General features: G+C 72.9%; 66 protein-coding genes, 2 pseudogenes and 1 CRISPR repeat array. Of the genes and pseudogenes, 41 read left to right on the forward strand and 27 right to left on the reverse strand.

Annotated features, from left to right (window positions below; translation table 11 throughout):
• Nucleotides 1-106: 106 nt before the first annotated feature.
• The 9 genes from cas6 to ACFVVU_RS22605 all read left to right on the forward strand — a co-directional run bounded on the left by cas6 (nucleotide 107) and on the right by ACFVVU_RS22605 (nucleotide 9,815).
• Nucleotides 107-823: a CRISPR-associated endoribonuclease Cas6 gene (gene cas6, locus ACFVVU_RS22565; protein WP_387791792.1), complete on the forward strand. Its 717-nt coding sequence runs from the start codon at nucleotides 107-109 to the stop codon at nucleotides 821-823.
• Nucleotides 824-909: 86 nt separating this feature from the next.
• Nucleotides 910-2,253 (forward strand): hypothetical protein, encoded by a 1,344-nt coding sequence (locus ACFVVU_RS22570; RefSeq protein ID WP_387791794.1) that lies wholly within the window; start codon nucleotides 910-912, stop codon nucleotides 2,251-2,253.
• Nucleotides 2,254-3,315, forward strand: coding sequence for a type I-B CRISPR-associated protein Cas7/Cst2/DevR (cas7i, locus tag ACFVVU_RS22575; protein WP_387791796.1), 1,062 nt, complete (start codon nucleotides 2,254-2,256; stop codon nucleotides 3,313-3,315).
• A complete protein-coding gene (cas5, locus tag ACFVVU_RS22580) occupies nucleotides 3,312-4,031 on the forward strand; it encodes a CRISPR-associated protein Cas5 (protein WP_387791797.1) in 720 nt (239 codons plus the stop codon). Before cas7i ends, cas5 begins: the two co-directional genes overlap by 4 nt.
• Entirely contained in the window at nucleotides 4,013-6,403 is a 2,391-nt protein-coding gene (gene cas3 / locus ACFVVU_RS22585; RefSeq protein WP_387791799.1) for a CRISPR-associated helicase Cas3', read from the forward strand. Before cas5 ends, cas3 begins: the two co-directional genes overlap by 19 nt.
• Complete coding sequence (locus tag ACFVVU_RS22590) at nucleotides 6,400-6,921, forward strand: CRISPR-associated protein Cas4 (protein ID WP_387791800.1); 522 nt, start codon at nucleotides 6,400-6,402, stop codon at nucleotides 6,919-6,921. Before cas3 ends, ACFVVU_RS22590 begins: the two co-directional genes overlap by 4 nt.
• On the forward strand, nucleotides 6,921-7,901 hold the full coding sequence (gene cas1b, locus ACFVVU_RS22595) for a type I-B CRISPR-associated endonuclease Cas1b (RefSeq protein ID WP_387791802.1): 981 nt from the start codon (nucleotides 6,921-6,923) through the stop codon (nucleotides 7,899-7,901). The genes ACFVVU_RS22590 and cas1b overlap by 1 nt, the downstream gene beginning before the upstream one ends.
• 6 nt (nucleotides 7,902-7,907) lie before the next feature.
• Complete coding sequence (gene cas2, locus ACFVVU_RS22600) at nucleotides 7,908-8,171, forward strand: CRISPR-associated endonuclease Cas2 (RefSeq protein ID WP_387791805.1); 264 nt, start codon at nucleotides 7,908-7,910, stop codon at nucleotides 8,169-8,171.
• An 89-nt stretch (nucleotides 8,172-8,260) separates the two neighbouring features.
• A CRISPR array of direct repeats spans nucleotides 8,261-9,332; the repeat unit is 29 nt; unit sequence GTCGTGATCAGCCCTGGAGGGCTTGCAAC.
• A 288-nt stretch (nucleotides 9,333-9,620) separates the two neighbouring features.
• Complete coding sequence (locus ACFVVU_RS22605) at nucleotides 9,621-9,815, forward strand: helix-turn-helix transcriptional regulator (RefSeq protein WP_387791807.1); 195 nt, start codon at nucleotides 9,621-9,623, stop codon at nucleotides 9,813-9,815.
• A 59-nt stretch (nucleotides 9,816-9,874) separates the two neighbouring features.
• Here ACFVVU_RS22605 and ACFVVU_RS22610 read toward each other — a convergent pair whose 3' ends face one another.
• Complete coding sequence (locus ACFVVU_RS22610) at nucleotides 9,875-11,029, reverse strand: tyrosine-type recombinase/integrase (protein WP_387791809.1); 1,155 nt, start codon at nucleotides 11,027-11,029, stop codon at nucleotides 9,875-9,877.
• A gap of 92 nt (nucleotides 11,030-11,121) precedes the next feature.
• Here ACFVVU_RS22610 and ACFVVU_RS22615 point away from each other — a divergent pair.
• The 4 genes and pseudogenes from ACFVVU_RS22615 to ACFVVU_RS22630 form a co-directional block, all read left to right on the forward strand.
• Nucleotides 11,122-11,286: pseudogene (locus ACFVVU_RS22615) on the forward strand (pirin family protein); the annotation flags it as partial.
• A 162-nt stretch (nucleotides 11,287-11,448) separates the two neighbouring features.
• Nucleotides 11,449-12,513, forward strand: coding sequence for a 2,3-butanediol dehydrogenase (locus ACFVVU_RS22620; RefSeq protein WP_380688934.1), 1,065 nt, complete (start codon nucleotides 11,449-11,451; stop codon nucleotides 12,511-12,513).
• A gap of 196 nt (nucleotides 12,514-12,709) precedes the next feature.
• A pseudogene (locus tag ACFVVU_RS22625) lies at nucleotides 12,710-13,198 on the forward strand (carbamate kinase); the annotation flags it as partial.
• Nucleotides 13,199-13,247: 49 nt separating this feature from the next.
• A complete protein-coding gene (locus ACFVVU_RS22630; RefSeq protein WP_387791941.1) occupies nucleotides 13,248-13,379 on the forward strand; it encodes a hypothetical protein in 132 nt (43 codons plus the stop codon).
• Nucleotides 13,380-13,565: 186 nt separating this feature from the next.
• On the opposite strand, the gene ACFVVU_RS22635 is transcribed toward ACFVVU_RS22630, so the two are convergent.
• The gene (locus tag ACFVVU_RS22635) at nucleotides 13,566-14,450 is read right to left on the reverse strand and encodes a universal stress protein (RefSeq protein WP_387791811.1); all 885 of its coding nucleotides are present in this window, start codon (nucleotides 14,448-14,450) and stop codon (nucleotides 13,566-13,568) included.
• Between the two features lie 379 nt (nucleotides 14,451-14,829).
• Here ACFVVU_RS22635 and ACFVVU_RS22640 point away from each other — a divergent pair, with 379 nt between their 5' ends.
• Nucleotides 14,830-15,627, forward strand: a complete 798-nt coding sequence (locus tag ACFVVU_RS22640) for a universal stress protein (protein ID WP_387791812.1) — start codon at nucleotides 14,830-14,832, stop codon at nucleotides 15,625-15,627.
• Nucleotides 15,628-15,970: 343 nt separating this feature from the next.
• On the opposite strand, the gene ACFVVU_RS22645 is transcribed toward ACFVVU_RS22640, so the two are convergent.
• A complete protein-coding gene (locus tag ACFVVU_RS22645) occupies nucleotides 15,971-17,650 on the reverse strand; it encodes an NAD-dependent epimerase/dehydratase family protein (RefSeq protein ID WP_387791814.1) in 1,680 nt (559 codons plus the stop codon).
• A gap of 248 nt (nucleotides 17,651-17,898) precedes the next feature.
• Between ACFVVU_RS22645 and ACFVVU_RS22650 the strand changes: the two genes are divergently transcribed.
• Genes ACFVVU_RS22650 through ACFVVU_RS22660 form a run of 3 tightly spaced genes read left to right on the forward strand, consistent with a single transcriptional unit; the run spans nucleotide 17,899 to nucleotide 20,527 of the window.
• Nucleotides 17,899-18,981 carry an NAD-dependent epimerase/dehydratase family protein gene (locus ACFVVU_RS22650; RefSeq protein ID WP_387791816.1) on the forward strand — a complete coding sequence of 361 codons (1,083 nt, stop codon included), beginning with the start codon at nucleotides 17,899-17,901 and terminating at the stop codon, nucleotides 18,979-18,981.
• A 59-nt stretch (nucleotides 18,982-19,040) separates the two neighbouring features.
• The gene (locus ACFVVU_RS22655) at nucleotides 19,041-19,535 is read left to right on the forward strand and encodes an NUDIX domain-containing protein (RefSeq protein ID WP_380683522.1); all 495 of its coding nucleotides are present in this window, start codon (nucleotides 19,041-19,043) and stop codon (nucleotides 19,533-19,535) included.
• Nucleotides 19,532-20,527 (forward strand): galactokinase, encoded by a 996-nt coding sequence (locus ACFVVU_RS22660; RefSeq protein WP_387791818.1) that lies wholly within the window; start codon nucleotides 19,532-19,534, stop codon nucleotides 20,525-20,527. Before ACFVVU_RS22655 ends, ACFVVU_RS22660 begins: the two co-directional genes overlap by 4 nt.
• Nucleotides 20,528-20,535: 8 nt before the next feature.
• On the opposite strand, the gene ACFVVU_RS22665 is transcribed toward ACFVVU_RS22660, so the two are convergent.
• The 4 genes from ACFVVU_RS22665 to ACFVVU_RS22680 all read right to left on the reverse strand — a co-directional run bounded on the left by ACFVVU_RS22665 (nucleotide 20,536) and on the right by ACFVVU_RS22680 (nucleotide 24,721).
• On the reverse strand, nucleotides 20,536-21,633 hold the full coding sequence (locus ACFVVU_RS22665) for a radical SAM protein (RefSeq protein WP_387791819.1): 1,098 nt from the start codon (nucleotides 21,631-21,633) through the stop codon (nucleotides 20,536-20,538).
• Nucleotides 21,634-21,706: 73 nt separating this feature from the next.
• Nucleotides 21,707-22,531, reverse strand: coding sequence for a carbohydrate ABC transporter permease (locus tag ACFVVU_RS22670; RefSeq protein WP_380683518.1), 825 nt, complete (start codon nucleotides 22,529-22,531; stop codon nucleotides 21,707-21,709).
• Nucleotides 22,528-23,442, reverse strand: a complete 915-nt coding sequence (locus ACFVVU_RS22675; protein ID WP_380683517.1) for a carbohydrate ABC transporter permease — start codon at nucleotides 23,440-23,442, stop codon at nucleotides 22,528-22,530. Before ACFVVU_RS22675 ends, ACFVVU_RS22670 begins: the two co-directional genes overlap by 4 nt.
• Nucleotides 23,432-24,721 carry an extracellular solute-binding protein gene (locus tag ACFVVU_RS22680; protein ID WP_380683515.1) on the reverse strand — a complete coding sequence of 430 codons (1,290 nt, stop codon included), beginning with the start codon at nucleotides 24,719-24,721 and terminating at the stop codon, nucleotides 23,432-23,434. The genes ACFVVU_RS22675 and ACFVVU_RS22680 overlap by 11 nt, the downstream gene beginning before the upstream one ends.
• A 193-nt stretch (nucleotides 24,722-24,914) precedes the next feature.
• On the opposite strand from ACFVVU_RS22680, the gene ACFVVU_RS22685 reads away from it, so the two are divergent.
• Both ACFVVU_RS22685 and ACFVVU_RS22690 read left to right on the forward strand, forming a co-directional pair.
• The gene (locus ACFVVU_RS22685) at nucleotides 24,915-26,090 is read left to right on the forward strand and encodes a serine/threonine protein kinase (RefSeq protein ID WP_380683514.1); all 1,176 of its coding nucleotides are present in this window, start codon (nucleotides 24,915-24,917) and stop codon (nucleotides 26,088-26,090) included.
• Between the two features lie 28 nt (nucleotides 26,091-26,118).
• A complete protein-coding gene (locus tag ACFVVU_RS22690; protein ID WP_387791822.1) occupies nucleotides 26,119-26,859 on the forward strand; it encodes an HAD family hydrolase in 741 nt (246 codons plus the stop codon).
• Here the strand turns inward: ACFVVU_RS22690 and ACFVVU_RS22695 are convergent.
• Nucleotides 26,810-28,288 (reverse strand): N,N-dimethylformamidase beta subunit family domain-containing protein, encoded by a 1,479-nt coding sequence (locus ACFVVU_RS22695; protein WP_387791824.1) that lies wholly within the window; start codon nucleotides 28,286-28,288, stop codon nucleotides 26,810-26,812. The genes ACFVVU_RS22690 and ACFVVU_RS22695 overlap by 50 nt on opposite strands.
• Nucleotides 28,289-28,547: 259 nt before the next feature.
• Between ACFVVU_RS22695 and ACFVVU_RS22700 the strand changes: the two genes are divergently transcribed.
• Together ACFVVU_RS22700 and ACFVVU_RS22705 are read left to right on the forward strand one after the other, a co-directional pair.
• Nucleotides 28,548-29,375 carry a class I SAM-dependent methyltransferase gene (locus ACFVVU_RS22700; protein WP_380683510.1) on the forward strand — a complete coding sequence of 276 codons (828 nt, stop codon included), beginning with the start codon at nucleotides 28,548-28,550 and terminating at the stop codon, nucleotides 29,373-29,375.
• Nucleotides 29,376-29,401: 26 nt separating this feature from the next.
• Nucleotides 29,402-30,208, forward strand: a complete 807-nt coding sequence (locus ACFVVU_RS22705) for an N-acetyltransferase (protein WP_387791825.1) — start codon at nucleotides 29,402-29,404, stop codon at nucleotides 30,206-30,208.
• Here ACFVVU_RS22705 and ACFVVU_RS22710 read toward each other — a convergent pair.
• On the reverse strand, nucleotides 30,177-31,268 hold the full coding sequence (locus ACFVVU_RS22710; protein WP_387791827.1) for a hypothetical protein: 1,092 nt from the start codon (nucleotides 31,266-31,268) through the stop codon (nucleotides 30,177-30,179). The genes ACFVVU_RS22705 and ACFVVU_RS22710 overlap by 32 nt on opposite strands.
• 712 nt (nucleotides 31,269-31,980) lie before the next feature.
• On the opposite strand from ACFVVU_RS22710, the gene ACFVVU_RS22715 reads away from it, so the two are divergent.
• The 3 genes from ACFVVU_RS22715 to ACFVVU_RS22725 are packed head-to-tail and all read left to right on the forward strand — an operon-like array spanning nucleotide 31,981 to nucleotide 40,534.
• Nucleotides 31,981-37,953 (forward strand): hypothetical protein, encoded by a 5,973-nt coding sequence (locus ACFVVU_RS22715; protein ID WP_387791829.1) that lies wholly within the window; start codon nucleotides 31,981-31,983, stop codon nucleotides 37,951-37,953.
• A complete protein-coding gene (locus ACFVVU_RS22720; protein WP_387791830.1) occupies nucleotides 37,950-39,518 on the forward strand; it encodes a hypothetical protein in 1,569 nt (522 codons plus the stop codon). Before ACFVVU_RS22715 ends, ACFVVU_RS22720 begins: the two co-directional genes overlap by 4 nt.
• Before the next feature lie 56 nt (nucleotides 39,519-39,574).
• The gene (locus ACFVVU_RS22725; RefSeq protein ID WP_387791831.1) at nucleotides 39,575-40,534 is read left to right on the forward strand and encodes a Gfo/Idh/MocA family protein; all 960 of its coding nucleotides are present in this window, start codon (nucleotides 39,575-39,577) and stop codon (nucleotides 40,532-40,534) included.
• A 105-nt stretch (nucleotides 40,535-40,639) separates the two neighbouring features.
• Here ACFVVU_RS22725 and ACFVVU_RS22730 read toward each other — a convergent pair whose 3' ends face one another.
• Nucleotides 40,640-43,018 (reverse strand): collagenase, encoded by a 2,379-nt coding sequence (locus ACFVVU_RS22730; protein ID WP_387791833.1) that lies wholly within the window; start codon nucleotides 43,016-43,018, stop codon nucleotides 40,640-40,642.
• Between the two features lie 362 nt (nucleotides 43,019-43,380).
• Between ACFVVU_RS22730 and ACFVVU_RS22735 the strand changes: the two genes are divergently transcribed.
• The 7 genes from ACFVVU_RS22735 to ACFVVU_RS22765 all read left to right on the forward strand — a co-directional run bounded on the left by ACFVVU_RS22735 (nucleotide 43,381) and on the right by ACFVVU_RS22765 (nucleotide 52,027).
• Nucleotides 43,381-44,517 (forward strand): aminotransferase class V-fold PLP-dependent enzyme, encoded by a 1,137-nt coding sequence (locus ACFVVU_RS22735; protein ID WP_387791835.1) that lies wholly within the window; start codon nucleotides 43,381-43,383, stop codon nucleotides 44,515-44,517.
• A gap of 60 nt (nucleotides 44,518-44,577) precedes the next feature.
• A complete protein-coding gene (locus ACFVVU_RS22740) occupies nucleotides 44,578-45,921 on the forward strand; it encodes an ABC transporter substrate-binding protein (RefSeq protein ID WP_387791836.1) in 1,344 nt (447 codons plus the stop codon).
• 17 nt (nucleotides 45,922-45,938) lie between these two features.
• Nucleotides 45,939-46,841, forward strand: coding sequence for a carbohydrate ABC transporter permease (locus ACFVVU_RS22745; protein WP_387791935.1), 903 nt, complete (start codon nucleotides 45,939-45,941; stop codon nucleotides 46,839-46,841).
• Entirely contained in the window at nucleotides 46,838-47,728 is an 891-nt protein-coding gene (locus ACFVVU_RS22750; protein WP_387791838.1) for a carbohydrate ABC transporter permease, read from the forward strand. The genes ACFVVU_RS22745 and ACFVVU_RS22750 overlap by 4 nt, the downstream gene beginning before the upstream one ends.
• Nucleotides 47,729-47,736: 8 nt before the next feature.
• Nucleotides 47,737-49,587 (forward strand): glycoside hydrolase family 36 protein, encoded by a 1,851-nt coding sequence (locus ACFVVU_RS22755; protein ID WP_387791840.1) that lies wholly within the window; start codon nucleotides 47,737-47,739, stop codon nucleotides 49,585-49,587.
• Between the two features lie 30 nt (nucleotides 49,588-49,617).
• Nucleotides 49,618-50,646, forward strand: a complete 1,029-nt coding sequence (locus tag ACFVVU_RS22760) for a LacI family DNA-binding transcriptional regulator (protein WP_387791841.1) — start codon at nucleotides 49,618-49,620, stop codon at nucleotides 50,644-50,646.
• A 148-nt stretch (nucleotides 50,647-50,794) separates the two neighbouring features.
• Entirely contained in the window at nucleotides 50,795-52,027 is a 1,233-nt protein-coding gene (locus ACFVVU_RS22765; RefSeq protein ID WP_387791843.1) for a styrene monooxygenase/indole monooxygenase family protein, read from the forward strand.
• Between the two features lie 12 nt (nucleotides 52,028-52,039).
• Here ACFVVU_RS22765 and ACFVVU_RS22770 read toward each other — a convergent pair whose 3' ends face one another.
• On the reverse strand, nucleotides 52,040-54,955 hold the full coding sequence (locus ACFVVU_RS22770) for a hypothetical protein (RefSeq protein WP_387791844.1): 2,916 nt from the start codon (nucleotides 54,953-54,955) through the stop codon (nucleotides 52,040-52,042).
• A gap of 235 nt (nucleotides 54,956-55,190) precedes the next feature.
• Between ACFVVU_RS22770 and ACFVVU_RS22775 the strand changes: the two genes are divergently transcribed.
• Nucleotides 55,191-56,642, forward strand: coding sequence for a WGR domain-containing protein (locus ACFVVU_RS22775; protein WP_387791845.1), 1,452 nt, complete (start codon nucleotides 55,191-55,193; stop codon nucleotides 56,640-56,642).
• Between the two features lie 140 nt (nucleotides 56,643-56,782).
• Nucleotides 56,783-57,247 carry a hydroxyphenylacetyl-CoA thioesterase PaaI gene (gene paaI / locus ACFVVU_RS22780; protein WP_387791846.1) on the forward strand — a complete coding sequence of 155 codons (465 nt, stop codon included), beginning with the start codon at nucleotides 56,783-56,785 and terminating at the stop codon, nucleotides 57,245-57,247.
• 64 nt (nucleotides 57,248-57,311) lie between these two features.
• Here paaI and ACFVVU_RS22785 read toward each other — a convergent pair whose 3' ends face one another.
• The 10 genes from ACFVVU_RS22785 to ACFVVU_RS22830 form a co-directional block, all read right to left on the reverse strand.
• Complete coding sequence (locus tag ACFVVU_RS22785) at nucleotides 57,312-58,565, reverse strand: phenylacetate--CoA ligase family protein (RefSeq protein WP_380684396.1); 1,254 nt, start codon at nucleotides 58,563-58,565, stop codon at nucleotides 57,312-57,314.
• 21 nt (nucleotides 58,566-58,586) lie between these two features.
• Nucleotides 58,587-59,450 carry an SDR family NAD(P)-dependent oxidoreductase gene (locus ACFVVU_RS22790; RefSeq protein ID WP_387791848.1) on the reverse strand — a complete coding sequence of 288 codons (864 nt, stop codon included), beginning with the start codon at nucleotides 59,448-59,450 and terminating at the stop codon, nucleotides 58,587-58,589.
• Complete coding sequence (locus ACFVVU_RS22795; protein WP_387791850.1) at nucleotides 59,447-60,742, reverse strand: MFS transporter; 1,296 nt, start codon at nucleotides 60,740-60,742, stop codon at nucleotides 59,447-59,449. Before ACFVVU_RS22795 ends, ACFVVU_RS22790 begins: the two co-directional genes overlap by 4 nt.
• Nucleotides 60,739-62,022, reverse strand: coding sequence for a phenylacetate--CoA ligase family protein (locus ACFVVU_RS22800; RefSeq protein ID WP_387791852.1), 1,284 nt, complete (start codon nucleotides 62,020-62,022; stop codon nucleotides 60,739-60,741). The genes ACFVVU_RS22795 and ACFVVU_RS22800 overlap by 4 nt, the downstream gene beginning before the upstream one ends.
• A complete protein-coding gene (locus ACFVVU_RS22805) occupies nucleotides 62,019-63,080 on the reverse strand; it encodes a RimK family alpha-L-glutamate ligase (protein WP_387791854.1) in 1,062 nt (353 codons plus the stop codon). Before ACFVVU_RS22805 ends, ACFVVU_RS22800 begins: the two co-directional genes overlap by 4 nt.
• Nucleotides 63,077-64,513, reverse strand: coding sequence for a KamA family radical SAM protein (locus ACFVVU_RS22810; protein WP_387791856.1), 1,437 nt, complete (start codon nucleotides 64,511-64,513; stop codon nucleotides 63,077-63,079). Before ACFVVU_RS22810 ends, ACFVVU_RS22805 begins: the two co-directional genes overlap by 4 nt.
• Nucleotides 64,514-64,520: 7 nt before the next feature.
• Nucleotides 64,521-66,257: a class I adenylate-forming enzyme family protein gene (locus ACFVVU_RS22815; protein ID WP_380684390.1), complete on the reverse strand. Its 1,737-nt coding sequence runs from the start codon at nucleotides 66,255-66,257 to the stop codon at nucleotides 64,521-64,523.
• Between the two features lie 139 nt (nucleotides 66,258-66,396).
• Nucleotides 66,397-67,773, reverse strand: coding sequence for a flavin monoamine oxidase family protein (locus ACFVVU_RS22820; protein ID WP_387791858.1), 1,377 nt, complete (start codon nucleotides 67,771-67,773; stop codon nucleotides 66,397-66,399).
• On the reverse strand, nucleotides 67,770-68,012 hold the full coding sequence (locus ACFVVU_RS22825; protein WP_380684388.1) for a phosphopantetheine-binding protein: 243 nt from the start codon (nucleotides 68,010-68,012) through the stop codon (nucleotides 67,770-67,772). Before ACFVVU_RS22825 ends, ACFVVU_RS22820 begins: the two co-directional genes overlap by 4 nt.
• 107 nt (nucleotides 68,013-68,119) lie before the next feature.
• Nucleotides 68,120-69,652: an amino acid adenylation domain-containing protein gene (locus tag ACFVVU_RS22830; RefSeq protein ID WP_387791859.1), complete on the reverse strand. Its 1,533-nt coding sequence runs from the start codon at nucleotides 69,650-69,652 to the stop codon at nucleotides 68,120-68,122.
• Nucleotides 69,653-70,145: 493 nt separating this feature from the next.
• On the opposite strand from ACFVVU_RS22830, the gene ACFVVU_RS22835 reads away from it, so the two are divergent.
• Complete coding sequence (locus ACFVVU_RS22835) at nucleotides 70,146-70,301, forward strand: hypothetical protein (protein ID WP_380684386.1); 156 nt, start codon at nucleotides 70,146-70,148, stop codon at nucleotides 70,299-70,301.
• A 48-nt stretch (nucleotides 70,302-70,349) separates the two neighbouring features.
• Here the strand turns inward: ACFVVU_RS22835 and ACFVVU_RS22840 are convergent, their stop codons facing one another.
• Nucleotides 70,350-71,066: a chitinase gene (locus ACFVVU_RS22840; RefSeq protein ID WP_380690239.1), complete on the reverse strand. Its 717-nt coding sequence runs from the start codon at nucleotides 71,064-71,066 to the stop codon at nucleotides 70,350-70,352.
• Between the two features lie 346 nt (nucleotides 71,067-71,412).
• Between ACFVVU_RS22840 and ACFVVU_RS22845 the strand changes: the two genes are divergently transcribed.
• Entirely contained in the window at nucleotides 71,413-71,991 is a 579-nt protein-coding gene (locus ACFVVU_RS22845; RefSeq protein WP_387791862.1) for a hypothetical protein, read from the forward strand.
• 78 nt (nucleotides 71,992-72,069) lie between these two features.
• Here the strand turns inward: ACFVVU_RS22845 and ACFVVU_RS22850 are convergent, their stop codons facing one another.
• Complete coding sequence (locus ACFVVU_RS22850; RefSeq protein WP_387791864.1) at nucleotides 72,070-74,076, reverse strand: LamG-like jellyroll fold domain-containing protein; 2,007 nt, start codon at nucleotides 74,074-74,076, stop codon at nucleotides 72,070-72,072.
• 195 nt (nucleotides 74,077-74,271) lie between these two features.
• Between ACFVVU_RS22850 and ACFVVU_RS22855 the strand changes: the two genes are divergently transcribed.
• The 3 genes from ACFVVU_RS22855 to ACFVVU_RS22865 all read left to right on the forward strand — a co-directional run bounded on the left by ACFVVU_RS22855 (nucleotide 74,272) and on the right by ACFVVU_RS22865 (nucleotide 77,220).
• Nucleotides 74,272-74,733, forward strand: coding sequence for a pyridoxamine 5'-phosphate oxidase family protein (locus ACFVVU_RS22855; protein WP_380685370.1), 462 nt, complete (start codon nucleotides 74,272-74,274; stop codon nucleotides 74,731-74,733).
• 158 nt (nucleotides 74,734-74,891) lie between these two features.
• Nucleotides 74,892-75,830: a helix-turn-helix domain-containing protein gene (locus ACFVVU_RS22860; protein WP_387791937.1), complete on the forward strand. Its 939-nt coding sequence runs from the start codon at nucleotides 74,892-74,894 to the stop codon at nucleotides 75,828-75,830.
• 112 nt (nucleotides 75,831-75,942) lie between these two features.
• Nucleotides 75,943-77,220 (forward strand): PucR family transcriptional regulator, encoded by a 1,278-nt coding sequence (locus ACFVVU_RS22865; protein WP_387791866.1) that lies wholly within the window; start codon nucleotides 75,943-75,945, stop codon nucleotides 77,218-77,220.
• Nucleotides 77,221-77,252: 32 nt separating this feature from the next.
• Here the strand turns inward: ACFVVU_RS22865 and ACFVVU_RS22870 are convergent, their stop codons facing one another.
• Entirely contained in the window at nucleotides 77,253-78,386 is a 1,134-nt protein-coding gene (locus ACFVVU_RS22870) for a hypothetical protein (protein ID WP_387791868.1), read from the reverse strand.
• Nucleotides 78,387-78,557: 171 nt separating this feature from the next.
• On the opposite strand from ACFVVU_RS22870, the gene ACFVVU_RS22875 reads away from it, so the two are divergent.
• Entirely contained in the window at nucleotides 78,558-79,145 is a 588-nt protein-coding gene (locus ACFVVU_RS22875; RefSeq protein WP_387791869.1) for a hypothetical protein, read from the forward strand.
• 77 nt (nucleotides 79,146-79,222) lie between these two features.
• On the opposite strand, the gene ACFVVU_RS22880 is transcribed toward ACFVVU_RS22875, so the two are convergent.
• On the reverse strand, nucleotides 79,223-79,942 hold the full coding sequence (locus ACFVVU_RS22880; RefSeq protein ID WP_387791871.1) for a hypothetical protein: 720 nt from the start codon (nucleotides 79,940-79,942) through the stop codon (nucleotides 79,223-79,225).
• Between the two features lie 97 nt (nucleotides 79,943-80,039).
• Nucleotides 80,040-81,512 (reverse strand): PLP-dependent aminotransferase family protein, encoded by a 1,473-nt coding sequence (locus ACFVVU_RS22885; RefSeq protein ID WP_387791872.1) that lies wholly within the window; start codon nucleotides 81,510-81,512, stop codon nucleotides 80,040-80,042.
• 78 nt (nucleotides 81,513-81,590) lie between these two features.
• On the opposite strand from ACFVVU_RS22885, the gene ACFVVU_RS22890 reads away from it, so the two are divergent.
• A complete protein-coding gene (locus ACFVVU_RS22890; protein WP_387791873.1) occupies nucleotides 81,591-82,349 on the forward strand; it encodes a GNAT family N-acetyltransferase in 759 nt (252 codons plus the stop codon).
• 29 nt (nucleotides 82,350-82,378) lie between these two features.
• Nucleotides 82,379-82,831, forward strand: a complete 453-nt coding sequence (locus ACFVVU_RS22895) for a GNAT family N-acetyltransferase (protein ID WP_387791874.1) — start codon at nucleotides 82,379-82,381, stop codon at nucleotides 82,829-82,831.
• A 137-nt stretch (nucleotides 82,832-82,968) separates the two neighbouring features.
• Here the strand turns inward: ACFVVU_RS22895 and ACFVVU_RS22900 are convergent, their stop codons facing one another.
• The gene (locus tag ACFVVU_RS22900) at nucleotides 82,969-83,478 is read right to left on the reverse strand and encodes a GNAT family N-acetyltransferase (RefSeq protein ID WP_355367867.1); all 510 of its coding nucleotides are present in this window, start codon (nucleotides 83,476-83,478) and stop codon (nucleotides 82,969-82,971) included.
• Nucleotides 83,479-83,879 lie beyond the last annotated feature (401 nt).

Here is an 83,879-nt window from a genome sequence, read left to right on the forward strand (position 1 = left end):
TAGCACGTATGGACAAGTATCGGTGTAAATAGTGAGAAACTAAAGGATTTCTATTCACGGCCAACTAGGCTGCTCAAGCGCCTAGTTGTTGGCGCCAAGTGGTCAATTGGATTCCCTGGAGGGTGCGGTGCGGGTGAGGGTGGATGTGACGCCGGATACGTCGAGTGTGCGGTGGGAGGACGTGCACGGGGCGGCGCGCGGTGTGGTGTATCGGTTGCTGAGCGGCCAGGACGAGGCTCTGGCCGAGGCGTTGCACGATGGCGGGTGGCAGGGGAAGCCCTTGAAGCCGGTGGGGGTGGCGGGGCCGCTGTTCGTGGGGGCGCCGCACCGCAAGGGCGTCTACACCACGTCGCGTGAGGGGTCGGTGTGGTTCGGGTCGCCGGTCCCGGAGATCGCCTCGGTGCTGGTGCGCGCGCTGGCGTCGTGCGAGGAACTGGTGTGGGGTGCGACGCGGTTGAGGGTGCGGGGGCTGGCGATGGACGTGGATACGGTGATTCCGGCGGGGGAGGGGTTGGTGGAGCTGGAGACGGTGACGCCGGTGGTGCTGAAGCATGAGAGCCGGAACCTGCTGCCGGGTGACGAGCACTACCTGGACCGGTTGCAGCACAACCTGGCGCACAAGGCGGATCTGTTGGGTCTGCCGGCGCCGCGTGGTGTGCGGGTGCTGGAAGCTGGTCCGCGGAGGCGGTTCACGGTGCGGGGGGCGCCGCGGATCGGGGCGCGGGTGCGGGTTTCGATGGAGGCGGACGGGCGGTTCGCGAACGCGCTCCGGTCGTGGGGGTTGGGCCTGGACACGATCCAGGGGTTCGGGTGGGTGAGGTGAGCGCGCTCGCTGTGACGGGCCATCCGTTGCAGCGGGCTGGGGCGTGGGCGGTGGCCGTCCTGGCCGGCCGCGACGATCCGGGACGGGTGAGTGAAGCGGACCTGGAGGCCGTGGTGGCCGCCGTGGTGGCGGACGTGGTCGCTGCGGCCACGGCGCCCAAAGACAGCAGTCGCTACGACTGGTGGAAGGTGATGTTCGCGCTGTACCCCAACTCGAAGGCCACGCACAGCAAGCGGACCTCCGACCCCGTCGTACTGCGGCCGGACATCGAAAACCTGTTCGCCCCGGACCATCCCGGCAGCGGCCGGAGTCTGCCCTGCACGTTCTGCGGTGCCCAGACGGCGGTGGTGTGGGCGAAGTCGAATCTGCCGCTGTTCGACACTAGCAAGGCCCTGAACACGCTGCCGCCCGGCGTCGCGGGATGGCCGGTGTGCCGGGGATGCCGGATCGCGATGTGGGCCCTGCCCTACGGCGCGTGGGTCACCGCCGGGTCCGCGACCGTGCTGTCCTGCGAGAACGACACCGCGCAGCTCGCCTTCGCCCGGCGAAACGTGCGGCGCGCCCGCCGCGTGATGCACGCCGGCTTCACCGGCATGTCGGCGACGGCTCGGCCCGAGACGGTGGTCCTGGCGGCTCTGCGGGACGCGACCGAGGGCCTGTGCGCGACCACGCTGTGGAGCTTCAAGAACGACAACCAGGACCCGTGGTTGCGGGTCACCCGGACCCGCCGCGCCGTCCCCGCCTTCCTCGCCACCGTGGACGGCAACGCCCCGCTGCGCCGCGGCTGGCATCTGCTGCGCCGCTCGCTGACCCGCTACGACGCCCAGGGCCGGATCGTCACCGGCGGGGCGGGGGAGGCGGCGCGGCTGCTGTTTGAGGCCGAGGACGGCCGGAGCAGGCCGCTGCTGGGACAGCTGCACCGTCTCCTCGCGGACACCGACGGCGCCTGGAGCGCCGGGGACCGCGAGGCGCTGGCCCGGCTCGCTTTCACCTACGCCGAGGAGGTCTTCGGAATGGAAACGGATCTGGAACCGGTGGCGACGCTGATCGCCGACTGGATCGAGCGGGGCAGCAGCCCGCGCGGGCGCCTCGCGGAGTACCGCAACGCCGCGCTCAACGACTACAAGCTCGGCACGCTCCTGGTCCAGGCCTACACGCGTCTGCAACTGGACGGCAGCAAGACGCCGTTGGCGGGCCCGGAGCTGTGGAAGCCGCTGATCCGGCGCCAGCCGCGCGCCTGGGAACAGCGGATGCTGCTGTTCGCCCAGGTATCGGTGCTGCTGCAGCAGCGCGGTGTCGAGATCGGAGCCAAGACGGCGGACCCGCAGCAGGAACGCGAGATCGAGGAACTCGCGGAGCGGCCGGCGTTCGCCGGTGACGGCGAGGACGAGTACGACGGCTTTCACGACTACGAGACGGGACAGGCGTAAATGGCTTACCTGGCAGGCATGATGGTGCTCTCGGTGAACGCGGGCGCACCGAACAACGGGCGGGGCGAGGAGACCATGTCCCGCGTGAAGTACGCGCGGATCAGGGGCCGCAAGCACCCCTATGTGTCGGCGCAGGCGGCGCGCCGCTGGATCCGGGAGACGATGGTCGAGCGCGGCTCGGTGCCGTCCCCGGTCACCCGGGTCGGCAAGGCCCAGGGCAAGGCCCAGAAGGCCAACACCCAGGCCGATCCCGTCCGTTTCGCCGACGACGACCTGTTCGGCTACATGCGCACCGGTGCGAAGAAGGACGACGCGGCCACCACCCTGCGCGACAGCCCGTTCATGCTCGGCACCCTGATGTCGGTGGAGCCGGTGTTCCCGACCGAGGACTTCGGCGTGATGTCGCGCGGGGTGACCGAACCCGTCCTGCACGGGCACGAGTTCTACACCGCCGATCTGGCGGCCCCGTTCCTGCTGGACGTGCCGAGGATCGGCACGTTCACCCTGCCTGGGGACAATGGCGTGGGCCGGCCGAACTACCTCACTCCGGAGCAGGCCCTTCAGGTGGCCGAGGCCGCAGCCCTCGGGGCCTCCACGGTCGAGTTCCGCGACCAGCAGGCCGTGCGGCTGCCGCTGGAGAAACGGCGTGAGCGGGCGGCGTTGCTGCCGGAGGCGCTCGCGCATCTGAGCGGCGGCGCGAAGCAGGCCCTGCACTACGGCGACCGCGTCCCCTCGCTGCTGGTCCTGGCCCCATTCCAGGGCGGCGTCAACCCGCTGGGCAACGTCATCGACGCCGACCCCGACACGGGCGTGCGGGTACGCGGCGACGTCCTGCTCCAGGAGCTCGAAGCGTGGGCCGGCGAATGGCAGGCCCCCGTGCGCATCGGCTGGCGGCCCGGCTTCCGCGACCAGGCCCGCGAGGACTTCGAGAAGAGTTGCGCGCGCGAGCTGGCCGACGGCACGATCGTCATCGACCACCCCCGCACGATCCTGCTCCAGCTGGCGGCCGACCTGCGCGAGGGACGGCTGGACGGCTGGTTCGACGACCCGGCCCAGGCATGACCACGAGCCTGGCGACCGGGAGGCGGCCGATCGAGGCACTGCGGGCCACCCTCTACGCCCCCGTCGCCTCGTTCCGGGACCCGCTGTTCCCCGGGATCACCCGCATCCTGCCGGTGCCGCCGCCCTCCACCGTCCGCGGCATGCTCGCCGCCGCCACCGGCGCACCCGCCGAACCCCTCACCCTGGGCATGGCCGCGTGGGCGGACGGCCACGGCGTCGACACCGAGACCTACCACCCCATCGCCGCCGACGGCAGCAACCCCGCCACCGGCGGCAGGGTCCGGGCCGGGAAAGGAGGAACGACCGCCAAGGACCGGCCCTTCCTCGCCGGCGTCCACCTGACCCTGTGGATCCCCGAACCGGACACCACCCGCCTCACCCGGGCGCTACACCGGCCGCGCCATGGACTGCGCCTGGGCCGCTCCCAGGACCTCGTCCACCTCACCGGGATCGCGCAGGTGGTTCTCGAACCCGCCGAGCGGGCGGTCGTCGGCCACGCGCTCGCCCCACCCGACGGACACGACCTGCCCTCCGCCCACACCCACCGCCTCGCCGACACCGTCTCCACCGACCGCCTCACCACCACCTGGTCCGACTACCTGTGGTGCGACGAGCCCACCACCACCGCCAGCCCCGTCCGCCACGCCTACCGCGAAGCACCCACCGAACCGGACCTGCACGAGGACACCCAAGCCGTATGGTTCCTGACCCCCTGACCCCACCACGACGACGAGCCCTTACCGACCTTCGCGCCAAATCCCTGCCCCGCGAAGACCCCGAACGCCTCACCGCCCACCTGCGCACCGTCCACGACACCGTGGCCCAGCTCGAAGCCCGCATCGCCACCGCCGGGATCATCGCGACTGAGCCCCGGTTCTGGGTACAGGTGCGCGCCGCAGCCCTCCTGCACGACGCGGGAAAGATCGCGGAGAGCTTCCAACAGCAGCTCGAACCCGGCGGCGAACCCTGGGGCGAGCGCCACGAAGTCCTCTCCCTCGCCTACGTCGACCTCCTGGCCCCGGCCGCAGCCTGGGGCTCCCAGGAACGGCTGATGATCGCCACCCTCGTCGCCGCCCACCACCGGCCACTGCACGCCGCGAACTCCCTCGGCGGCGGCAAACCCGCCCTGGCCCGCCTCTACAACGCGAGCACCCGCTGGGACCACGCCTTCGGCCGCCCGCCCAGCCCCGACGGCCGGCCGCAGGTGCCGCGCGGCCTGCACCAGGAACTCCTCGCCTGGCTGGCCGGCTTCCTCCGCACCGAACCGGCGCCGCCCGAGCCCGGCGACCCGACGGCAGCCGACCGGGCCCGCCTCCTCCTCGACGACGTCCTCACCGCCTGGAGAGAACCCGCCAAGGCCCACACCGGGCTGATCGCCGTCCTCGCCCAGGGCGCGCTCACCCTCGCCGACCACGCCGGCTCCGCCCACGTGGACCTCCAGACCCACATACCCCTGCCCCTCGACTACCTCGCCCGCCTCCCGCACACCCCGCACCACCACCAGCAGCAGGCCGCCGACACCACCGGGCACCTGGTCCTCACAGCCCCCACCGGCAGCGGCAAGACCGAAGCCGGACTCGCCTGGGCCTCCCACCAGCTGGCCACCATGCCCGGACTGCCCCGACTCGTGTGGACCCTGCCCTACCGGGCCTCCCTCAACGCCGCCCGCCACCGCTTCGAACGCACCCTCCAACCGGCCGCCGGCCGGCAGCAGCCCGACATCGGCCTCCTCCACGGAGCCCTCGCCCGCACCCTCCTCACCGAAGCCCTCGAAGACGACTGCTGCACCCCGACCAAGGACGACGCCCGCAAAGCCCGGGCCCGCGCAAACGCCATGCGCCTGTTCACCCAACGCCTGCGCGTCGCCACCCCCCACCAACTCCTCGCCGCCGCCATCGCCGGCCCCACCCACTCCTCCGTCCTCCTCGAACAGGCCAACTCCCTCTTCGTCCTCGACGAACTCCACGCCTACGACCCCGAGACCTTCGGCCGCCTGTGCGCCGCCATGCGCCTGTGGGAACAGCTCGGCAGCAGGATCGCCGTCCTGTCCGCCACCCTCGCCCCACCCCTGCTCGCCATCGTCGACGAGAGCCTCCACCACCCCGTCACATGCCACCGCGCCGCACCCGGCACCGCCCCCCTCCGCCACCACCTCGTCGTCGACGACCTGCCCCTCACTGACCCCGGCAGCCTCGAACGCCTCGAAACCTGGCTCGGCGAAAGCCACAGCGTCCTGGTCGTCACCAACACCGTCACCACCGCCCAGAACCTGTTCACCGCACTCGCCGACCACGCCCGCCACACACGGCCCGACGACCCCGACGCGGCACTGCTGCTCCACTCCCGCTTCAAGAACCGGGACCGCGACGCCATCGAGACCCGCCTCCTGGCCCGCCACCCCGAACGCCGACCCGGCGAGGCGCGCCACCGTGGCGGCCTCGTCGTCGCCACCCAGACCGTCGAGGTCTCCCTGCAACTCGACTTCGACCGCGGCGCGGTCGACAACGCCCCCGTCGAGGCCGTCGCCCAACGCGCCGGCCGCGTCAACCGCCGAGGCCTGCACCCGGACGGCGCGGTCGAGTTCCGCGTCCACCGCACCGACAGCCACCGCCCCTACGACCCTGGAGCCGTCGACGCCGCCTGGTCGGCCCTCACCACCCTAGTCACCGAAGGCGCCACCGATCTCAGCGAACACGACATCGACCGCCTCCTCGCCCTGGCCTACGACACCGACTGGGGCCACGACTGGGCGACGAGGGCCCGCCAGGCCCGCGACGGCTTCACCACCGAGTTCCTCACCTTTACCGACCCCTTCCACGACCGCACCGAACACGCCAAGACCCTCGGCGAACGATTCGACACCGTCGAAGTCCTCCACCGCGACGACGAAGACGAATACCGCCTGCTCGCCGTCGGCAAGGACGCCGACCCCCTCCTCGCCGCCGGCCTCCTCATCCCCCTGCGCTGGCAGCAGCTGAAGACCTACAACGCCACCTTCGACCGAGCCCTCGGCATCCACCTCATCGACGGCCAGTACGACCCCGTCCTCGGCCTTCGCCCATCCGCCGAGCCGGAGACCATCCTGTGAAACCCATCCCCACCCATCCCGCCGACGACGACCACGGCCTCGGCGGCGTCCACATCAAGTACCTGCGCCACTGCCCACGCCAACTCTGGCTCTACATGCGCGGCTACCGGCCCGAAGCCGGCAGCGACCTCGTCGCCTTCGGTGAAGTCGTCAACGAGACCACCTTCACCCGCCGCCGCGACGTCGACCTCGGCGAAGCCCGCATCGACTGGGTCACCACCGGCGCCGTCATCCACGAAACCAAGTCCTCCCGCGCCCCCTCACCCGCCCACGACGCCCAGGTCCGCCACTACTGCCTCCTCCTGGAGCGCCGAGGCGTCAACGTGCGCGGCGGCATCGTCCACTACCCGCTCATCCGCCGCACCACCGACGTCCCCTGGAACGACGAAGCACGCGAAGCCGCCGAGACCGCCGAGGACGAAGCCCGCGCCGTCATCGCTCAGACCACACCACCCGACCGCCACACCCGCGCCGCCTGCCGCGGCTGCTCCTACCTCGACTACTGCTGGGGAACCTGATGCCCGCCGCCGGCCGCACCTACTGGCTCACCGAACCCTGCCGCATCCGCCGCGAGAACGACAGCATCCGCATCGAACGCCCCGACGGCAGCCCCGTCCGCATCCCCATCACCGACATCCGCGACCTCGTCACCTTCGACCACGTCGACATCAACACCTCCGCGATGTCCCTCTTCAGCCGCCACGGCGTCACCGTCCACGTCCTCGACCACTACGGCAACCACGCCGGACACTTCGCACCCGCCGAAGCCATGTCCTCCGCCACCGTCGTCCGCCGACAGGTCGAGATCACCGCCGACCCGGAGCAACGCCTCCCCATCGCCCGAGCCCTCCTCCTCGCCGCCGCCGAGAACCTCCGCTGGGCCCTCGACACCGACCTTCTCGACCCCGCCCTCGAAGCCCTGCGCACCAACCTCCCCGACTGCCACGACACCGACACCCTCATGGGACAGGAAGGCAACTTCCGCCGCACCGCCTGGGCCGTCCTCGACACCCGCCTGCCCACCTGGCTCCGCCTCAACGGACGCACCCGCCGACCCCCCACCAACGCCGGCAACGCCTTCATCAGCTACCTCAACGCCCTCGTCTACGCCCGCACCCTCACCGCCCTGCGCGCCACCCCCCTCCACCCCGCCATCGGCTTCCTCCACTCCGACACCGACCGCCGCCGCAACACCCTCGCCCTCGACCTCGCCGAACCCTTCAAACCCCTCTTCGCCGAACGCCTCCTACGCCGCGCCGCCAGCCAGAAACACCTCAAACCCGGCGACTTCGAGACGGAGGTCGGCCGCGCCTCGCTGAGCACCGACGGCCGCAAGAAGATCGCCGCCCTCGTCCGCGACGAACTCGCCACCACCGTCTTCCACCGGACCCTCAAGCGGAAGGTCAGCTACGAGGAACTCATCCACCTCGAAGCCCTCAAACTCGTCCGCCTCTGCCTTGAGAACACCCCCTACAAGCCCTTCCGGCCCTGGTGGTAGCCGCCCATGTTCGTCATCCTCGTCTACGACACCGCCGCCGAACGCAACCCGAGAGTCCTCAAAACGTGCCGCAAGTACCTCCACTGGACACAGCGCAGCGTCTTCCAAGGCGAACTCACCGCCGCCCAATACCGAGCCCTCACCAGTACCCTCAACAACGTGATCGACCCCACCTACGACAGCATCGTCACCTACAGCACCCGCTCCCCGGACATGATCGAAACCACCACCATCGGAACCACCCTCGGCGGCCCCGGCGACATCCTCTGACCAGCACCACTGCACCACCAGCCAAACGCCGCACCACAACGATCCATTACTGCACCACCACCCACCCCAACCTGCGGCTTTACCCTCGGGTCGTGATCAGCCCTGGAGGGCTTGCAACGCCAGGGCCGATGCGTCGAGCTGTGCGACGTGCAGGGTCGTGATCAGCCCTGGAGGGCTTGCAACGCGCCGTGGAGGGTGTCGGAGGTGCCGCTGTAGAGGGTCGTGATCAGCCCTGGAGGGCTTGCAACAGGCCTGCCCCCGCCACCCGATGCGCTGACCGAGAGGTCGTGATCAGCCCTGGAGGGCTTGCAACGCGGGCCCGGCGTCCGCGAGCCGCTGCCGGTCCTCGGTCGTGATCAGCCCTGGAGGGCTTGCAACGGCGGAAGGTCATCCGCAGCCACCGGCGAGCGGCTCGTCGTGATCAGCCCTGGAGGGCTTGCAACGCAGTGCGGACGGCCGTGCCGGGCCAGGGGTCGTCAGGTCGTGATCAGCCCTGGAGGGCTTGCAACGTGGCGGCGGAGAGGAGCGAGACGGCCCGGCTCGCGGTCGTGATCAGCCCTGGAGGGCTTGCAACGCCCAGATGTCGCGGCCGGGCGGGTCGGAGGGGAAGGTCGTGATCAGCCCTGGAGGGCTTGCAACGTGCGGCGCAGGCACTCCCAGCAGGCGGTGTCGGTGGTCGTGATCAGCCCTGGAGGGCTTGCAACCCGGCGAGGATCGCGGCCATCCAGGGCTGGCGGATCGTGTCGTGATCAGCCCTGGAGGGCTTGCAACGTCAGCGAATCCGCGCTGCTCTTCGCCGTGTCGGCGAGTCGTGATCAGCCCTGGAGGGCTTGCAACCTGCTGGTGGCCCGCCACATCGCGCCGCTCCACGTGGTCGTGATCAGCCCTGGAGGGCATGCAACGGCTCGGCGCCGTCCGCTCCACCGTCCGGTACCGCGGTCGTGATCAGCCCTGGAGGGCTTGCAACGACCGGTCCGAGCGCCGGGGCCGTCAGGTGGCGGGCGCCGTGATCAGCCCTGGAGGGCTTGCAACACGTCCGTCCACAGCCGCGCGTTGGTGGTGTCTCCGGTCGTGATCGGCCCTGGAGGGCTTGCAACTGCATCCGGCAGAGCCCGAGCCCGGGTCCTGTGTCGTTGTGACCAGGCCTGGAGAGCTCGCAACACTTTGCCATTGGGCTGAGGCTCTTGGCCTGTGGGGACAGGGCGGGGACCACGCGCGGCAGGCCGGTGCGCGCAATGAGTGAGTCTCTGCACGAACGACGCGTTCCGTTCGATGCATGCCAGGCTGGAGTTCACGTCGCCGGGCGACTGGGGGTCAAGGGGTGACCGCTGCTGATCCATCACTCCAGGTAGCTTGAGGGGGATGGGCAGCACAGGATTCCGGCGCGGTCAAACGGTCCTTCGCGGGAGATTCTCCATGACAGATGTCGGCTGTTGTAGGGAGGATCGAGTGACCCAGCAGTTCATGAGTGTCAAGGAGACTGCGGAGTACCTGAACATGTCTGTTGCATGGGTGTACCGCGATGCTGGTCGTGCGGGTCTCGTGCCTTACAGGTTCGGGTGCGGGCGGAACGCCAAGTTGCAGTTCAAGATGTCCGAGGTGCAGGCGTGGGTGAAGCAGCAGCAGCGGCTGGCCGGCGGTTGAGGTCGCGTGACCGGCGTGCGGAGGCCCTGTTCCGGTTCGGGGACAGGGCCTCCGCACGTTCAGGCGGCCAGGCCTAGGTCGAGGAGTTCGGCGGCGCGGCCGATGGAGCCGGGCATGAGGTGGCGGTAGATCTTGAAGGTGACGTCGATGCTCTTGTGACCCATCCACTCGGCGACGTCGGTGATGGGGAGGTTGTGGCCGAGGCAGTTCGAGGCGAAGAAGTGGCGGAGGCCGTAGACGACCATGCCCTCGGGGATCTCGACGAGGCCGTCGTTCTTGATCCGCTTCCACTGGTTGGCGATGTAGTGGTTGGGCATCGGCTTGGTCAGGTCGCGGGGGTGTCGGAGGAGGTAGCCGTCGATGGTGCCGTAGGTGTCGGCGTACGACTCGATGGAGTGCCGGACCCGGGCGGCGAGGGGGACGTCGCGGTAGTCGCCGGCCTTGCGGTGCTTGAGGGGCGCGTAGGCCTTGGTGGTCTGGTTGACCTGCTCGGTGATCCGGTAGACGTCGTCGGCGACGATGTTGTTGATGTTGACGGCCAGAGCCTCGCCGTTGCGCATGCCGCAGCCGCTCATGAGGTCGGCGACGAGACGGAAGGTGTCGTCGCCGGCGGCGCGTATGTCCCGGACCTGGATGGGGGAGGGGATGATGGCGCGCTTGGGGTCGTACTGCGGGGGCTTGACGCCGTCGAGAGGGCTGTCGTCGTAGAGGCCGAGCCGGTGGGCGTCGAGCAGGATCGACTTGAGCTTGTCGAAGGCGTTGGACTGGGTGGCGAGGCCGACGCCGTTGCGCTCCATGGACTGGATGAAGGCCTCGACGACCTTGTGGTCGAAGGTGCCCATCCGGCGGCTGCGGAAGGCGGGGTAGAGGTGGTGGACGAGCAGTGAGTCGAGGTGGCGGAGCGAGCTGGGGCTGAGGTCGCGCTGGCCGGCCTTCCACTCGGCGACGTACTCGTGGAACTGCATCGGGCTGTACTGCTGGACGCGGGCGGCCTTGTGCTGGCTCTGCGGGTTGTTCTTGCGGGCCTGGTAGACCTCGGCGAGGCGGGACTTCGCCTTGTCCTGGGTGGCGAAGCCGGACTCCTCGGTCTGCCGTCCGGCCGCGTTGCGGTAGCGGATCTTGTACTCGTGCGGGCACCTCGGCCACCGGCTCTCGGGGTGCTCGCACTCCTTGAAGAGGCTGCCCATGCCGCGGACGAGGTTGATGGTGGCCATGACAGTCGACTCCCGGGCGTCTTGCTGACCTTTCGCTGACCCCGGATGGTCGATCAAGCCCCTGACCTGGGACGAAACGGCAGAGCCGTGGTATGTGGTGGAACTTCATCGGCCGCAGCGGCGACGAGATCACCCAGGCCCGCACCGACTGGGAAACCGGCACCCGCTTCGGCGAGGTCCACGGCTACGCCCGCCCCCGCCTCCACGCCCCCGAACTCCCCGCCCTCCCGCTGAAGGTCCGCGGGCGCGAGCGCTGAGCTGCGGAGATGCCCCGGTGCCGGGCGTGTCGCCGCGCCGGTGCGCGCCGCCGGGGGTAATGTTTAAGAGTCAACTTAAATCCGCCTGGTGAGGCGCAGGCCTCACTGCACGGTACGACCCGATGCGGGCCGTGAGCACAACAGGTGAAGAGGACAGTTCAAATGAAGGCTGCGCGCTACTACGACCGCGGTGACATCCGTATCGAAGACACTCCGGAGCCCACGGTCGGCCCGGGCACGGTCGGCATCGACGTCGCCTACTGCGGGATCTGCGGCACCGACCTGCACGAGTACCTCGACGGGCCGATCTTCGTACCGCCGGCCGGGCACCCGCATCCGGTCTCCGGCGAATCCGCTCCCGTGACCCTGGGCCACGAGATGTCCGGCGTCGTCTACGCGGTGGGCGAGGGCGTCGAGGACCTGAAGCCGGGCGACCGCGTGGTCGTCGAGCCCTACATCCTGCGCCCGGATGTCGACACCAGTGAGAACAACCCGGTCTACCACCTCTCGCCCGACATGAACTTCATCGGGCTGGGCGGTCGCGGCGGTGGGCTCGCCGAGAAGGTCGCCGTCGAGCGCCGCTGGGTCCACCCGGTCGGCGACGTCCCGCTGGACCAGGCGGCCCTCATCGAGCCGCTGTCGGTGGGGTACCACGCCTTCGAGCGCTCGGGTGCCAAGGCGGGCGACTTCGCCCTCGTGGGTGGCGCCGGGCCCATCGGGCTGCTGACCTGCGCGGTGCTCAAGGCGATGGGCGTCGAGGTCGCGGTCTCCGAGCTCAGCTCGCTGCGCCGGCAGAAGGCGCTGGACGCCAAGGTCGCCGACCACGTCATCGACCCCGCCGTCACCGATGTCGCGGAGGAGGTCCGGCGCCTCACCGGTGGCAGGGGCGCGGACGTCGCGTTCGAGGCCACGTCCGTCAACGCCGTCCTCGACACGCTGTTCGACGCCGTGAAGCCGGGCGGCGTCATCACCGTCATCTCGATCTGGGGCAAGCCGGCGTCGCTCGACATGCAGAAGCTGGTCCTCAAGGAGGTCGACCTGCGCGGCACGATCGCCTACGTCAACTCCCACCCGCAGACCATCAAGCTCGTGCAGGAGGGGCGTATCGACCTGGCGCCGTTCATCACCAGGACCATCGGGCTGGACGATCTCGTCAGCGAAGGCTTCGAGACCCTCATCCACCACAACGAGACGGCCGTGAAGATCCTGGTGGACCCCCGCCTCTGAACCGTCAGCCATCCGTGACGGCCGGTGGGCCGTCGACGGGGGAGGGCCGCCGTTCCCGTGCAAGGCAAGGGGCGGCGGCCCTCCCGCTGCCGCGCGCCCCGGGGGTGCCAGGGGTGCCGGGCGGGGCCGCCGTTCGCGAGCGGCGCGGGTCCGGTCCGACGAGGGCATGATCGGCACCCTGCTCGCCCGGGAGCTGATGAACCGGCTCCCGGGACGGGAGGTCGCCGTCCTCGTCACCCACACCGAGGTGGACCCGCACGACCCGGCGTTCGCCCACCCCACCAAGTTCATCGGCCAGCAGTTCGACGAGCAGCGGGCCCGGTCCCTGGAGCGCGAGCGCGGCTGGACCACCGCTCCGGACGGCGCGCACCACCGCCGCGTCGTCCCCTCGCCCGCACCGCGGGCGGTCCTCGAAGCGCCCCTCGCCGGCCGCCTGCTGGCCGGCGCGGCGGTGGTGATCTGCGGGGGCGGCGGTGGTGTCCCGGTCGTCCGCGACCGCGACACCGGCCTGCTCCGGGGAACCGAGGCCGTCGTCGTCAAGGACCTCACCGCCGCCCTGCTCGCCGAGCAGCTCGACGCCGACGCCCTGCTGATCCTCACCGACGTGACCCATGTGTTCGCCCACTACGGCGCCGCCCACCCAGGCCCGCTGGTGAGCGCCACCCCCGAGCGGCTGCGTGCGCTGGATCTGCCCGAGGGCTCGATGCGGCCCAAGGCCGAGGCCGCCGCCGCGTTTGTCGAACGGACCGGGGGCCTGGGCCATCGGCCCGCTGGACAACGCCCTCGGCATCCTCCTCGGGACCACCGGAACCACGGTCCACGCCGCCCCCGGCACCCAGGACCTCAAGGTCGAAGCCCGGGGGTAGCGGGTGCGGAAGCCCGTCGGACCGGGCCGGGGACGGACGACCGTCCCCGGCCCGGTCCTTGTCGTTCCTTCCCCTCCCGGCTCTCCCGGGGGCCGGGGACGGGGAGGAGCCCGGGTCGCGGGGAACGGCGGAAGACGCGGTGGGCCCCACGAGACCGTGGGGCCCACCGCGTCGCGTGGCGGCCGGTCAGTCGTGCGGCACGATCACGACCGGTGCCTGCGCGTGGTGCAGGACGGCGTGGGCGACCGGGCCGAGCCGCAGGCCGGCGCGGTGCGGGTGCCGCCGGCGGCCGACCACCACGACCGAGGCCTCGGCGGAGGCCTCCACCAGCGCGGAGGAGCCGGTGCCGATCCGGCAGTCCTCGACCACCTCGACCTCCGGGAACTCCTCCCGCCAGTCGGCCAGCGCCACGGTGAGCAGCTCGCGCTCGATAGCCCGGAACTGCTCCGCCTCGGCGAGCGGGGGGACCCAGCCGGCGTAGCCCCAGACCGGCGGCGGCTCCCAGCCGTGGACGGCGCGCAGGACCGTTCCGCGTCGGGCGGCCTCGCGGAAGGCGAACTCGACGACCTCCCGGGAGGGGGCGCGGGTGTCGACGCCGACGACCACCTCGGGTCGGCCGGAACCGCCGGGCCGCTCGGATCCACCGGCCCGGACGAAGACCGAGGGCACCTCGCACCGGCCGGCGACGGCGAGGCCGACCGATCCGACCAGCAGGCCGGCGAAGCCTCCGAGCCCCCGCGAACCGAGGACCAGCAGCTCCGCCCCGCCGGCCGCCCCGGCCAGCGCCGAGGCGAGCGGCTCGACCGCGTCGGTGTCCCCGATCAGCTCCGCCCCGACCTCCAGACCGGGGTGGGCGTCCAGGACCGCCTGCCTGGTGTCCGAGAGCATCCGGCTGGTCAGCGCGCGGACGTCGCCGGGCTGACCGGGGTCACCGTGGGTGTCGTCCAACCATGTCCGGACATGGACCAGGCGCAGGGCGAGACCGCGTCGGACGGCTTCGGCGGCAGCCCAGCGCGCCGCGGCGGTGCTCTCGGACGAGCCGTCGACACCGGCCAGTACGTAGCTGTTCATGGGAATGCTCCGGTTCTCGTGGCGGGGGTGGGAAGTCCCCCGCTCGTGGGGCGTGCCCGGCGGCTCGCCCACGCCGGTCATCACCCTCCGCCTTCCGGGGTCCGCGGCCCAGGGCCCGGCAGCCCGGGAACACAGGGCCACAGGTCCCGTCCCACCGGTCCGGGCGTGCGCCGACCGGCCCTGTTCGCCCTCGCGCCCCGGCGGTGACCCTCGCTCAACCACCTGCTCGCTCGCGCGTCTGGCGCCAGGACCACAACGGCTTCTCGGCCCGACACCACGACTGGATCCGCGAACACGGCATCGACCTCCCCGAGGTAGCAGACTGGACCCGGGGGCCTGACCGAGCATCAGGGGGGCTGTCATCGAGGAGACAACCACCGTGGACCTGCCCGTCACCGTCGGCGTCGACACCTCCGAGGCGAGCCTGGTGGCCGCCGACTGGGCCGCGCGCGAGGCGCTGGTGCGCGACCGACCGCTGCGCGCCCTGCACGCCCTGCCCCACCCGGCCCCCGGGCTGCCGTCCGACGGGGGCGGCCTGCTGCACGAGGTGCGGCAGGTCCTCGCCGGGCGCCACCCCGCCGTGCGGCTGCACACCGAGGAGGTCCAGGACGTCGCCACCTCGGCGCTCGGCGCCGCCGCCGAGGACGCCGAGCTGCTGGTGGTCGGCGCGCGCGGCGACGGCGGCTTCGCCGGGCTGCGGGTCGGTTCCACCGCCCTGTACCTCGCGGCCCGGGCCGGCTGCCCCACGGTGGTGCTCCCGGCCGAGCCGACCGGGCCGGCCCAGCGCGAGCACCTGGTGGTGGGCGTGGACGCCCGCCGCCCCGCCGAGGCGGCGCTGGAGTTCGCGTTCGCCGCGGCGGCACGGGCCGGGCTCCCGCTGCGGGCCGTGCACGCCACCACCGCGGCGGCGGAAGGCCCGACCGCCGGGGGGCGGGAGGCCGAGGCCGAGCTGCTGGCCCGCGCGCTCGCCCCCTGGCGGGCCGCTCATCCGGGCGTCGAGGTCGTCGAGGTGACGGAGCGGATGGCGCCCGGGCCGGTGCTGGTGGAAGCGTCGCCCAAGGCCGCACTGCTGGTGCTCGGACGCCGCCCCACCGTCCGCATCGGCCTGCTCGGCCCGGTCGCCCACGCGGTCCTGCACCACGCGGCCTGCCCGGTGGCGGTGGTGCCCGACGCGTGAGCCGCAGGCACTGCCGCCAGGACCTTCGGCCCGGCCGCAGTGCTGCTCGGCCCCCGGCCCCGACCGGGATGGACCGCGGTGGCCGCCGGTCCTCCCCGATCCGACGACGTGGCCCTCGCCCGCGCGGCGGCCATGGCACCCACCTGCCCGCGGTACCTGCCCGTGACGGGGCCGCACCCACGGCGCGGGCCGGGCGGCGAAGGGATCACCCGGGCCCGCACCGGCCGGGGGACCGGCGCCCGCCCCGGAACTCCCGGCGCTCCCGCTCAAGGCACGCGTGCGGGAGCGCCGAACGCGCGGGGGTCGGTGCTGTCTGGGCGGGTGCGCCGGGGTGGGTGGTGGGTCACATGGTGGTGAGCAGGGTCCCCTCGTAGGCGAGCCACTGGGAGAAGGCGTGCAAGCCCTTCGCGGGTTCGGTCGCCGGCGTCCAGGCGGGTGGGCGGGGGGCGGTGGTGAAGTGCGGTGCCGGGGCGGGGGGTTCGGTGGGGGAGGGGTTGGTGTGGACCGGCACCGGGCGGACGGCCGCGTGCACGGCGTTCGCCAGCTCGGCGAGGGTGGTGGGCTTCTCGGCCGCGACGGTGAAGGCGCGGGGCACCGGGCGGGAGCGGAGCACCGCCAGGACGGCGTCGGCCAGGTCGTCCACGTAGACGGGGTGCAGCTCGCTGTCGGGATTGCCGTGGACGGTCACCGGGTGGCTGCGCAGGGCGTCCCACACCATGCGGCCGATGAGGGTGTCGCGGGAGCAGCCGGGACCGTAGACCTCGCCCACGGTGAGGGTGTACGGCCGCGGGTCGCCGTGCAGACGGACCGTCAACTCCTGGGCGGGAGCGCCCTCGCGCAGGCCGGTCAGGTCGAGCGTGGCGTCCGGCAGGCCGTCCCCGGCCAGGTCGGTGATCCTGCGCACGAGGTGCTCGCCGAGCGGTGAGGCGCCGCCGCGGACGGCGAGGCCGCCGGGCCGCGGGGGGCGGCGGGCACCCGGCCGGCCGGCGAACTCGTGGCCGGCGGCCAGTGCCCGGTGCGCCACCGCGGCCAGCGCCTCGCGGCGTTCGGCGATCCGCTCCTCGGTACTGGTGTTGCTGATGCCGCCCGGCCCGGTGGTCGCGATCGCCTCGGCGTACACCTCGGCCCGCACCATCGGTGCGGAGCCATCGGGGTCCAGGCCGAGGCGGGCGGCCTCGTGGCCCATGGCGAGGGCGGTGAGCCAGGTGCCCCGGACGTCGGGTGCGTCGGACTCCGGCCCGGGTGGCGTGAACAGCGAGCCGGGCAGCTCCAGGCCGCGCAGGTACTGCTCGCCGTCCATGTGCAGCCAGCGCTCGGGGCCGGGCCCCGCGACCCGCACCGCGCAGCGCGCGACGCCGTACTTGAAGAACGGCAGGACGCTCAGGCCGGTCAGCCGCTGCCCCTCGTCGCCGGGGCGGTCGTCGGGCAGGAAGCAGACCGAGCGGCGCGGCCCGCGGAAGGCGTTGCCCGAGATCGAGCCCTGGTCCTGGTGCTCGGCGAGGTTGGGCACGGAGACGTAGCGGGGGACGCCGAGGTCGGTCAGATAACGGTGCATCAGAATGTCGTCGGGCCAGCCGCCGAGGCGTGCGCGGCCGTAGCGGACGAAGCCTTCGGCGACGGCCCGGGGCAGTACGATCGCGACGCACGGGAAGTACTCGTTGACCGCGCCGACCCAGCGGGCACCGGCCATGGCGCCGAAGCGGACCGCGGCACCGTTGCGGGAGTCCCACAGGGCGAAGAGCGCCAGTGCCGCGTCCGGCATCGCCTCGATGGCCAGGTCGACCCGCTCGAAGAACGATTCGGACAACAGCATGTCGTCCTGGACCACGAGTTGATGGGTGGCGCCGTCCGCGACGGAGTCCCAGGCGGCGAGGGCCGTGCGCAGCACCGACGGGGTGCCGGTCGGGTCCGGGTCCATGACGACGCGCAGTGCGCCCGGAGGCGCGGTCAGGGCCATCTGCTCGGCGGCCCGCCGGCGCTTGGGGTGGGTCATGACCACCGCGCTGAGCTGATGGCGCGTCACGTGGTTTCCCTCTTTCTGGTGGGGTGTGGGGGACTTGGTGGCACTCGTGTCGCTATCTGCTACTGCGGGTGCCATCGATTCCGGACAGTACGGATAGAGCCGGAGGCTGGCAAGAGTGCCGAATTCGCACTGGCGTCACGGTTGGTGTCCCAAGGATGCTGGACTGGCACGCCACCTTCCGAGTGAAGCATGTGGCTGTGCTTGAGCGAGTGTTCGAGAGTTCGCCGTCTTCACGGAGGGAACCCCCTATGTCCGCTGAATCGCACGCGCCGTTGAACGAGGCCGGAAGCGACGACGGTGAGAGCGTCGAGTCCCGGTTGGAGAAGCTCCGCGATGCTCGCATCGTCGTGACGGGAGGCGGCGGCCTGGTCGGCAGCCACCTCACGTCCCTGTTGTGCCGGGCCGGTGCCCAGGTGGTCGTCCTGGACCGGATGGACGCCTACCCCGAGGACGGCCACACCATATTCGGGGTCGAGAAGACCGGGGCCGAGCTCGTCGTCGGTGACGTCTGCGACCGCGAGCTGGTCGCCGGCCTGCTCCGGGACGCCGACTTCGTGGTCCACGCCGCCGCCTACGCCGACGTGGCCGCCTGCACCCGGAACCCCGACATCGCCTTCCGGGCCAATGTGCAGGGCACCCAGGTCATCCTGGAGGAGCTGGCCCGCACCGGCGTGCGCCGCCTGGTGCTGGTCTCCTCCGCGTCGGTGTACGGCGACGGCCCCACCGACTCGCCCGGCCCGCACATGTTCCACGAGGACCAGGCGCTGTTCCCGCTGTCGGTGTACGCCAACGGCAAGCTGTGGGCGGAGCACCAGACCCGGCTGATGCTCGGGGCGTCGGCGGGTACCGAGTACGCGATCGTGCGCTACTTCTCCGTCTACGGCGACCCCCAGATCCCGAAGCCGGGCAGCCACTCCTGGATGGTGCCCTGGCTGTCCCTGCAGGCCAAGCTCGGCCGCCCGATGCGTCTGAACGGCGGCGGCGTCCAGGTGCGCGACATGATCCACGTCCAGGACGTGGCCGAGGCGACGGCACTCGCGCTCGTCGAGGAGGGGATGGCGGGCCAAACGGTCAACGTGGGGACCGGGCGTCCGACGGCGGTCCGGGACGTCGCGGACCTGCTGATGCCCTACTTCCCGCAGGCGCAGCGGATCGTCACCCCGCGGCCCGAGGGCGACCCGCTCGGGGGCTTCGCCTCCACCGAGCGGAGCCGGGAGCTGCTGCGCTGGCAGGCCCGGGTCGATGTCGCGGAGGGCGTCGACCGCTATGTGCGGTGGCTGGAGAAGACGCCCGAGGCCGTGCCGCGCTGGCTCGCCGAGGACGGCGCGTGACAGTCTGTGCCCCCGTGGCCGCCCGACGTCGGGCGGACGTCGGAGGGGGTGGTGCGAGCATGGGCTATGTCGGCTCTTACGTCTGGTCGCTGCGTCAGAAGGTGGGCGGCCGGAGACTGTTGGTCCCGGGGGCCCAGGTCCTGCTGATCGACGAGGCGGGCCGGGGTCTGTTCCAGCAGCGGGTGGACAACGGTGTCTGGGAGCTTCCCGCGGGTGCCTGCGAGGAGGACGGGGGCTTCGCCGAGGCCGCCGTCCGCGAGGTGGCGGAGGAGACCGGGCTGCGGGTCGAGAAGGAGGACCTGGTCGCCTTCGGCTCGCTGTCCGATCCGGACCTGCACACCGTGACCTACCCGAACGGGGACGTCAACCACTGCTTCGCGCTGTGCTTCGCGGCGACGCGCTGGTCGGGGGAGCTGTCCCCGGGGGCGGACGAGGTGCGTCGGGCGCGGTTCCGGCCGCTGGACGACCTGCCGGCGCCGCTGCATCCGCCCACGCGGGTCGTACTGGAGATGTACCGGGCGTTTCTCACGGACGGGAGGTTCCGGGCAAGGTGAGCGAGGAAGAAGCGATCCGCGTCGCGGTGCCGTGCCGGGCCTGTCTGTCGGGGGAGGACCTGGACTGGCTGGGCGACGGCCGCTCGGTCAGCCTCGCCCTCGACCTGCCGACCACCGTCGAGGTGGTGCCCGGTGTGCCGTCCGGTGGGCAGCAGCCGGCCGAGAGCGACTGGTCGGCGCAGGTGTGGATGTTCCTGCGCGAGCGGCTCCCTGAGGTGCATGGCCCTGCGCCGGCCGTGCGCGTCAGCAGTGAGGCGCCCTCGGCGAGCGGGCTGTCCTCGTCCACGGCACTGATCGTGGCACTGTTCCGCGCGTTCGCCCGGGCGGCCGCGGCGCCGGACGGCGAGCCGGTGCCGGACGCCCTGCTCGTCCAGTGGGCGTACGAGTTCGAGTTCGCCCGCTTCAACGGCGGCGGCATGGACCACCTGGCCGTCGCCGAGGGCGGTGCGCTGCTGATCGACGGCCGGGAGCGCGGTCTGCCGGTGGTCCGGGAACGGCTGGAGTTCCCGGAGGACTGGCGGGTGGTCGTGGTGGATTCCGGGACCCGGAAGAACACCGCCGACCACATCCGCACGGTGCGGGCGCAGCTGGCGGCCGGTGATCCGGCGCTCGCGGCGTACCGGACCGAGGCCGACCGGGCGTCGGGGGCCGCGTGGGCGGCCCTGCGCCGGCGCGACCACGAGGCGCTGGGGGAGGCGATGACCCGGGCGCACGACGCGATGCGCGACTTCCAGGGCATGTCGACCCCGGTGCTGGAGGAGCTGCGGACGCTGGCGCTGCACGCCGCCGGCCTGCCGTTGAAGCTCAGCGGGGCCGGCGGCGGCGGTTCGCTGGTCGGTGTCTGCCCCGCGGCCGACACGCCGGGGGTGGTGGCGCGGCTGGCCGACGCGCTGCGCGCTCCGTTCCCCCTGGCACGCGTGATCCCCGCCCGGGCGGCTCCGGGGAGCCGGAGTGCCCGGACGGGGAACCGGGTCGGCGTCAGCGCGGGCTGACGGTCAGGTCACAGGAACGGGTCGTAGTCCTCTCCCGGGGGGACTGCGCCCGTTCCTTCCGCTATCAGGTCCAGCTCCAGGTTGGAGCGGTGCCGGGCGCAGTGGAAGCGGCAGTCCCGGCTCGGGTCCACGATGCCGCGGTCCGAGGTCTTCCAGATGTCGGGCAGGCTGTCGGTGACGGCGTCGCCGATCCGGGCCTGCGGGTTGCCCCGGTGGTAGGAGCAGACGTACACCCCGGACGGGGTGATCAGGGTGCGCAGCTCGGCCACCTTGCAGCGGTGGTACTCCTTGGGCTGGACCGGCCCGGTGTGCCGGCGCAGCGAGGTGAGCGTGGAGGAGTTGATGAGCTGGAAGGTGTCGCTCTCCAGCCGGGCGGCCTCGGCGAGCTGGCGGTCGACCGATTCGAGGATGTCCTCGGAGACCTGGATGACGTGGTGCTCCTCGTCGAACATCGCCTTGGTCTCGAAGTAGTCGCAGCCGATGTCGTGGGCGAGCTCGGCCGCCTGCAGCACCTCCGTGTGGTTGCTGACGACCCGGCCGTCCGGCTCCTGGCGGGTCATGACGAGGAACGAGTAGCCGAGCGCGCCGGTCTTCGCCCCGGCGAGCAGCCGCATGTTGGCGACGACCTTGTCGAAGACGCTGCGGCCCTTGCGGTCGGGACGGAACAGCCCGTACGTGTCGGAGCTCCCGGCGTCCATGGAGACGCGGACCCAGGAGGCGTAGGAGGCGAGTTCGTCGAGGTTCTTGTCGATCATGGTGCCGTTGGTGACGACCCCGACGGCCAGGCCGGCCTCGCCGAGGACGCGCAGGACCTGACGGGTGCCGCGGTGGGCGAGCGGTTCGCCGCCCCCGATGAGCACCACGGCCCGGACGGACATGGAGACCAGTTCCTCCGCGAGCGCGGCCAGCCGCTCGGGGGTGAAGCGGCCCTGGTTGAGCAGCTTTCCGCTGATGCACTCGGGGCAGGCCAGGTCGCAGAAGGTGGTCGGGTCGAGGTCCACGACGAGCGGGGCGTCCGACGGGGTCCCTTCGGCCACCTGCAGGACACGGGGCCAGCCGGACGGCTGGTAGAGCTTGGAGACGAGATCGAGACGGTCGTGCGTCACGGAGTCCTCCTGTGGGCGTGAACGGGGTGCGACCGGGAGAGTCGGGTGTTCGGTGCGCGGGATCACCCCTTGATCACCCCTTGATCGCCCCGGCGGCGAGGCCGGAGGCGATCCTGCGCTGGATGATGAGGAAGAAGACCACCACGGGCAGGGCGGTGAGCGTGGCTCCCGCCATCAGCCCGCCGTAGTCGGTCCCGCGGCTGGTCGTGAAGGAGACCAGCCAGATGCTGACGGTCTGCTTCTCAGGGGTGGACAACAGGATGTAGACGAGGACGTATTCGTTCCAGGCCTGGACGAGCGCGAAGACCGAGGTGGCGACGATGCCGGGGGCGAGCAGTGGCAGCACCACCCGGCGGAACGCGCCGAGGCGGCCGCAGCCGTCGACCATGGCCGCCTCCTCCAGCTCCACGGGCACCCCGTCGATGAATCCCCGCAGCATCCATACCGTGAACGGCAGGGTGAACACCAGGTAGGTGAGGATCACCCCGGTCAGGCTGTCGGTCAGCCCGGCGTCGTTCAGGAGCAGGTACAGCGGGATGATCAGGGCCGTCAGCGGCACCATCTGGACGATGAGGATCACCACGACGAAGGTCTTGCGGCCCGTGAAGCGGAAGCGGGCGAGGGCGAACGCGGCGAGCGTGCCGACGATCAGCGACACCACGACGGTGCCGACGCCGATGAGGACGCTGGAGCGGACGTTGGCCCAGAAGGTCTCCGAGCCCAGGGCCCGCGCGAAGTTGTCCCAGGTGGGCGAAGTCGGCCAGAACCTCGGCGGCAGGCTCAGGATCTCCGAGGCCGGCCGGAACGCGGTGAGCACCATCCAGTAGATGGGGAAGCCGATCACCGCGGCGACGAGCAGCCCGAGGAGGTCGTGGCCGAGCGAGCGTTGACGCCTCATTCGAGCTCTCCCGTCCTGAGCATCTGACGCAGGTAGACGACCGATCCCGCGAGCAGCAGGACGACGGTCACGAGGGCGATCGCGGCGCCGGTGCTGTACCGGTTCACCGCGAAGGACTCGATGAAGGAGTAGACGCCCAGCAGGTAGTACTCCCGCTCGGGCTGGCCGCCGCGCATGAGCCAGATCTGGTTGAAGACACCGAAGTTCCAGATCGCGTTCAGCGTGGTGACCATGAGCAGGACCGGTCTGATCACCGGCAGGGTGACGTGCCGGAAGACCTGGAACGGCCGGGCGCCGTCCAGGATCGCGGACTCCTCCAGTTCGGGCGGTACCTGCGAGAGCGCAGCTCGCAGGGTGATCGCGGCGAACGGGAGCGAGCCCCACACCACGACGGCGACGATGACCGTGAACCCCTGCCAGGGGTTGGTGAACCAGTTGTGGTGGGTCATGTCGACCCCCGGCAGGTTGGACAGCACCCAGTTCGTGACGCCGTAGTCGGTGTCGAAGAGCCAGCGGAAGATCGACGCCGCCACCATCGCCGGCATCGCCCACACCGTCACCAGCACGCCGGCGATGACGGCGCGCACCCACGGGGAGACCCGGTGCATCAGCTGCGCCGTGAACAGCCCGCAGACCACGGTGAGCACGACGGTCACCGCGGTGAAGAGCACCGTGCGGCCCACGACCTTCCAGAAGAAGCCGTCGCCGAGGATCTTGCCGAACTGGTCGAGCCCCGCCCACGGCGGTGCGGCGCCGCTGAAGAGCTGCTCCCGGGTCATGTCCTGGAAGGAGAGCACGACCATGTCCACCAGCGGGTAGCCGAGGACCAGGACGAGCGCCAGGACGGTGGGGGCGATCAGCAGGTACGGCAGCAGCGGTGAACGCCGCCGCCGGCCCCGGTCAGCGCTCATTGATCACTTCGTTGATCCGCTGGTCGGCCTCGCGGGCGGCGTCCTGCACGGACGCCTTGTTGTTGGCGATGCGCTCCAGCATCTCGGGCAGGATGTTGGACTTCTCCACCGACGTCCAGCCGGGGGCGAACGGGGTCATCCAGCCCCCGGTGGCCGCGGCCTGGGCCGCCGGGCCGTTGATGCCGCCGGCGGCGACCTCGGCCATCTGGACGGTGTTGTTGGGCAGGGTGTCCACCTCGATCAGGGCCTTCTGCGACTGCGTGTCGGTGAACAGCTTGATCCAGTCGGCCGCCAGGTCCTTGCGGGTCGACTTGGCCGGCACCGCCAGGGTGGAACCGCCGAGGAACGGCGGCAGGAGCTTGCCGGACGGGCCGGGGAACGGGAAGGTGCCGAACTTGTCCTTCAGCTTCGGGTCGCCGCCGGAGTGCTCGTCGGTGGCCATGGCGGACTCCCAGGTGTTCCCGTAGAAGACGCCCACCCGGCCCTGGCCGACCACGGCCGGCTGGTCGGAGTTGTCCTTGGCCCGGTCACCGACGTAGTAGGTGTCGATCAGCCGCTTCCACTCGGTGAGCCCGGCCACGGAGTTCGGCGAGGCCAGCGAGCTCTTCCACTTGTCGCCCTCCTTCACGGCGATCTCGCCGCCCGCGTCCTTCACGAACGCCATGGCGGCGTACCAGTAGCGGCCGGGCATGTAGAGCGCCGAGTAGTTGGGGTCCTCGGGGCCGTAGACGGCCTTCAGCTTGTCGAGCGCGGAGAGCAGCTCGGGGTAGGTCTTCGGGGCTTCGGCGACACCGGCGCGGGCGAACTGGTCGGTGCGGTAGATGCCGATCCGGGCCCCGACGTAGTAGGGCACGCAGTACGTCTTGCCGTTGGCGCGGCAGGCGTCGGCGAGGGCCGGCAGCCAGTTGGCCGACTGGTCGTACTTCGCCGGGTCCACCGTGGCGAAGGCACCGTTCACGATGTAGTTGGTGGTCTCGCTGTTGCCCATCTCGACCACGTCGGGGACGTTCTTCCCGGCGAGGACGGCGTCCAGCTTCTGGTTCTTGGTCGTCCACTGCTGGTACTGGACGTCGACCTGGACCCCGGGGTGGGCCTGGGTGAAACGGTCGTTGGTGGACTGGACCAATTGCGGCCAACTCTCCTGCGCGTCCACGGCCAGCCACACCGTCAGTTTGCCGCCCGCGTCGCCCCCGCCCCCGCTACTGGAGGTACAGCCGGTGGCTGCGAGGGACAGGAGAAACGTGAGGACAAGGGGGCGGTAGGACATGCGAATGGCCATGAGGTCTCCAAGTTCGCTATGGGGGTGCTCTTCTGATTACCCGTCTGATCGCCAAGAGTCGCAGAGGTTTAGACATTCGGCCGGAAGATGACGTTCGGTGTCCCGCAGAGAGATCAACACTTGACTCCTCCCGGGCGGTACCCGCAGGTTAGGCCTCTGCACCCACGTGATCCCGATACGAAGGGCTTGTTACGTGACCGAGCAGACGACTTCTTCGACCGAGCAGACCTCCGACGCCTCCGCCCGACCGATCCGGGTCAACGCCTGGAACGGCTGGGACCCGCTGCGCCACGTGGTCGTGGGACGGGCCGAGGGCACCGTGGTCCAGGCCCCCGAGCACGCGGTGCGCCGCGACTACCCCGAGGACGGCTTCCCGCTGGGCACCTTCGGGCCGATGCCCGAGGACATGGTCGCCGAGGCCGAGGAGCAGCTGGACAACTTCTCCGAGATGCTGCGCCGGCGCGGCATCCGGGTGGACCGTCCCACCCCCGTCGACTTCAACCAGCAGGTCAGCACGCCCGAGTGGACGCAGGACTCCATGTTCGGCTGCATGCCGCCCCGCGACCTGCTGCTGACGGTGGGCAACGAGGTCCTGGAAGCGACCATGTCCTACCGCAGCCGCTGGCACGAGTACCTGGCGTACCGGCCCCTGCTGCAGAACCTGTTCGACTCCGACGAGAACATGCGCTGGGAGGCCGCACCCAAGCCGCGGCTCACCGACGCCTCCTACAACACCAAGTTCTGGGACACCTACAACGACCTGCCGACCGAGGAGCAGCTGGCCCGGGTCCGGGACTACGACCTGGTGCTGACCGAGGCCGAGCCGCTGTTCGACGCCGCCGACGTCGCCCGCTTCGGCAAGGACCTCTTCGTCCAGCTGTCCTTCGTCACCAACCGCAGCGGCTACCAGTGGCTCAAGCGCCACTTCCCCGACCACCGGGTGCACGTGGTCACCTCCACCAACACCCACCCGCTGCACATCGACGCGACCTGGGTGCCGCTGCGCCCCGGGCTGGTGCTGCACTGCGGCGAGCGGCTCGCGGACGCCGAGCTGATGGAGTTCTTCCGGCTCAACGACTGGGAGATCATCGAGGCGGTGCAGCCCGCGAGCTGGGACCACCCGCCGAAGCTGTCGTTCTGCAGCCCGTGGCTCGCCGGCAACATGCTGAACCTCGACGAGAACACCCTGTGCATCGAGGAGAAGGAGGTCCGGCTCTCGGAGCAGCTGTCCTCCTACGGCTTCGACATCGTCCCGGTGCCGTTCCGGGCGGTCGGGCCGTTCGGCGGCGGGCTGCACTGCGCGACCGTCGACATCGAGCGCGACGGCGAGCTGCAGGACTACTTCCCGCGCCGGCACGGCCGTTACTGAGGCCGGGCCCGTGCCGACCGCGGGGCCGGTGGGGATCCGCGCCGTCGTCTTCGACTTCTACGGGACGCTGGCGCGGATGGTCGAGCCGCTGCCGCCCGACCACCGTCCGATCTTCGACCGCCGGGGCCTGTCCACCCAGGGCGCCCGCTGGGGTGACCAGTGGACGGTGGGCCCCGCCGAGGGCGAGGAGCACGCGGATCACTCCGTCAGTGAACTCGACTACCACCGTTGGGAGTTGGGGCGACTTCGGCGCAGGGCCCGGGACTGCGGGGTACCGGACGGCGAGCTGGAGGGGCTGGTCGAGGAGATCGACCGGGCCATGAAGGCCGTCCGGCTGGAGCTCTTCGAGGACACCCTCCCCGTCCTCGGGGAGCTCCGCGCCCGCGGTCTGCTGCTCGGCATCTGCTCCAACTGGTTCTGGAACCTGGAGGACTGCCTGCGGGAGGTCGGCCTGGACGGGTCGGTCGACGTCGTGGTCGGCTCCGCCCGGGCGGGCGCGCGCAAACCGCACCCGCTGATCTACCGGACGCTGCTGGAGCGGTGCCGACTGCCGCCCGAGCAGGTGCTGTTCGTCGGCGACATGTGGGCGCCGGACGTGCTCGGCCCGCTCACGGCCGGGATGCGCTCCGTCCACCTGTCCCGGCCGGACCCCGCGGTGCTCGGATCCGAGCCGCCCCTGGTGGACGGGGCGGCCCGGATCCGCGGGCTGGGGGAACTGCTCACGCTCGTGGCGAGCGGTGCCGCAGCCGGTCCAGCAGATTGCGGGTGACCTGGGCGACCGCGGCGTCCTCGTCCTTCCCGCAGACCGCCGGCCAGTCGGTGGTACCCGCGGAGAACACGGTGCCGCCGGCGGTGAAGACGCCCATGGTCGCGGCCCGGGGGCTGGTGACACCCGGCTCCCGGGCCGGTCCGTTCCAGTGGCCCCACTTGAAGTCGTGGAAGTCCTCGTGCACGGGTTCGAGGACATGGATGCCGAGGATGAGGAAGGAGGCGGGAGTGCCGTCCTCGCCGCTCGCTCGGGCGACGCCGCGGTCGTCCCGGACGTAGGCGGCGCCGTCGCACTCGTACCCGATCAGCGTGGTGCCCGCGCCGAGCCGGTCGGGCTCACCGCCGTCGGAGCCGTCGCGCAGCCCGGTGCCGGCGAAGACCCAGTGGTCGGCGTGCTGCACGGTGTACCCCTCGCGCGGACGGTCCCCGGGCCACCCCTCGGCGCTCGCCCACATGCCGCCGTTGCGGAAACTCACCCCGGTGAGGGAGTTCTCGGGGCGGCCCACGCCGTCGGGTGCCGCCGGCCACCACTGGTCGGTCGCCGGAAGGTGCGGGTACGCGTCCCCCACGTGGTGGTCGGTGTCCGTGACGAAGGCGGTGTTCCGGTCGGTCGGATGAATGCGCCACCAGCACGTGTTGGCACTGAGGAAGGCGATGTTCCCGCCGTCCCGGACGAATTGTTCGGCGTGGCCGCGCATCGCCTCGCTCCAGTATTCGTCATGGCCGACGCTGAGCAGCAGATCGTACGAGGACAGCAGCTCCGGATCCTCGTGCAGATCGAGATCCGTACAGAATTCGACCGGGTAGCCGTTGCGCTCCAGCCAGGCGATGAAAGGAGCGTCCCAGTAGGCGAGGTCGATGATTCCGCCGGGCCGGTGCAGGCTCACCCGGTGCCCGCGCGGATCGCCGTCCGGCAGGTACACGGGGTGGTCGTAGAGGCTGGCGCCGCGGTCCTCGCCCGGACGGTCGGCGCGGTTGTAGGCGTGCCGAGTGAAGGTCGACTTCTTGTAGAGGATGCGGGACCGGCTGCCGGGCCGGCGGGGCCGCACGACGAAGAACTCGCGGTCCGGGCCCTCGATGCCCGCGGCGTCGAGCAGCGGCGGGACCTCGCGGTCCCGTCCGTCCTCGCCGTGCTCGCCGTCCTCGACGAACTGGACCAGGTGCAGGCCGGGCGTCCAGTCCTCCGGCACGGGCACGGCGAGCGGCGGCCAGCCCCAGGCGTCGGCGGGCGAGGCCCGGCCGGCCACGCCGTCGGGGTGCGGCGGCGCCGGGTGGAGCGACCCGGGGAACCGGCCGCTCTCCGCCACCAGGACCGGCTCCGCGGCCAGCCGGTAGAACCTCAGCCGGAACCCGGCGGCGTCGGTGGAGACGTGGACGGTCAGCTGCTGCCCGGCGGTGACGCTTTCCCGGCCGAGATATCCCTCTATCATTCCGCCTCCCAGGTAGGGCGAACGGCCGGTGAATAGATGTCCGGCCGCTTCGGCCCGCCATCGTAGGGGGCTCCGGGAATTCCGGGCAACGGTGCTGTGGAACCGGTCATTTCAGGGCCGCCTTTCGGACAGCGAACCGGATCGGGAGAATCCTCTACCGCCGGGCCGGGTAGCCGGAATTCAGCCGAAGCCGACCGGCTACCGCAAATCCGTCACCTCCGGGCAAGAACGAGGCATTCGCATGAGCAATGAATTTCGCGTGAGGGAGCTCGTCCTGGGAATCCAGGGCCTGGCGCTGCTGCGCCACGCCATGGACGGGGAGGAGGACTTCCTCAAGGCGCGCGTCGAGGACATCAGGCGCTTCGCGTCGGACGACGGGGAGCTGCCGGAAGGAGGTACCGGCGTCAGCGAACTCGGCCTGGCCGAGGGCTACGCCTCCTGGTCGGCGGTCTACGACTCGCTGCCCAACTCGTACATCGAGGTCGAGGAGCCCGTGCTGCACGGGATCCTCGACACGCTTCCCACCGGCGTCGCCCTGGACGCCGCCTGCGGCACCGGGCGGCAGACCGGCGCCCTGGTCGCCCGCGGGCACCGCACCATCGGCGTGGACCAGTCGCCCGAGATGCTGGCCAAGGCCCGCGAGCGCGCCCCGCAGGCCGAGTTCCGGGTCGGGCGGCTGGAGAGCCTGCCGCTGGAGGACGACTCGGTCGACCTCGCCGTCTGTTCGCTGGCCATGACCCATCTGCCGGACCTGGCGGCGGGCGTGGCGGAGCTGGCCAGGGTGGTCCGTCCGGGCGGGCGGATCATCGTCTCGGACCTGCACCCGTTCGTCATCGCCCTCCAGGGGCAGTGCGTCTTTGTGCACGGCTCCGAGCAGCTCGCGTTCGTCCGCAACCACGTCCACCTGCCCGGGCGGTACCTGGAGGCGTTCACCGGAGCCGGGCTGCGGGTCCGGGCCCTTCACGAGCCGCTCTTCAACGGCCGTCTCGCGCCCGGGGGTTACGAGGAGTTCATCGCCGACGCCGCGCGCGCGGCCTGGGACGGGCTGCCGATCGTCATCGTCTGGGACGTCGAAGTCCCCGCCTAGGACAACAAGGAAGAGAGGACGGACCGATGGCCCTGATCGTGGTGACCCACGCGGAGAAGCCCGAGCTGTGGGACCGGATGCCGGAGCGGTTCGCCGGCATCGTGCCCGAGTACAACCTGCACGGCGACGTCAACGACGGCTACTGGGACCGGCTGTTCGAGGACTTCGCCGACTACCAGTTCGTCCTGTACGACGACGAGCGCGAGGTGGTGGCGGGCGCCGGACGCTCGCTGCCGCGGACCTGGGACGGCACGGCCGCCGACCTCGGCCCCGGACTGGACGACTCCATCGCCCGGGCGTTCGCGGACCGCGAGGCGGACCGGCCGGCCGGCGCCCTGGTCGCGCTGGGCATCGAGGTCGCGGAGGACTACCAGCGCAGGGGCTTCTCCAGCGTGCTGCTCGACGGGATGCGCCAGGTGGCGCGGCGGGCCGGCCTGGCGACGGTGCTGGTGCCGGTGCGGCCCACCTGGAAGGACCGCTATCCGCTGGTGCCGATCGAGCGGTACGCGACCTGGCGGCGCGCGGACGGCGCCCCGTTCGACCCCTGGATCCGCACCCAGGTGAAGGCCGGCGGCGCGATCGCCGGAGCCTCGGAGCGGTCCTCGCGGATCACCGGCACGGTGGCCGAATGGGAGCGCTGGACCGGCATCGACTACCCGGAGGACGGCGACTACGTGTTCCCGAGCGGCCTCGCCACCCTGCGGATCGACCGTGCCCGGGACCTCGGCGCGTACTGGGAGCCCGCGGTGTGGATCACCCACCCGGCCACGTCGGAGGCCGCGTCCGACGGCACGCCGGAGGTCACGCCGGAGACCACTGCTCCCCGGCCCTGACGGCGGTCCAGGCGAAGGCGGACATCAGCCGCACCTCGTCCGGCCCGGCCTCCGGCCGACGCTCGGGCGGCAGGCCGGCGGGACCGGCGGTGGACACCGCCGCGTCCCGCAGCCGGGCGAGGGCGTCCGGCGGTACCTCGCCGGGGCCGCCCAGCCGGCGGGCGGCTTCGGCCGCCTGCCGGCCGAGCAGCAGGCAGTGGATCCACAGCTCCTCGGCGAACGCCCGGCCGAACCGCTCGGCCACCTGCGACGCCAGGTCCGCCGGCATGCCCTCGGCCACCGCCTCGCGCACCGCGCGCTCGGTGAGGCCGGTCATCGGCAGCGCGTCGAGCCAACGGTGGTGGCCACGCCCGCCGTCCGGGCCGTTCTCCTGGCCCACGAGCCGGATGTAGCCCTCGCCGTACCGCATGTACGGGACCCACCCCGGCTCCTCCAGGACCCGGCCGCGCTCCAGCAGCGGCTCGGCGTCGGCGGCGTCGGTGGGGCAGACGGCGAGCCGGATCCCCTGCGTGGCATGGCCGTTGATGCTGCTGGTGCCGATGTGCTCCACGACGTTGGGCACCGCGATCAGGCTCATCCGGCCGCGGGCGCGGAAGAAGACGGAGAAGAGCTCGTCGTCGTGGCGCTCGTCGCTGCCGGCGGCGAACTCGCGGAAGTCGTCCGCGGTGTCGAGCGGCAGACAGACCGCGAGCGACGGCGTGAACTCGTCGGGCACGGCCCGCACCCAGGCGGCGCCGGCGAGCGCGGCGAGCCGGGAGGCGCCGCCGTTGCGCGCGTGCCAGTTGGTGTAGTACACGAGGGCCTCGTCGGGGAACCGGGCGGCCGCGCGGCCCACGAGCGCCACCAGGTTCTCCGGGGCGGACACGTCGTCCTGGACGACGAGGTGGTGGCTCGCCGCCGAGTCCGCCGCCGCCCAGGCGACCATGGCCGTCCGCATGGCCGAGGGCGGTCCGTCCGGCTCCGGGTCGAGCGCCAGGCCGTCCAGCCCGAGCCGCTCGGCCAGTTCGCGGGCCTGGACCAGGCGTACCGGGTGGGTCATGACCGCCGAACTCACGCGCACCGTCGACACCTTGGCTCTCCCTCGTCTCTGGGGTCTCGTGTCATCGTGACAGGAGCCGCCCCGCCGCCGAAAGGGCGCGCAGTGATCTCGGCCGGTTCCCAACCCCGTGCTCAGGGCCAGTGGCGCCCTCTCCAGGGCGCCATGGCGCGGGGCTCGTTCTCCGTCGGGTGGGGCAGGTCGGAGAGCAGCGGCCGCCCCACGCCCTCGTCCATCGCGACGATCGGGGGCCGTCGTCGCGGGAGGAGCAGCGCGGCGAGTGACAGACACCCGACCACGACGATCCCGTCCACACACAGGGCAGGCAGCAGCGGAAGCCGCCCACCGACGTGCACGGCCGTCAGCACCCCGGCACCGACCCCGGTTGCGACCCCAACGATCAGACAGCGCATGGCCCTTCGCATTCCGCCTCCACAGTGACCAGTCGTGCGGCCAGTGGACCCGGCTGCTCGGGTGCAACAGTGAACGGCACACCGGCGTCCCTTGTGAGGACGTATTCCGGACAGAATTGGAGTAGACCAATATTTCCCTGGCGCCGCGGCCCCTGGGCACATCGCGGAGCCCGCGCGCCGAAGGCCTGCGCCGACGCCCGGCCGACCCGCTGTCAAGCTCTGAACGATCTCGTGTCAATTCCGATGTTTGAAAGCCGGTAGATGCCCGCTGTACTGGTCGATTCCGCTGCGGGGGCGTTCACGACCGTGTGAAGATGGGCGACGTGTCGTCAGCTCCTGAACTCCGCCGGTGGCTCGCGCATCAGCCACCGGACACCCTGCAACAACTTCTCGCCTTCATCGCCGTCGCGCACGGCCACACCTTCAGCTACAAGGGCGAGCCGACCCGGCAGGTCCGTGCGAGCGCCGCGGGCATGCGGTCCTGGGTCGCCAAGGCTCCCGCCGAGCTGCTGCTGCGCATCGCCGAGGTCGGACGCGAGGCGGCCGACCAGGTGGCCCGTCAGAACGGCTTCGTGAAACAGGGTCTACGGGGAGCGGACGCCGAGTGCCTGAGGTCGGCGCTGACGAACCTGCCGCCGTCGCTGGCCTGTCTCGCGCTCCACTGGTATCCGCTGACCGACCAGGAAGCCCCTGAACGCGGCCAGGTCCTGGAGCACTGGGACACCCTCTGGGAAGCCGCCGCGGCCCCGGCGGACTGGCCCGAGCCGAGGCCCCGCCGCCGCGCGAGCAGAACGGAGCGCGCCTCCGGCACGGCCGCGCCGGAGGCCCCGGACGGCGACCAGCACAGCACACGACCCGCAGCCGCGGACAGGGAGAACTTGGTGTCTGACGACCTGGCGGAGCAGCTCGAAGCCGCCGCGCACCGCCTGCGCAGGGAGGGCGAGGAGCTCGCCGGTCGGCTGGAGAGCCTGGCGGTGGACGTCCGCGGCGGCGTGGGGCGGCGGGACGCCGGTCTGGCCGCGGCGGTGGACGCCTGGTTCGACCGGCGGGCCGCCACGGCCGAACTGGCGCTCGGCCTCGGCGGTGACGTGCGGTGGGCGTCCACACAGACCCATGACGACCTCGACCGGATCCTGGCGGACGTCCGCTCGGCGAAGGTCGGTGAGGAGATCGCGAACACGGAGGCCGAGCTGGAGAAGCTCGCCGCCATGGTGGCCGCGATGGTGAGCTATCCGGCCGTGCACAGTGCGCTGCAGGCGGAGGTCGAGGCCAAGAACGCCCGGCTCCGGGAGCTGCGGTCGCTCAGGGGCGGGCAGCCGGCGACCGGCCCGGCCGACGCCGTCCGCCCGGAGGAGCCCGCCGGGCCGGCCGCGGCGGGCGAGGCCGCGGGTGACGTCGCGGCCCGGGACACGGGCGACGTCGCGGCCGGGGCCACGGATGACGTCGCGGCCGGGGCCGCGGATGACGTCGCGGCCGGGGCCACGGATGACGTCGCGGCCGGGGCCGCGGATGACGTCGCGGCCGACGTCGCGGACGAGGAGCTGCCGGTCCCGTCGGCAGCCGACGGTGCCGTCCCGGCCGAGGTCGAGCGGGAGGCACAGCGGCCCGAGGCCGCGCCCGAGGTCCCCGAGCAGCCCGCCGGCACCCTCGAAACCCTCGACGCTCCGGGCTCCGAGGAGGAGACCGCACCGGCGGAGCCGGCCGCGGAGGAGCGGCCCGGCCGGACCGGGCCCGCCAGCGCCGTGGGCGGGCCGCGGCAGCCGGTGGAGACGCGCGCCGCCCACCCGCTCGCCGTCCCGAAGCCGTCGGCCGGGGCCGCGCCGAAGCCCGCCGGGCTGGTCGAGCCGGTCGAGCCGGTCGACGCACCGGTGGCCGTCGAGCCGGTGGCCGCCGAGCCGACCGACGTCTGGACGCGGACCGGCGAGGGCCCCTCCCCGGTCGAGCAGCTGATCGCCGACGGCCGGCTGGCCGAGGCGTACTGGCTGACCCGGGCCGCCGGGGACCGCCGGGAGCGGTGCCGGGCGCTGGCCTTCGCCACCTCGGCGTTCGGGCTGGCCCCCGGGCAGCAGGCGGCGATCACCCTGCAGGTCAGCGTGGAGGACCGGGCGCTGCCGACCGCCGAGGACCGGGACGGCTACCTCATCGCCCTGGCCGCCGCAGTGCGCAGCGGACTGCAGGCGGGCTGGGCGCTGCCGATCGTCAACGACTTCGCGCAGCTCCCCGGCCTGCCCGAGGTCTGGAACGAGCTCTTCCGGACGCTGGCGCTGGAGATCCGCAAGGGGGTGCCCTTCCAGCCGGGCGACGAGGCCGGGCTCGGACCGGACGACACCGTCGACCCGGCGGACCTGCGGGACCGCGCGGAGGCCCTCAAGGCCCGTCTGGGCACCAGCAAGACGGCCTACCAGCTCGCCTCGCGGGTGCTCCAGACCCTGCTCAAGGACGACGCGGAACTCGGGCAAAGCCTCAACCTGATCGTGGCCTGGTCGGTGGGCGGGGCCACCGCCGAGCAGCTGCGCCAGGACCTGGAGGACACCTACGGCGAGGACGACGCGATCGACCGGATCATCCGGGAGACCACGCGCCGGGTCAGCTCGCCCAACCAGCGCAAGACCAAGATCATCGCCACCGCACTGGACCAGCTGCGCGGGCGCATCGGCGAGGTGATGACGCTGCTGCGCGAGGCGGTCCAGGTCGCCGAGCTGCCGCCGCGCGGCGACAGCCGGCGACTCGGGAGCGAGCTGGTCGCCGCGCGGCGGGTGGCGCGCCAGGCGGCACTGCTGCCGGGCCCGGGCGGCGAAGCGGTCCGGCTGCTGCTGGACTGGATCGACGACGGGGTCGCCCTGGGCGTTTCGAGGGCCCCGGCCGGTCCGCCCGGCACCGACCCGCTGCTGGTGCTGCCGGGCCTGGCCTGGACGGCGACCGCCGACGGCCAGGACACGCCGGACCTCGCCGCTCCGGACGCCCTGGACGCCCTGCTGGAGCTCCTGCGGCCGGCCGACCCGGCGAAGGCCTTCGCCGCCCACCTCGACCGCGGTGACCTGCACATCGCCGGGCGGCTCCTCGACCTCGCGGCGGCGGGCCGGCCGGCCGCCGCCACCGCACCCGAGGCGAACCAGCTGGAGGTGTGGCGGCGCAGGCTCGGTGACGCCGAGGCGCAGTGGCGCGAGAAGACCGGTACGGCCCTGCGCCAGGCCGACAACCTCTTCGCCCGGGTCCGCCTGCAGAACCTGCTCACCCCCGAGCAGGAGAACGAGCTGGCGGCCCAGGTGCACGACCTCAAGAGCTCGGAGCGCAGCCTGCGGTTCCGTCCGCTGCTGGAGCGGGTGCGGGGCGTCGTCTCCCGGCTGAACGACCGGATGCTGGAGAAGACCGACCAGCTGCGCGAGCAGCTGGTCGACCTGAAGCTCGAAGGGGCGGACCTCGACCGGGTCAGCGCCCTGATCGACCGAGGCGACGTCGCCACCGCCGAGGAACTGCTCTCCTTCGCCCGCAAGGGCGAGCGCATACCGGAGCAGGTCGTCGAGACCGGCACCGAGCTGGCGGCCTTCCTGGAGGGCGTGGGCCACCCGGACTCGCCCAGGGCCGGCAGCACCGGCGCCGACGCGCGCTGGTGGTTCGACCACTACGCGCGCGGGCGCTCCGGGCAGGCGGAGACCGACGCGGTCACGGTCGCCCTGCAGGCCTGGGAGTCGCTCGGGCGGCTGAACGAGCGCCGCAACTCCTTCCAGAAGCACGTCCCCAGCGTGCTGCGGATGCTCGGCCTCAGCGTCAAGGGCCCGGTCCGGCTGGTGGACCAGGACCGCAAGGACTGGCAGGTGATGACGCTCTCGATCACCGCGGAGATCAGCGACAACGTCCCGGGTTACGTGTCCCGGATCGGCTCCCGGGCCAAGGGCGTCTACCGGGTCCTCATCGTCGGCACCGAGGAGGTCGGGCCCGACGCCCTGATGCGTCACCTGCCCGAGTCCGCGCTCGGGGCCAACATCATCCTCTACCTGCAGCCGCTCGGCATCGGCGGGCGCCGACGGCTCGCCCAGGCCTCCCACCAGAAGCCGCAGCAGGCGATCGTCGTCGACCCGGCGGTGTTCGGCTGGATCGCCGCGGGCGAGGCCCGCTCCTTCCGCGCGGTGCAGCGGGTGACGCTGCCGTGGGCCGCGTACCGGCCGTACGAGCCGTTCCAGGCCGGCCAGGTCGCCGCCGAGGTGTTCAAGGGCCGCGACCACGAGAAGCACACGATCATGGCCCGCGAGGGCGGCCTCTTCCTGTACGGCGGGCGGCAGCTGGGCAAGTCCTCGCTGCTCCAGCAGGTGGCCGACAGCTTCCGGACCGGGCACGGCGGCAACCAGGTCGCGGTCTACACCGACCTGCGGTACGCCGAGATCGGGCTCAGCCGGCTCCCGCAGGAGATCTGGAGCGTGCTGGCCCAGCAGCTGAAGGCCGCCGGGGTGCTCGACCGCAGCGTCTCGGAGCACGCCAACGCCACGGCCATCGGCGACCTCGTCCAGCAGTGGCTGAACGAGAGCGAGGAGCGCCGCATCCTCTTCCTCGCCGACGAGGCGGACGCGTTCCTCAACGCGGACGCCCGGCCGGTCGAGACGGCGACGGCGGGGGCGCAGTCGACCTTCCGGACCCTCACCGGCCTGATGAAGCTGATGGCCGACACCGAACGCCGCTTCAAGGTCGTGTTCGCGGGCCTGCACCAGGTGCAGCGCTACAACCGGCTCACCAACTCCATCACCGGGCATGGCGGCGAACCGGTCCTGGTCGGTCCGCTGCGGGCGAAGGCCGCGATCGACCTGGTCGTCGAGCCGTTGGCCGCCGCCGGACTGTTCTTCGAGAACCCGGACCTGGTCTGGAGCATCCTGGCCCTGACCAACAACCAGGCCAACCTCGTCCAGATCGTCTGCGAGGGCCTGGTCGAGGAGATGCAGGGCCGCGCGCTGTCCCCGGAGGGCGGGCGCCCCCGGATCACCAACGCCGACGTGCAGAAGGTCGTCGAGAACGGGGGCATCCGGGACAAGATCCGGGACCGGCTCCGGCTGACCATCGACCTGGAGGACCGGTACCGGGTCCTGACGCTGATCCTGGCCCTGCGCAGCCTCACGGACGGCTACGCGCGCGGTTACACGCCGCAGGAGCTGCAGGAGGAGGCGCACCGGGTCTGGCCGGACGGCTTCCCGGAGCAGAACGGCGTGGACGAGGTCCGCACCGACCTGGTGGAGATGGAGGGCCTCGGACTGGTCCTCCCGCTCCCGGGCCGGAGCAACAGCTTCGTCATGCGCAGCCCGAACCTCGTCAACATGCTCGGCACCCGTGACGAGCTGGAGGCGGAGCTGCACACCAGCGAGTTCACCCAGAAGTACGACTACAACCCGCGCGTCGCCCGCCGGTCCATCGGCCGCGACCGCGACCGCCGGCAGATCCTGCGGATGAGCCCGCTGACGGACGAGCAGTGGCACGCGGTGCTGTCCCGGCGCACCGGGATGATCACGGCCACCCCGGCGCTCGGCGCCGACCTCCTGGCCAAGGCGGCGGCGCAGCACGTCGGACGCGCGTGCCAGGTGGTGCCCGTGGCGCCCGCGGAACTGACCCAGGCGGTCACCAGGTGGGCCCGGGAACGCTCGCCGCACCTGCTCTTCGTCGACCTGCGCGGCGTTCCCGTCGCGCAGGTGCGGGCCGACGTCGAGCGGCTCGCCAAGTACGCCTCGGCGTCGGAGGAGGACGGCAAGGAGATCCCGCGCCGGCGCGCGCTGGTCGTCGTCGACCCGTTGACCGCGCTGCACTCCGACTTCCCGGAGGTGTCCCGGGTGCAGCCGCGGCGCTGGAACACGACCAGCCTGCGGGCCTGGCCGGAGCTGCCGTTCGTCTCGGCCCCGGAGCGGCGCAACCTGATCGAGGTGACCGGGGGCTGGCCCGGCTTCGTCGAGTGGGCCATCGCCCAGTACCTCCAGGGCGCGCCCCGGGAGCGGCTCTTCGACCTGGTGCGGGCCCGGGCGGACGACCCGGAGTTCGCCCGCGACCACCTGCGGCGGGTCGGCCTCTCCGACCGCCACGTCGAGCAGCTGGCCGGCTGGGCCGACCTGTTCAGCCCGGAGGAGCACCGGCAGGGCCGGGTCCACGCCATCCCGCAGGACCTGGCCGTCGTGCTCGACGACGACCTGGACGCGGCCGAGGCACTGCTGGCGGACCTGGAGGCGCTCGGGGTCCTCGACGACGACGGCGAGGTCCTCACCGTGGACAGCGTCACCTTCCGCGCCCTCAGGACCGTGGCGGGTGCGCAGGGCGGGTCGGTGTGACCGGGCTGCTCGATCCGGCCGGCGCGCTGTCCCCGGAGGCGGTCCGGTACCTGCCGGGCGCACGGCGCCACTGCGCCGGGGTGCTCGCCGACCTGCGGGCCGGGCTGAGCTGCGTGTGGCTGTTCCCGGACGCCGAGGTGGAGTCGGACCGGGCCGACCGGGCCGTGGAGCAGGTGGTCCACGGACTGGACCACGCCGTGGAGGCGCCGGGCAAGGGGACGGCTCCGCGTCCGGCCCCGGTCGCGGCGGTGCCGCACGCCCGGGATCCCTGGGAGCCGGACGGCGGCGGGGGCCGGGGCGGGGGCGCGTGGGCCGCTCACCCGTCAGAGGACGCCCTCGACATCGACGACGGCTTCGGGGACTGGGACCCGTTCGGTGTCTTCGCGGGTGCGGGTGCGGGTGCCGGTGTCCGGGCGTCCGGAGGTCCATCGCTCGCACCCGTCGTCGACGAGCCGGTCCTCGACGGCCTGCTCCTTGACGCCCTGATCCCCGCCGCCCGGCCTGCCGACGACAGGGACGGCGACGTCGCCGCCCGGCTGGCCCGCAGTCTCGGTCTGGACGGGGACCTGGTCTCCGAGCTGGTCGGCGCCGCGGACGGCGGTGCGCCCGTGCTCGTCGTCCGGGCCTGGACGGAGGCGGACCCGTACGCGGTGTCCCGGCTGGTCCGTCGCTTCCAGGCCGCCGTGAAGGAGGCCGGCCTCAAGCCGAGTGACCGTCCGCGGCTGCTGGTGGCCTCCCGGCTGCAGGACCTGGAGGCGGACACCGTGGGGCTGCTCGACGCGACGGTGTCGCGGCCGCACTGGTGGTGGGGGGTCTGGAGCCACCTCGACACGGCCACCGTGGTGGCCGACGCGATGCCGCACCCGGGCTCCGGACACGCCCACAGCCGCATGACGCCGACCAAGCTCATCCGGCACGCCCTGCGCCGTGAGACCGTGGTGCAGACGGCCGGGCCCGACCTGGGACTCGCGGTGGAACTGGCCAGGGCCTGGAACGGCAGGACCGGTGACCTGGCGTCCGCCCTGCGCGAGTGCCGGCCCACGGGCGGTGCCGTGGATCCGGGCGCCCAGGGGCGGGGCACGCCCGCCGCGGCGTACGCGCCGCTGCCCGAGAGCGGTCTGCGCGAGACGTGGTCGGCGGGGCTGGTCGACAGCTGGGAGGGACAGATCCGGCACGGCCTCGGCTCCGGTGCGCGGGGCTCCGGTGGCGCGGAGCTCGACAAGCTGGTCTGGCAGGCCCAGAACCGTGTCCTCCTGCCCCTCATCGACGACGCCCGCCTCGGCTTCGTCGAACTCCTCCCGCGGATCGCGGTGCGCGGCGTCGCCCGGCTCGTCGACACCTACGCCCGGCAGTCCCCGCGCGACACCAGGGGCGCACCGCCGGACGCGGCCTCCCTGGAGCTGGGCGAGCTCTACCACGCGGCGGTGCAGCGGGACATCACCCTGACCGACGAGCAGTTCGGCCGGCTGCGCACGCTCCGGCAGGCACGCAACAAGCTCGCCCACCGCACGCCCGTCGACGACGCCCTGCTCCACGAGCTGGTGGAGGCGCTCGCCGGCTTCTGACGCGGCCGGGATAGGGTCCACTCAGCGGGACGGAACGGCTGAGGAGGACGGAGCGGATGGCGGATCCGGTGCGTGTCGGGCTGGTCGGGGTCGGCATCATCGCCGAGACCCACCTCACGGTGCTGGCCGAACGGGACGACGTGACGCTGGAGTTCACCGTCGACCCGCGGCCGGTCGGGCCGGCCGGGTTCCGGGGTGCCGCGCCGCCGCCGCACTACGACGGGCTCGCCCGGGCGCTCGGCGCGCACGAGCCGGACCTGATCGTGCTCGCCACGCCGACGGTGACGCACGCCGAGCTGGTGACCGAGGCGCTGCTGCGCTCCGCGGCCGTGGTGCTGGTGGAGAAGCCCATCGTCCACGACCCGGCCGCGCTCGCGGAGCTGTGGGAGCTGGACGGGAGGGCCGACGTCCGGCGCCGGCTGTTCACCGCCCACCACTTCGCCTTCTCGCCGGAGGTGGACTGGGCGGCGGAGCTGCTCGCCGCGCACCCCGAGTGGGGGCCGGTCACGGGCATCACCTCGGCGTTCTACGACCCGTACGCCCAGCGGCTGCCCGCGGCCTTCGCCTCGTACGGGTCCAGCTGGACGGACTCCGGGGTGAACCAGCTGAGCATGATCACCCGTTTCGTCGACGACCTCACCGCGCTCACCTCCGTCCAGCCGGCGGACGGCGGCGCGAGCGCCTGGTGCACCGTGGAGTTCCGCTCGCGGGGCGCGGTGGGCACGGCGCGGCTGCGCAGCAGCTGGCTGACCGGGTCCAGCAGCAAGGAGAGCAGCCTGGTGTTCGGCCGCTCCGGGGTGGAGGTCTGGATCGACCACACGGCCATGACCGGATTCGCCGCCCGTGGCGGCGAGTTGATCGCCACCTTCGGCAACGACGGCCGTACCCCGCGCAAGGTGGCCCACTACCGCCCGCTCTACGCCAGCCTGCTCTCCGGCCGCCCCGACCGGGTGCTCGGCTTCGACGCCGCCGCGACGATTGCCGGCATCCACCAGGCGGCTCCCGCGGCCGGGTAGCCGGGGGAGAGCTCCTGCTCCTCGGTCCGGCGACTGGATCTGCGAGGTGTCGCCCCGCGGGAGGACCCGGCCGTCCCTGGTCCGGGTCCTCCCGCGGGAGGACGGTCAGCGGCGGAGCGGGCCCTCGCAGGTGTAGTCGGCGCTGCCGGCCTGGCCGGTGGGCCAGACCTCGACCTTGCCGAACCAGCAGTTCATGTCGGCGAGGTTGTTGGCGGCCTCGCCGGCGCGGGTGAGCAGGTAGTAGTCGACGGTGTCGGCCATCGACTCGCGGATCCGGCCGGCGTCCACGGTGTTGTTCAGGGTGGTGGTGATCCGGCCGGTGCAGGTGAAGCGCACGGTGTTGTTCCAGTCGGCGTTGTCCTTGCAGACCGGGGTGTTCTGGGTGGCGCGGGCGAAGGCGTCCTGCACCTCGTAGGCGTAGGCGAAGCGGAGCCGGCCGTTGGGGGTGAAGTCGGTGGCCGGGACGTAGAGGTCACCGGCGCGCGGGACCTCGGTGTCCAGGTAGTCGTCGTACTCGCGCTGGAGTCCGGCGTCCCGGCCGAGCCGGTCGCGCCAGGCGTTGTAGCCGTCGAGGTCGTCGGCGCGCAGCAGGCGGTACATCTCGGCCAGCTGCTCGGGGTGCTTCTCGCCGAGCAGGTTGAAGAAGACGGCCGCGTACGGGTACACGCGGAAGCCCACGTCCCGCGTGGCGTGCAGGATCTGATCGACCGTCATGCGCGGCTTTCCGTCACGCTTCTCCCAGCCGATCTCGGTGAGCATCCACTTGCGGGCCTTGACGCCGTCCTTGGCGGTGGCGCCGGCGAAGTACTCGGCGGTGCCCTCGTTCATGGCGAAGGTCGTGTCGGCCGGCCAGCGCTCGGTGTAGCCGCTCTCGGGGATGGCCCAGCGGGCGTTGAGGTAGTGGGTGTACTCGTGCCGGAAGAGCTCCTCCAGGCTGAAGTAGGACTCGGTGCCGAGGCGCTGGTAGGTGTAGAAGGTGGAGTGCTCCTCGATGAACATGCCGCCGTTCTCGACGTCCCCGACGCCGAAGAGCAGGTTCTGCAGCAGCTGGTAGTTGCTCTTGGTGTCGTACAGCTGCACCGTGAGGGTGGGGTGGGTGTCGTCGGCGAGCGGCTGATCGGTGCCGATGGTGCGGAAGAACTGGGCCTTGACCTGCTTGGTGGCGTAGTAGAGCTGGTCGGCGGTGGCCTTGTCGAGGGCGGTGCGGACGACGAGCGTGCCGTTGTCGTAGCTGTAGGTGTTCGGGAAGAACTGCCGCATCAGGTCGGCCCGGCAGGCGTCGTACGCCTGGCAGAGGCCGAAGTCGTTGACCGGGATGGCGGCGTTGGCCCACGCGGGGCTCAGCCGGCCGAAATTGTCGCGGGTGGCGGTGAGGACCGCGCCGGCTTCGGCCTTCACCTCGGGCAGGAGTGCCGGGATGCTTCCGAGGCGGGCGAACTCCAGCATCGCGTCGCGGGCGGCCCACTCGGTGCCGGTGCCCTTGAGGTGGCCGTAGCCGGCGAACGCCCGGATCGCCTGCCGGTAGGAGGGGTTGTCGGCGACGGCTTCCTGGAACCTTCCTTTGTCCTCGACGACGTTGTTGATGCCCTGGAAGTTGATGGTGAGCGCGGCCTGGAGGGCCCAGTTCCACCCGCGGTTGCCGATGTACGGGCTGTCGGCGGTGGCGTACTGGCGCATCACCCGCTCACCGAGCGGGAGGAGGCCGGGGCGCAGCCCCGGGCCGCTGTTGGCCTGGAACACCTCGCCCATGGCGTTGCCGGCGTGCTCGGTCGGCTCGAAGACGTGCGGGTTGGCGAGGTAGGCGGCGGTGGCGCTCTTGATCGCGGCCTTGGTGGTGTCGTCGCCGAAGTCGAGCTCCTTGTGACTGAAGTCGAAGTAGACGGCGACGTGCAGGAAGTACCAGAGCCCGCGCGGGTTGTGGGTGTTGGCGCTGTCGAAGTCCGGCGCGAGGGAGGTGATCCGGTCGGCGACGGTGCGCACGTGGTCCTGGGTGAGGACCTTGGCGAGTTCGGGCCGCCAGCTGCTGAGCAGGGGATACAGGCACTCGTCGTAGCCGTGCGCCGGGTCGCTCAGGAAGTCGGCGAGGGCGGTGGGGGAGAGCGCGCTGAAGGCGGCCAGGTCACAGCCGGCGGCGGCGGTGAGGGTGGCGGGGGCGGTCGGGGTCGTGGCGCCGTCCGGGTCGGCGACCGGCTGCCCGGCGGTCGCGGTCGACTGGCGGTTCGCGTTCTCCGGCGCGCCCTGGGGGCCGGGGAGACCGGCGGAGGCGGTCCCGTGGGCGACCTCGCCCGCCGGGCCGGCCGGGTGGTGGGCCGGGGCCGGGGCCGTCTCGCCGAAGGTGGAGGGCGTGGAGGCGACCGGTGCCGAGGCGGCCGGGGCCGCACCGCCGGGCGTGGCGGCCTGGGCGCTCTGGACGAGCGGGGCCGCGAGGGTGGCGGCGAGGGCCGCGGAGAGCAGGACTGTGCGCAGACGTGGGGTGGCTGACACCAGTTCTCCTGTGGGAGTGGGGGTGCGCGACGCCGGTCGCGGTTCGGGCCGAGGGCGTGGGGGAGCACCAGGGCCGCTGGGTCGCACGGGAGTTGGGTGAGCGCGACGGGCTCTGCGTGGGTCCGCTCAACCCGTCGATGAGTAAAATAGTAATGTCAAATTGCATTGCGCAAGGGGTTGCCCGCCCGGGGATGGCGGCGGGTAACGAGAGGGTCTCGACCTGCCGGTTGTGGGTGCAGGGGTCTTGACGGGGACTCGACCAAGAGCGTTTGCTGGCTCCCGCTCCGTTTGATGTTGATTACTTCTGTTTGTTTATGTGTGATTTGAACGTTCAAATCGCCCCAAAGGTGGGGGAGCGCACTATGCGTGATTACCTGACGCAGTTTGCCGAACCGTTCGGTTACCTGGACTTTGCCCGGTTCGGACCGGTGTCGGAGCCGGTCCGCCGGGTGCTCGTCCGCGAGGCCGACCGGCTTCACCGCCACGGCTGGTCCGCGCTCGACGAGCTCGACGCGCAGACGGCGGAGGCCGCCCGGACGGCGGGCGGGCTGCTCGGCTGCGCACCGCACGAGGTCGCCTTCGTGAGCTCCACCTCGCACGGGCTCTTCGCCGCCGCGCACGCCTTCGCGCAGTCGCCCGATGGCGCGGACGGCACCGTCCTGGTGGTGCGGACGGACTTCCCCGGCGCCCTCTATCCCTGGCTGCGCGCCGAGGAGAACCGGGGATTGAAGGTTCGTCAGATCGACGGGCCGCTCACCGTGGACACCGTCCGCGCCCATCTCGACGACCGGGTGCGCGCCGTCGCGGTCTGCGCCGTGGACGCCGCCACCGGCTTCCGGGCGCCGCTGGCCGGGCTGAAGGAGCTGATCGGCCCGGACCGGGTCCTGGTGGTGGACGCCGTCCAGGCGCTCGGCGCCGTCGAACTCGCCGCCGACGCCGCCGACGTGCTCGCCGCCGGCGGTCAGAAGTGGCTGCGGGCCGGCTGGGGCGCGGCCGTGCTGATGGTGCGCGACCGGGTGGCCGGACGGCTCGGGCCCGGCCTCGGCGGCTGGTCCGGCGTCCAGGACCCGATCGAGGCGCCCGCCCACCCGTGCCCGCCCCGGCCCGGCGCCGTCGCCCACACCCTCACCAACCCGGACGGGCCCGCCGTCGCCGCGCTGGGCACGGCGCTCGCCCTGGTGCGGGACGCCGGCGCCGACCGGATCGAGGCCCGGATCGCCGAGGTGCTCGGCGGGCTGCTCGACGCGGCCCGCGCGGTCGGCGCCGAGACCGACGGCGGGCCGGGGAGGCCCGGGGAGCCCGGCAGCGGCATCGGCCGCCTGCGGCTGCCCGGCGTCGACCCCGCCGCCGTCCACGCCGCGCTGGCCGCCGCCGGCCTGGCCACCACCCTGCGCTCCGGCTGGATCCGGCTGTCGCCGCACGCCAGTACCGACGCCTTGATCGCCGTGCCGCTCGCCGAGACGCTCGACCGCGTCCGGCGGGAGGTCCGCGCCGCCTGAGCGGACCACCTTCCAGACCCTGTTCCACCCCGCCCTTCACCCCCCTCGGAAAGGCCTGCCATGTCACACCTCACCCGTCGCGAACTGCTGCGCGCCTCCGGCGCCGGCCTGCTGGCCCTGTCCGCCGGCGGAGCCCTCTCCGCCTGTGGCGGCTCCAACGGCACCGGCTCCTCCGGCGGGGACGCCGCCACCGGCACGATCACCGTCTGGTCCTGGACCAGCGCCGCCGACGCCCTGCGCGGTGTGGTCCCCCTCTTCGAGAAGGACAACCCCGGCATCAAGGTCGACGTCCAGGACGTCGGCAACCCGGCCATCTGGGACAAGATCACCGTCGGCCTGGCCGCCGGCGGCCAGGGCCTCGCCGACGTCCTGCACATCGGCTGCGACTACCTGCCCGGCTACCTGGAGAAGTTCCCCAACGGCCTCGCCGACCTCTCCGCCCTCGGCGCCGACGCCCACAAGGACAAGTTCACCCCCGGCCTGTGGCCGGTCGTCACCGACAAGTCCGGGCGGGCCCGCGCCCTGCCCTGGGAGGTCAACGCCCAGGGCTTCTTCTACCGCAAGGACATGTTCGACAAGGCCGGGCTCGACCCGACCACCTTCGCGACCTGGGACGACGTGGTCGCCGCCGCCGGAGCGTTCAAGGCGGCCAACCCCGGCGTGGGCCTGGTCGGCATCAACAAGACCGGCACCCCCGGCCCCGACACGGACTTCCTGCAGTCCCTGATGCAGCAGCAGGGCGCCTTCTTCTTCGACCTCCAGGGCGACATCACCCTCACCTCGCCCGAGTGCGTGCGCGCCCTCACCCTGGTCAAGCGCCTCGACGAGGCCGGCCTCCTGATCGAGACGCCCGGCGCCACCGCCTGGCGCGCCCAGATCAAGGACAGCAAGCTCGGCGCCGGCCCGCAGCCCTCCTGGGCGGCGCACTTCATCGAGACCAAGTTCCCCGAGCTCAGCGGCAACTGGCGGCTCACCCGGCCGCCGGCCGTCACCCCCGGCGGCAAGCGCACCGCCCTGGTCAACTCCACCCACCTCGCCGTCGCCGCCTCCAGCCCGCGCCGCACCGCCGCCTGGAAGTTCGTCGAGTACGCGCTCACCCGGCCCGACGCCGTCAACGCGATGTTCAAGGCCGGCAGTGTCTTCCCCGCGCTCACCGCCGCCTACCAGGACCCGGTCTACAACGAGCCGAGCGCCTACTACGGCGGCCAGCCGGTCCTGAAGACCTTCACCGAGCTGCTCTCCGAGGGCGGCGACGCCACCAACTACTCCGGCGACTTCGCCCGCGCGCTCAAGCTGGTCAGCGACGCCCAGGCCAAGGTGCTGACCAAGGGCGCCGACCCGGCCGACGCGCTCCAGGAGGCCGCCAAGCAGCTCGCCCAGCAGACCGGGCGCAAGATCAAGTGACCGCCGCCGCCCCCTCGGTGGCCGCCCGACCGGCCGCGCCGAGCAAGCAGGTCCGGCGCGCCCGGCTGCGCCGCCGGGCCGTGCCCTACCTGCTGCTCGCGCCGGCGCTGGTGCTCTTCGGGACCTTCAAGGCCTACCCCATCGTCTCCTCGCTGCTGCTGTCGCTGACCACCGGCTCCGGCAGCGCCACCCAAGGCGCCGGACTCGCCAACTACCGCCGTCTGCTTGACGATCCGCTGTTCTGGACGGCACTGGGCAACACCGCCCGGATCCTCGTCGTGCAGGTCCCGGTGATGCTCGGGCTCGCCCTGCTGATGGCGGTCGGCCTCAACGCCGCCCTGGTCCGCTGGCGCGTGGTGTGGCGGCTCGGCATCTTCATGCCCACCGTCACCGGCCTGGTCGCCACCGGCATCCTGTTCTCCTTCCTGCTCAACAAGGAGAACGGCGCCGTCAACAAGGCGCTCGAAGCGATCGGCCTGTCCGGCGTCGACTGGTTCGGCAACGGCTTCTGGGCCCAGATGGCCGTCGTCCTCGTGCTGACCTGGCACTACACCGGCTACAACGCCGTCATCTACCTGGCCGGGCTGCAGGGCATCCCGCGCGAGCTGTACGAGGCCGCGATGGTCGACGGCGCCGGACCGGTGCGCCGCTTCCTCTCGGTCACCCTGCCCGCGCTGCGGCCGGTGGTGCTGTTCACCGTCGTGCTCTCCAGCATCGGCACCCTGCAACTGTTCGACGAGCCGTACGTCCTCACCCGCGGCGGCCCCGACAACGCGACCCTCACCGTGTCGATGTACCTCTACGACAACGGCTTCCGCTACTTCGACTTCGGCTACGCCTCCGCCATCGCCTACGCGCTCACCCTGATCGTCTCGGTGCTCGGCGCGGTGCAGATGCGCCTGATGGGAGAACGCGAATGACGCCCGTCACGCCCGTCACCCCTGCTGTCCCCGCCGTCCCGGCGGCCTCCGCCGCCCGGGTGGGACGACGCCGGCTGCGCGGCTGGCCGATGACCCTGGTGCTCGCCGCCGTCACCGGCCTGTCCATCGCCCCGTTCTACTGGCTGGTGGTCTCCGCCACCCTCACCGACAACGAGATCTTCTCCTGGCCGCCGCACCTGCTGCCCGGCTCCCACCTCGGCGAGAACCTCCGCCACCTCCAGGACCGGGTCGGCCTCGGCCGGGTCGTGCTCAACTCCCTGCTGGTGTCCGGGATCCAGACGGTGGGCGCGCTCGTGGTGGCGCTGCTCGCCGGCTACGCCTTCGCCAAGTTCCGGTTCCGCGGCCGCACGGTGCTGTTCGCCGTGCTGCTGTCGACGCTGGTCGTGCCGGACCAGGTGATGCTCGTCCCGCTGTTCAAGATGATGATGTCCTTCGGCCTGCTCGACAGCTACCAGGCCCTGATCCTGCCCGGCCTGTGCGTGCCGTTCGCCATCTTCCTGATGCGCCAGGCGCTCTCCAGCATGCCCGACGAACTCCTCGACGCCGCCCGGGTCGACGGCGCCGGCGAACTGCGGGTGCTGTTCGGCGTCGTGGTGCCGGTCATGCGGCCGGTGCTCGCCGCGCTCGGGATCTTCCTGTTCCTCGGCTCGTGGAACAACTTCGTCTGGCCGCTGATCGCCCTGCGCAGCCCCGAGATGCACACCATGCCGGTCGCGCTCGCCACCCTCCAGGGCATGAAGACCAACACCGACTACGGCCCGATCCTCGCCGGAACCGCGCTGTCCACCCTGCCGATGATGGTCCTCTTCCTGGTCCTCCAGCGGCAGTTCATCTCCGGCCTGCTGGCCGGCGCCACGAAAGGCTGAACCGAACCATGACGGAACCCGCCGAGGGCACCGAGGCCGTCGAAGCCGCCGAGGCCGCCGAGGCCGCGGAAACCACCGCAACCACCGAGGCCGCCGAAGTCGCCGAAGCCGCGGAGATCTGGGAGCCGCACGCCACCGCCACCACCGGCCGCCCGCGTCCGCTCGCCGTGCCCGGCCTCGCCGCCGGCCGGCTGGAACTGCTGGTCACCGGCGCCGCGAGCGTGCGCACCATCGCCGAGGACGTCATCGAGGTCACCGCCGAGGTCACCGCCGAGGAGCGGGAGAGCGGCGGCGAGGTCCGGATCGAGTGGCGCACCCCCTGCACCGGCGCCACCTCCTTCTGGACCCCCGAACCGCGCGGCACCGGCTGGCTGCCCGCCGCCTGGAGCGCCCCGCGCCGCACCACCCTCTCCCGCGGCGCCCCCGTCGCCGCCCTGGTCGGCGTGGGCGACACCACGCTCTGCGCCTTCGCCGCCGACCGCGAGGACGCCCGGGCGAGCGCCGGGGTCGTCGAGGAGACCGGGGAGTTCCGCTTCTGGGTCCAGGCCGCCGACCGCCTCACCGTCCGCATCGACGCCTCCGGCCGGCACTTCGCCCACAGCCTCGCCGACCTCGCCGACTGGTGGGCCGCAGGCGCCGACCGTCCGGCGCACGTCCCCGACGCCGCCCGCCGCCCCGCCTACTCCACCTGGTACGCGCTGCACCAGAACATCACCCCCGAGGCGGTCGAGCGCCAGGCCGCCCTCGGCAAGGACCTCGGCCTCGACACGATCATCGTCGACGACGGCTGGATGACCACCGACCGCACCCGCGGCTACGCCCACTGCGGTGACTGGGAACCCCACTCGCTGCCCGACACCGCCGCCCACGTCGCCCGCGTCCACGACCTCGGCGTGCGCTACCTCCTCTGGTACGCGCTCCCCTTCATCGGCAAGGACAGCGCCGCCTGGGACACCCTCTCCCAGTACGCGCTCGCCGACGTCGGCCACCTCGGCGCCGTCGTCGTCGACCCCCGCTACCCGCAGGTCCGCGCCCACCTCGCCGACCGGCTCGCCCGGGCCGCCGAGGAGTGGGGCATGGACGGGCTGAAGGTCGACTTCGTCGACTGGTTCGGCGTCCAGGACCCGCCCGCCCCCGGCCCCGAGGCCGACTGCGCCACCGTCGACGAGGGCGTGCGCCTGCTGCTCGGCGAGATCCGCCGCCGGGTCGACGCCGCCCGCCCGGAGGCGATGATCGAACACCGCCAGCCCTACGTCAGCCCCGGCCTGTGGCCCTACGCCACCATGGTCCGGGCCACCGACTGCCCGCTCAGCCCGCACGAGAACCGCCAGCGCATCGTCGACACCCGGCTGGTCGCCGGGCCGCTCGCGGTCCACTCCGACATGCTGATGTGGCACCCCGCCGAGACGGCCGAGCAGGTCGCCTGCCACCTGATCAACGTCCTGTTCGGCGTCCCGCAGATCTCCGTCGACCTCGCCGCGCAGAACGCCGGGCAGCGGGAGGCGATCGCCTTCTGGCTGGGCGTCGCCCGCGCCCACGTCGACACCCTGCAGCTCGGCGCGCTGCGCCCGGCCCGGCCCGACCTCGGCTACCCGATGGTGACGGCCGTCGGAGACGGCGAGGTGATCGTCGGCCGCTACACGGCGCTGCCGGTCGAGGCCGGCGGCACGTGGCGTAACCTGCTGGTCGCCAATGCCGACGCCGACCCGGACGTCCGCCTGGCCGGTGGCCGCGGCACCGCGGAGGCCACCGTCCAGGACGCCCGCGGCCGGACCGTCGGCACCTCGACCGTCGACCTCGACGGCGGGGCCACCGTCCACGTCCCCCGGGGCGGCCTGCTGACCCTCCGCCGGGTCTGAGGCCCAGCCCCCTCCGTCCGAGGAGAGCCGATGACCACCCCGGCACCGCGCCCGGCCCGCCGCGCCACCACCGTGGCGGACGTCGCGCGCGCGGCCGGGGTGTCCCGGCAGACCGTCTCCAACACGCTCAACGCCCCGCAGCGCGTCCACCCCGCCACCCTGGCCCGGGTCACCGCGGCCATCGATCGGCTCGGCTACCGGCCCGACCAGTCCGCCCGCTCGCTGCGCACCGGCGAGCGCCGCACCATCGGCTACCTCGCCCCGGTCGACGACCCGCACGACCCCAACCCGCTGATGGCCGGCTTCCTCGAAGCCCTGGTCGACGCCGCCGGCGCCGAGGGCCACCACGTGCTGCTCCTGCGCCCGGCGGCGGGGGAGCAGCACGCGAGGGCGGTGATCGACGCCGTGACGGCGGCCCGCCAGGTCGACGGGCTGGTCCTCGCCGACGTCCTGCCCGACGACGCCCGCGCCGCGCACGCCGCCCGCCTCGGCATCCCCTTCGCCGCCTTCGGCCGCACCGGGCCGGGTCTGCCGCAGCACTGGGTCGACATCGACAATGCCGCCGCCACCGCCGAGGTCGCCCGCCACCTCGCCGAACGCGGCCACCGCCGGGTCGGCTACGTCGGCGGGACGGGCCCGCTGCCCTGGCTGGCCGCCCGGCGCGAGGGCTTCCACCGCGAGGCCGTTCGCCTCGGGCTGAGCCTCGTCCCCCCGCCCGCCGACGGCGAGCTGCGCACCCTGCTGCGCGACCCCGACCGCCCCACCGCCCTCGCCGCCGACAACGACCTCGCCGCCCTCGACATCTACGAGGCCGCCCGCACCGAGGGCCTGCACATCGGCCGTGACCTCGCCGTCACCGGCTTCCACGACACCCCCCTCGCCCGCCACCTCCGCCCACCCCTGACCTCCCTGCGCCTCCCCCTGCGCCCCATCGCCGCCGCCCTGGTCACCCGCCTCCTCACCCAGGTCCGCGGCGAACCCGCCCCCACCACCGGCCTCGAACTCCCCGCCGAGCTCATCACCCGCCCCAGCTCCTCGGAGGACTGGCCGCCCCACTGAGCCGGGGGTGAGTGGGCGTGGGACCCGCCCCAGCTCCTCCGGGCAACGGCCGCCCCGCCGGGCCGGGGTGGTGCTGGCCTGTCGTGCTTCCAGGCGGTAGAACTGACGTTTCGTCAGATCACTGGCTCGTCGGTACGGAGGTTGCGCTGTGCGTCGGATCGCGGTGGTGGGGGCGGGGCAGGCGGGGTTGCAGGTGGCGTTGGGGCTGTTGGGGGCGGGCGGGTACGAGGTGACGGTGGTGGCGGCGCGGACGCCGGCTCAGGTGCGGGGTGGGCGGGTGATGTCGACGCAGGCGATGTTCGGGCCGGCGTTGCGGGTGGAGCGGGCGGCGGGGCTGGATCTGTGGGAGGGGGAGGCGCCCGGGGTGCGGTCGGTGGATGCCGTGCTGGTGCCCGAACCCGGGCTTCGGGCACTGGAGTTCACCATGACGCTGGACGAGCCGGCGCATTCGGTGGACCAGCGGGTGAAGCTGGCGCGCTGGCTGGAGCTGGTGGAGGAGCGCGGCGGGCGGGTGGAGTACCGGGAGCTGGACCTCGCCGGGCTGCGGGAGGTGGCGGCGGCGCACGATCTGACGGTGGTCGCGGCGGGGCGCGGCGAGCTGGCGGGCATCTTCGAACGGGACGGCGCCCGTTCGCCGTTCGACGCGCCGCAGCGGCGGCTGGCGGCGCTGTACGCGCACGGGGTGGGGGCGCCGGATCCGGCGGCCGGGCCGCGGGCGCGGATGCACGCGGTGCCCGGGGTGGGGGAGTTGTACCTGCAGCCGGCGCTGACGCTGTCCGGGCCGTGCGACATCCTGCTGTGGGAGGCGCTGCCGGGCAGTCCGTTCGACTGTTTCGGCGACCGGCCGGACGGCGTCGAACAGCTGCGCAGGATGCGGGAGTTGATGGGGAAGTACCTGCCCTGGGAGGCGGAGCTGTGGCGCGCCGCCGAGCCCACCGACCCCGGCGGTTCGCTGTACGGGGCGCTCACCCCGGTGGTGCGGCGGCCGGTGGCGGAGCTGGGGGACGGGGTGGCCGTGTGGGGGATCGGGGACGCGGTGGTGGTGAACGACCCCATCACCGGGCAGGGCGCCAACAGCGCGGCGCGGGCGGCGGACGCGTATCTGCGGGCGATCGTCGAGCGCGGGGACGGGCCGTTCACCGCGGCGTGGATGGCCGAGGTCTTCGAGGAGTTCTGGGAGCGGCACGCCCGGCACGGGGTGGCGCTGACGGCGGCGCTGCTGACGATGCCCGACCACCTCCAGGCGGTGTTCGCCGCCGCCGGCGAGCACGAGGCGGTGGCCCGGCGGCTCGCCAACACCTACGCCGAGCCCGCCGACCACGCCGCCTGGCTCGCCACACCCGAGCTGGTCGGTGCCTATCTGGCCTCGGTCGGTGCCTGAACTCCCGGGTGTTCAGGGCGCGTCGCCCACCCGCAGGTCGGTGGTCACCTGGCGGCGGCCGGTCAGCACGGCCTCGGCGAGCACGCCGGCCGCGACCAGCGCGGTGAGGGCGAGGGCCGGGGGCAGCACGGCGGCGGGGCGGAGCGGCAGGCCCGGCGGGACGGGGGTGCCGAGCAGCGCGGACAGGTCGAGGGCGGGGCCGAGCAGGGCGGTGGCGGCGAGTGAGGCGAGGACGCCGCCGGCCGCCGCGAGCAGGGTCTGCGGCAGGGCCTCGACCAGGATGAGGGCCAGGCCCTGGCGCGGGCGCAGTCCCATGGTGCGCAGCCGGGCCAGGGCGGCGGCGCGGTCGGGGGCGGCCCGTAGCAGGGTGAGCAGGGCGGCCAGCAGGGCGAAGGCGCCGGCGCCAACGGTGGTGGCCAGGAAGACCCGGGCGGCGGCCCGCTGCAGCGGGTCGTCGGCGAGCGCGGCGGTGAGGCCGGAGGCGGTCTTCAGCAGGTACCCGTCAGGGATGTCGTCGGGGTGCGGGCCGACGTAGGGGACGCCGCTCAGCCTGGCGGTGTCGGCGAGCAGGGGGTGGACCGGCTGGTCGTGCAGCAGCCGTCGGACGGCCGCCTCGTCGGGGTCGCCGACGGCGAACCAGTGGCCGTGGTCGGCCAGTTCGGGCGCCCGGGCGGCGGCGGGGCCGATGGGCAGGACGATGAAGGGGTGGGTGGAGTCGCGCAGCGCGGGGGTGGCGTCGACGGTGCCCGCGTACTGGGCGCGCAGTTCGCCGGTGCTGGTGAGGTAGATCCGTTCGGCCCCGGCGTGGCCGCCGAGCTGCTCGACCAGGCCGCGGGAGTAGAGGGCGGGGACGGGGACGTCGCGCCCGGCCGGCCAGACGGGGCCGTCGGGGGCGGCGAGCCGGGCCGGGTCGAAGGCGCCGCGGCCGAGGGAGCGGGAGATCTCGGCGTAGGCCGGCGGGTCGACCACGAGCAGGCTGATGGTGAGGTGGCGCTGTCCGGGGCGCAGCACGGCGGCGTCGGTGAGCAGGGTGACGGCGGTGGCGGCGCGGACGCCGGGCAGCCGGCCGGCCGCCTCGGTGAAGGAGGCCGCCAGGCCGAAGCCCTTGGGCGCGCTCACCATGACGTCACCACCGGTGGCGAGGCGGGACTCGCGGGTGCGGCCGGCGTCGACGGCGTCGAGCAGGTTCGCGCCGAACCCGGCGGTGGTGACGGCGAGCAGCAGCGCGAGCACCGGCAGGACGGACGGGCGGGGGCGGCCACCCGAGCCACCCGATCCGCCCGAGCCACCCGATCCGCCCGAGCCACCCGATCCGCCCGGGCCACCGGAGCCGCGCGCCGCCCCGGCGAGCGCGAGGAAGCCGACCGCGCCGCGCCGGCGGCCGACCGCCCGGGCGAGCGCGCCGAGCAGGGGCGGCTGGAACCGGGCGAGCAGCAGGCCGGTGCAGAGCGCGACCAGCAGCGGGGCGGCGACGAGCAGCGGGTCGATCCCGGTGCCGGGCGGGGCGGCGCCGCGGCGGCGGACCTCGACCACGGCGGCGGCGGTGACGGCGAGCACGGCGAACTCGCCGACCACCCGGCGCGCGCCGCCGCCGCGCGCGCCCTGTCGGCCCCGGGTGCGCGGCCGGAGCAGCATCAACGCGCGGGCCGGGAAGGCGAGCAGCGCGAAGGCGGTGGCCGCCGTCCCGGCGAGCACGGCGCTGCCCCAGCGCGGGGCGGGCAGCAGCAGGAGGGCGAGCAGCGTTCCGGCCGCCGCCCCGGGCAGTACGAAGGCCGCGCCCTCGCCGAGCAGCCGCCGCAGCACGCCCCGGCGGGAGCCGCCGCGGGCCTGGAGCAGCAGGAGCTCGGGGCCGCGCCGGTCGGCGGCCAGCGCGGCGGCCAGGCACAGCACCACCACGACGACGCCGGCCAGCCCGGCCGGGCCGATCGCCGCGAGGGGCGCGGCGGCGTCCCGGCGGGCGGTGGCCAGGTCGAACAGCTCGGGCAGGGAGGAGAAGGTGTGCAGGTCGGAGCGGCCGGTCCCGGCGGCGAGCCGGACGGCGGTGGGGCCGGTCAGATAGCTCGCGAGCTCCCGCGCGGCCGGTGCCAGCCGGTCGGCGCGCAGCGCGTCGGTGTCGACCGGCAGCCGCCAGGAGAGCTGTCCGCCGTCCGTCCACCGCTGGAGGCCGGGAAGGTCGTCGCCGCTGGTCAGGCCGGTGGCCTCCCACAGCCGCAGCCGCTCGAAGGTGTCGGGGATCCTGAGGCAGGGCCTGGTCAGACAGGCGAGGTCCGTCCAGTACGGGTCGGCCTCGTCGTGGACGTCGAAGGTGCCGACCACCTCCGTCCCGGGGGAGGGCGGGACGAGCGGGAGGGGTTCGGCCGTCAGCACGTCGCCGACCCGGATGTTGAGCTTCTCGGCGGTCGTCCGCGACACCACGATCTGGAGCGGCCGGTCGGTGGGGACGGGCGAGGGCCACCGGCCCTCGGCGAGGGCGGTGTGCTCGGCGAGGCCGGCGAGGTGGCGCAGGGACAGCTTGGGGGACGGGCCGTCGGGCCGGGACAGCTGCGGGTCGGTGAGGGTCCGGGCCTGTCTGCCCTGCACGCCGTAGACCGGTCCGCCCGCCGAGACACGGAACTCCCCGCCGGTGTGGGCGGTCAGCCGCTCGGCGACGGCGTCCAGTTCGGCGGAGTCGTCGCCCTGGCGGAGCCCGGCGGTGGTGACCAGGCTGGTCGCGTCGATGCCGCGGTCGCGCAGGAAGTCGCGCAGCGCGGCGTCCTCGCCGCGGTCGACGCCCCGGGGCAGGCCGGTGGCGAGCAGTACGACCGCGAACACCAGCACGGCGTTGAGCAGTGCCGTCCAGGGTGCGGCCCGCAGCCGGGTGCGAACCCACCGCGCGGGCCGGTGGCCGGCGTGCGCGACGGGCGCGGAGGGTGCCGCCAGGTCCCGCATCCGCCGACTCCCCCCTGCCCCGTGAGCGGTACCCGTGTTCCCCGGTGCCGGGTGACCGGATAGCGGACGATGCTGTCAGAGAGGTGCGCGGGGCGGAAGGTCCGTTCGGGCAGACTCCGCGCCCGCAGGGCCCGGCGGCGCCGTTGTCGGTACCGGCGGCTAGGTTCTGAGGTGTCGCCGGGCACCGAGACACCCGGCGGCCCACACCACGCCGTGCCCGGAAGGGGCCCACGCCATGTCAGCCACCGCCACCGACGCCCAGTCGACCTACCTGGAGCTGTCCGAGGACAGCGGCAGCGCGCACAAGTTCTACGAGGTCCTGGTCAGCGGGGCGGCCGTCACCATCACCTACGGGCGGATCGGCGAGAGCGGCCAGACCAAGACCACCAGCTACCCCTCCCCGGAGAAGGCCGCGTCGGCCGCCGCCAAGAAGATCGGCGAGAAGGTCCGCAAGGGCTACGCCCCGGCGGTGCGCGGGGTGCGGCAGCGGCGGGCGGTGACGCGCCGGGCGATCGTCAGCACCCGCTCGACGGCCCGCCAGGCGCCGGTGCTGTGGCGGTTCCGCTCCGGCGCGGCGGCGTTCGGCATCTTCGTCGGCGAGGAGCACGCCTGGGTCGGCAACGAGCGCGGCGACGTCTACACCCTCACCCACGACGGCGAGGTGACCGGCCGCTACGGCCTGCCCGACGGCGTCAAGTGCATCGTCGCCGACGACTGGTGGATCTACGCCGGCTGCGACGACGGCAAGGTGTACGACCTGGGCGGCAAGGTGCCGCGGGTGGCGTACGAGATAGCCGAGGACGTCGACATCTACTGGCTGGACATCCACGACGGCGTGCTCGGCGTGGCCGACGCGCGCGGCGGGATCACCACCGTCGACCACGAGGACGAGTTCCAGTGGCGCCGCAAGGCCGAGGGCACCGACGGCTGGATGGTGCGCTGCGACGCCGACGGCGTCTACCACGGCCACTCGCGCGGCGTGGCCCGCTACGCCTCGCGCGGCGGCGCGCCGGTGTGGCACACCGGGACCGACGGCGCGGTGCTGTTCGGCTGGCAGGAGCGCGACGAGGTGTTCGCCGGCACCTCGCGCGGCTCGGTGCACCGGCTGCGCAAGGCGGACGGCTCCGAGGCGGCCCGCTACCGCTGCGACGCCGCGGTGTTCTCCTGCGCGGCCTCGCCCGACGGCCGCTACGTGTTCGCGGGCGACAACCACTCCTCGGTGTACTGCTTCGCGGCCGACGGCACCCGGCTGTGGAAGCTCGGCACCGGCTGCGGCTCGGCGTACAGCATGCAGTACCGCGACGGCCGGCTCTACCTGGTGACCACGGACGGTTCGCTGGTCTGCCTGGACGCGAGCGAGCAGGCCGTGCGCGCGGCCGAGGAGGGCCGGCTGCCGCAGGCCGCCGAGGTGGACGGCAGCGGCTGGACGGCGGCGGTGGCCGGCGCCGCGATCGAGTCGGTGACGGTCGGGTCGGCGGCGGCGACGGGCGGCATCGAGGTCGAGTGCGTGCAGGACGGCGCCCGGCTGCGGGTGCGGGTGGTGTCGCCGGGCTTCGACCCGCTGCGCCGGGTGCAGTTCCCGAAGGACATCCGGGTGGCGGGCGCGCGGTACCTGGTGGCGGAGGTGCTGGAGTCCGGCAGCGGCTCGTTCTACCGGGCCCGGGGTGACATCAAGCGGCTGCTCTGAATTCCCCCACCCGACGTTCCGTCCTCGTCCTGAGGCCGTTGACAGCCCGTCGCGGGCCTCGGTGTAATGCGGGTGCAATACGCACGCACGGCACACCGACACCGACCGTTTCGGGCAGTTCCCGGGGAAAGCAGGGCGTCATGAGCGTGGAAACCGAGGCCGTCACCGATTCCGGGGCATCGGCGGAGGCGTCCGTGCCGCAGTCCCGGATGGCCGCCCTCTACCAGCGGGACCGGACCTGCCAGGGGCTCGGCATCGCGCTCGACGCGGTGTCCACCGGGCGCGCGGTGATGCGGATGACGATCGGCCCGGCGATGGTGAACGGCCACGGCATCGCACACGGCGGTTTTCTCTTTCTGCTCGCCGACGCGGCCTTTTCCTACGCCTGCAACAGCTACGGCCCGGTGACGGTCGCCCAGGCCGCGCAGGTGACGTTCCTGGCACCGGCGGCGGTGGGGGACGAACTGACCGCCGAGGCGGTGGAGCGCACCCGCTCCGGGCGCACCGGCGTCTACGACGTGACGGTGCGCAACGCGGCAGGAAAGGTGATCGCGGAGTTCCGCGGCCAGAGCGTGATGCTGGCCGGAGCGCCGCACAAGGGCTGAACAGCGGCCACGTCGAGGGCCGGGCCGCCCGGGCGGGGGACACCCGCCCGGGCGGCGCCCGGGGTCAGGCCGGCGGACGCTCGTCGATGACCTGCTGGAGCTTGCCGGTGCGCGGGTTGGTGACCAGCTCCGAGCGCGGCACCCACTCGATCACCAGGTCGTGGATCACCCCGGCCGCCACGTCGTCCGGATAGAGCGGCCGCGCCTTGTAGACCGCCTCGACCAGCCGCCCGGCCAGACCGGCCGGCGGCTGCTCGGTGTACCCGAGCCGCAGGATCAGCCCGTCCTTGCCGTCCCAGCGCCGCTGCACCATCTGCAGGCCGGAGATGACCTGCTCCGGGTCGTGCGCGAGCAGGACGGCCCGGATCTCCTCGGTCGGCATCGCCACCGTGCCGACCCGGGCGCCCTCGGTGGACCGGCCGACCAGGCGGAACCGCCCGCGTTCCACGTCGACCCACTCGGCGCGGTCGCCGGTCGGGTAGCGCAGGATCGGCATCAGGGTGCGGAACAGGTTGGTGACCACGACCCGGCCGGGCACCCCGGGCTCGGTGATCGGCTCGCCGGTGGTGTCGTCGACCAGCTCCACCACCGTCCGATTCGGGAAGGCCTCGTGCACCCGGACGTCGTCGCCGGGCACCGGCGCGCCGACCAGACCGGCGTCCACCGAGGCGTAGCCGATCGAGGAGACGGCCGCGTTCGGGAAGGCCCGGGAGAGGATCGGGCGCAGGTCGGCGAAGAGCAGGTCCCCGCCGAACAGCAGCAGTTCGATCCGCTCGGCGGCCCTGCCCTCCTTGACCAGGTGCTCGGCGACGGAGCTGAGCTTCATCGGCTCACCGGCCAGCACGTCCACGCCGAAGTCGTGGATCAGGTCGGCGATGTACGCCTCGGGCGCGGCGCCGACGGGCAGCCGGACGTTCTCGACCGGAGCGTGGTGCAGGGCGTTCTCGATGTAGAGGAAGCCGCCGTACAGCTCGCCGGCCCAGAACAGGTTGGCGACCCGGTGGCCTGGCCTGAGGCCGGCCTGGACGAGCCCCGCGCCGAAGGCGGTGACCGAGTCGGTGTGCTCGGTGCGCGACCAGGGGGAGAACTTGGGGACGCCGGAGGTGCCGCCGGTCTTGTAGACGCCGGCGTCCGTCAGCGGGCCGGTGAGCAGGCGGTTGTCCGGCCAGGAGTTGGCGGCCCAGAAGGCGGTCTGCTCGATCAGCGGCAGCTGGGCGAGGTGCTCGATCCGCGGCGGCAGGTCGCGGTAGAGCTCGGCGTAGAAGGGGGAGTTGCGCCGGGCGAAGTCGACCAACTCGGGGAGTGGCTTGGCGGGCATGGCGGGGCTCCTGGGGATGCGTCAGGGGGAATCGGGAAGGCCGATCCAGCCGCGGGCGAGGGTCTGGACGGCCGAGCCGTCGGGGTCGGCGAGCTTGTGGGCCAGATGGCCGGCGGCCCAGGCGTTGGTGGGCACGCGGAAGGCGGGCCGCTCGGCGCGCAGCGTCCGCAGCACCCCCTCGGCCACCTCGGCGGCCGGCTGGCCGGCGGCCTCCCAGCCCTGGCCGGCGACCCAGGTCAGGTAGTCGGCGAAGGTGGGCGCGTACGGGCCGGAGGCCGCCGCGATGGTGCGGCGGTCGATGTCCGGGAAGATCCCGAACCCGGTGTCGGGCACGAAGCCGGGCACCACGACGGAGACCCGCACGCCGTGCGCGGCGGCCACCGGGGCCAGGCTCTCCATGAAGCCCTCGACCGCGAACTTGGCGGCGCAGTAGGCCTCGTTGAACGGCTGCCCGACCACGCCGTGCACGCTGCCGATGGTGACCAGCCGCCCGCCGGAGGCGCGCAGCAGTGGCAGCGCGGCGCGGCTGACGGCGATCACGCCGAAGAAGTTCACCTCCAGGTTGGCCCGCAGCGCGGCGTCGGTGGACATCTCCAGGGTGGGGTCGAAGTTGGAGACGCCGGCGTTGTTGACCACCGCGTCCAGCCGTCCGTACGCCGCGGCCACGCCGTCGACGCAGGCGGTGACGGAGGCGGCGTCGGTGACGTCGAGCGGGCGGACGTCCAGGGTGACCCCGGCCTGCTCGGCGGCCTTGCACAGGGCTTCGGAGCGGGCCGGATCGCGCAGGGTGGCGACGGTGGTGAACCCGGCGCGGGCGGCGGCCACGGCGGTGGCCAGGCCGATGCCCGAGGAGCAGCCGGTGATCAGCAGGACGTCGCCGCTCATGACGCGCTCTCCGTCAACTCCGGTGAGACGTCCGCCGTCTGCTGCTTCTCCGCGCGGGCGGCGGCGTCCATCCGGGGCTGGATGCCGAGCGCGGGCAGGAAGGAGCAGGCCGCCAGCAGGGTGCCGCCGGCCATCACCCAGCGGGCCGCGTCCAGGATGCCCAGCGGTTCGGTGAGCGCCGACACGGCCAGGCCGCCGACCAGCGCGGCGAGCGGGATCACGCCCCAGGTGACGGTGCGGAACGCCGCGTGCATCACGCCCTGGTGCTCGGCGGACATCCGCGACTGCCGGGTGGGCGCGCTGCACACGTTGATGCAGGACATGAAGAAGCCGTAGCAGCCCATGGTCACCGCGATCACCGGTCCGGCGGGCAGTGCGGGCGCGGCCAGTACGCCGAGCCCGACGAGGCAGTGCAGCAGCAGCGACCAGGCCAGCGTCCGCCCCAGGCCGAGGCGTGCGCTGATCCGCGGCGCGACCACGGCGCCGATCAGCGCGCCCACCGCGCCGACCGACATCGCGGCGCCGAGCACGCCGACCGACACACCGAGGCCGCGGTAGGCGAGCACCGGCAGCACCGTGACGAAGACCGGCCCGCCGGAGTTGAGCGTGACGGCCGCCAGCACCACCCGGCGCAGCACCGGGTCGGCCCAGTTCATCCGGAAGCCCGCGGTCAGCCGCTCCCACACGGTGCCCTCGACGACGGTCCGCTCGCCCCACGGCCGCATCGAGCGGAAGCAGGCGGCGGACACCAGGTAGCTGGCCGCGTCCACCAGCAGCGCGCCCACCCCGAGCGCGCTGTACAGGCCGGCGGCGATCGACGGCCCGGCCACCTCGGAGACCGAGTTGCTGCCCTCCAGCCGGGAGTAGGCGCGCACCATCCGGTCCTCGGGCACCACGGCGGGGACGGCGATCAGATAGCCGACGTTGAAGAAGATGGTCGCGCCGCTGATCACCGCCACGCAGCCGAACAGCAGCGCGGTGGAGAGGAAGTCCAGCCAGTACGCCAGCGGGATCACCAGGACGGCGGCCAGCCGCAGCAGGTCGCAGACCAGCATGGTGAGGCGTTTGTCCCAGCGGTCGACCAGCACACCCGCGACCGGGCCGAGCAGCGGGATGCCGAGGTACTGGGCCATCGCCACCACGCCGACCTGGAGGGCGGAGGCGTGCAGGACGAAAATCATCAGGGTGGGGACGACGAACACGGTGATCCGGTCGCCGACCACGCTGACCGTCTGGCCGGCCCAGAACAGGTTGAAGCCGCGCCCCAGGTCCTCCGGGCGCCGCGGCTTCACGAGGCCTCCCCGTCGGAGGCCGCCGCGGTGTCGGGAGTCGCCGCGGCGGCGCCGGTGGCCTCGCGCACCACGAAGGAGGCCGTCTTGCCGGTGCGGTCGTTGCTGACCAGCGCGTCCGCCACCCGGACCGTGACGTGCTCCGGGTCGTGCTGGAAGGCGGTGCTCAACGTGAAGGTGGCGGACAGCAGTTCGGTACGCAGCGCGGCGGCGTCCACCGCCGTGCCCGGGCCGGCCAGCAGCAGGACGTCCACCCCGGTGGCCCGGCCGCCGTCCTCGGTGATCACCACTTGGGCCCGGGAGACGCCGGGTTCGCGCTCGGCCCGGGCGACCAGCTCGTCGACGTGCAGGCCGAGGCCGCGCACCTGGACGACGTTGTCGCGCCGCCCCAGCACCCGCATCGCCCGGCCCGGGCGCCCGCACGGGCAGTCGGTCAACCCGCCCGCGTCGCCGGTGCGGTAGCGCAGCACCGGGTTGAGCATCTCCGGGTTGAGGGTGGTGAAGTCCAGCAGTCCGTCCGGGCCCGCGTGCACCAGCTGGTCGGGCAGCGGGTGGAAGGTGTCCGCGGGGCAGTCGGGCGTGTTGGTGCCGACCACCCAGGTCTCGGTGGAGCCGAACATGCCCCAGCGGCGGGCCTGCGGTGCGACGGCCGCGAGGTCCTCCTCCAGCTGCGGCTGCCAGGCCTCGCCGAGCCAGAGCACCTTCCGCAGGGCGGGCAGCTTGATGCCGGCGGCGCGGGCGTGCGTGAACCACAGGCGCAGCACGCTCGGGGTGCCGCCGATCGCGGTGACGCCCCGGTCGGCGAGGAAGCCCAGCCAGTCCGGGTACTCTTCGCGGGTGATCGAGCCGAGCGCGATCACCCGGCAGCCGGCGCGGTCGGCGAGCGCGGCGGCGAGGAAGTGCGCGCCCCACATCCGGCCCGCGCCCCAGGCGTTGGCGAACACGTCGTCGCGGTCCAGTGCCTGCCAGTGCTCCTGGACGCCGGCCATGTAGAAGCCGGTCGGCGCGTAGCCGACCTTGGGCGCGCCGGTGGAGCCACCGCTCTGGAACAGCCAGGTGGCGGCCGTCGTGCTGCGCGGCTCCAGATGGGCGAGCGCGGTGTTCAGGTCGTCCTTGAGCAGCGGCGGCAGGGCGGCCAGCTCCTCCAGGGTGCGGACGCCGCCGGGGTGCGCGGCGTAGCGCGGGGCCAGCCCGGGCACCGTCCGCAGCAGCTCCAAGGTCCGTGCGGCGACGGGAAGCCGGGGCTCGGCCGCGTCGGGCGGCAGGGAGAAGGCATCGGTCATCGGGCGTCCGATCGGAGGATGGGGGACAGGGGGCGGTTCGCGAGCCACTTGGCGTGGGCGTCCCGGTAGGCGGTGAAGCGGGCCCGGGTGATGTCCCGCTGCAGGGTGCGGCCCGGGTCGTCGAAGTCCGGGGCGATCACGCCGTCCGGCTCCAGCTCGGAGAACCAGTACCGCTCGCCGTCGTGCAGGAAGTCCACGCAGAAGAACGGGATCGCCAGCTTCTCGGCGAAGTAGGCGGTGGCCTCGGCGAGTTCGGGCGGCACCGGTGGGAACTCCATCGAGCCGCCGCGGCTGGCGTTGGCCACCGGCGAACCGGGCTCGGGCACCCGCCGCAGCGCCGCGTACGGCTTGCCGTCGATCACGTAGACGCGGTAGTCCACGGTGCCGTCGCCGAGGTAGGGCTGGGCGATCAGTGTGGTGTCGCCGCCCTGGGCGAGGCTGGCCAGGCCGCGGACGTCCTCCGGGCCGCGCGCCAGGTTGATGCCGCCGCCGCCGCACCAGCCGGCCGGCTTGACGATCGCCGGGTAGGTCAGCGAGCCGAGCGCCACCTCGTAGTGGTGCTTGGCGACGTCCCGGCCGGTGCCGATCCGGACCGACGGGATCGGCGGGACCGGGGAGTCGGCCAGGTGCAGCACGGTGGCCAGCTTGTCGTTGCCGATCAGCGAGATGTGCGGCGGGAACGGCAGGTAGAAGCCGGCCTGCTCCAGCACCGCGTACAGCGCGTACTGGTTGAAGACGTCCATCGACTGGTACGGCAGCGAGTAGAGCGCGGTGATGAACAGGGTGTCCCGCGGCGTCACCGGCTCCTCGTCGACGTACACCAGCGGGCGGGCCGGGTCGGTGGCGTCCACGGTGACCGCGTCCGGCGCGTGCCGGCACCAGGTGAGGCCCAGCTCCTCGGCCACCTCGGCGTAGAGGTCCCAGAAGTAGTGGCGCCAGGTCGCGGTGGTGCGGGTGGACTCGCGGTCGGGGAAGATCCAGCACATCCGGCGCAGCGGGCCGGGGTCGTGCGGGCCGGAGTCGTGTGAGGCGGGATCGTGCGGGGCGGACGGGTTCACCGTGCTGCTCCTTCCTGGGGGGCGGGGTGCCCGGCCCGCTCCGCCCACCAGCGGCGGCCGGCCTCGGGGAGGGTGTCCACCGGGTCGTAGTAGGGGTGGAGGCGGTCCAGCGCGTCGTGCCCGGCCGGGGCGGTGCCCGCGTCGCGGACCTCCAGGCCGGTGCGGTAGTTCTTCGTCCAGTACGAGACGCCGCGCTCGCGGTCGTACGCCACCACCTGGTGCACCCAGCGCTTGCCGAGCCGCGGCACGTCGCAGACCAGGCGCGGGGTGGCGTAGCCGGGCAGGTAGCCCATGATCGCCTCCTGCAGGCGCTGTGCCTGGTGGAGGCTGGTGCGCCAGTGCTCGGCGTTGGGGATCATGTCGCAGAGGTAGAAGTAGTACGGCAGGATGTTGGCCTCGCCCTGGAGGGCGAAGCAGAGGTCCAGCAGGTCCTCGGGGGTGTCGTTGACCCGGCGCATCAGCACGCCCTGGTTGCGCACGTCCCGCACGCCCGCGTCGAGCAGCGCCCGGGCCGCCTCGGCGACCAGCGGGGTCACCGAGCGGACGTGGTTGGCGTGGGTGTGCACGGCGAGGTTGACGGCCCGGCCGGCGGCGAGCGTGGCCATCCGGTGCACGCCCTCCAGCACCTGCGGCTGCAGCCAGTGCTGCGGCAGGCCGACCACCGCCTTGCTGGCGAGCCGGATGTCGCGCACCGTCTCCAGCTCCAGCAGCCGGCGCAGGAAGGACTCCAGCTGCGGCCAGGGCACGTTGGCGAGGTCGCCGCCGGAGACCACCACGTCGCGCACGGCCGGGGTGCGCTTGAGGTAGTCGAGCATCTGCTCCTGGCGGTGCTCCGGCCGCAGCGTCAGGCGGGTCTTGGCGACCTGGGGCGTGGAGGTGCCGACCAGGTCCATCCGGGTGCAGTGGCCGCAGTACTGCGGGCAGGTGGCGACCAGTTCGGCCAGCACCTTGGTGGGGTAGCGGTGGGTGAGGCCCTCGGTCACCCACATCTCGGCCTCGTGCAGCGAGTCGCGCTCGGCCTTGGGGTGGCTGGGCCAGTGCGGGAGCCGGTCGGCGAGCATCGGCAGCATGTAGCGGCGCACCGGGTCGGCGAGGAACGCGGCGGTGTACTCCTCCGGGGTGGTCGGGGCGTTCGCCGCCATGGTGTTGAGCATCTGCGGCGGCACCAGCAGCGGCATCGTCGCGAACCGGGCCTGGTCGGCGTCGAGTTGGGCATAGCACTCGGGCGTGAGCAAGTCGCCGACGACGGCGCGCAGTTGGCGGGTGTTCTTGACGCAGTGGGCGCGCTGCCACTGGGCGTCGCGCCACTGCGCCCCGGTCACCTCGCGCCAGCCGGGCAGCCGGCGCCAGTCGGGTTCCACCAGGGGCGTGCGGACGTACTGGTAGGGCTGCGCGGGCGCGGGGGGCGCGGGCGCAGCGTGGCGGTCGTCCATCCGGGGGCTACTGGCCGGTGAAGAGGGTGGCGAAGCGGGTGCGCAGTTCGCGCTTGAGCACCTTGCCGGTGGGCCCGAGCGGGAACTCCGACGCGGTGCGGGCGATCCGGACGGCGGCGAGCGCGGCCAGGCCGGCCCCGGCGAGCGCCTTGTTGGCGGCCTCCAGCACCTCGGTGTCCGTCGCGGACTCCGCATCCTGCTGCAACTGGACGACGGCGATGGGCCGTTGGCCCTCTCCGGCGGCGCCGGGCACGCCGACCACCGAGCAGTCCCGGACCAGCTCGGCGCAGTCCGCCAGCAGCACCTCCTCGATCGGCAGGCTGTAGACCGGGCCGGCCGCGGTGTCGATGACGTCCACCGTCCGGTCCAGGTGGTAGAAGCGGCCCTCGGCGTCGCGCCGGGCGACGTCCCCGGTGAGCCAGTACCCGGCGAGTTCGAAGCTGCCGGTCAGCCGGCCGTCGTTCCAGTAGCCGGGCGTGCGCGAGGGCGAGTCGATCGCCAGCAGCCCGACCGTGCCGTCCGGCACCTCGGCGCCGTCCTGGTCCAGCACGGCGGCGCGGCGCACCACCTCCAGCGGCTTGCCGACGCAGCGGTCGTCGCGGTCCGACTCCGGTGTGGTCACCTGGCCGAACAGTGCCATGCCCATCTCGGAGGAGCCCAGGCCGTCGACGAACTGCGAACCGGGCAGGGCGGGTTGCTCCGCCTTCTCCCGCGGCAGCAGCCAGGGCCGGATCAGCCCGGCCGGGCGCTCGCCGAGTCGGACCAGGCGGCGGATGTGCCCGTAGTGGGCGCTGTCGCCGGTGTTGAACCAGGAGTGCACCCTGGCGGCGCCCTTCACCGGGAGTTCCCCGGTGGCGAGTTCGACGAAGGTGCGGGGGAACGAGGCGACCATGGTCGGCTGGAAGGCCTCCATCACCGGCTCGACCACCGCCCGGCGCCAGTCGGCCATCACGACGGTCGGCAGACCGAGCAGGGTCGCGGTGAGGAAGTAGCTCAGGCCGCCCGCGTGGGTGTGCGGCATCAGCGACATCAGCCGGTCGGACGGCTCGGCGGGGAAGCGCACCATGCGCGGCTGCTTGCCGTCCCAGAACTGGCGGTGTCCGAGCATGGTGGACTTCGGGGTGCCGGTGGTGCCGGAGGAGTGGATCAGCGCGACCACGTCGTCCGGCGCGTGCCGGTACGGGTACTGGGCGGGCAGGGAGCCGGAGGACTCCGCGTCGAAGGCCCGGACCTCGGCGGCGAGCGCGAGGAACCGGGGGCGGTGCTGCGGGTCCTCGCGGTAGGCGGCGGCCAGCCGGGTGGTGTCGTCGGCCACCACGCCGACCACACCGACGTGGTGGAGGTAGCGGACCATCACGTCGTGCCGCATCGCGTCGTTGACCAGGGCCGGGACGGCGCCCAGCGCGCTGAGCGCGAGGAAGTGCAGCAGTGGCTCCAGGCCCTCGGCGATCACCACGGCCACCGGCTCGCCCGGGCGCACGCCGTTGGCGTGGTACCAGGCGGCGTAGCGGTCGCGCTGTGCGGCCAGGTCGAGCAGGCTGTGGCCGCGCAGCACGACGGCGCCGCGGTGGTCGGTGTGGTGGCTGTAGGCGAACGGGACCGCGCGGTTCGGGTTCACCGCGATGGCGTGGTCGAGGAAGTTGCCCGCCCCGAGGCCGGGTTCGGCCATCAGCCGCTCGCGGGCGGCGAGCGGTGCGATCGGGGTGGGCGGGGTGCTGCTCAGGGCGGAACTCGGGTCGCTCATGGCGTCTCCTGAGAGGGGGGTGGCCCGCGGTTCTTGTGGAACGGGAGCACGGGCGGCGGGGGAGCGGTGGTCGGTGGTGCTCTGGCCGTCTTGCGGTTGTGCCCGTTGTGCCGGTGTGCGTGTCGGCCGGGGCGGCGGGTCAGGCCTCGCCGTCGAGGATCTCCGCGACGACCCGGTGGCCGGAGCGGATCGCGCCCTCCAACAGGCCGAAGAACTCCGTGCTGGTCTCGGTGCCGGCCCAGTGCACCCGGCCGTGAGGCGCGGTCAGCGTCGGGCCGAGCCGCAGCCAGTCGCCGGGCCCGAAGAGTGCGGCGTAACAGCCTTTGCTGTAGGGCTCGTTGACCCAGTCGGTGACGTGGAAGCCGACCGGCTCGGGCAGCATCGGGAACAGCCGGGCGGCCTGTGCGACCGCGGCGGCACGCTGCTCGCCCGGTCCGAGGGCGGCGTAGCGGTGCGCCTCGGCGCCGGTGACGAAGCCGGTGAGCACCCCGACCGCCGAGCCGGCCGGTGAGTCGTCCACCGTGGAGAGCAGCGGGCCCTCCGCGTTGACCGACCAGCCGGAGAGCCCGTGCTCGCGCCAGACCGGTGACGGGTAGACCAGGTTGACCTTGACGGCGCAGCCGCGCCCGGTCAGCTCGCCCGCCCGGCGGGCCGGGCGAGCGGGTCCCAGGTCGAGGGCGTCGGCGAGCAGCGGCGGCAGGGCCACCACGGCGACGTCGGCCCGGTACGTCGCGCCGCGCTCGGAGTGAACGGTGACTCCGTCGGCGTCCTGGGCGACGGCACGCACCGCCGTGCCGAGCCGGACGGTGCCGTGGTGCCGCTCGGCCAGCCGGCCGGCCAGCCGCTCGCAGAGCAGGTGCGCGCCGCCCGCGATCCGGTCCTGCTGGGCGCCGCCCTCGAAGGCGTTGAGATAGCGCAGGCCGCCGCCGGAGCGCAGGTAGAAGGCCATGTGCAGGACCGAGACCTCGGCCGGGTCGGCGGCCATCATCTCGCCCAGGAAGAGCGGGAAGAACAGCCGGGCGTCCGGGTGGTCGAGGTACTGCTCGGCCCACTCGGCGGCGGTGAGGCCGTCCAGCCGCTCGGCGTCCGGAGTGAGCCAGGGCGCCTCCGGGCGGACGACGGCGGTCAGTTCGGCGAGGTGGTCGAAGAGGTCGCCGAGCGCCACCGCGTTGAGCGGCGGGAACCGGCCGTCCCGGGTGGCGTGTTCGCCGTCCGCGCGGCCGTCGTGGCCGCCCAGTGCGAAGCGGCTCGCGCCGAGCATCGTGGTCGGCGTGGTGTGGAGGCCCAACTCCTTGATGAGGTCGAGGAGTTCGGTGTGTCGTGCGCCGAGGTAGGCGGCGCCGGCGTCGATCCAGGCATCGGGCGCGACCTCGATCCCGTGCGTGCGCCCGCCGACCCGATCCCGGGCCTCCAGCACGGTGACGTCCAGCCCACGGGCCGCCAGCCCCTCGGCGGCGGTCAGACCCGCCAGTCCGGCGCCGACGACGACCGCGGAGCGCGCTCTGCCGCCGGTCATCTGATGCCCGCGATCAGCGCGACGAGGCCGGCCGGGGTGGGGGCGAGCACGAAGTCCTCGAAGGACAGCTCGACGCCGTACGTCCGGGCCAGGGCGCTCAGCACGCGGGTGGCGATGAGGGAGTCACCGCCGAGGAGGAAGAAGTCGGAGTCCGCCGCGACGTCCTCGGTCTCCAGGACGCGACGGAAGATCGCCGTCACGCCCTCGGTGTCGGCGGGGGTGGTGTCTACGCTGCTCAACGGGGTCTCCTAGGGACCGTCGGGGGTCGCGGCGCGCCGGGGGCGGCACCGCGTGAGGGTGGTGGGCCGTTCGGTGCGCGGGCCCGGGGCGCGTGAGGGCGGAAGCGTTATGGGCAGGCGGGTGCCGGTGCCGTGGTTGAAGCCGTGGTCGGGGCCGAGTGGCGGCGATGCGAGGCGGCCCGGTCGACCTTGCCGCTCGCCGTGAGCACCAGCTCCGGCACGACCGTGATCCGACTGGGCACGAGGTGGCCGGGTACCCGGTCCCGCAGATGGGCGCGGACCTCGGCGTCCAGCGTCCCGGCCGCCGCCCCGGCGCGCGGGACCACGTACGCGACGAGCGCGGAGCGCCCGGCGACGGTCGCCCCCGTCACCGCCACCGCCTGCACGCCCGGATGCCCGCCGATGTGCGCCTCCACCTCGGCCGGGTCGACCCGGATCCCGCGGATCTTGAACTCGCCGTCCATCCGGCCCTGGTGGGTCAGCACGCCGTCCGGCCCGCGGCTCACCCGGTCGCCGGTGCGGTACCAGCGCACGCCCTCGGCGTCCTCGGTGAACCGGGCCGCGGTGGCCTCCGGCAGGCCGAGGTAGCCGAGCGCCACCGCCGGTCCGCCGATCAGCAACTCGTCGTGCTCGTCGATCCGTTCGTGCACATGGGGCAGGGCGCGGCCGATCGGCACCCGGTCGCCGGCCGCCCAGGGCCGGTCCCGGACGGCGGCGAGCGGTCCGTGCAGGTCGACGGCATGGGTGATCAGCGTGGTCTCGGTGGAGCCGTAGGTGTTGAGCAGCCGGATCCGTCCGGTGTCGAGGGTGGCCCAGTCGGCCAGCCGCGCCGGGTTGGCCGGCTCGCCGCCGATCACCAGCAGCCGGACGCACCCGGGCAGCGCGGCGCCCCCCTCGGCGAGGTGCAGGACGAGCTCGTGCCAGAAGGCGGTGGGCAGGTCGAGCACGGTGATCCGCTCGCGCTCGATCATCCGCAGGAAGCGCGGGAACGACCCGCTGTGCGCCTCACGGTCCAGGACCAGCGCGGCGCCGGTGGTGAGGGTCGGCAGGATCTCCTCGAAGCAGGTGTCCCAGTTCAGCGAGGCGAACTGGAGCACCCGGTCCTCGGGGGTGAGGCCGAAGAGCGTGCGCAGCGAGTCGACGGCGGCGGAGATCGCCCGTCGCGGTGTGACGACGGGCTTCGGCTGCCCGGTCGAGCCCGACGTGAAGAGCAGATAGGCCGGCCGCTCCGGCTGTTCCGAGCCGTCCCGGGAGGTCGCGGCTAATCGGGGTAACTCGGCGGCGTCCGGCAGCGGTTCGGGATCGAGGCCGATGGCCTTCCGGCACCCGACCGCCGCCAGCATCTCCCGCTGCCGTTGCGGCGGGAACGCCGGGTCGACGGGGCAGTACGCCCCGCCGGCGGCCAGGGTGCCGAGCAGGCCGATGACGGTGTCCGGCGTATGCGTCGCCGAAACCGCCACCACGCCCGGCGCGGTGCCGATGTGTGCGGCCAAACTGCTTGCTGATTCGTTCAGTTGGCGATAGCTGAGGTCCTGTCCGTGGTGGACGATCGCCGGGCGTGCGGGATATCGGCGCACGGTTTCCGTGAACGCGTCAATCAGGTCGGAAGTGGCCCCGTGGATGTTGCGGTTATTTGTCATGCCCGCCCCAAAGAATGCCGTGCGAGCACGTGTTCGGTACTCGGCGGACCGGGACTCTACCCGCCGGGACTGCGGAGCCACAATGGTTGTTGAGGATGTCGCTTCAAGGTTGTGTGGTTGACATGTGAACGGGGTTGGCGCTACCTGGGCGGGCTCCTGGGGTCTGAGTGACTGCGGACGGTGTTCGCGGCCTCACGCTGCGCGCCGGTGGTCGGTTCACTGCTTTCCCAGGAGATCGCACACCATCCAACTCGGCTGCCATTTCCCGTCGTTCAGGAATCGTCGGTCCCGTTCACCGCCACCCGCCCGCCCGGCGCCGTGACCCGGCGGGCATTTCCGCTGCTCGCGGCCCCGGTGGCCAAGGGCGGTCATTCGCGGGGGAATTGACTCCGGGCGCTGGGCTGACGGACCGATCGGACGCCGACGGATCGTCCGCCCGGCAACCGTTCACCGCCTCCCGCTGGTCACCGCGCCCGGTCGCCAGGGTGATCGCATGGACCCGACCTTCGCGGTCCACCCGTTCGGCATGGTCGAGTTCCTGCGCCGCATCGTCCAGGAGGACTTCGACGGGTGGGAGTCCTGGCCGACCAGCATCGCGGGGGAGCTGTGGGACTGCTCGCCGCCGACCTTCGTGCACTGGCGGGCGTGACCGGGAGGCCGGTGGGCCCGGCCGCCCGGTCACGCGCCGGCCGGTGCGTCAGCAGGAGAGGTTACCGCCGCCGGTGTCGGTGCCGAGGGCGCCGACGAACTTCTTGAAGAGGTTGATCCGGTCGTCGCGCTGGGAGGGGTTCTTGCCGTCGCACTCCAGCGCGCCGTTGATGGTGCGGATGGTCTCGCCGAAGCCCTTGTTGTTGACGATGGCGTCGTGCGCGGTCATCCGGCCGGCGCCGTTCTGGGTGTTCCAGAACCAGAGCGCGGTCTTCCAGGACACCGCCGGGTCGTTCTGGGCCAGGTTGGGGTTGTGCAGCAGGTCGATGCCGAGGGCGTCGCCCGCCGCCTTGTAGTTGAAGTTCCAGCTCAACTGCAGCGGTCCGCGACCGTAGTACGCGGACTGGCCGGCCGGACAGCCGTACGGCTGCGAAGAGTCGCAGTAGTGCGAGTAGTTGGCGGTGTTCTGCTCGACGACGAACTTCAGGCCGCCGGTCTCGTGGCTGACGTTGGCGAGGAAAGCCGCCGCCTCGCGCTTGCGGGTCGGGGTGTCGCCGGTGGCCGCGAACTTCGGGTAGGCGCTGAGCGCGTCGACCAGGCCGCGGTAGGTGTAGAAGCCGTTCCGGTTCGGGAACAGCTGGTTGAACTGGGACTCGCTGACCACGAAGGAGCCGGCGGCGGAGGCCGGCGCCGTCTGGCCGGCCAGCGAGAGGGTGCTCAGCACGGCGGCCGAGGCCGCCACCGACAGGGCACGCAGAAGCTTCATCGTTCCTCGCACGGGTAGTCCGGGAATCCGGGAATCGGTTGGTGGGACGGTGCTTCGAGAGCGAAGCGCCGGACTCCATCGTGGTCCCCGATTCCTGGAATCCTTGAGTCGTGCGGCCGCAAACCACCCCTTCGGGGCGTATTCGCGTTCACTGATCTGACGAAGGCTCAATGAACTTTTCCACCAAGCGAGTTGATGGAGATGCTGAGCATGCGGTGGGCACCTTCGCGGCAGCAGCATCCGTAGCCCCCCTTCACTCGTGAACGCGTGCGTGTGCGGCCGATCATGGCCGGTTTCCCGAGCGCGGGGCAGACGGGCGGAATGCGGGTGCCTACGCTGGGCGACCATGTCTACCCCCACTTCGGCGATGAGGCGTGTGCGCCTCATCGCCGCACTGACGTTGTTCCTCGGCCTGCTGGGCTTCGGCCAGCAGGCCTTCGCCGCGGCCTCGCCCGTTCCGGCGCCCGTGCCGGCGCCCGTGTCGGCGCCCTCCTTCGCGCTGAGCCTGGACGACACCACGCTCACGCCGGGCCAGAACGGCGCGCTGTCGGTGACCTTCACCAACCGGCAGACCGGCCCGGTCACCTTCCTCTACACGACGCTCGTCGCCTCCGAGGCGGGCTCGCCGATCGCCGGCGCGCGCCGCGAGTTCACCGGGTGCACCGGTGCGAGCTGGTGCGAGGTCGCGCCCATGACGGTCCGCTTCAACCTGGTCTCACCGACGGTCCCCATCGCGCCCGGTGAGAGCCGTACCGTGACCCTGCCCTACCACTTCACGGCCGACTCGGACTGCACCATCGGCGCCCGCATGGACTTCCGCATCTACTACTTCTACTACGAGTACGGCTCGAACGGTACCTACCAGGGCAGCGAGTTCCCCGATCCGCCCGTCGTCAGCTCCCTCGTCTGCCCGACCGCACCGTAACGCCGCCCCCGCCCGCAGGACCGGTGGCACGCGGAGCGGGGAGCCGGCCGGCCCCCCGCTCCGCGGCCGCGGCCGACCTCAGGCGGTCATGAACTCCCGCACCCGCAGGGCGCGCTTGACGATCCGGACGTCGCCGATGTGCCCGTGGAACACCTTGTCCAGCACACCCGCGTACGCGTAGCCGCCCAGCATCCACGGCCGGCCCAGCGTCGCCAGCCCCACGGCCGGGGTCGACGGGTTGCGGGCCACCTCGCAGCCGTCGACGTACATCCGGCTGAGCTTGCCGTCGTTGACGACCGCGACGTGCCACCACCGGTCCAGGGGCAACTGGTGGCCCCAACAGGTCGACGCCCCGGTCTGGTTGAGCGGGTAGACGCACCACTGCAGGGCGGGCGCCTCGGAGAGGCTGAGGGTGACGACGGGCTCGTCCGCGTCCGTGCCCGGGCCGCTGCGGCCCGCCTCGCTCGCCGTCCCCCACCGGCTGAGCAGGGCGGACCAGCGGCTCTGCCCGGAGTCCCAGTCGGCGGGCAGCTTGCAGAAGGCCTCGACGGTGAAGCCGCGCTCGAAGGTCTCCCGGTTCAGCGGCGCGGTGGGCGCGGTCTCCAGGTAGCCGCCGCGCACCGGCGAGCGGGTGCCCTTGAACAGCAGGCTGCCGTGGCCCGGCTGGTCCGGGTGGTGCTCGGCGGACCAGGTGAGCGCGCCGTCGGGCGTGCCCGGGGCGCTGCGCCAGAGCAGGTCGTTGCCCTGCCCGGTGAGGTCCTTGACGACCTGCTGCGGGGCGAGCGCCGTGCCGTCGCCGCCACCGCCGTCGAAGCGCCAGTACGCCACCGTGTCCCGGACCAGCAGTTCGGCCGCCCGGCGGGCCGGGCGCTGCGGGACGGGCGCGAAGCCCGCGAAGCGCCGGTCGAAGTCGATCGCGAGCGAGAAGCGGTCCACGTCCGAGGTCAGCTCGACCTGCTGCGCTGCCAGGGTGTTGCGCTCCTCGGCCGCGATCTCCTGGATCCACGGCGAGAAGGTCGATACGTCGACGGTGTTCCGGTCCAGGTCGAAGCGGTACGCCCGGATCATCGCGGCGCCGCCGTAGTAGCGGTCCTGGTAGTTGGTGATGTGGACGTGCACGTCGTGGCCGGCCTTGTTGCGCAGCACGGTGCGTCCGGGCGGCCAGTAGTGGCCGTTGACGGTGAGGAAGATCTGGTCGTTGCCACTGATCAGCCGGTCCCAGAGCTTCTTGCCGTAGCCGGACAGCTCGGCCCGGCCGGCGTCGTCGGCGTACGCCAGGTCGTGGGTGGTCAGGATCACCGGCACCTTGGGGTTGGCGGCGATCACCGCGTTGGCCCAGGCGAAGCCGGCGTCCGAGAGCCGCCAGTCCAGCGAGAGCAGCATCCACGGGCGGCCGCCCGCCGTGAAGACGTGGCAGGTGTTGTACCCGTCCGGGCTGGAGCCGTGGTAGCCGGAGGTGCGGGCGGCCCGCGCCTTGCCGAAGGTCTCCAGGTACGGGGTGCTGCCGCGCTGGTCGTCGGTCGAGGAGCGGACGTCGTGGTTGCCGGCGAGCACGCCGTAGGCCGCGCCGGCGTCGTCCAGCCGGCCGAACACCTTGGAGACGGCGGCGAACTCGGCGGGCAGCCCGTTCTCGGTGACGTCGCCGAGGTGGGCCAGGAAGACGATGTTGTCGTCCGTGCCGTCCTCCCGGTTGACCCCGCCGTCGAGCACGTAGCGGATCGAGGCCTCCACCGGCGCCGGGTGGATCCGGTCCTGGTCGAACAGGTACTGGGTGTCCGGCATGACGACGACGGTGAACCGCCGGGCGTCCGGGTCCGGCTGCCAGCGCCCCTTCTTCGCCTTCTCGGCCTTCTCCGCCTTCGCCGGCTTTGCCGCACCGTCCGCCTTCGCCGGGTCCGCCCCGGGCTCGGCCGCCTGAGCGGGCCCCGCGCCGAGCAGGCCGAGTCCCACCGTCCCGACCCCGGCCCCGAGGAGGCCCGCCCCGCGCAGGAACCGGCGCCGGCCCGCCGCCGCCGGCCCGTCCCCGTCGAGGTCGGCGGTCCGCGGGCACCCGCACTCGTGCCCGGACTCGTGGATGTCGTGCATGTTCGCTCCCGAAGTGGTGTGGGCCACGACGGTAGGGACCGGTTCTGGTCGGAGACCATCGACCGGGCCACACGCCGCTGAACAGCGGTGGAACCCGACGGGCGCCGTGGGGCCGGGCTGAGGGTTCATCGGTCGCTGGGCGTAGGTCCCGCGCCGCAGGCGGGGCGCGGGTCGGCGTGGTTAGGGTCGGGTCTCATGGAGAGCACGGGAATTGTCCGCCGCGAAACGGCGGAGCGTAAGCGCGAGACCCTGGAACGGCTCGTCACCGAAAGGGATGTCTGGGTGTCGACGGCCCACCCCGACCACGGGCCGCACCAGGTGCCGCTGTGGTTCCGGTGGGACGGTCAGGCGGTGTGGGTGTGCACCGGTGCCACGTCCGTGACCGTGCGGAACGTGCGCAAGGAGCCGCGCGTGCGCCTCGCGCTGCCGGACACCGCCGACGTGATCATGCTCCAGGGCGAGGCGCAGTGCTTCCCGGACCACGAGGTCCCCGCGGCCGCGGCGGCGGGCTTCCTGGAGAAGTTCGGGTGGGACCCACGGACGGAGGAGAGCCCGTATCTGTACATCCGGGTGGTCCCGAGCACGGTGCGGGCCTGGCGCGGCGAGCGGGAACTGCGCGGGCGCGTCATCATGCGGGACGGAGTGTGGCTGGAGTAGCGGGGTCCGCGCCGCCCGCCGTACGCGCTCGCGCGCGGGGGCCGGGAAGGTGTGCGGGGTTCCCGCTGTTGGCCGGTGCGACAGACCGTCCGAATCCGGCCTTCCTGGGAGAAAGTGTGCTGCTGCTCGACCTCCACACCGTTCCGCCACGTGAGCGCGTGGAGGCGTTCCGTCATGCGTTGACGGACTCGTTGGTGCCCAACGACATCGCCCACGAGGAGGGGGAGACCGGGATCCACGCCCGCATGGAGCTCTGGCAGGTCGGCGGGCTGAACCTCTTCGCCACCCGGAACTCGGGCTTCGAGGTCCGGCGGACGGCCCAGCACGTCCGCCACCACCGGGAGAGCCCCGTGGTCTCGGTCTCGCTCCAGCCCCTGGGCGTGCACCGGGCCGAGGTCGCGGGCCGGCGGGAACTCCTCGGGTCCCACGACATCTGCGTCTTCCACGAGCTGTCGCCCCGCACGTACGGCTGGTCCGGGGACGGCGCCTCCCAGGCCCTCATGTTCGACATGGACCGCCTCGGTGTGCCGGTGGAGACGGTGGAGCGGGCGTCCCTGCGCTTGCGCGCCAGCCCGCTGCACGGCCTGGTGCTGCAGCACCTGCGGGGCCTGTGGCACGATCCGGGCCGACTGGAGGCCGACCCCGGCGCGGAGGCCCTGGCGTCCGCCACCACGGAGCTGGTGCGCGCGCTGCTGCTCTCGGCCGCGCACGTCGAGGAGAGCGTCGAGGTCAGGTCGACGATGGACGAGACCCTGCTCACCCGGGTCATGGCCTACGCGCGGGCCCACCTGGCGGACCGTGACCTGACGCCGGAGCGGATCGCGGCGGAGCACGCCGTCTCGGTCCGCCGCCTCTACACCCTGCTCAGCGGGGCGGGCATCAGCCTGGAGCAGTGGCTCATCGAGGAGCGGCTCGGGAAGGCTCGGCGCATGCTCGCCTCCGCCCGGTACGACCGGCTGACCGTCGCCGCCGTCTCCGCCCGCTGCGGGTTCAGCAGCCCGAGCCACTTCAGCCGCCGCTTCCGGGCGGCCCACGGGGTGTCCCCGAGCGAGTGGCGGCGGCTCCGTGGCGTGGTGGCGTCTCCGCCACGAGGCTGAGTGCCGACCCTCACGCTGCGGACAGGGACAAGAACCTTGCACCGTGGGGCATCGCGGTGGTGCCAGCGTGTCCTGAGAACGAACGGGACAGCGCGCGCGAACGGGGACCGCCATGACCGAACGGTGGCTGCGGGCCCCCTGCGGCAGTACCGCGCTGCAGGCGCTGATCGAGGACCTCGCGGAGTCGCTCCGGCGGTCCGTGACCCTGGTCGACCCCTCGGTCAGGCGGATCTGCTCCAGCCGCCACTTCGACGACGCGGACCCGGTCCGCGTCCACAGCCTGCTGTACGGACAGGCATGCGGCGAGGTCGCGCGTCACGTCCTGGACCAGGGCGTCGCGCGGTGGTCGAGGCCGGGGTTCCTCGACGGCCGGGACGATCTCGGCCTGCTTCCCCGCTACTGCGTGCCGCTGCGCGAGCGCGGCCACTTCTTCGGCCTGCTGACGGTCATCGCGCCGGAGGGCCGGCTGACCCCGGAGGAGAGCGAGGCGATCGCCCGGGTGACCCCCGCCGTCGTCGGCCAGCTGTACGCCGACCGCCTCGCGGCCGAGGAGGAGCGGACCGGGCACCAGGAGCTCCTGCTGTCGCTGCTGGGCCCGGACGCCGCCACGCGCGCCGGGTCCCGACAGCGGCTGCTCGACGACGCGCTGCTCCCGGACGCCCCCCACGCGGTGGTCGGCGTGGTGCGGGTGAGGCGTTCCCAGCTGCCTGCCGGGCAGGTGACGACCGCGCTCCACGGCGCCCTGGAGGACCTCGGCCGCACCCGGTCGGTGAGCGCCGCCTTCGCGGTCTCCTCGCACCGGGCCGTCCTGCTCCAGCTCGCCGACCGGCCGCTGACCCAGGGCGCCCTCCGGGAGCAGTCCGCGCGCCTCCTGGACGCCCTCGGCACCCGGCTGGGCGCCTCGGCCGAGCCCGTCATCGGCATCGGCGGCCGACAGACGGGCCTCACCGGCGCGCGGACCTCCTACGAGCAGGCGCTCGTCGCGGTGCGCGCGGCCCGCCGGATGCCCGGACTGGAGGGCATCGGCTCCTGGGAGGACCTCGGCGAGTTCGCCGTGCTGCTGCAACTGCCGGACCACGCCCTGAACGAGTCACTGCTCCCGAGGCCGCTGCGCACCCTCCTGGAATCGGGCAACGGGCCCCGGCTGGAGGAGACCCTGCGGTGCTTCCTCGACCACGCCGGGTCGATGCCCAGGACCGCCGAAGCGCTCCGGGTCCACCGCACCTCGCTGTACTACCGGCTGCGGCAGATCCAGGAGATCACTGGGCTCGACCTGAACAACGGCGCGGACCGCACCACCCTGCACCTGGGCCTGCGCATCCGCGAACTCCTGTTGTCCGTCGGGCCGCGCCACACCACCGACGGCTCCCATCGGGCCCAAGCCGCCTGACGGCGCTCCGTGTCGAGGGAGGCGGTGCCGCGTCAGCCGGCCATGCCCTGCTGCTTGTCCTTCACGGCCCGGCGGCCCCGGCCCGTCTCGGTCTTGGACCTGGCCGCGGCGAGCCCCCGGGCGGAGTGGAAGGCCGTCACAGGGTCGGCGCGGTCGGTCCAGGGCGCGGCGCCGCACCACGGGCCGAGCCGCCGGAACTGGTCGAGCGCCGCGTCCCACATCCTCGCCCGGACCAGGTGGTGGGCCAGCAGGTGTCGCAGCGGCGGGAGGTACGGGTCGTGCTCGGGTACCAGCGCGAGTGCGTTCGCGGTGGTGGTCAGCCGTCGGCGTTCGAACAGGGCCCTGAACGGTTCCTCCCGGGGGCGGGCCTTCCCCCGCTCGTACAGCGCGTGCAGCATCAGGCCCGCCAGCGGGCTGCCCGTGGGCGCGTTGCGCACCGCGCGGCGGGCGAAGCGCATCATCGCGCGGTCGGAGCCGTGCCACTTGGCGCACCAGTACTGGAGGGCCTGCCAGTGCGCGTCGTAGTGGTGCGGTGCCCGGGCGGTCAGTTCGGCCCAGAGCTCGCGGAACCGCGCGCGGCGGTACCCGGCGCCGCGCGCGGCGGTGACCATGACGACCCAGGGGTTCGGGTCCGCCGGGTCGAGCAGGGCCGCCCGGCGGGCCGCCTCGATGGCCGCGGGAAGCTGGGCGCGGAAGCTCGCCATGGCTGCCCGGGGCACCTGGCGGACGGTGCCGCTGCCGCGGGTCCGCCAGGCGCGTCGCACCATGAGATCGGCCTCGACCACCGCCGCGTCGCAGCAATCGGGTTCGGCCGTACGCCACTTCCGCAGCCAGGTGTCGTCCGTGAGGGCGATCGCGACCAGCAGTCCCACGCGCGACCAGCGTTCGTCCCAGTCCTGCCCGGCTGCCGCGACGTACCCGGCGGCCGGCCGCCAGTCGTCCTTCAGCGCGGCGTCGGCGATCGCCTGCGTCTCCCGCGCTCGCGCGCCGGACGGGGGCGGTCCGGCCTGGTCCGGTATCAGTGCGGCGCGAGGCGGCATGCCGTACGCGGTCGGGTCGAACTCCGTCCGGATCCAGCTCCGGGTCCGGTTGCCGGCGAGGCCGACCACGACGGTGATCACGATGATCGCCGCGGTGAGGATCACCGCGAGCACTTCCGAGGTCACAGCGGCCCTCCGGTGCGTGTTGGAGGCGGCCGTTCGACCGCAGCGCATCATGGCACACCCCCACCCGCATGTGATCGGCGGGAGTCCCTGGCCGTCTCCTCGACGGCCTCCCGTAGGGTGGGCTGACCAGCCGTCACCATGAAGGACACGCAAGGAAGAACGGATCGATCGATGAATCCGCACCGCTCGATCGCCGCCTGGTCGGCCGGTCTTCTCGCGAGCGTCCTGCTCAGTGCGTGCGGCGGAGCGCCCGAGCCCCGCCCGGCGTCGCCGATCGACGGGCGCACCTACTCCGCGCTGCAGACTTTGGAATCGGCGCTCGGGGAACAGGGGCGTGCGGACTTCAAGGACACCTTCGGCGCACTCCAGCTGGACCCGGCCGGGCGGCACGTCATCCTCTTCGCGACCGACGAGGGCCGGGCGCGGACCCTGATCGAAGCGGCTGCGGCGGCGCACCCGGGCATCGAGACGTCCCACACGCTCATCCGGAAGTGCCGGTACTCGCGAGGAACGGTCGACCCCGCGCTCGACCGGATCGCGGCGGCGGCCGAGTCGAACAGGCTCCCGGCTCCCGTCCACTCCGTCGCCATGCTTCCGGACGGATCCGGCATCAAGGTCGCCACCACGAAGGCGGGCGCGACGTCGAAGGAGCTGAAGGATGCCGTCGCCGAGCTGGCCGCCGGCATCAGCGTGTCGTACGAGGAGAGCCCGCCGATCGTCAGCCTCGACGCCACCGCCACGATGAGCCGACCGACGTAGGAGGCCGACACCCGCCTTCTGTAGGGGTTTCGGGCGTGGGAAGTCGGCCCGTCCGACTTCCCGTGCGCGGCGCGGGGTCAGTCGTTCCAGGTGATCGCGGTGGCGGTGGCGGTCACGATCAGCCAGAGGAGGACGGGGAGGGCGGGGAGGAGACCGGATGGCAGGGGCAGCCACATGAAGGCCATGCCGCTGAGGAAGGCCAGGCCGGCGGCGGCGCCGCCGACGGTGGCGAACCGGGCCGGGCTCGGGCCCAGCCGGGGCCAGGACAGGCCGTGGGAGGTGAGTGCGGTTCCCAGGCCGACCAGGAGGACCATTCCGAAGTAGACCGTGACGGACGGGTGCGGGGTGTTGACGTGGTGCCCCCGGTAGGCGATCGCGGCCACCCGCCCCCGGAAGACCGTCAGGTCCACGGTCGCGCCGATCTCCACGTCCTCGTAGAGGGCCTTGCCGACCTCGTAGCTGCTGGTGGGGGCCGCCTCGCGCAGCACGGTCAGCCTGTGCTCCTTCTCGGGGTCGTCGGCGGAGGGGCCGGAGCCGCGGTGGACGGCCTTGGCCGTCACCTTGCCCGGTTCGTGCCGCACGCAGCGCGTGTCGGGCCCGTGCGCCTCCGCCGTGCTGCACGGCGGGGCGGCGCGGTAGGCGTTCATTCGCATGTCGGCGTCGGCGAACCAGGCGAAGCCGAGAGCGGTGGTGGTCAGTCCCGCCAGGACGAGCAGGGCCGGTATCAGTCGGCGGGCGGCGGGTCCGGAGAGCCGGAACCGGCCCGGAGGCGTCGTCTTCCTGATTCGAGAATTCATGGCAACCCCCTGGGGGAATGGTCCCAGGGAAGCCGTCGGCGGGGGAGTGGAACGAAGGAAGCCGTGGCGGGGACTTCGATGTTCCGCGGTTCGGGGGTCAGGCCAAGGCCCTTGCCAAGTGGGAGAGTTGGCGAAGCCCGGGGGCGAACGCCGATTCGGGGGTGTTGCCGTACCCCAGGACGAGTCCGTTGGGGGCGGTGTCGGGGTTCAGGGAGTGCGGGGACAGCGGCCGGGGGGCCAGCCGGTGGCGGCGGGCGGCGTGGGCGAGCGCCCGGTCGGGAACGTCCGGTGGCAGTCGTACGGTCAGGTGCATCCCGCTGTCCCCGCCGGTCACGGTGTGCGGCACGTCGAAGTGTTCGACCAGCGCCGCCCTGAGCACGTCGCGCCGGCGGCGGTAGAGGCGGCGCATGCGGGCGAGGTGCCGGCCGTACTGGCCGCTCTCCATGAAGTGCGCGAGGGCGAGTTGCTCGTGGCGGTGCCCGCCGCGCAGCAGCTCGTCCACCACCGGTGCCGCCCGGCCGACCAGTTGCTCGGGCAGCACGAGGAACCCCAGCCGCAGGGAGGGGAAGAGGGTCTTGCTGAAGGTGCCGACGTAGAACACCGGCGCGGCGGGTGTCAGGCCCTGCATGCAGGCGAGGGGTTCGCCGCTGTGGCGGAACTCGCTGTCGTAGTCGTCCTCGATGATCCAGGCGCCGTGCCGTCTGCACTTCTCGATCAGGTCGAGGCGTCGGGCCGCGGTGAGGACCGCGCCCGTCGGGTACTGGTGGGCGGGGGTGGTGCAGACGAGGCGGGGCGGGCGGTCCGTCCAGTCGGACGCGGAGGTTCGCAGGCCGTCCCGGTCGACCGGGACGGGGACGACGGTCAGGTCGCCGCCGGCGAGCGCGGTCTGCGCGCCCCGGTAGCCCGGGTCCTCGACCCAGGCGATGTCCCCCGGGTCGGTGACCAGCCGCACGCACAGCGAGAGCGCCTCCTGCGCCCCTTCGGTGATGACGACCTGCTCCGGGGCGCAGCGCATGCCGCGGGCGAGGGCGAGGTGGCGCAGGACGGCCGTGCGCAGGGCCGGTTCGCCGCGCGGCGGGCCGTACCCCAGCAGCTCGGTGCCGCCCCGCAGGAGCACCCGGTCCAGGGAGCGCCGCCAGGCCGCGAGGGGGAACTGGGCCAGGGCGGGGACGCCCGAGGCGAAGGCGAAGGAGTCGACGCCGCCGGGGTCGCGGTTGCGGATCCGCTCGGCACGCCGCCCCAGGGTTGCCGGGGCGGGGTGCGCGCGGTCCGCCGGTTCGGGGCGGGCCAGTGCGGCGACCCGGGTGCCCTGCCGGCTGGGCTCGATGTATCCCTCCGTGCCCAGCACGTCGTAGACGAGCGTCACGGTGTTGCGCGACACCCCGAGGCCCTCGGCCAGGGCGCGCGAGCCCGGCAGGCGGCTGCCCGCCGGGAGCCGGCCGTCGAGGACGGCGGCCCGCAGGCGGTGCAGCAGCTGCTTCTGCAGGGAGTCCCCGCCGCGCGTGCGGGACAGCGGTTCGTGGAGCAGGAAGTCGAGTTGCGGCCCGAGGGTCTCACGTCGTGGCTCCATGGAACGACCGTACCGTGGACCTTATCGAGGGTCCACACGGTCCCTAGCCTGGAAGGACCGGCATACCAGGAGAAGAACATGTCCGCACGTCCCAACGAATACGGCCAGCCCGTCGGCCACCCCCTGCCCGGCTGGACGGCGCGCCCGGCGCCCGCCCGGGTCACCCTTGAGGGCCGCTTCTGCCGGGTGGAACCCCTGGACGCGGACCGCCACGCCGACGACCTGTACGCCGCCTACGCCCTCGCGGCGGACGGCGCGGACTGGACGTACATGACGTCCGGCCCGTTCGACGGCCCGGCCGACTACCGCGCCCACGTGACGGCGGAGACGCGGGCGGACGACCCCCTGCAGTACGCGGTCGTCGACCCGCGCACCGGGCGGGCCGTGGGCACCCTCGCCCTGATGCGGCAGGACCCGGCCAACGGCGTCGTCGAGGTCGGCAGCGTGACCTTCTCCCCGCTGCTGAAGCGGACCCCGCTGTCCACGGAGGCCCAGTTCCTGCTGATGTCCTACGCCTTCGACGGGCTCGGCTACCGCCGCTACGAGTGGAAGTGCGACAGCCTCAACGAGCCCTCGCGCAGGGCGGCCGTGCGGCTGGGCTTCACCTTCGAGGGGATCTTCCGCCAGGCCGTGGTCTACAAGGGCCGCAGCCGCGACACCGCCTGGTACTCCGTCGTCGACACCGAGTGGCCGGAGGTCGGCGGGGCGCTGCGGCGGTGGCTCTCGCCCGACAACTTCGACGGGGAGGGCCGGCAGAAGCGGTCCCTTACCGACCTCCGCGCCGCCGCGGGGGACCTCAGCGGAGAGCCGCCCGCGCACCGCGCAAGCACCAAGTAAGCATGCACCACGTAAGGAAAGAGCACCACATGACCACGAACGCCCCGACCGTCCGCCCCCTCGCCGCAGCCGACGAAGCCCGCTGGCGCGTGCTGTTCCGCCAGTACCGTGCGTTCTACCGGCTGGAGGAGTCCGAGGAGGTCGTCTCCCGCGCCTGGGCCTGGCTGACGGATCCCGGGCACGAGTGCGACGCCCTCGTCGCGGAGGTCGACGGAGCCGTCGTCGGATTCGCGCACCACCGCCCCGTCCCGTCCCCGTACACCGGGACGACGGGCATCTTCCTCGACGACCTGTTCACCGATCCCGCGGTCCGGGGGCGGGGCGTCGGACGGGCGCTCATCGAGCAGCTGCGCGCACTCGCCGCCGCCGAGGGGCGAACCTTCGTGCAGTGGGTCACCGCCGAGGACAACCACCAGGCCCAGGCGCTGTACAACACCCTTGCCGAGCGCACGACCTGGGTCACGTACGAGACCGGCGTCTAGCCCGGAGACCGCCCGCTGCCCGCTGCGGCGGGCAGCGGGCGGTCTGAACGGGTGGGTTGCGGTCGGCCGGGCAGGTGAAGAGCCGCAGCGCCCACCTGCGCGCCCGTGCCGGCTGACCGCCGCGCCACCGCCGGGGCTCAGGCCAGATCGCCGCGCGGGTCCAGGACCCAGTGGTTGGACCGGATGACCCGGTCCCCGAAGGGCGTGTCCTGCTCGCCCAGGAGGCGGAAGCCCAGCGTGCGGCAGATGCCGTTGGACGGGGCGTTCGTCGTCGCCGGGTAGGCGTGCACGAGCCCCCACCGGCCGTCCTCGCGGGCCTGCTCCAGCAGGGTGTGGACCGCCCGCTTGCCCAGCCCCCGCCCCTGGAACTCCGGCAGCACCATCCACCCGATCTCGGTGGTCCGCTCGTCCCCGCTCCCCTGCATCCACAGGTTCACGGCCCCGGCGACCACGTCCGGCGCCGCCGCGTCGGGCACGATCATCTTGATCCAATCCGTGCCCGCCGCCACCCGCTCGATGTCCCGGCCCACCCTCGACGCCATTCCCTCCCGGGGCTGCGGACCGCCCAACTCGGCCATCATGAGCGGGTCGCACCGCATCCGGACGTAGGCGTCGACGTCGCCGTGCCCGACATCGCGAAGCAGCATCTGTGATCACCTTTCAGTCGTGAACGCGCCCGTACCGTACCGATCATGACACTGATCGGCAGGCGGTTCCGGTGACCTTCCGCTACGCGACGAGGTGCCCCACCGAGGCCACCGGGCCGTCCCGGCGGGGCGCGGCCGGCGTCAGGGGAGCAGGGACTTCGTCCGGAAGTCCGTAGGGGGGCATGCCGTAGGCGTCGCCGGGACCGGACAAGCGATCGGTCAGCTACGTGTTCACCAGTGGCGGCCTCGCCCCGCTCTCCTGCTCGTAGGTGAGGCATCCGCAGCGGTCTCGGGCGTGGGGAGTCGGTTGGGGCGGCATGCCACCCCCCGGGGTGGGGGGGGTTGATGGGGTACCCACCGGCGCCGGGGGGGGCCCGGGAGTGTTAACCCCCAGGGGGAAC

It is taken from the genome of Kitasatospora sp. NPDC057965 (assembly GCF_042887135.1).
In the GTDB taxonomy this organism is placed as follows: Bacteria; Actinomycetota; Actinomycetes; order Streptomycetales; family Streptomycetaceae; genus Kitasatospora.

Coding starts and splice junctions, on each gene's coding strand:
- ACFVVU_RS22820 (WP_387791858.1), bottom strand. CDS start 67,773: ATGACCGGCGGCAGAGCGCGCTCCGCGGTCGTCGTCGGCGCCGGACTG.
- ACFVVU_RS22705 (WP_387791825.1), top strand. CDS start 29,402: ATGGCCCTGATCGTGGTGACCCACGCGGAGAAGCCCGAGCTGTGGGAC.
- ACFVVU_RS22900 (WP_355367867.1), bottom strand. CDS start 83,478: ATGCTGCTTCGCGATGTCGGGCACGGCGACGTCGACGCCTACGTCCGG.
- ACFVVU_RS22895 (WP_387791874.1), top strand. CDS start 82,379: ATGACCACGAACGCCCCGACCGTCCGCCCCCTCGCCGCAGCCGACGAA.
- ACFVVU_RS22755 (WP_387791840.1), top strand. CDS start 47,737: ATGACGGAACCCGCCGAGGGCACCGAGGCCGTCGAAGCCGCCGAGGCC.
- ACFVVU_RS22835 (WP_380684386.1), top strand. CDS start 70,146: ATGGACCCGACCTTCGCGGTCCACCCGTTCGGCATGGTCGAGTTCCTG.
- ACFVVU_RS22655 (WP_380683522.1), top strand. CDS start 19,041: ATGGGCTATGTCGGCTCTTACGTCTGGTCGCTGCGTCAGAAGGTGGGC.
- ACFVVU_RS22695 (WP_387791824.1), bottom strand. CDS start 28,288: ATGATAGAGGGATATCTCGGCCGGGAAAGCGTCACCGCCGGGCAGCAG.
- ACFVVU_RS22785 (WP_380684396.1), bottom strand. CDS start 58,565: ATGCCCGCCAAGCCACTCCCCGAGTTGGTCGACTTCGCCCGGCGCAAC.
- cas5 (WP_387791797.1), top strand. CDS start 3,312: ATGACCACGAGCCTGGCGACCGGGAGGCGGCCGATCGAGGCACTGCGG.
- ACFVVU_RS22790 (WP_387791848.1), bottom strand. CDS start 59,450: ATGAGCGGCGACGTCCTGCTGATCACCGGCTGCTCCTCGGGCATCGGC.
- ACFVVU_RS22750 (WP_387791838.1), top strand. CDS start 46,838: ATGACGCCCGTCACGCCCGTCACCCCTGCTGTCCCCGCCGTCCCGGCG.
- cas3 (WP_387791799.1), top strand. CDS start 4,013: ATGGTTCCTGACCCCCTGACCCCACCACGACGACGAGCCCTTACCGAC.
- ACFVVU_RS22725 (WP_387791831.1), top strand. CDS start 39,575: ATGGCGGATCCGGTGCGTGTCGGGCTGGTCGGGGTCGGCATCATCGCC.
- cas1b (WP_387791802.1), top strand. CDS start 6,921: ATGCCCGCCGCCGGCCGCACCTACTGGCTCACCGAACCCTGCCGCATC.
- ACFVVU_RS22735 (WP_387791835.1), top strand. CDS start 43,381: ATGCGTGATTACCTGACGCAGTTTGCCGAACCGTTCGGTTACCTGGAC.
- ACFVVU_RS22855 (WP_380685370.1), top strand. CDS start 74,272: ATGGAGAGCACGGGAATTGTCCGCCGCGAAACGGCGGAGCGTAAGCGC.
- ACFVVU_RS22810 (WP_387791856.1), bottom strand. CDS start 64,513: ATGGACGACCGCCACGCTGCGCCCGCGCCCCCCGCGCCCGCGCAGCCC.
- ACFVVU_RS22875 (WP_387791869.1), top strand. CDS start 78,558: ATGAATCCGCACCGCTCGATCGCCGCCTGGTCGGCCGGTCTTCTCGCG.
- ACFVVU_RS22635 (WP_387791811.1), bottom strand. CDS start 14,450: ATGAACAGCTACGTACTGGCCGGTGTCGACGGCTCGTCCGAGAGCACC.
- ACFVVU_RS22840 (WP_380690239.1), bottom strand. CDS start 71,066: ATGAAGCTTCTGCGTGCCCTGTCGGTGGCGGCCTCGGCCGCCGTGCTG.
- ACFVVU_RS22815 (WP_380684390.1), bottom strand. CDS start 66,257: ATGAGCGACCCGAGTTCCGCCCTGAGCAGCACCCCGCCCACCCCGATC.
- ACFVVU_RS22865 (WP_387791866.1), top strand. CDS start 75,943: ATGACCGAACGGTGGCTGCGGGCCCCCTGCGGCAGTACCGCGCTGCAG.
- ACFVVU_RS22675 (WP_380683517.1), bottom strand. CDS start 23,442: ATGAGCGCTGACCGGGGCCGGCGGCGGCGTTCACCGCTGCTGCCGTAC.
- ACFVVU_RS22620 (WP_380688934.1), top strand. CDS start 11,449: ATGAAGGCTGCGCGCTACTACGACCGCGGTGACATCCGTATCGAAGAC.
- ACFVVU_RS22680 (WP_380683515.1), bottom strand. CDS start 24,721: ATGGCCATTCGCATGTCCTACCGCCCCCTTGTCCTCACGTTTCTCCTG.
- ACFVVU_RS22670 (WP_380683518.1), bottom strand. CDS start 22,531: ATGAGGCGTCAACGCTCGCTCGGCCACGACCTCCTCGGGCTGCTCGTC.
- ACFVVU_RS22850 (WP_387791864.1), bottom strand. CDS start 74,076: ATGCACGACATCCACGAGTCCGGGCACGAGTGCGGGTGCCCGCGGACC.
- paaI (WP_387791846.1), top strand. CDS start 56,783: ATGAGCGTGGAAACCGAGGCCGTCACCGATTCCGGGGCATCGGCGGAG.
- ACFVVU_RS22610 (WP_387791809.1), bottom strand. CDS start 11,029: ATGGCCACCATCAACCTCGTCCGCGGCATGGGCAGCCTCTTCAAGGAG.
- ACFVVU_RS22775 (WP_387791845.1), top strand. CDS start 55,191: ATGTCAGCCACCGCCACCGACGCCCAGTCGACCTACCTGGAGCTGTCC.
- ACFVVU_RS22880 (WP_387791871.1), bottom strand. CDS start 79,942: ATGAATTCTCGAATCAGGAAGACGACGCCTCCGGGCCGGTTCCGGCTC.
- ACFVVU_RS22890 (WP_387791873.1), top strand. CDS start 81,591: ATGTCCGCACGTCCCAACGAATACGGCCAGCCCGTCGGCCACCCCCTG.
- ACFVVU_RS22830 (WP_387791859.1), bottom strand. CDS start 69,652: ATGACAAATAACCGCAACATCCACGGGGCCACTTCCGACCTGATTGAC.
- ACFVVU_RS22760 (WP_387791841.1), top strand. CDS start 49,618: ATGACCACCCCGGCACCGCGCCCGGCCCGCCGCGCCACCACCGTGGCG.
- ACFVVU_RS22770 (WP_387791844.1), bottom strand. CDS start 54,955: ATGCGGGACCTGGCGGCACCCTCCGCGCCCGTCGCGCACGCCGGCCAC.
- cas7i (WP_387791796.1), top strand. CDS start 2,254: ATGGCTTACCTGGCAGGCATGATGGTGCTCTCGGTGAACGCGGGCGCA.
- ACFVVU_RS22650 (WP_387791816.1), top strand. CDS start 17,899: ATGTCCGCTGAATCGCACGCGCCGTTGAACGAGGCCGGAAGCGACGAC.
- ACFVVU_RS22800 (WP_387791852.1), bottom strand. CDS start 62,022: ATGACCGATGCCTTCTCCCTGCCGCCCGACGCGGCCGAGCCCCGGCTT.
- ACFVVU_RS22885 (WP_387791872.1), bottom strand. CDS start 81,512: ATGGAGCCACGACGTGAGACCCTCGGGCCGCAACTCGACTTCCTGCTC.
- ACFVVU_RS22845 (WP_387791862.1), top strand. CDS start 71,413: ATGTCTACCCCCACTTCGGCGATGAGGCGTGTGCGCCTCATCGCCGCA.
- cas2 (WP_387791805.1), top strand. CDS start 7,908: ATGTTCGTCATCCTCGTCTACGACACCGCCGCCGAACGCAACCCGAGA.
- ACFVVU_RS22740 (WP_387791836.1), top strand. CDS start 44,578: ATGTCACACCTCACCCGTCGCGAACTGCTGCGCGCCTCCGGCGCCGGC.